This window comes from Pseudomonas sp. Hz4, assembly GCF_054898165.1.
The window spans coordinates 2290238-2405580 of the sequence record NZ_CM142719.1; the positions used below are offsets into that span (position 1 = coordinate 2290238).

Sequence of the window (115343 nt, forward strand, 5' to 3'; positions counted from 1 at the left end):
CGGTCCTGGACACTGAATCCATCGCCGGCCCTCTGGGCGTCATGCAGAACACGACCAAAACTCAACTCATTTTCCGACCGTTCCAGGTGCACCAATGAAGACCCTTCGCGTCGCCGCGGCACAAATTGCAGTCGAATTAACCGATATCCAAGGCAATCTGAAAACGCATCAACGACTGATTCGACAAGCTCAGCAAGAAAATGTCGAACTGGTGCTATTTCCGGAGCTTTCATTGACGGGTTACCAACTGCGTCGAAACGTGCCAGCGGTGGCGATGAGTGCATCCGATGAACGTCTTCAGCTTTTGGCTAAAGAGTTTCCGGACATTTTGGTTGTATGTGGCTTTGTCGAACAGGCTGCACCTGGTGAGTTCTACAATTCGATGGCTTGGCTGCACCACGGCGAGGTGTGCTTCGTCCACCGAAAACTCTATTTGCCGACTTACGGAGGTCTTGAGGAAGGCAAACTGTATTCCGCGTCGAAGCATTTGGCCCTTCACGACGCCAAACCAGAGTGGCCTACCGCTACTCTCATCTGCGCCGACTTGTGGAATCCTGGGTTGGTACACGCAGCGATGATGAAACAACCGAGCTTGCTATTGGCTCCCATAAATTCGGCCGATGGGGTGGTATCGGACGATTTTTCGAATCCGCAAGGATGGGCTTTGAATCTGCAGTTTTATGCCATGACATATGGTGTACCGCTGGTCATGGCAAACCGTTGCGATATTGAGTTAGACGCGCATTTCTGGGGGGGGAGCAGAATTCTCGGGCCACGGGGTGAGACCTTAGCTCAGGCCAAGGACGGGGAGCACCTGATCTGGGCTGATTTAGACCTCGAGGCAATTGGTCGGGCTCGTTTCGATTTACCGACTATTCGCGACGCTAATACCCCACTTGTAAAATCTCTACTTTGATTGAGGTACGCCATACGCGTTTTGTAACGAGACCTTAATCAACGTTCTCGAGATGCAACACTAGTTCGGTTTTTCCAAGCCTCCACCAAGATTCAAAAACTGCAAAAGTTAGCGGTGCGGTTTTCTGCGTCTTGACACTTACCATATAAAAAAAGAAAAAAAGGAAACGTAAATTGTACTTTTCAAAAAAACAAAAACTACAATCGTTGATGTTTTTGTCTGTATTTGTATTATTAAATCCGAAAGGTTTTGCGGCGCCGGTAACCGAACATTTGGATATCGGGGGGGCGATACGAGCACGGTTTGATTATGATCCGGACCAAGATATCCAAAAGTTATCCTTTGACACCATCCGGATCGATGCGAAATACAAGTCTGATACTTGGATAGGTGCCGGGTCGTATCGCTGCTATGGTGGATCGTATCCGTATCAATACACCGATAGCATTTGCGACGTAGCGTTTGCCTCGTATGCGTGGATTGGTTACAAGTTTGATCCAACACAACAAGTTCAGGTTGGTCTCAACCAGGTCCCATTTGGTCTGCAGCCTTACTTTGGTACAACTTTTTTCGAAGGCCTGGGTAACGTAATCGGTTTGGAAGATGTGCACAACTTGGGCGTCAAGTACATCAAAGACAGCCCTGACTGGAATTTGCAGGCTGCGTACTATGTCAACGACGGAGGGCAGTGGAAAGGTACCAGTCGTGGGGGGAAATCTTACTCGACTAACGTGGCGGATGCTGACGACTATGTAGTTGACGGTAGTGATAATAAGGAAAAAGATAAACTTGCTCTGCGCTTAACGCGGAAGCTTGATATCGCCGGCTGGGCTTCAGAAGTAGGTGGCTCGGTGTTGACCTCCACCTTGGAGAACAAGGATACCGGTGACAACGGTCGACGTTCCGCATTTGCACTGCACTACAACGGCAAAAATGGTCGCTGGGGCACTGCGCTGCAAGCCACTCGCCAGCAAATGAACGCAGAGAATGCCGGTACGAACAAGACTGTAACTTTCGGTGGTTATGACGGCACGTTCAACGTAGCCGCTAAGGGCAATCTTTACATTGGCCATGTGAGCTATGACGTGCCAGGTACTTACTGGTTGGCATCGGGAGTTCAGGTATACGGTAACTACAGCAGGTTTGATAAATCAGAAAGCTCGTTTAAGGATTCGCAGCGTTTCATAGCTGGTACGTCATTTTCCTTTAAAGATCTTTGGATTGCCGTCGAATGGCTGCATGGGAAAAATGACCCGTACATCGGCGGCAGTAGTTATTCCGAGAGCCTTGGGGTTGGTGGCAGTGATCAGTGGGAAAACCGACTGTATACTAACATCGGCTATTACTTTTGATTTGACTGGCTAGACTCCTCGCATTAATGAAGTTCCCTTTTTGGCCAGCCACAAGCTGGCCCTTTTTTTATTTGTTTTTTGCCGACCATCAAAACCAACTGCGCTCTGTATTAATCAAGGATATCAAGATGAACATTAAACAGAAGTTGACTTTGGCATTCTCTCTCATCGCCTGCATACCAATCATGCTGGTGGCAACCCTCGTAATATTAAATCTCCGTAGCGCAGCAAATGTTGAGTTTGTGAATAGTAGTTCGCGCGAAATTAGGCAAGTTGAAAACGCTATGCTGCTGTTCTTTGATGGCATCAATCAGAATATTGATTATATCGCCAGTCATCCTTTGATTCGAAACGCAGATAGCGGTTTGAAACGCTGGATGAAGACCGATGAATCAAAATTGCCAATGGGTGAGCGAGAACAAAAAATCTACGATTTTTTTACTAGCTTTGCCGGGAGCCACCCAGCATATACATTCATATCGTTGGGAACTATTGATGGTGGCTACGTAAGTTATCCCGAGGATATTAAGTTAACAGATTATGACCCGCGAAATCGCCCTTGGTATCAGACAGCAATGGCAAACCCAGGTAAACCGGTCCGCACTGCCGCATACACTTGGGGCTCTGGAAATGGGGCGGCATTGGTGGGTAGCGTGCGCAGCGTTGCCACAAGTCTGGGCAATCCAGGGGGAGTGATAGGTATCGATGTCTCACTCGGCCAACTCACCAATTCCGTTAAGAATATAAAACTGGGCGTTAGTGGCTACCTCATGTTATTGGAGAACAATGGCACCGTTCTAGTCGACCCCAATCGCCCTGAAAACAACTTCAAGAAGCTCAAAGATCTAGGTGCTGGTTATTCCACATTGGCAACGCAGGAAAGTGGTTTAGTTGAAGTGCAACTAAATGGTGAGCTCTATATGGCGAATGTTTGGCCTTCTGAACAGCTCGGTTGGCGCTTCATTGGGCTAATCCCTAAAAGTGAAGTGATGGGCACTGCTACCAGTTTGACATGGACCATTGTCAGTTTGGCGACGATCCTCACGCTAGTATTTGCCTTTGTGGGCGCAACATTTGCTGGATTAATCGTTAGCCCTATTCGCGCCGTCGCCTCTGGCCTAGAGGGTATAGCGCAAGGAGAGGGCGATCTGACACGATCGTTAAACGTTAAAGGAAAGGATGAAACTGCACAGCTTGCGGGTTGGTTCAATCAATTCGTCGCTACGATCCGCCAGCTGATTTTAAATATCGGCCATGCCGCTAAACAGATCCATCAGACGTCAGGGACCTCTGCCCAAGTTTCAGTAGACATGGCGGAGGCCGCGGGAAGGCAGCGTGAGTCGATCGACATGGTATCTACTGCTTTTCACGAAATGGCCGCTACGGCAAACGAAGTAGCGCGCTCCTGCACTCTAGCCGCCGAATCCGCAGACAATGGGCAAAGACAAACCCATGAAGGTCAAAGGCAAATTGATGCTGCAGTGAAAAATGTCGAGCTATTGCGGGAAGAAATTTCTCAGTCAGCTACTGCCATGCAACTCTTAGAGCAGGACAATAACAACATTCAGGCGATTCTTGGCACGATACGGGCGATCGCTGAGCAAACTAATCTTCTGGCCCTGAACGCGGCCATCGAAGCTGCGCGAGCGGGTGAACAAGGCCGTGGTTTTGCTGTAGTAGCAGATGAAGTGCGAGCTCTCGCGAAACGTACCGCCGAATCAACGGCAGAAATCGACAATCTGCTCAGCAATTTAGTGCTGCGAACACAAAGCATGGGAAAACAAATGCACGCGAATCTGGAGGTGTCACAACTCACTGTCACGAGCATCAATGAGGCAAGTAGCAGCTTCGGGCTGATCCGAGGCTCCGTGGATGTGATCCGCGATATGAATGCGCAAATCGCCACCGCTGCAGAAGAACAGCATCAAGTAGCCGAAGACATCAATCGACATATCAGTCAGATTCAAGGCGACGCGCAGTTGGTAGCAAAACTGGCTGAGTCAGCCCGAGGCGATTCGCATAACCTCGCTAAATTGTCCACTGATCTAAATGGCTTGGTAGAACGCTTTCGGACATGAGGTACAAGTCCGTTACCTATTGATGCAAGGCCCCTGCCTCGAGCTCCACCTGTAACATTGTGTTTGCCCTAGCGTGGACACGAACACCATCAGAGGCTTCATTGCGGTTTTAGCTTGCCCCGATCCTCTCGGGGCAGTTGCCCGAAGCGCTTTCGATAACACTTGGCGAAATATGATGTGGATCCAAATCCGCAGATGCTAGCGACCTCAACGATAGAAAAGCTGGATTGCACGAGTAGAAATCGGGCTCGATCTAGACGCAAATCAAGATAGAAGTGGTTTGGGGTGGTCGATAAGTGTTCTTGAAACAACCGCTCCAGCTGTCGGCTCGAAAGATTAGCGGCTTTGGCAATCTCTTGACTGCTCAACTGCTCATCCAGATGTTCGCGCATCACCTCTATTGCCTTAATCAACCGCGGATTGTTCACATGAAACTTTGATTGTAACGACATACGCTGATTTTCGTGGGCCGGGCGTATATTGGGGTGGATGCACTGTTCGGCGACCGCATGAACCAGGCTTTCACCATGGCGATTACCTATCAGGTACAACATCATATCGAGGCCTGCCAACCCTCCTGAGCAGGTAAGGTACTTACCATCAATCTCATACAGCTCGCCAGTAATATTGAGACGAGGAAACTCTTCCCGAAAACTATCAATATTTTCCCAGTGAATAGTGCAGGTCTGCGTCTTTAATAAACCCGAGCGCGCTAGTAATAAGCTGCCAGTGGAGGTAGCTCCAATATTCAACTTCTGAGCTGACAGGCGTCTAAGCCATTGCTTTGTTACGGGGTCATCGTAAACATGAGCGCCAATTCCGGCGACCACGATCAACGTATCGATATCTTGAAAGTTTTCCAGCTGACGTGAAGGACAAAAACTCATCCCATTGCTGGCGAAGACGGGCTCATTGGTAGCTGTAAATATAAACCATTCATAAAGACTTTTACCGCTCATTCGATTTGCCATTCGTAGTGGCTCAATCGTTGCTGAAAAAGAAAGCATGGAAAAATCAGGTACCAAAAAGAAGCCAATCCGCTCGGTTGGTAGCGTCGCGTCGATACGATCTGCCGTGTCCACTTAATCCCTCGCTCAATACAGTAAACATCAAATTTGGCGGAATTGATCGTTATTATGTCGGTTTTGTTTTATTTTAACTAGGCATAAATCTGGACTATGACTCTATTATTTTTACTGCAAGAAAAGGGCAATGGAATGATCGAGCAGAAAGTAAAATTTAATAGTGACGGTTTTTTGCTTGATGGCGCTTTCTTTATAGACGATTCACACAATCTTCCCGAACTGCCGATCGTAATCGTCTGTTCCGGTTTTACTGGACTAAAACACATTCATCCAGAGCGCTTTGCGCGTGCTCTTACGCCAAAAGGCTTTACAACCTTTGGCTTCGATTACCGAGGGTTTGGCGAAAGTGAAGGCCCGCGTGGAAAAGTCCTATTAGAAGAGCAGGCGCGTGACATCGCCAACGCGGTGGCGTTTGTCAGTGAGCGTGCCAATTTGACAGCATGTAAAATCGTCCTTGCTGGCTGGGGGATGGCCGGTGGTCTAATTTTTGATGCTTTTAAGATCAATCCAAATATTGATGGCCTGGTGGCCATGAACGGCTTCTATGATGCCAAGCGCGTACAAAAGGCACTGCGAGGAGAAAAAGGCTGGCGCGCATTCGTCGATTTTATGGCTTTTGAGCGCTGCCGCCTCACTCGAGGTGGTGAAGCTCACGGTATCAACCCCTTCGTATCTATCCATTGGATTCGCTCAGCCGTCAATACGAAATACGTAAATAACGTCCTGCGTAAAAATACTGACTATGGAGTGACTTCAGCCTTAACGTTTGCTGACTCGTTGATTTCTTTTAATCCGGAAGCAAATCTCGAAGGGTTCGAGAATACGCCTTTGCTTATCGCATATTCAGCAGACAACGCCCTGCATCCGGTAACGGAACCAGAATCACTCTATACCAAATATCCGGGGCCCAAGGCGTTGTTCTTACTGGAGGTTGGTGGGCACACCGAGTGGATGCTCGACGAGAGCCCTTTGTTCAGTAAGTTTTCCAGCGTGATCGGCAACTGAATCAAAGCTAATTGCTAAACGTGCCGAAGTCACAATTGGCTCCCTATTGGGTCTGACGGAATTCAATAACACCATGAATCAGATACAGTTTTTTCTTAAAAATCTCTGTTTTGAAGATTTGCCAAAGCCTGTATTGGAGCAAGCTGGTCGCTGCTTGTACGACTTAATTGGTACTGCGGTTGCGGGCTCGCAAACTCAGCTGTCGGCGGTAATCCATCGTCACGTCGGACAACACTTTTCCGCGCCTACTCGGGGGCCAACTGCGCGCTCGCTTCTCGGCGGAATTCCGCTCAGTGTTGGTGGCGCCGCCCTCGCTGGGGGAATGATGATTGATTCCATCGATGCGCACGACGGCCATCGCCTAACCAAAGGTCATGTTGGGTGCGCTTTACTGCCAACTCTAATCGCAATGCTAGAAGCATCCGACAAGAGCATTACGGGCAGAGAGTTCATTACACTGTTAGTGGCCGGATACGAAATCGGAACCAGGGCGGGGATGGCGTTGCATGCCACGGCCTCGGATTATCATACGTCGGGCGCTTGGAGCGCAGTGAACTGTGCTGCGATTTGCGCGCACTTGCTTGGCGCTGATGCCGATCAGTTTGAGCATGCCATTGGCATTGCGGAATACCATGGTCCTCGCAGTCAGATGATGCGAGGTGTTGATTTTCCAACGATGGTTAAAGACGGCTCCGGCTGGGGCGCAATGGCGGGTGTTTCGGCGGCCTTTCTCGCACTGGATGGTTTTACCGGAGCGCCAGCGCTGACCGTTACTGCGCCCGAAGTAAGTGGGATTTGGAGCACCTTGGGATCGAGCTGGCTCATCATGGATCAGTACTTCAAACCCTACCCTTGCTGCCGATGGATACACCCAGGAATCGATGCAGCCTTAGACCTCATCCAGCGTCATAACATTGATCCTGCCGCTATCCAGACAATTACCGTTTCAACTTTTCACCAGGCGACACGTCTTTATCAGGGGATTCCCATCACGACTGAGCAAGCTCAATATGCCAGCATCTTTCCCATCGCCGTGGCCGTGGTCAATCGCAAGGTTGAAGCTGCTCATCTTGACGGCAGGGGGCTGATCGATCCTGCCGTGTTGGCAATCTGCGCGCGGACCAAGATGGTGGAGGTTGGTTACTACAGTGCCAAGTTTCCGGCTGAACGTTGGGCGCATGTCACCCTGCAACTTACGGACGGCACGCAGCTTGAGTCCGCGCCTCACGCCGCGGTGGGCGATCAAGAGCATCCGCTCTCCGATAGGCGTCTGCAAGACAAGTACTTAGCGCTCACCAAATCGATATGGGGCGAAGAAAAGTCACAGCGTGTCATGACGATGATTTCTGAGATAGGGAGAGAAGGCAGTGACCTATCCCGTTTCTTGAATACTCTTAGGGATTAATCCGCAGGGCAAGGAACAGCCTGCAGACAGTTATTGGTCTGCGGGCGGTCTCGTTCTCTGGCCATTTCGCTCTATGTTGTAGTGGTCTAATGGAGCCGGACACCCATTTAGGCGAGAATGCTCGCCAGATCGAGGTGTCAGAATGACCAAACAACGCCGTTCCTTTTCTGCTGAATTCAAACGCGAGGCTGCCGACCTTGTGCTCAAGCAAAACTATAGCTTCATCGAAGCCAGCCGTTCACTCGGCGTCGGCGAGTCGGCCCTGCGCCGTTGGGTTGACCAGGTTCAGAAGGAACGCCAAGGCGTCACCCCACAGAGCAAAGCACTAACTCCAGAGCAGCAGAAGGTTCAGGAGCTTGAAGCCCGGATCGCCCGCCTTGAACGGGAAAAATCGATACTAAAAAAGGCTACCGCGCTCTTGATGTCGGAAGATCACGAGCGTACGCGCTGATCCATCAGCTGAGCGTCCATGAACCGGTTGATTGTCTGTGCAAAGTGTTTGAGATCAATCGTTCAAGTTACTACGCCCACTGTCTCAAGCGCCGAACGCCGGATGTCGAACGGGTTCGGTTACGCAGCCGGGTGAGCGAGTTGTTTTCACAAAGCCGCAGTGCTGCCGGCAGCCGTAGCATTCTCTCGTTGATGCGTGACGATGGTGAGCAACTCGGTCGGTTCAAAGTACGCAGCTTGATGCGTGAGCTTGACCTCGTGAGTAAACAGCCAGGGTCTCATGCTTATAAACGGGCAACGGTTGGATATCCCGAATATCTTGAATCGGGAGTTCGATGTCCCGTATCCGCTCCATGAACCCCATTTACCGCGAGATAGGGCTTTGGTTTACCGTGGCATCTCTGGCGAGCAGTTCCACGGCAGCAAAGCTTCGTAGTCTTCTACCGACGAGGCATGCGGCAACCGCTCAAGTACATAGCGCAGCCACGTATAAGGCTCTTGGCCGTTGATGTTGGCGGTCTCGACCAAACTGTAGATCTGAGCGCTGGCGGTAGCGCCTTTGGGCATATCACTGAACAGCCATGCCTTACGCCCAATTACAAAAGGTTTGATCGCCCGGTCGGGTAGTCAGACGCGGTCACCCGCGTCCAACCCCCTAAGAACCGTGCATGCGAGTTTCCCAGCACACGGCTCAAGCCTCTACAAAGGCACTATCAAGCACCCGGCGATACTTCTTTAACATTGGCATACTGCTGATCTCTGGGGCAGCGCAGAGGGTAGATTTCAAGATTGACTGCCGCCTCCGTTCCTCTATGAGCCCGTTTCACGATGTGGCGAACATCCCACGGCGTGTCTTTGGTAACGGGCTTATGTGTCAGTACCGATGCAAAACTGACCCACTTGGGCAAAATGCAGCTTTTGCGAGCTGCCCATGCTGTCCAAGGAGCAACACGTGGAAATCAGTGTTCTTATCCGCCAGGGTTTATCGATTCGGTCCTTGACCCATCGGACACCTTTGCGCGGATGCCTTCTCACCGCCCATCGCCAGAGCATTACCCAGACTTCGTGGTCTACCTGATTGAAGACTTTCTTGGCAACCACATGGCTATGGTAGTTCGCCCATCCCCGTAAAATCGGATTGAGCAACCCTATCAAATTGACCTGTTTGGCCGTCTTGTTGGTCTTGATCACTTCTCGGAGTTTGGCAAGGTGCGCCCTGATGTTCGCTTTCGATGGCTTGATCAGGAGCTTGCCGTTGTACTTACGCAAATTCCATCCGAGGAAGTCGAACTCGTCCCTGATGTGCGTTATTTTGGTTTTTCCGGGGAGAGGATCAGTCCACGTTCTGCCAGGAATTGAACCACAGCAGGTCTGACCTCATTCTCCAGCCACTCTTTCGAACAGCCAGTGATGATGAAGTCATCTGCATAACGCACCACGCGCATCTTTCGGGCTGTCCACTTTGCATTGGGAAATTTCTTCGCCAGCATCGCTGCCAAACTATCCAGTGTCATGTTGGTGTCAACACCGGAGAAATGATGCCTCCTTGCGGTGTTCCGGCGTGGCAGGGGAATAGTTCGTTCTGGTAGATGTAACCCGCCTTGAGCCATTTCCGCAAAATCACCTTATCCATAGGGATGTTGGCGATCATCCAGTCATGGCTGATATTGTCGAAACAAATGCCGGGCCATGCAGGCGTTGCATCTGCCATAGCCGGATGAGTACTAGATAGTCGGTACGGTGAACACATGTGAACCTGCATAAAGATCGTTACGCTGAACGAGCGGAAATGGCTTTTACGCTCGAACCAAAAGGGTAACGGCGGTGGGAACTGCGTCTTTCTGCTAGTTACAAAATCGATGACCATCTAGATCGAGTCATTTCGGACGATAGCTCTCTTCAGAAAATCGCATGCGTAAACACTACGGTCTATTGGCAAGCCATATTCGGAGACATCGACGACTCAGAACATCCGTTGCTGGAAAAATCTAAAAGGCAACTAAAGACGCTTTTCGTCAGGGTTGTTGGAGATACTCTCCTGAACTCCAGGTGGCATTGGTTAGTGGTATTTCGCGGATGCTCATTGCTTTGTCTCACCAGGAGTGGGTTAGGTTTGTGTTCATGCCTTGAAGCGTGAAACATGGCCGGCTATTGAAAAACTACTCGAATGAGGTGCAACAACTAAACGCGGATTAGATTTTTCCAAGTTACTTAGCTATATGGCCATGTGACATGAAAAAACTAACGTCTATCAACTGTCGGTAACAAGTTATTTCTAGTTTCTATTTACGGGCTCGTTAAATAATTACTTTTTTGTTAATAGACACCAAGTTTTTTCTTTTTCACGGCACTCCGCGCCAAATTTTAATGCGGTGTAAAAGTAACTAATTTCGTCTTAACTAAAAAATTATCGTTTATTAAGTCATAGTGTGTGTGCTTCGATAAACGTCTAATAACGCCTGCAACGGATGCCGCAAAGTCTTATCGGTCAGACGTTTAGCTTGGCTGCGGCATGAGTAACCGGTAGCCAGCACCTCTCCTCGCACTTCTGGTGCCGTAAGTTGGCGAGCCCATGATTGATTAAAGATCAACACAGACGTTTCTTTATTTCGCGCTTCATGACCGTAAGTCCCCGACATGCCGCAACACCCCGTCGCTTGCGTAGTCAACCGGAGCCCGGCGCGATCGAACACTTGTTCCCACTGACGGGAGCTGGCCGGTGCATTGGTTTTCTCGGTGCAGTGGGCCAACAGTCGAAAGTGCGAAGGCTTCGACAGCGCTGGCGATTCGGGCAGCACAGTCAGCAGCCATTCTTGGAGCAAAGCCACTTGGGAGTACTGGTCGATGTTCGGCACCTTGAGATACTCTTGTCGGTAAACAAGCGTCATCGCGGGGTCCAGGCCCACTAGAGGTATGCCAAATCCGCCTAAAGTGCGCAATTGTTCGGCGCTACGCACCGCCGCGCGATTGAAAGCGGGCAAGAAGCCCTGTACGTGCAGCGGCTTGCCATTTGGACTGAAGGGAGCCAAATAAAGCTGATACCCCAGCCGCGAAATCAACTCCATCAAATCTGCCAGTAACGGAGTCTCGAAATAACGAGTGAACGCATCTTGTATCAAGATGACGCTACGTGAGCGTTGTTCGTAGCTGAGTAACGACAACTTTTGCACTGTAGCCGGTTGCACATTCCATCGCCGTACGGCGCCTTGGAAATCGAAACGGCTAAGCAATGGACTGTCAACCATCCCTACCCGTCGTTCCAGCAATCGACTTGTGAAATTTGCGCCCATCAGTGCGTTGTAAAGGCCTGGCATGCGGGCAATGTAGGGGACAGTGTATTCGAGTGACGCAATCAGGTAGTCGCGGAGCGGGCGCAGATAACGGGTGTGATACAGTTCCAGAAACCGTGAACGAAATTCCGGTACGCTCACCTTCACGGGGCATTGTCCTGCACAGGATTTACACGCCAAGCAACCTGCCATAGCGTCATACACATCATGGGAAAAGTCCTGGGCCCCGTTGCGTTGTTTGCGGGTATTACTCCATCGCCGGATAAAGCCACCGAAGAATAAAGGTTGGCGACAGACATCCGAGAGCACATCAATTCCTGCCTCACCTTGCAGGCGAAGCCATTCGCGTATCAACGCAGACCTGCCCTTAGGCGAATGAATGCGCTGGCGAGTGGCTTTCCATGAAGGGCACATGGCGTCATCCGGGTCAAAGTTGTAGCAAGCGCCGTTGCCATTGCAATGCATCGCCGTGCCAAAGCTTTTCCAGACCCGCTCATCGATGGTTCGATCTAGATCACCCCGCAGCGGTACTTCGTCCACTTTCAGCAACGAGTCCGTTCGGCCAAACGGCGTGGCAATTTTGCCGGGGTTGAATTGATTGAATGGGTCGAAAGCCTCTTTAAGCTCTTGCAGCGAAGCATATAACTCACCAAAGAATGCGGGCGCATATTGCGACCGCAGCCCTTTGCCATGTTCACCCCAAAGCAAGCCGCCATAGCGTTGAGTCAGTTCTGCAACTCCATCGGAGATCGGCCGGATCAGTGCGGCTTGCGCCTTGTCCTTCATGTCGAGTATCGGTCGCACGTGCAACACGCCGGCATCGACATGACCAAACATTCCGTATTGCAGGCCATAGCTGTCTAGAAAATCGCGAAGCTCGGCAATGTAGTCGGCCAATCGCTCAGGGGGGACCGCAGTATCTTCTACAAAGGGTTGCGGTCGCGCCTCTCCTTGAATGTTGCCGAGCAGGCCAACCGCTTTTTTGCGCATGGCGTAAACCTTGGTGACGGCGGCATGCCCAACGGCCAAGGTGTGGCCCAGTCGTTCAACGCCAATGTCGACGGTGAGATACTCGACAAAAGCCGCCACCCGATCTTCGAGCTCTTCGGCATCGTCACCACAAAACTCGACCAGGTTAATGCCTAGTGTTGGTCGTTCAGGGCTTGCTGGAAAGTATTCCGCTACGCCGTGCCAAACGATGTCCTGCATCGCTAGCAAGAGTACCTTCGAATCCACCGTCTCGATGGACAGAGGTTTGTGTTTCAACAATGCACGAGCGTCGCGTAACGCGTCCATGAATCCTGAATAGCGAATATTGACCAGCATCGTGTATTTAGGAATCGGCAACACATTTAGCTTGGCTTCAACCAGGAAACCAAGCGAGCCTTCGGCGCCACACAGCAAGCTGTTAATGTTCAATCGATTGTCGGGCTCACGCAAATGAGCCAAGTCGTAACCGGTCAGGCAACGGTTGAGATCCGGAAAGCGGGCCTTTATCAGATCGCGCTTTTCATCGATGATTCGACGGGCGCACCGATACACCTCACCCACGCGATCCTCTCGAGAGCACTGGTCTTGTAGCTCATCCTCATTCAGCGGACGACCATGCAACGGCTCGCCGCCGCGCAAGATGGCCTTGAGTTCAAGCACATGATCACGGGTCTTGCCGTAGGTGCAACTGCCCTGACCGCTGGCGTCAGTGTTGATCATCCCCCCAATCGTGGCGCGGTTGGATGTGGACAATTCCGGCGCGAAAAATAGTCCGGCCGCTTTCAGCGCGGTGTTGAGTTGATCTTTCACCACGCCGGCCTCAACACGGACCCAGCGTTCCGCAATATTGATTTCCAAAATACGGTTCATATGCTTTGAAACATCAACAACGATGCCGTCAGTCAATGATTGGCCGTTCGTCCCAGTACCTCCACCGCGCGGCGTGATCGCGACCTCTTCATATCCCGGCTTCGCCATTAATCGGGCTATGCACGACACATCCGCAGCGTCCATTGGGAACACGGCCGCCTGTGGCATACGCTGATAAATCGAGTTGTCGGTGGCCAGAACCACACGACTGGCGTATTCGTCGCTGATTTCCCCTTTAAAACCAGTGGCGGTTAAGTCCAAAAGAAACTGACGGTAGTTCGACGTCAATGCGGCGGAAGGTAAAAGCTGAGCGATCATTGTGGTTAGGTCTCAGTCGAATCAGGAAAAACAACGAAGAGGCTTGTAGGACGCGAATGAATACGCCAGTCTTCCTCGTTATTAAGGTCCAATGTTCATTCGATATGCTGAGCACCACAAACGAATATTCCGCCCAAAATTGATGACTAAAGCGAATGAATCCAAGGCTTCTGACACCCTCCATGTCGCTGTTGTTGGCTTTTGATGCCGCCGCGCGCCATGAAAGCTATACGCGGGCGGCACATGAACTGTCCTTGACGCAAAGCGCGGTCAGTCGGCAGGTGCAAATCCTAGAGAAGTTACTGGGCATGCGGCTGTTTGCTCGTGAGGGGCGCCGAGTGATTCTCACAGATGTTGGCCGCATGTATCAGCGTGAACTGTCTGAAGCGCTTGGGCAGATCCGAAGCGCCACTCTTCAGGCGATGGCCTTCCAATCTGGAATTCATAGCTTGCGCTTGGCGACTTTGCCCACCTTTGGCTCGAAGTGGCTGCTACCCCGCTTGAAAGATTTTTATACCGCCCACCAAGGCATGACAGTGCATTTGCATTCGCGCATCGAGGCAATCGACTTCGACACTAGCGAAATCGATGCTGCCATTTGCGTTGGCCATGGTGATTGGCCAGGCCTGACTGCACATCGTTTGCACACCGAGGAGCTGGTGGTCATTGCCAGCCCGCTCTTGTCTGAGGCTCAGCGGACAGAGGCCGAGCAGCACATGGACAATCAGTTGCTGCTCAATGTCAGCAGCAATGCACAAGCATGGGCCGAATGGTTTTCCCATCATGCTCTGCCTCATCGCGCGATGCGCATCGGTCCCAGTTTCGAAATGACATCACACTTGATCCATGCCGTACGAGTTGGCATTGGAATCGGCTTAGTGCCGCGTATTTTGGTTGAGGAGGAGTTGCTCAAGGGAGAATTGACGTGCTTGGGAGAGCCGATCATCAGTCGTCGGAGCTATTACCTGGTGTACCCGACACGTAATGAAACGCTGCCGTCCTTAAGAGCATTCAGGGATTGGTTGATGCAAACGCTGTGACCTCTGAGGGTGCGAGCATAGTTTCTGGCCTCAAGCACAATGCTGCATGCCACGGATTACTACGAGCTCCCTTCTTTACTCCAAATTGCATCGCTTATGGATACTCGGTGCCCATCGCGTCAATTCTCGACCTGCAGTGCACCAATACATCGCTGCGACACGGCCGCCATTTTTTTTGCGTTCCATAGTTGATGGGTTCACCTTTCTCATCCACCAATAAACCTCCGGCACGCATTCAGCAATGCTTCACGGCGGCGTGGCTGACCTCCGCAAGATGCTGCTCTCCCACGAACCTGTCGATGGCCGAGGTTTCCCGGCGCGAAGGGGTCAGCGAAATGTCTTTGTCCAACTGGCGCAAGCAGCTCAGTTCTGAAGGAAGTGCAGCGTCCGAAAATAAACAATCGACTCAGAATTGGTCAGCCGAAACCCAGTTTGCTGTTGTCCTCGAAGCAGCCGTTTGTCCGAGATCGACCTGGGCGAGTATTGCCGCCGCAAAGGCCTTTACCCCGAGCAAATCACTGCCTGGCGACAAGCCTTCATCACCGGCCGGAAATCGGAAAAGGCCCAGCAAAAAGACGATCGGGAGCAGTCTCGCAAAGATAAGAAACGCATCCAGGAACTTGAGCGCGAACTGCGCCGCAAAGACAAGGCGCTCGCTGAAACAGCCGCGTTGTTGGTGCCGCGAAAAAAGATCAACGACTACTGGGGGACCGACAACGAGGACAACTGACGTCTTTGCCAGAACGGCAGTTGCCAGTTGACTGGCTGAGCGAGGCGGTCGCGGCGGGCGCCCGAAAAATCAGGGCCTGCCGGGAAATCGATCTATCGCTGCGGACCTTGCAACGGTGGACTGAAACAGACGTTATCCAGGCCTATGCCCGAACGCATCGGCATAGCCATCCGGTTCGTCACACCAGCTGAGCGGCATCGAGGACTGGACCATCAGGTCTTGGCCCTGCGACATGAGTTGTCGAACGAGCCAAAGAGAAAAAGCCGGGGCGGTGGTCGGGTCGAACACGTAACTGGGAGCCGATCGGTACCGTGCTGTTGAACCCGGTTCGAGAGCAACAGGTCGAGAAAAGAGCGGCATAGTCAGACGGTTGACGCAACAACTACCTTGAAAAACGCCGAGGTGTTGCCGGCGCCCTCGCAGCGAGCAGTTGAAAAAATAGGATGAGAGAAACCAGAGCAGCAAGGCTGTGGCGCTGATTCGATGCAGGCGGTACATGTCACTAACCAAAGCCTAATTTTTGCCACAAGACCCGACGCCCCAAGTCATTTGGGCGGCGCTAACATGTGCTTTTACTCGATAGGTAGCGCGCTGGGAGGGCTATTTGGGGCGTGAACTTCTCAGTCATTAAACGAGGACTGACAGCCGTCGTGCGTCCATGGTAAGTACTGTGCGCCTTGGCTGCGGCGATTCCCTCGAGCTGGCGCTCGCGCCGGAGGTTGGATTCGAATTCAGTGAATACTTCAAGCATGTCAAGGAAGGCCTTGCCCGCCGCGCTATGGGTGTCGATGGGTTGCTCGGTCGCCTTGAGTGAGTGTGCAAGGAGCAGTCGTAAACCAAGGGCCGTTTTTAGCTGAAATGGGCGTGCTACGGTAGCACCAGATGGGTTGCAAGATGCTGATACACCACTGAGACCCGCCGCAGATGGCGCGCGTCGGTGTGCGTAAGCAGCCACAGTTCGGTTTGGCATTCCTCAATCTCGCCACCGAGTTGCACCAGATCCTTTCGTTGCTGCCCGAGGAACAACGGAAGCAGGCCGACCCCCATGCCGAGACTCACAAGTTCAGCGACCGTCAATATACTGTTGACGCGATACTTCGGCATCACTTTCGGGAAGCGCATCTTTCGCCAGACTACGCTGGGGTGTTCTGGCAGGGCATCGTCAGGCGCGATCCAGCTCTGCGCGGCGAGCACAGAGTCTTCGAAATTATTTAACCCGACTGTGCATGCCGCAAACAGCCCAACGCGAATGGGCCCCACGTGCTTGCCGACGAGGTGAGCAGGAGGGCGCTTGGTTGCACGTACCGCAATGTCGGCGTCCCGCCGCGTCAGACTGGCCAGTTCGTTTCCTGCTACCAAATCAAAAGTCAACAAGGGGTGCAGAGGGTTCAGCAGCTTCAGTGCAGGTGCTACTAGGGAGTGCAGCACTGTGTCCGTGGTCGTGATTCTCACCGAGCCCGACACATGCCCGGGATCGGATTGTGTCGCAGAGCGAGCGAACTCGAGTTCTGCTTCCATCCGCTCCGCATGGACCGCCAATTCCTGAGCCAGATCCGTCGCTAGGTATCCAGACCGCGAGCGCTCGAAGAGTCGGAGGCCAAGGCCTTTTTCGATGCGCTGCAGGTTGCGGAAGACTGTGGACGTGTCCTGTCCGAGCAGCTCACCGGCGGCGGCTAAGGATCCGGCACGCACCAAGCCGAGTATGGTATCGAGATCGGATGCCCCAAGCTTGTATTGCATTTTCGCATTCACACATTTCCTCCGCGCCTATTAACATTGCAAATTGGAAATCCTATCGTAATGACTCCTTACACTCAACTGGAGCCCTTAAATGACATCGTCTCTCACCCGAAGCACCGATCTCGGCATAGCATTGCTGCGCGTGAGCCTTGGCACTGTGTGGGTCGCCCACGCGCTGTTGAAATTACTGGTATTCACGTTGCCCGGCACTGCCGACTACTTTACTAGCATTGGATTTCCCGGCTGGGTGGCTTATCCAGTGTTCACCGTCGAACTGCTCGGCGGCTTGGCCGTCCTCCTTGGTGTATATGCGCGCCAAGTCTCGCTAGCGCTGGCGCCCGTCATGGCCGTGGTAATTTCCGTGCACTCCGCCAATGGATGGGTGTTCACCGCCCCAGGAGGCGGCTGGGAATACCCAGCCTTCCTATTCGTCGCCTCGTTGGTCCTATGGCTTGCAGGCGATGGCGCATTGAACCTACGCAGCCGCCGCCGCCTGATCCCGGCTAATTGAAGGACAAGCCTTGAACACACAGCTCACCCTCGTCAGCCACCAGCTTTGCCCTTATGTGCAACGTGCAGCTATCGTGCTCGCCGAGAAAAACATAATTTTTAAGCGCATTCATGTCGATCTCTCGAACAAGCCGGACTGGTTCCTGAGCATCTCCCCGCTGGGTAAGACACCGGTGCTCTTGGTGGATGGCGAGCCTATCTTCGAATCGGCCGTTATCTGCGAATACTTGGAGGACACGACGCTGCCGCGGCTGCATCCGGACAACGCCCTCCAACGTGCCCGTCATCGCGCCTGGATGGAGTTTGGCTCTGCCGTGCTGAACACCATCGCCGGTCTCTACAACGCCGCAGACGATAAGGTGCTGCAGGACAAGGTCGTAGAGATGCGCAAGCGGTTCGAGCAGATTGAAGTAGTGTTGGGCGACGGCCCGTACTTCGCTGGCCAGCATTTCTCGGTCGTCGATGCCGTGTTCGGCCCGGTCTTCCGATACTTCGATGTCTTCGATGGCATTGCCGACCTCGCCATCTTCAAGGCCACGCCTCGGGTGCGCGCCTGGCGCGTCGCCTTGGCTGCGCGGCCGACCGTACGCGACGCCGTCGATCCAGCCTATCCCTACTTATTGCAACGTTTCCTTGCCGAGCGCGGCTCGGCACTTTCTGCACTGATGAACCACTAGCTGTAGCGGCTATCTAGGACGGATCGCTCGTGAGGGCGGAATTTTCTGGGGTTCCGGGTTCCCCCTTTCTGTCGCTAAGGATGGCGTGGCACACCGCGGGCAGTCTGAAGTCTAGGGAAACTCTGAAAAAGACTTCCCGATCTGGTGAATACCCGTCTCGGACGAATCGAACGGTTGAGCCCCGATGAAACAGATGTCCTTCGCCGATGCCGAGTATGCCGGCAAGCGTAAGCAGACCCGCCGCGAGCGCTTCCTGATCGAGATGGATCAGGTGGTTGTCCCTGGAAGGGTTTGATTGCCTTGATCGAGCCGTATTATCCAAAGGGTGAAGGCTGTCGTCCGGCGTATCCGTTGCTGGCCATGTTGCGGACTCATCTGATGCAGAACTGGTTCGGTTACAGCGATCCGGCGATGGAAGGAGCACTTTACGAGACCACGATCCTGCGCCAGTTCTCGGGCTGCATCTGGATCGGATTCCCGATGAAACCACGATCCTCAACTTCCGGCGCCTACTGGAGGAACATGAGTTGGCGGGCGGGATTTTGCAGGTTATCAATGGCTATCTGGGTGATCGTGGTTTGCTGCTGCGTCACGGCACGGTTGTCGATGCGACGATCATTCATGCGCCGAGTTCGACCAAGAACAAGGACGGTAAACGCGACCCTGAAATGCATCAGACGAAGAAAGGAAACCAATATTTTTTCGGGATGAAAACATCGCTCACCAGACAACCTTGTTCGCTTTGTCGAATCTGTGGATGGTGCGAAAACGGTTGATGGGTAGGGGCGAGGTGCGTCTGTAATGTAGGCTGATCGCCCTGAAACAGTGCGATCAGAGGAAAAAACCATGAATTAAGGGCAAAAAAGTTCTGATTTCGACCGACATATGATTTTTTTAACCTCAAGTAGCGAGGGCATGAAAAATCGGTGGGTACTTCAGACCTTCCCTAGAGCGCGATCAGATCATTCCACTTAAAACACTCAAATCGAGATTGGCCCGTAATGAGAGACTCACGGTGCACGAAAGTTATCGTCTGTTCCGTGTTATCCACATAATAGCTATGGCCGAGGCGCTTTTCGGGGATGGCGCTAAGGCTAGGCGTTGGCTCTCTAAGTCCAAAGATCGCTTTTCGGGCAAGAGTCCAGTAGAGATGCTCTCCACTACTCACGGCACCCGCGGTGTTGAAGAAACGCTGATTCAGGTGGCAGAAGCATTCGTATTTTGATCGTGGGTCATGAAAGCTATTGCAGCATCTGACACAAGCCGTCAGACAATAGAGCGCTATCCATTTGTGTCCTGATAATCGTTACTGAGAGGCCCGTCTTGAGCACCAACATCATCACGAAGGAAGGTCACGAGGCCTTGAAGAAGGAGCTTGATTTCCTTTGGCGAGAAAAGCGTCCTGACACGACGCGCAAGGTTACCTGGGCAGCATCACTAGGCGATCGAAGTGAAAATGCTGACTATCAGTACAACAAGAAGCTGCTTCGAGAAATTGATCGACGCGTGCGATATCTTCGCAAGAGGCTTGAAGATGTCCGGGTTGTTGAATACTCGCCTGAGCAGGAAGGGAAGGTTTTCTTCGGGGCTTGGGTCGAGATCGAAAACGAGACGGATGAAATCAAAAAATTCAGGGTCGTGGGCTATGACGAAATTTACGGTCGCAACGATTACATCTCGATCGATTCGCCCATGGCGCGTGCGCTTTTGAAGAAAGAGGTGGGCGACGAGGCAGTTGTGCAGACCCCGGGCGGAGAAATGTTGTGGTGGATTAACGAAATTTTTTACAACAAATAGTATGGTTTTTTGAGTATGGCTACTATTTACGAATGCCCGGATTTAAAGCCCGGAAGTGGCGATAGCATGGAAAGTGCGGTGCTTGGAGATATTCGGCGTTTTCCGAGCGATCGCCCTGTGCCGCGGCCTCGCTGACCGACTGTGTGACCTGCGGCCGCCGAACATGCCAGAGCTCATGAAACTCGGCCCGCATCCGCGCTTCACCTTCGGGGGTGATCAACGCGGTGCCAGCGGTGCGGGGAGGGCGATAGCGGCTCATGGCAACTTCTTGTGGTTGGGTTCTTGTGAACGAGAGTGTTTGAGTCTATCAACCCTCGCGCAGGACTGTCAGTGGGCTGGCGTTCAAGGCCCGACGAGTGCCGAATACACCGGCACCACCGATCAGCACGGCGCCGATCAGCGGCAGTATCAACAACCATGGATGCGGATGCCAGGGCAGGTCGAAGGCGTAGCGGTAGAGCACCAGGCTCACCAGTTCCGAACCCAGCGCTGCCAACAATCCGCTGACCGCCCCAAGCAAACCGAACTCGATTCGCCGGGCCTTGACCAACAATTGCCGCTCGGCCCCCAGCGCTCGCAACAATGCGCCTTGGCGAATACGTTCATCGAGCGTCGCCTGCAAACCTGAAAACAACACCGCCATCCCCGCCGCCAACACGAACAACAGCACGTATTCCACCGCCAGGGTGACTTGACCGAGGATACTGCGCAGCTGTTCGAGCAAGGCTTCGACTTGCAGAATGGTCACCGCCGGGAAGGCCCGCGACAGATCCACGATCTGCTGATCATGACCCGCCGCCAGATAAAAACTGGTCAGGTAGGTCGCCGGCAGATCCTTCAGCGTGCCGGGCTGGAAGATCATGAAGAAGTTAGGTTGGAAGTTGTCCCAGTTGATGTCTCGCAGGCTGGTGACTTTCGCTTCGCGGTTAACGCCGCCCACGGTAAAAACCATGTGATCGCCGAGCTTGAGCTTCAAGCTTTCGGCAACTTTACCTTCCACCGATACGCCAGGAATCTCGTCCGGCGCCTGTTCGGGCCACCAGTTGCCCGCAGTGAGTTTATTGCCCGCCGGCAAATCCGCCGCCCAGGTCAGGCTCAGGTCGCGCTGGATCGCTCGATCGCCGGCCGAATCCTTGCTGACGATTTCCTGCACCGGCTCGCCGTTGACGCTGATCAGTCGCCCCGGCACCACCGGGTACAGCGGCGCGGTTTGCGCCTGCAGTTCGAACAGGCGATCGGTGAACGCCTGTTTGTCCGCCGGCAGGATGTTCAACGCGAAATAGTTAGGCGCGTTTTTTGGTAGCTGGTTCTGCCAGGTATCCAGTAGCTCGCCACGCAGCAAAGCGATCAATGCCATGGACAGCAGAATCAGGCCGAAGGCCAGGGCTTGTCCCGCTGCTGCCAGCGGGTGGCGCAGCAATTGGCCCAGCCCGAGGCGCCACGGCAAGGAGGCGCGCGCCAGCATTCGGCGCAGACTCTTCAGAAGCAGCAACAGCAAACCTCCAAGCACCAACGCCGCGATCACACCGCCACCGAGCAGGGCGAAGGTCAACACCAGGTCCAGGCTCAGACGCCACATGATCAGCCCGAGGGCGCCCAATGCCGCGCCGTAGACCATCCAGGTGCTGGAAGGAATCGGCAACATGTCCCGACGCAATACCCGCAATGGCGGAACGCGACCCAGTGCAGCCAGTGGCGGCAAGGCAAAACCGGCCAGCGCCACCAGCCCGGTACCGATCCCGGCGATGGCAGGAAACAGACCGCCCGGCGGAACGTCGGTCGGCAATAAATCATGCAATAGCGCGAACAGACCCATCTGCGCGAACCAGCCGATGAGGGCGCCGCTGATACTGGCGAGCAGCCCGAGCACCGTCAGTTGCAAACTGAACAGCAGCATGGTTTCCCGGCGGGACAGCCCCAGACAACGCAGCAATGCACTGGCATCGAATCGGCGGGTGGCGAAGCGCGTCGCCGACAGCGCCACAGCCACCCCGGACAGCAGAACCGCCACCAGGCTCGCCATGTTCAAATAGCGCTCGGCCTTGCCCAGCGCGCCGCCGATCTGCCGGTTGCCGTCGCGGGCATCCTGTATGCGCTGGTTGGCCGCCAGCCCGGGCTTGATCAATTGACGATAGGTTTCCAGCGCCTCGGCTTTACCTCGCCAGAGTTCGCGGTAACTGACCCGGCTGCCGGGTTGCACCACACCCGTCGCCGCGAGGTCGCTGAGGTTGATCAGTACTCGCGGCGTGAGGCTGTAGAAGTTGCCGGCGCGGTCCGGTTCGTAGGTCAGCACTCGCGCCAGCTTCAGGGTTCGTACGCCAACATCGATGCTGTCGCCGATCTTCAAATCCAGCGCGGTCAGCAGTCGCGCTTCGACCCAGGCCTCACCGGGTTTCGGTCCGCCGCCGGGTTCTTCTGGAGCGAAGGGTACCGGGGCACTTTTCAGTTCACCGCGCAGTGGATAGACCTTATCGGCGGCCTTGATACTGGACAGCTGAATGCCGTTGTCAGTGGCGATGACGCTGGAGAACTCCACCACTTGCGCGTGTTCAAGGCCCAGCTCCGTGCCGCTTCTGATCTGTTCGGGCCGTGCCGGCGAACTGCCTTCCAGCAACAGGTCAGCACCGAGAAACTCGGTGGCGCGCAGCATCATGGCGCCATTCAGGCGGGCACCGAAGTAGCCGATGGCGGTACTCGCCGCGACGGCGACCACCAGGGCGAAGAACAACACGCGCAGTTCACCGGCACGGGCGTCGCGCAGCAGTTGGCGGATGGCAAGACTGAACAGGCGCAACAGCGGCAGGCGTGCCATCAAGGCTCCAGAGGGGCGACCAGCAGGCCGGCTTCAAGGCGGATCAGGCGCCGGCAGCGATGTGCCAGGCGTTCGTCGTGGGTCACCAGCACCAGGGTTGTGCCGCGTTCCTGGTTGAGCTCGAACAGCAGATCGCTGATGCGCTCGCCGGTGTGGCTGTCGAGGTTACCGGTGGGTTCGTCGGCAAACAGCACATCGGGTTCGGCGGCAAATGCACGGGCAATCGCCACGCGTTGCTGCTCGCCACCGGAAAGTTGGCGTGGCGAATGGGTCAGTCGCTGGCCCAGGCCGACCCGTTGCAGCAGCTCGGTGGCGCGTTCACGGGCGTCTTTGCGGCCGTCGAGTTCCAGCGGCAGCATGACGTTTTCCAGGGCGTTGAGGCTGTCGAGCAGCTGAAAGGACTGGAACACAAAACCGACATGCTCGGCCCGGATGCGCGCGCGCTGGTCTTCGTCGAGATTGCTCAGGGCTTGCCCTGCGAGGGTGACGTCGCCGCTGCTCGGCAGATCGAGGCCGGCGAGCAGGCCCAGGAGGGTGGATTTGCCGGAACCGGAGGCGCCGACAATCGCCAGGCTGTCGCCCTTGTTCAGTTCCAGGCTGAGTTCGTGCAGGATAGTCAGTTCACCTTCCGCGCTGGGAACCACTTTGCTGAGGTTCTTCGCGGTGAGAATGCTTGCGCCCATGGAGAATCCGATGCGTGTGTGGTTTTTGAGTGCTGGCCTGGCCTTGATGTGCATGGCCCAGAATGCAGCGGCGGGTACAGTCCTGATCGTTGGCGATAGTATCAGCGCCGGTTTCGGGCTGGATACCCAGTTGGGATGGGTATCCCTGCTCGAGCAACGGCTCAAGCGCGAAGGTTTCGACGACAAGGTGGTCAATGCGTCCATCAGCGGCGACACCAGCGCCGGAGGCCAGGCGCGCCTGCCCGCGCTGCTTGCAGCGCATAAACCTGAGTTGGTGATCCTTGAATTGGGCGGCAATGACGGGCTGCGTGGAATGCCCCCAGCTAATTTGCAACAAAACCTTGCATCGATGATCGACAGCTCCAGGGACAGTGGCGCCAAGGTGCTTTTGCTCGGCATGCAGTTGCCACCCAACTACGGCGTTCGTTATACCGAGGCCTTCGCGAAGGTCTACAGCACCCTGGCCGAGGAAAAAAAGATCCCGCTGGTGCCGTTTTTTCTTGACGGCGTGGGCGGTCATCCGGACTTGATGCAGGCCGATGGCTTGCACCCGACTGTCGGGGCTCAGGACAAGTTGCTGGAAAATGTCTGGCCGACACTGAAACCGCTGCTTTGACGCTTTTCTAGCGGCGGTGTTTCGGCTAAGGTGGCGCCCCCGATTTGGAGCCCCCGATGCCACGTCCTGCCTGGTCCCTTTTTGCCTACCAACTGATCGAGCCTGACGAACAGCTGGATCTGTTCGCCTGCCAGGAAGTGCGGGTACATCTGGTGACCCGTCAGCTGGAGCTGGGCGGCTCGGCGGACCGGACCTTGTGCGGCAGCCTGCTGCCAGCACAACCGCGCTGGTCGAGCGTCGAACGCCGAGTGTTTCAGGACCAGCGCCTGTGCTCGCTGTGCCGGGCCATTCTGGAATCGCAAAAACGTGGCACTTCTCCGATCTGGCCAGAGCTGCGCTTCGAGCTTTAGAGCCCGATACATTGCTTGCTATCGGTCAACTCCCCGATTTTCCAGGCACCGGTGTACAATCCCGTTTTTATACCCTTGTCGATCATGCGAAGGATTTTCCGGATGTTGCCGCGCTTTCCTGCCGTCACCCGCTACCTGTCTCTCGCCGCCCTCTGTGTGGCGGGTCCCGTAGCAGCATTGGAGCTGCCCCTGCCACCGCCCGGTGAAGACATCATCGGCCAGGTCCAGGTGATCAAGGCCAAGTACGAAGACACCTTCGCTGACCTTGGCACCACCTACGATCTGGGCTATTCGGAAATGATCGCGGCCAACCCTGGCGTCGATCCATGGTTGCCGGGCGCTGGCACCGAAGTGGTGCTGCCGACGCGCTTTATCCTGCCGCCGGGCCCGCGTGAAGGCATCGTCATCAACCTGGCTGAATACCGCCTCTATTACTTCCCGAAAGGCCGGAACGTGGTCTACACCTTCCCGCTGGGTATCGGCCGTGAAGGCTGGGGCTCGCCGATTGCCCATACCAGCATCATCGCCAAGACGCCGAACCCGACCTGGACCCCTCCAGCGTCGATCAAGGCCGAGCACCTTGCCGATGGTGATCCGCTGCCGAACGTGGTGCCGGCAGGCCCGGACAACCCGTTGGGGCCGTTCAAATTCACGTTGGGCACGCCGGGCTACCTGATCCACGGTTCGAACAAGAAGTTCGGCATCGGCATGCGCACCAGCCACGGTTGCTTCCGCATGTTCAACAACAACGTGCTGGAAATGGCGGGCATGGTGCCGGTAGGTACGTCGGTACGCATCGTCAGCGATCCGTACAAATTCGGCGTCAGTGGCGGCAAAGTGTATCTGGAAGCGCACACACCGCTGGACGACAAAGGCAACCCCTCTGTAGTCGACAAGCACACCGCGGTGATCAATGCGATGCTCAAGCGTGAGGATATCACCAACAACCTGCGCATGAACTGGGATGTAGTGCGCGACGTGGTTGCCGCTGAAGATGGCCTGCCGGTGGAAATCGGCGTGCCGAATACTTCCGCGCCGATGGTGTCGAGTGCACCGATCGACCCGCTGCAGTAATGCTTGAACAGAACCCGCCGACGCTGACTGCGCCGGCGGGTTTTTTATGGCCTGGACGAAACCCCGGGCAATAAAAAAGCCGACCCAAAAAATGGGTCGGCTTGATAACAATCCCGAAGGATTATTACTTGCGGCTAGCTTTGTCCAGCATGCGCAGAGCACGCTCGTTAGCTTCGTCAGCAGTCTGTTGTGCTTTTTGAGCAGCAGCCAGAGCTTCATCAGCTTTACGGTAAGCTTCGTCTGCACGAGCCTGGGAGCGAGCAGCTGCGTCTTCAGTAGCTGTCAGACGTGCTTCGGTTTCTTTCGATACGCTGCTGCAACCGGTAGCCAGAACTGCGGCCAGAGCCAGAGCAGAGAATTTCAGAACGTTGTTCATCGTGTTCCCCTTCAAGGACTTTCTATTAAGTAGCTGTCTCCTCAGAGTGAGGAAATAGCCGGCGTACATACTACCCATTACTTGTCGTAAGTAAACTGACGTAAAGCAAGAAGCAAAAAAAATTGTAGGCTTTGATTCTTTTTCGAGCAACTTTTAACTGCATTGTTTAAAAAACATCCAGCTGGGAGGCCCGAACTGAGCGAGCCGCCGAAGAAAGGTTCCGCGCGCTCACAGCTCTTTTCCGAGTCCTGGCTAAAGTCTGTCTAGATGGATTCGTCTACACTTTTGTTCGGATTTTGCGTGGCGCTTCTCATATCTTTCTCCATGTTGAGGTGACTTTAACAAAGGGCGCTCGTCTTAAGTCTCAATATCCGGCAATGTTCAGGCTATCGATCTTCCAGGATCTTCGGTCGAGCCGTCTCTGCGTAACCCGGAGCAGCACCCGCCAACCCGCGTGATGACGAGCGTATCTTGAGCATTTCTGCCAATGGCGCCTACTATTTGATACGTGCTCGGTTGCGCGAGATGGGTGCGGCTCTTCTCGGTGTCCATTCAGGCACGGGGTGGCGTAGATGTTCCTTCGCCGGAAAAACATCGGTAAGGTAGGGGTCAGAATTCCAGACCCGCGAGGAGTAGTGATGAGCGAGGCGTTGTCCATCCACCATGACCAGGCTGGTCATCAGTTCGAGACCAATGTGGACGGTCATCGTGCCTACCTGACCTATATGGATCTGGGGAAACAGACCCTGGATATCTATCGCACCTTTGTGCCCAACGCACTGCGTGGTCGCGGCATTGCGGCAGCCTTGACCGAGAAGGCGCTGGAGTACGCTGAGGAAATGGGCTACACCGTCATTCCATCGTGTTCCTACGTGGAGCGCTACATGGAGCGTCACCAGCGGCATGGGGCCAAGCTGAGCCAGTAACCGTACACATAAAAAAAACGCCGGGTTAAGCCCGGCGTTTTTTTATGCGCGAAAAACGGTGATCAGCTGCGATCACGTTTTGGCAGCACATCCTTGAGCTTGGCATGCATGCTGCGCAACGACTTTTCGGTGGCGGTCCAGTCGATGCAGGCATCGGTGATCGACACGCCGTATTGCAGGTCGGCAAGGTCTTTCGGGATCGACTGGCAGCCCCAGTTCAGATGACTTTCGACCATCAGGCCGATGATCGACTGGTTGCCTTCGAGGATCTGGTTGGCGACGTTCTCCATCACCAGCGGTTGCAGGGCCGGGTCCTTGTTGGAGTTGGCGTGGCTGCAATCGACCATGATGTTCGGCTTGATCTTCGCCTTGTTCAGCGCTTGCTCGCACAGTGCGACGCTAACCGAATCGTAGTTCGGTTTGCCGTTGCCACCTCGTAGCACCACGTGGCCGTAGGCATTGCCCTTGGTGGTAACGATCGACACGCCACCTTCCTGGTTGATGCCGAGGAAACGGTGCGGGCTGGAAACCGATTGCAGGGCGTTGATTGCTACGGTCAGGCCGCCGTCGGTGCCATTTTTGAAGCCGACTGCCGAGGACAGGCCGGAAGCCATTTCACGGTGAGTCTGGGATTCGGTGGTGCGCGCCCCGATGGCTGACCAGCTGATCAGGTCCTGCAAGTATTGCGGGGAGATCGGGTCGAGGGCTTCGGTTGCGGTCGGCAGGCCCATTTCGGCCAAGTCCAGCAGCAACTGGCGACCGATGTGCAAACCGTCCTGAATCTTGAAGGAGTCGTCCAGGTACGGATCGTTGATCAAACCTTTCCAGCCGACGGTGGTGCGTGGCTTCTCGAAATACACACGCATGACCAGATACAGGGTATCGGACACTTCGGCCGCAAGCACCTTCAGGCGTTCGGCGTATTCATGGGCCGCCTTGATGTCGTGGATCGAGCAAGGCCCGATGACAACAAAGAGGCGGTGGTCGGTGCCATCAAGAATGTTGCGAATGACTTCGCGTCCCTTGGTGACGGTGCGCAGGGCAGCGTCGCTCAGTGGGATATCACGCTTGAGCTGATCGGGAGTGATCAGGGTCTCGTTGGAGGCGACGTTTAGGTCGTTGATCGGTAAATCAGCCATCGTTTACTCGTCAGGTCACGGGTGCCGGCCGCCAGCGAACCCGCGCGGCGGAGCACAGCAAATTAAGCGCGTCGGGGAGCCGAACCTTAGCGCGTTACGCGCCTGCTCGACAATGGGCAGACACCGGTTTAATCCAGCACAGCCTGTGCAAATGCCCTGCGAACCGTGTCCTGAGAGAACTCATCGGCGTGCTCCTGGACCCATTCGAGGGCCAGGGCTTGAGTTTCCTGTAGGTCGTCGTGCGCGTCATGCAGTCGACAGTAACGCTCGATCTGGCACACCTGCTCGCCCATTCGGGCACTGAACATCATCTGCTCGTCAACAAAAGCGATGCCTACCAGATAGCCGCGCTTGCGCCGTAGGCACCAGGCCACATAGCCCAGAAAACGCAAGTCGGGGTTTAAGGTAGGCATGCGCACTTCCAGCGCCGTACCGTGGCGCCACGCCCGGTGATAATTGCAAGCCATGCCCCCGAGGCTGATAGTGTGCAGCTGGTCCCGCGAAATACACTCAGGTTTGAGCAACGTTAATTCGACGGGCACATCGTCAGGGTGAGGAATAAAACGTCCCATGAACACGGACTCCATGTGTCGGCCATCTGACATTGTTTCCCCCAGTATAGTGGTCGAATTGGATCTGACCGATTTCGACGCCGACCAACGGCTGCTGGCGATGAGCGGTGTGTCGCTGGTTATTTTCACCAGTGTCGGCTGCGCCAGTTGCCGTTTTGCCCGTGAGCAGTTGCCACGACTCGATCTGAATGTTGATCGACTGTGCTGGATTGATGCAGGGAACAATGGTGGGGTGGTCGAGCGTTATCAGGTCTTTTACTTGCCGGCGCTGTTTGTGGTGCGCGACGGTGAATTCTTCGGGGCACTAAGTTCGCGCCTGACCAGCACTGAGCTCAATGAGGCCGTGGGTCAGGCGTTGAGTCGAATAGCAGAGGAGTTGCCATGATGGGGGCAGTGACCAAACCGACAATCGGTGTTTTTGGCACCGGCGCGATCGGCGGGTTCTACGGCGTGATGCTGGCGCGTGCCGGTTTTGATGTGCATTTTTTATTGCGCAGTGAGTTTTCGGCCGTTGCCGAACGCGGATTGCAACTCGACAGTGCGGTGCATGGCGCGCTGACGTTGAATCCGGTTAAGGCCTATTCTGCGGCCGAAGACATGCCACCCTGCGACTGGTTGCTGGTCGGCGCAAAAACCACCAGCAACACGGACCTGGTGCCGGCCATCGTTAAAGCGGCGGCACCGAATGCCAAGGTGCTGCTGTTGCAAAACGGTCTGGAAGTCGAAGACAGCTTGCGGGCGTTGCTTCCCGATTCGCTGCACGTGCTCGGTGGGCTCTGCTATATCTGCGTCCATCGCGACGGCCCCGGCGTCATCACTCATCAGGCGCTCGGCGCGGTGAATGTTGGCTATCACAGCGGCCCCGTAGCCGACGAGCAGGCGCGCATGGCAATTGTCGAGGAAGGCTCCGGGCTGTTCCGCGCCGCCGGCATCGATTCCCAGGCCATGGCGAACCTGCATCAGGCGCGCTGGCAAAAACTGGTCTGGAATATCCCTTACAACGGTCTGTCGGTGCTGCTTGGGGCGAGCACTACGCCATTGATGGCCGATGCCGACAGTCGGGAGCTGATCAAGGCTCTGATGGCCGAAGTGGTTCAAGGCGCAATCGCCTGCGGTCACAACGTACCAGCTGGATATGCCGACCATCTGTTCATGGTGACCGAGAAAATGCCCGACTACTGGCCGAGCATGTACCACGATTTTCTGCACAAGCGACCGCTGGAGCTGGAGGCGATTTACGCCCGGCCCCTGGCGGCGGCCAAAGCGGCAGGATGCGAATTGCCGCGAATCGAAGCCTTGTATCGCAGTTTGAGTTTTATCGATCGACGTAACACTTGAGTCGATCAACCTTGGGGAGAAGGGCATGGCAAAAACGATCGACGACAAACTGGTGCTGGCGATTTCTTCGCGTGCGCTGTTCGACCTGAGCGAAAGCCACAAGGTCTATCTCTCGAGTGGTGTCGAGGCCTATCGGCAATATCAGATCGAACACGAAGATGAAATCCTCGAGCCCGGTGATGCATTCCCATTGGTGCAAAAACTCCTCAGCTTGAACACCCGCCTCGGCCGCGCCCGGGTCGAGGTGATCCTGGTGTCGCGCAACAGTGCCGACACCGGCCTGCGGGTGTTCAATTCGATCCACCACTATGGCTTGGCAATTTCCCGCGCGGCATTCGTCGGCGGGCGCAGTCCTTATCCGTACCTCAAGGCGTTTGGCTGTGACCTGTTTCTCTCGACGCATGCCGAAGACGTGCGCAGTGCACTGGATGCCGGGTTCGCCGCGGCGACCATTCTGTCGGGTGGCGCCAGCCGTGCGGCCAGCGATGAATTGCGCATTGCCTTCGATGGTGATGCGGTGCTGTTTTCCGACGAGTCGGAGCGCGTCTATCAGTCCGATGGTCTGGAAGCGTTTCAGGCCAGCGAGCGCGAAGCCGCCCGCGAGCCGTTGCGCGGCGGGCCGTTCAAGGGCTTCCTTGCGGCCCTCAATCTGTTACAGCGCGAGTTCCCGGATGACGCCTGTCCGATCCGCACGGCCCTGGTGACCGCGCGATCGGCGCCGGCCCATGAGCGGGTGATCCGCACTTTGCGCGAATGGGACATTCGTCTGGACGAGTCGCTGTTTCTCGGCGGCCTGACCAAATCGGCGTTTCTCGAAGCCTTCGCCGCCGATGTGTTTTTCGACGATCAGGCCGGTCACTGCGAGTTGGCCCGCGAGGTGGTCGCCACCGGTCACGTGCCCCATGGCATAAGCAACGAGCTAAAGGTTTAAGCCCGCGGTTCAACGCGTTACGCGGGACGTCGTACTCGCCAAGGCACTGCTAAGCTGAATCAATCTCGGCCATGTTGGCACTCGAGGAGGTCATATGATTCATTCGATACTGTATGCCACCGACCTCGGCCTGTATGCACCGTTGGTGATGCAACATGCCCTGGCGCTGGCGCGGACATTCAATGCTGACCTCTACGTGGTGCACGCCGTTGAACCGATGGGGTTGTTCGCCGAATCGGTGCTTCAGAGTTACCTCGATGAGCAGGCGTTGAACGAGTTTCACAGCCAGGGTCTGAATACGGTGATTGCCAATATCGAGCAGCGGGTACTCGACAGCTTTCGTGAAGAACTGGGGGGCGAGGGGGAACAGGACCTGGAACGAATTAAAGCGGTGCGGGTGCTTCAGGGCGACCCGTCGCAGGTGATTCTCGACCAGGCGCAGAAACTCTCCGTGGATTTGTTGATCGTAGGTAGTCATAGCCACGGTGCTGGCGCGGAAACGCCTTTGGGCCGGACCGCAGCGCGGGTGTTGCAACTGTCTCGGGTACCGGTCTATTTGGTGCCGCTGGTGGAACGTCGTCGCCAAGGGGATCGTTAGTGTCCTGCCTCGCAGATGCTGTTCCTTTTGACGGCGTCTGTTTCTGCCATGCTGCGTTGCCGCTCCTCGCGCCACTCGTCAAAAGAGGAACGTATTCACGAGGCAGGACACCAGAACACGAATAGTGGCAGTTTGATAAAAAGTTCTAGATTTATTCTTCAAACCATTAATATAGTTATATCCCGTCGCTGATGCCCGTGGCGTCTACCTGCTTTGAGGGATTCATATGAAGCTTCAACAATTGCGCTACATCTGGGAAGTGGCGCACCACGACCTCAACGTTTCCGCGACAGCCCAAAGCCTTTACACGTCGCAACCGGGCATCAGTAAGCAGATCCGCCTGCTGGAAGACGAACTGGGGGTCGAGGTATTCGCCCGTAGCGGCAAGCACCTGACCCGCGTCACCCCGGCCGGCGAGCGCATCATCACCACTGCCGGTGAGATCCTGCGCAAGGTTGAAAGCATCAAGCAGATTGCCCAGGAATTCTCCAACGAGAAGAAAGGCACCCTGTCGATCGCCACCACGCACACCCAGGCGCGCTATGCATTGCCACCGGTGATCAGCAATTTCATCAAGCAATACCCGGACGTTGCCCTGCACATGCACCAGGGTTCGCCGATGCAGATCGCCGAAATGGCCGCTGATGGCACCGTGGATTTTGCCATTGCCACCGAAGCGCTGGAGCTGTTCGGTGATCTGGTGATGATGCCGTGTTATCGCTGGAACCGCTGCGTGGTCGTGCCTCAGGGCCACCCGCTGACCAAGCTGTCGAAGTTGACCCTCGAAGCGCTGGCCGAATACCCGATCGTAACTTATGTGTTTGGTTTTACCGGCCGTTCGAAACTCGATGAAGCGTTCAGCCATCGCGGCCTGACACCGAAAGTGGTGTTTACCGCCGCCGATGCCGACGTGATCAAGACTTACGTTCGCCTGGGCCTGGGCGTGGGCATCGTGGCGAAAATGGCGGTCGATGCCAAGCTCGATAGCGACCTGGTCATGCTTGATGCCAGCGATTTGTTCGAATCCAGCATTACTAAAATCGGTTTCCGGCGCGGCACCTTCCTGCGTGGCTTCATGTGCGACTTCATCGAGAAGTTCGCCCCGCACCTGACCCGCGAAATCATGGCCAAGGCCATCCAGTGCCACAACAAGCAGGAATTGGAAGAGCTGTTCGACGGCGTCGAACTGCCGGTCCATTAATCTCCCTTTCTATACCACCTCGGTAACAGCAAACTGTTGCCGAGCGCCCGCCACCAGAATCTCCACCTCGTCCCCTTCGAACTTGCCCAGCAGGCTTTTGCCCAGCGGCGAGCGGGGGGTGATGACGGTAATCCATTGCCCCACCAGATCGACCTTCAAACCCGCCGCATCGGGGGCCAGGAACAGCCATTGTTCACGTCCCTTTTCGTCTTCGAGACCGAGCAGGGCGCCGATTTCGATACCGCGCTGATCGTCATACGGGCGCAACGTCAGGTTCTGGCAAAGCGTCAGTGAATGACGGATCTCCTCGACCCGCTTCGCCTGTCCGGCCGCGAGGTATGACGCTTCCAGACCCAGCGTGTCGTATTTGTTCTCGGCGATATTTTCTTCGTGGGTCGCGGTTTCGTAAGCGGTTTGTGCGGCACGCTCGGCGATGTCGAGATCGATCCGCAGCTTGTCGAGAATCAGTTGGTGGACGGTAGGCTTGTGCATGGTCAGGTTCATGATCAATCGCAGAATTGCTGGACGTTGGCGCGGCTTTTTTCGCTCGGTGCAGTCTGGTCCTGTTGCAACCAGAACTGGCATTTGGGGTTCGATAGGTTGCGGTTACCGCTGCGCGCCTGATCCAGCCTTTGCTGCTGTTCGTTTTTGCGCAGGTTTTCTTCGTATTGTTCGAACAACGGGCTCTGCGGAGGACTATCCGGCACCGGTTGCACCACCACCGGCGGTTTGGCCAGTTGTTGTAAAGCCTCAGCCACGGGCGCCAATGGCTCGTTGAACAGTAGGCGAGAGGCGAGCCAGCACGTCAGCGCGATTGCGATAAACCCCAGCCACAAACCCAGGGCAATGCTGCCGGTCAGTTGCAAGGCGCTGAGCTGGATCGGCAACGGGCGGCGCGGGTTTGGGTGGTAGGGCATGGCTGCCTCCTGGCGGGTGGTCGCGGGCGAGTGGCGATTGTCGCATGAAGATTAATCGCCGTCGGCTCTTCTGCACGGGGTAATTTATGAGGACAATCGGCGCCTTTGCCAACGGGAGCCTGGAATGCCTGAAATGAAAGCCCGCTGGGATATTTTCTGCACGGTGGTCGACAACTTTGGCGACATCGGCGTGACCTGGCGTCTGGCCCGACAGCTGGTGGCCGAACATTCGGTGACGGTGCGCTTGTGGGTCGATGATCTGCGGGCCTTCGAGCGGTTGTGCCCGGACATCGACATCAACGCCTCACAGCAATGGCAGCAGGGCGTCGAAGTGCGTCAGTGGACGGCCGACTGGCAGCCCACTGACGCTGCGGATGTAGTGATCGCCGCGTTCGCCTGCCAATTGCCGGGCGCTTACATGGACGCCATGGCCGAGCGGGAAAAACCGCCGCTATGGATGAATCTCGACTATCTGAGTGCCGAGGACTGGATCGTCGGCTGCCACCGTTTGCCGTCGGTGAAGTACAAAAGCGTACAAAAATTCTTTTTCTTCCCGGGGTTCCAGAAGGGCACGGGCGGCTTGTTGCGTGAAAGCGGATTGCTTGAGCGTCGTCAGCAGTTTCAGCAGAACCCCGAGGCTCAGCGAGAATTCCTGCAAGGTTTAGGGATTGATCGCGCCCAAGGTGCGCAGCTGGTCTCGCTGTTTGCCTACGAAAATAAAGGGCTGGCCAGTTGGTTTGATGCAATGGCTGCCGACTCGACGCCCACTCATCTGCTGGTGCCCGAAGGTCGGATTCTTGGAGATGTCGAGCGTTGGCTCGGTGTGGACGGTTTGGTGGCCGGCGCCGTGCATGCGCGCGATGCCTTGACCGTGCAAGTGCTGCCATTCGTCCGACAGGACCAGTATGACCTGTTGCTGTGGTGCTGCGATTTCAACGCCGTGCGCGGTGAAGATTCCTTTGTCCGCGCCCAATGGGCGGGCCGGCCGCTGCTCTGGCACATCTATCAGCAGGACGAAGACATCCATCTGGACAAGCTCGAGGCCTTCCTCGCGCTGTACACAAAAGAACTGTCGGAGCCTGCCAGAGAGGCAATCAGCGGTCTTTGGCATTCGTGGAATGCCGGTGAGACAATGTCCGACCACTGGCTGGCGACCCGCAAACACTGGCCAGAACTGCAAAAACACGCCGAAGCGTGGTGTCTGGAACAAGCCTTGCAGGATGATCTTGCCGCAGCGCTGGTACAGTTTTATGTAAATTGGATATGATACGCGGCCTAGATTTTTGTAAATCCCATCCAAATTCGGATATTCGCAATGAAAACTGGTAAAGAACTGAAACCCGGTACCGTGATCCGTCTCGAAAACGATCCTTGGCTGGTTCAGAAAGCTGAATTCACCAAGTCTGGTCGTAACAGCGCGATCATGAAGACCAAGCTGAAAAACCTGCTGACCGGTTACAAGACCGAGATCGTTTACAGCGCCGACGACAAATTGGACGACGTAATCCTCGACCGCAAAGAAGCGACCCTGTCCTTCATCAGCGGCGACACCTACACGTTCATGGACACCACCGACTACACCATGTACGAGCTGAACGCTGAAGACATCGAAGCCGTTCTGCCTTTCGTTGAAGAAGGCATGACCGATGTTTGCGAAGCGATCTTCTTCGAAGAGCGTCTGGTTTCCGTAGAACTGCCAACCACCATCGTGCGCGTAGTTGACTACACCGAAGGTTCGGCTCGCGGCGACACTTCCGGCAAGGTGATGAAGCCTGCCAAGTTGAGCAACGGTACTGAGCTGCAAGTTGCTGACTTCATCGAAATCGGTGACAAGATCGAGATCGATACCCGCGAAGGCGGTTCCTACAAAGGCCGTGCTAAATAAGCACCGCTTCAGGAATGAAAAAGCCCGACCATTGAGTCGGGCTTTTTTGTGTCTGACATTTACCGCTTACTTGAGGTGTTGCTTGAGTTCTTCGCACGCTTGCAACATCGCCGAACGCACCGCAGGCACCTGGCTCACTACATTGAGCAAACCATAGTCGTGGATCATGCCGTTGTAGCGAACTGCAGTGACCGGCACCCCAGCCTCGTCGAGTTTGCGGGCGTAGGCTTCACCTTCATCGCGCAACACGTCGGCGCCGGCGGTCTGCACCAGGGCAGGTGGCAGGCCCTTGAGTTGCGCGGTGCTCGCCCGCAGCGGCGAGGCGTAGATCTCGTTACGCTGCCTGGCGTCGGTGGTGTAGTTGTCCCAGAACCACTTCATCATGTTTTTGGTGAGGAAGTGCCCCTCGGCAAACTGCTTGTAGGACGCCGTCTCGAAACTGGCGTCAGTCACCGGCCACAGCAGCACCTGGAACTTGATTGCCGGCGTGCCCTTGTCTTTGGCCATCAGCGCAACCACTGCCGCCATGTTGCCACCGACACTGTTACCGGCCACGGCCAGACGTTTGCCGTCGACGTTGATCTCTTTACCGTGCTCGGCCACCCACTGGGTCGCGGCGTACGCCTGGTTGATCGCTACCGGGTAATGCGCTTCTGGCGACGGTGTGTAGTTGACGAACACTGCCGCCGCCCCCGATCCCGTTACCAAGTCCCGAACCAGACGTTCGTGGGTTGGGAAATCCCCCAGCACCCAGCCACCGCCATGGAAGAACATGAACACTGGCAGCGGGCCTTTGACCCCGGCCGGTCGGACGATGGTCAAATTGAGCGGTTGGCCGTCGACTTGAATGGTCCTCTCGCTGACATCGGGCGAGAAGGGTACCGGTCAAGACTTTACTGAAAGAGCTCATGTTCGTTTCCTGGTTCGGGCCTGGGAATCAGCGGTTAGACGGTAACGTGCAGGCGCACATCGACGTTGCCACGGGTGGCGTTGGAGTACGGGCAGACCTGGTGGGCAGCGTCGACCAGGCTTTGCGCTTCGGCGTGTTCAAGCCCCGGCAAGCTGACGTGCAGGTCGATGTCCAGACCGAAACCACCAGGGATCTGGCCGATGCCAACCTGAGCGGTGATCGAGGCGTCGTCCGGGATTTTGCGTTTGGTCTGGCTGGCAACGAATTTCAGCGCGCCGATGAAGCAGGCGGAGTAACCGGCTGCGAACAGTTGCTCAGGGTTGGTCGCTGCGCCACCTGCACCACCGAGTTCTTTGGGCGTGGCGAGTTTGACGTCGAGGATGTTGTCGCTGGAAACCGCACGACCGTCACGGCCACCGGTGGACGTGGCGATGGCGGTGTAGAGAGTTTGCATGGTGTGAGCCTCGTTCGGGATTGTTGGTTTTGCGCTAAATATTTGCGCGCTAAGTACATGCGTGGTTAATTTAGTTCGCGAATATTTAGCGCGCAAGATAAATGGTAAAAAAAGTTTGGCGAAGACCTGAAAGGGCGTGAGCACGGAATGGCGAAAGGGTTGAGTTAGAGCTGTTGCTGCAGGATGTTGATGCGGAAATTTTTTTGCGACTTTGAGGGCGCCTTCGCGGGCAAGCCTCGCTCCCACAGGATTTGCGAGAGAAATTGTAGGAGCGAGGCTTGCCCGCGAAGAACGATAACGCGCTCTAGCAGTTAATTCCCTAAAGGCTGTCTTGCAGATTGCTGCGCAGCACTTGCAGCTCCGCTTGCAGTTTCTGCAGGCGCTCCAGCGTCATACCGCTAGCGCCGAGGATGCACTGGGGAACGCCCCGCGCCTTGTCCCGCAAGGCGCGGCCCTGTTCAGTCAGCTCGACAATCACCACCCGCTCGTCCTCACGGCTGCGGGTACGGCTGAGCAAGCCTTCGACCTCCAGGCGTTTGAGCAGTGGCGTCAGTGAACCGGGATCGGTCAGCAGTCGCGTGCTGATTTCGCCTACGGTCAAACCGTCCTGTTCCCACAACACCATCATCGCCAGGTATTGCGGATAGGTCAGGCCCAGCGCTTGCAACAGGGGCTTATAGACCTTGGTCATCAGCAGCGAGGTGGAATGCAAGGCGAAGCAGGCCTGATTGTCCAGCAGCAGGTCGTCGCAGTTATCCGGGGTGTTGCGCTTGGTGGTCATTTCGAAGCCTTGATCAGTGATCTCATGAATTTAGCGGGCGAATCTTTACTGCGCTAGACAATTCTGGGCTAGTGCTTGTCCAGGTTGGTTTGCAGCGCCAGATCCCACGGCGGGATCGGGCTGAAGCGGGTTTTCAGGTATTCCAGTAACAAGCGACTGCGGGAATTGGGTTGTTGCTCCAAGCGCAGCGCGTAAATGCCGGTGGTCTCCGGCGGTGGCAGGCCGTTTTCGCAAAACAGTGGCAGCAACTCGCCGCGCAGCAAGTATTCGCTGGCCAGCCAGGTCGGCAAGTGCGCAATACCCAGCCCGGCCAATGCGCCGCAGACCAGCGCCTCGGCATTGTTGGCGCTCATGCGGATGCGCGCGGGGCGGTGCAAGTGCATCTGCCCATCCCGCTCGAAACGCCAAGCGAACGGTGGGGCCAGACCCTCCCAGTCGAGGCCGTCGTGCTCAATCAGCTGCGCCGGATCGGTCGGCACGCCACGCCCTTGCAAATACTCGGGGCTGGCGCAGGCAATGCGCACCATACTCGCCAGCGGCGTGGCCACCAGCCGGGTATCGGCCATTTGCCCGGCGCGCAGCACCAGATCGACCTTACCCAGATTCAAACCCTGCATGTCGACGAAACTGTCGATGAGGTGCAGTTGCACGTCGAGGCCTGGGTAGAGCATCAGAAAATCGGCAATCACCGGCGCCAGATGTCGCCGCCCGAACGCTGCCGGTGCATCGATCCGAATCAAGCCTTCCGGTGCGCTGCTCAAGGATACCGCCTCAGCCCGAGCCAGCCGCAGTTCAGCCACGATACGCCGTGCGCGTTCGGCAAAAGCCAGACCTGCCGGGGTTGCGCGCACTGCGTGGGTGCTGCGAATAAATAATTGGCTGCCGACGGCGTTTTCCAGGCTATCAATGCGCCGCGCCACTGCCGAAGGCGTCAGCGGGTGGCGGCGGGACGCGGCGGAAAAAACTACCGGTTTCCAGCACGTCGAGGAATAGACCCAGTTGTTCGGTCAATTGATTGGGGTTCATGTATTGTCAGCGCTTATGCGAAGTTGGCACAGCCATTGTGCGTTGCTGTGCGTTTCCCCACCATCGCCGACTGCGTAGGATGAGTAGCCTGACGTAAGGGGAAAAGCGCCTGTGATTGAATTTTTGATGTATCTGGTCTTTGGCGCCGCCCTGGGAACCCTCGGCGGGTTATTCGGCATTGGCGGTGGTCTGATCGCGATCCCGCTGCTGGGCGTGTTGTTCGGCCTCGATCAGCAGGTTGCCCAAGGCACGGCGCTGGTAATGGTGGTGCCCAACGTGATGCTGGCGCTGTGGCGTTATCACCAGCGTAATCGCATTGAATTGCGCCATGCGCTGCCATTAGCTTCGATGGGTTTCTGTTTCGCCTGGATCGGCTCGATCTGGGCGGTGGGCATAGATGCGCAAACCATGCGCGTCGGATTTGTCGCGTTCCTGATTGCCCTGTCGGCCTACAACCTGGTGCGAATGTTCTGCGCCAATGCGCCGGCGTCTGCGCAGATGAATTATTCATGGCCATGGCTGGGCGTACTCGGCGCCGCCTCCGGCACCATGGGCGGGTTATTTGGCGTGGGCGGGGCGGTGGTGGCAACGCCGGTGCTGACCAGTCTGTTCGGCACCAGTCAGGTAGTCGCGCAGGGTTTGTCGCTGGCGCTGGCGTTGCCGAGCACGGGTGTCACGCTGGTGACTTACGCGGTGCACCATCAGGTGGACTGGATGATCGGCCTGCCCTTGGCGGTCGGTGGTCTGATGAGCATCAGCTGGGGCGTGAGGATCGCTCACGCACTGCCGGAGCGGCTGCTGCGCGGACTGTTCTGCGGTTTCCTGGTGCTCTGCGCGGTGATGCTCGCCCTTAAAGTTTGAAACCTTCGACGATGTGTTCGGCCAGGCACTCGGTGATCGGCGACGGGTTGTGCAGGTTGCGCACCAGCATGATGCTGGCTTCCGGCAGGATCGGCAGGTCTTCGGCTTCACCGAGAATGCGCATGTCCGGGGTGACCAGGCTTTCCAGTTGCGCGGTCACCGCCAGACCGGCGCTGACCACCGCCATGATGGCCGACAGGCTGTCGCTGTTGTACGCCACGCGGTAATCGCGACCCATGGCATCCAGCGCATTGCAGGCCCATAGGCGGCAGAAGCAATCGCTGTTGAACATCGCCAGCGGCAGTGGCGTTTGCTCGTGGGCGCTGAAACATTGCGCCTCGGCCCAGACAAAGCGCTCTTTGCGCAGTAACTGGCCGATTTCGTTGCCCGGCTCGCGGGTGACGATGGACAAGTCCAGGTCCTGGCGCAGCAGCAATTGTTTTGATGATTCGCAGTGCACCTCGATCTGGATCAGCGGATACGACTGCGCAAATCGCCGCAGAATCCCCGGCAAAAAACGCATGACGTAATCGTCCGGCGTGCCAATGCGCACCATGCCGACCATGTGCGGCTCGCGCAGCGTATTGAACACCTCACTGTGCAGCTTGAGGATGCGCCGGGCATAGCCGAGCAACACCTGCCCCTCAGCCGTCAGCCGCACCTGCCGCCCGTCTCGCTGGAATAACTGACGTTGCAACACGTCCTCTTCCAACCGCTTCATCTGCATGCTCACGGCGGATTGAGTGCGGTTGACCAACTCGCCGGCACGGGTAAAGCCCCCCTGGTCGGCGATGGCGACAAAGGTGCGCAGCACTTCGGTGTCGATACTAGGGTAGGCGGACATTCATCAATCTCCGAGATGTGTTACATCAGAAACATTCGTTGGATTGATCTTAGCCCCGGCGCGACACTTGAGCCATCCCAAACGGAGGGCAACAAGATGAAAGGTCAAAAAGGTTATGCAGACGTAGAAAAACACTCCATCCACCTGATATCCGATTTGCTGCACAAAGTTAACCGCTGGTACGAATTGCACCGTGAACGTGAAATGTTGGCGGGTATGAGTGATGAAGCGTTGAAGGACATCGGGCTAAGTCGTGCGGATGTCGAGCACGAAACCATCCGCCCATTCTGGGATGACCCGATGCACAAATGAGTAAAGCACAACTACACAAACCGTCTCCCGGTGAGGTAGGTTGCGAGCAGACAAGGAGATGCTCATGCCCGCAACAGTGTCCTTTTCCATCAAACAGGCTCGGCGTCTGGCGCTGGCTGCCCAAGGGTTCAACGGGCGCCAGCCGCCGGCGGCGATCAAACCGGTTCAGCTCAATCGTCTCATTGAACGGTTGGGTATTCTGCAGATCGATTCGGTCAATGCGTTGGTGCGATCGCACTACCTTCCCTTGTTTTCTCGCCTTGGTAATTACTCCTCCGACTTGCTCGACCAGGCTGCCTGGAGTTCGGGCCGGCGGCGCACGCTTTTCGAATATTGGGGGCATGAAGCCTCGTTGCTGCCCTTGTCGATGTACCCGTTGATGCGCTGGCGCATGCTGCGCGCGACCCGTGGCGAAGATATTTACCAGCAATTGGCATGTTTCGGTCGTGAGCAGCAGGACACGATTCGTCGGGTGCTGGCCTCGGTTCAGGCGCTGGGCGCGCTGGGTGCCGGAAGCCTGTCGACCCGTCAGGAGCGGGCAGGGCCCTGGTGGGACTGGAGCGCGGAAAAGCATGCGCTGGAGTGGTTGTTCGCCGCCGGTGAAGTGACCGTGGCCGGGCGGCGTGGGTTCGAACGGCTTTATGATCTGCCGGAGCGGGTGATTCCTTCGGCGATACTTCAGCAACCGTTGCTCTCGGAAGCTGAGGCCCAGCGAGGTCTGTTGCGACATGCCGCGAATGCCTTGGGTGTGGCGACTGAAAAGGACCTGCGCGATTATTTTCGACTGAGTCCCGGTGATGCCCGTCCGCGCTTGGCGGAACTGGTGGAGGCGGGTGAATTGCTGTGCTGTGAAGTCCAGGGCTGGCGGCAACCGGCTTATTGCCTGCCGGAGCCGAAAGTGCCGCGCAAGGTCGAAGCGAGTGCGCTGCTTTCACCGTTTGATTCGTTGATCTGGGAGCGCAGCCGCACTGAGCGCCTGTTCGATTTTCGTTATCGGCTGGAGATTTATACGCCGCAGGACAAGCGGGTCTATGGCTATTACGTGTTGCCGTTTTTGCATAATGAACGGATTGCCGCGCGGGTAGACCTGCGCGCCGAGCGGGCGTTGGGCAGACTGGCGGTGCACGCTGTGCATGAGGAAGAACCGGGGCTGGATGACGAGGGGATGCTGGCGTTGGCGGTTAATCTGCGGCAGATGGCGGATTGGCTGGGGCTTGAACGGGTTCAGTTGAATTGTCCGCGGACGAGTGCGGCGCGGTTGCGGGTGGCATTGGCCAGTATTGGCGGTGACTGAGCTGACGCCTTCGCGAGCAAGCTCGCTCCCACAGTTGACCGAGTTGTGTGGGAGCGGGCTTGCTCGCGAAGGGGGCGCTGCGATTTAGCGCCGGACTTGTTTCAGGGTTTCAGCAATCAAAAACGCCAATTCCAGCGACTGATCGGCATTCATCCGCGGATCGCAATGGGTGTGATACCGGTCCGACAACCCGTCTTCGGTAATCGGCCGCGCGCCACCAATGCACTCGGTGACGTTCTGCCCGGTCATCTCGATGTGGATGCCGCCGGCATAAGTGCCTTCCGCTTCGTGAACCTGAAAGAACTGCTTCACCTCTCCAAGAATTTGCGCGAAGTCGCGGGTCTTGTAGCCGCTGCTGGCCTTGATGGTGTTGCCGTGCATCGGGTCGGAACTCCAGAGCACCTGCTTGCCTTCACGCTGCACCGCGCGGATCAACGCCGGCAAATGATCGCCAACCTTGTTTGCGCCCATCCGCGCAATCAGGTTCAAGCGACCCGGATCGTTGTCCGGGTTAAGTACATCGATCAGGCGAATCAGGTCTTCGGGGTTCATGCTCGGGCCGACTTTGACCCCGATCGGGTTGTTCACACCGCGCAGGAACTCGACGTGAGCGCCGTCGAGCTGACGGGTGCGGTCGCCGATCCACAGCATGTGCGCTGAGCAATCGTAGTAATCGTTGGTCAGGCTGTCGCGGCGCACGAAGGCTTCTTCGTAGTTCAGCAGCAGCGCTTCGTGGGCGGTGAAGAAACTGGTTTCGCGCAGTTGCGGCGAGCTGTCCATACCGCAGGCGCGCATGAACGCCAGGGTTTCATCGATGCGATCGGCGAGGTGGCTGTACTTCTCGGCCAGCGCCGAGTTGGCGATGAAATCCAGGTTCCACTTGTGCACCTGATGCAGGTCGGCGAAACCGCCCTGGGCGAAGGCGCGCAGCAGGTTCAGGGTCGCGGTGGACTGGTGGTAGGACTGGAGCAAGCGCTCCGGGTCCGGCACGCGGCTTTTTTCATCGAAACCGATGCCGTTGACGATGTCGCCACGGTAGGCCGGCAGGGTTACGCCGTCGATGGTTTCGTCGTTGGCTGAACGGGGCTTGGCGAACTGCCCGGCCATGCGCCCGACCTTGACCACCGGGCAACCGGCGGCGAAGGTCATGACGATCGCCATTTGCAGCAGGACTTTAAAGGTGTCGCGGATTTTCGCGGCGGAGAACTCGGCGAAGCTTTCAGCGCAGTCGCCGCCCTGCAACAGAAACGCGCGGCCCTGGGTCACTTCGGCAAACTGACGGCGCAACTCCCGGGCTTCACCGGCAAACACCAGCGGCGGATAACTGGCCAGCGTTTGCTCGACGTGCAGCAAATGCGCTGCGTCGGGGTAGTGGGGTTGTTGCTGGATCGGCAGGGCGCGCCAGCTGTCAGGGCTCCAGGGTTGGCTCATCACGGTCTCTAGTGTTTTACGCTCGGACGGTCATGTTATCAGCAATTAGTGCGTGACCTGTTCCCGTCGCTTCGCGGACAATCGCGCCTTTGCAGCTGTATACCAGCAGTTTTATTGCGTTTGCCGGGGCCCGGTAACGATCAGGAGACGAAATGACTGAGGAGCGCGTCGAGCATCTGCTCGCCGAGGTGCAGGATGAGTTCGGCGTGATTCGCGTGCTGGAAGTGGCCGATTACCGCTTTCTCGAGTTCGGTGATGCCATCGAGCAGAGCTGCGTGTTCACGGCTGATCCGAGCTGGCTTGAATACGATTACACCCGGGCGATGCTGATTGGCGCGTTGTGCCACGAACAGCCGGAAAGCGCGCTGTTCCTCGGTCTCGGTGCCGGCACCCTGACCCAGGCCTGCCTCAAGTTTCTGCCGCTGGAAGACGTCGAAGCCATCGAACTGCGGCCCGACGTGCCGCGCCTGGCCATTGAATACCTTGGGCTGGATGACGATCCGCGGCTGTATATCCGGGTGGGCGATGCGCTGGAGTTGCTCGATACCGCTGAGCCGGCGGATCTGATTTTCGTCGATCTCTATACCGATGTCGGGCCGGGTGTCGGGCATCTGGCCTGGAATTTCCTGGAAAACTGTCAGAATCGCCTGAATCCGGGTGGCTGGCTGGTGATCAACCAGTGGGCCACCGACGATGGCAAACCGTTGGGCGCGGCGTTGTTTCGCGGGCTCTATCACCGGCACTACTGGGAACTGCCGGTGAAGGAGGGCAATGTGATTCTGATTGTGCCTTCGGAGCTGGATCAGGAACTGGACATGGATGGCTTGAACGCCCGGGCCGAAGGGCTGGCACCGCGTTTGGGGTATTCGTTGCAGTCGTTGATCAAGGCGATTCGCCCGGCGACATAAGTGTTGGTGAGATAACTGTGGCGAGGGAGCTTGCTCCCGCTCAAGTGCGCAGCACTCACAAAATCTCCATTGATTACCAGGATTTTTGGGGCCGCTCCGCAGCCCAGCGGGAGCAAGCTCCCTCGCCACAAAAGCCGGCTTGTCAGCAACCTTTGAAGACCCCCGGTCGCTTCTCGATCATCGACCGCACGCCTTCCTTGGCATCCTCACTGGCCAACAACTTCCTCACCAGCGGCGGTAACCCCTGCGCCGCGGCTGTTTCCCCTTCATAACGTGCCTGCCTCGCAGACATCAACGTCGCCTGAACCGCAAGCGGCGCCTGTCGGGCAATCCGCTCAGCCAACTCAATCGCCCGTGGCAGCAAATCCTCGCTGGCCATGACTTCCTGGACCAATCCCAGGTGCAGCGCTTCATGGGCATCGAACTCATCGCCGGTCAGCAGCCAGCGCATGGCGTTGCCCCAGCCAGCGACCTGATGCAGGCGCAACGTGGCGCCGCCGAACGGGAAAAGCCCCCGTTGCACTTCTTTCTGGGCGAAGCGGGTGTTGCTGGCGCACAGGTTGATATCAGCGGCCAGCATCAATTCGATACCGATGGTCAGGCAGTAGCCTTGCGCGGCGACAATCACCGGTTTGCTCACTCTGGGGCCAGCGAATACTCCCCACGGATCGCAGCCGCCGGGCGGTGCTCGCCAGCCTTCAGCCAGGGCCGCGCTGGCACTGACCAGATCAAGCCCTGCGGTGAAATGCTCACCATGGCCGAACACCACCGCCACCCGCGCCTCGCTGTCGGCCTCGAACTCGCCATAGGCCAGGCTCAGTTCGTTGATCAGATCGAGGTCGAAGGCGTTGCATTTGGCCACCCGATCCAGGCCAATCATCAGGACATGACCGTGCCGTTCACGGCTCACACGACTGGAGCAGGGCTGATTCATGGTGCATTTCCTCGGGCGGGAAGGGTTACGTGAGACCGCAGGTCTGCGTCACAAGGGTGAACCGTTTTAGCGCGATCGCCAGCAGGGCTGGGCCTTTGCAAAATAGACCGTTGCACGATGATCCGCAAAGCGTGTGACAGAACGCTGTACGTGGCAGTTTTCCGACAAATAAAGCTCCCTTTTTGGGCTAATTCCGGTATAGTGCGCGCCGGCCTTTAACCGGGCCGCGTTTAGGTAGCGCAATTTCCCGAAGTCAGCTTCGGCTGCACGTCCGCACAGCGGACTCTCCCTTGACGAATCTTTTTCATTCATTCGTTTTCGCAAATCCCCGCCGACAAAGCAGCCAGGGCGACTCTTGAGTCTTACACGGCATGCGCAGCTTTGGAGCATGGGTCTTTGCGGATGCACTTAGAGGCAGACCCATGACCCAGGAAACCGGCGGCTTCGCCGCTTTTAATCTTAATCCGAATATTCTTGCAGCCGTCATCGCGACTGGCTACGAAGAGCCTTCGGCTATTCAGCATCAATCGATCCCGATCATCATGGCCGGGCACGACATGATTGGTCAGGCGCAAACCGGTACGGGTAAAACCGCTGCGTTCGCCCTGCCTATCCTGCATCGCATCGATCCTGCTAAGCGCGAGCCGCAAGCCCTGATCCTGGCGCCAACCCGTGAGTTGGCGCTGCAAGTAGCAACCGCTTTCGAAACCTACGCCAAGCAAATGCCGGGCGTTACCGTTGTGGCCGTTTACGGCGGCGCCCCTATGGGTCCACAACTGAAAGCAATCCGTAATGGCGCACAGATCGTTGTCGCCACTCCGGGCCGTCTGTGCGACCACCTGCGTCGTGACGAAAAAGTCCTGTCGACCGTGAACCACCTGGTTCTCGACGAAGCGGACGAAATGCTCAAACTGGGTTTCATGGACGACCTCGAAGTGATCTTCAAGGCCTTGCCTCCAACCCGTCAGACCGTATTGTTTTCGGCTACCTTGCCGCAGTCGATCCGTGCCATTGCCGAACGCCATCTGCGCGATCCGCAACACGTGAAGATCCAGACCAAGACTCAGACCGTTACCGCGATCGAACAGGCTCACCTGTTGGTTCACGCTGACCAGAAGACCTCGGCTGTATTGAGCCTGCTGGAAGTTGAAGACTTCGATGCCCTGATCATGTTCGTGCGCACCAAGCAAGCGACCCTGGACCTGGCCAGTGCCCTGGAAGCCAAAGGCTACAAAGCCGCTGCGCTGAACGGTGACATTGCTCAGAACCAACGTGAGCGCGTGATCGAATCCCTCAAGGATGGCCGTCTGGACATCGTTGTGGCGACCGACGTTGCTGCTCGTGGTCTGGACGTTCCGCGTATCACTCACGTGTTCAACGTTGACATGCCGTACGACCCAGAGTCCTACGTTCACCGTATCGGCCGTACTGGCCGTGCCGGTCGCGAAGGTCGTGCACTGCTGCTGGTAACTCCACGTGAGCGCCGCATGCTGCAAGTGATCGAGCGTGTAACCGGTCAGAAAGTTGCCGAAGTTCGCCTGCCGGACGCTCAGGCCGTTCTCGATGCCCGCATCAAGAAACTGACCAACAGCCTGTCGCCGCTGGTGGCTGATGCCGAATCGACTCACGGTGATCTGCTGGATCGCCTGACTGCCGACATCGGTTGCACCCCGCGTGCACTGGCCGCTGCTCTGCTGCGCAAGGCGACCAACGCTCAGGCGCTGACCCTGGCCGCGATCGAGAAAGAACGTCCACTGGTGCCGAACAACGCACCACGTGGCGATCGTCCAGAGCGTACCGGTGATCGTCCGGACCGTGGTGATCGCGAGCGTCGTGCTCCGGTTCCATTGGCCGAAGGTCGTGCTCGTTGCCGTACCGCGCTGGGTGCGCGTGATGGTATCGCTGCCAAGAACCTGCTGGGCGCTATCCTCAATGAGGGTGGTCTGGCTCGCGAAGCAATCGGTCGCATCCAGGTGCGTGACAGCTTCAGCCTCGTTGAGCTGCCGGAAGATGGTCTGGAGCGTCTGCTGACCAAGCTGAAGGACACTCGCGTTGCTGGTAAGCAGTTGAAGCTGCGTCGCTATCGCGAAGATTGATCCGCTCTCGGGCTGATTGATCGAACATAAAAAATCCCCGACTGGTTCGGGGATTTTTTTGCGCATCCAAAAACGCTCTGTATGTAGCAGCTGCTACAGATTTAATCCGTCACTTGGCTGCCGCCCGCGGTGATCACTTGCACGCTCATGCGTGGTGTCGCCTTCGGTCAGGCCAAATCGCATCCGCACTCGGTGGCCGACCCAGATCAGCGCGGCGGCGAGCAAGCTCCAAACCATCGGGATCATGGCGATGGCAAAAATGATTGGTAGCGATTCAGCAGCGTCATGAGGCAGACAAGGACGAAACACGGCAGGGCAAAAAGACGAGATAAGCGGATCGATCGAGTGTACGAGCCCGTCAAAATCAATGCGAGCAGGGGTGAGGATTTATTCGTTGAGTTTGGCGAGGATCTTGAAGACCACGGTGGCGAGGATCATCAACATGCCGATCCACATCGCGAACACGCCGGCGTTCTTGTCGCGGAAATTGAAACCGGTTGCCAGCATAATCATCCCGGCGAGAATCGGGATCAGCATGGTGTGAAACGAAGACATCGAGATCATGAGCGACTGCCTTGTCGGAAGGGGTAGTTAAAGTCTAGGTGGCTTTTGGTGAACGGTGGTGAACACCTGTAGGAGCATGGCTTGCCAGCGAAGGCGTCCTTAAGATCGCCATCGCTGGCAAGCCATGCTCCTACACGGGTTACGGCAACTCGCGGCAGGCGTAAAACGCGCTCAACACTTTGACCAGGTGCGCCAGATCATGGCTGCCGCACAGCTCGCGGATCGAGTGCATGGCGAATGTCGGCAGGCCGATGTCCACGGTGCGCACGCCCAGGTGGCTGGCGGTGATCGGGCCGATGGTCGAGCCACAGCCCATGTCGCTGCGCACCACGAAGCTCTGCACCGGCACTTCTTCGGCCATGCACAGATGGCGGAAGAACCCGGCGGTTTCGCTGGTGGTGGCGTAGCGCTGGTTGCTGTTGACCTTGATCACCGGGCCAGCGTTGAGTTTCGGGCCGTGGTTGGCATCGTGCTTGTCGGCGTAGTTGGGATGAACGCCGTGGGCGTTGTCGGCCGAGACCAGCAGGGATTTCTGAATGGTCCGTACGAACTCATCGCCTTCGGGCAACAAACGACGCAACGTTTGCTCGAGCATCGGGCCGTCGGCACCGCAGGCTGAACAGGAGCCGACTTCTTCGTGGTCGTTGCAGACCAATACACAGGTTTCGTCGGTTTCGGTGGTCAGCAAGGCTTGCAGGCCGGCATAACACGACAGCAAATTGTCCAGGCGTGCGCCAGCGATAAAATCGCCATGCAGGCCGATGACCGCAGCACTTTGGGTGTCGTAGAAGCTCAGCTCATAGTCGAGCACTACGTCGGCGTTCAAGCCGTGTTCGCGGGCGAGTTGATCGGTCAGCACGGCACGGAAGTCCACACGCTCGTCACCGGCAAATTGCGCGAGGATCGGCGGCAGTTCGGTCTGGGCATTGATCGCCCAGCCCATGTTGGCTTCACGGTTGAGGTGAATGGCCAGGTTCGGGATGGTGGCGATCGGCGCCTTGAAGTCGATCAACTGGCTCTCGACCTTGCCATCACGACGGAAGGTCACACGGCCGGCCAGGGACAAGTCGCGGTCGAACCATGGCGCCAACAGTGCGCCGCCATAGACTTCGACGCCCAGCTGCCAGAAACCCTGGCGTTGCAATTCCGGCTGGGGTTTGACCCGCAGGCACGGGCTGTCGGTGTGGGCGCCGACCAGGCGAATGCCGCCATGCAGGGGCGAATGACGGCCCATCTTGAACGCGACGATCGAAGAGTCGTTACGGGTGACGTAGTAGCGACCGTTGGCTTCGGTGGTCCATGGCTCGCGCTCGTCGAGGCGTTGATAGCCCGCCGTTTCCAGGCGCTGAACAAGGCTGGCGGTGGCATGGAATGGGGTAGGGGAGGCCTTGAGGAAATCGATCAGGCCTTGGTTCAACTCTTCGCGCATAAGTAGCTCCAGACAGCAATGGCGCAAGTTTAACGTATTGAAAGCGCAAAGTGCGGCGGCACAGAACTTGTGGGAGCGAGCCTGCTCGCTCCCACATTTTTTGACCGTGATTGCCCTTAAAACGGAGCCGGACACTCGAAGCGCAAGCGTTCGCCGCTTTGCGGGTGAGTAAAGCTCAGCATGCTTGCGTGCAGGCACAGTCGTGGCCAGGCCGCTAATGCTTGCTCGTGGGCGTAGAGCCCGTCACCCAGCAGCGGGTGACCGATGGAGAGCATGTGCACGCGCAACTGATGAGATCGGCCGGTGATCGGCGTCAATTCGACACGACACCAATCGCCGCAACGCTCCAATACGCGCCAGAAGGTCAGGGCATGTTTGCCGAATTCATGGTCCACCACATGGCGTGGCTTGGTTGGCGGGTCGTAGCGCAAGGGCAGATCGATGCTGCCACTGTCCAGTTCCGGCTGGCCCCAGCACAGGGCGGTGTAGGCCTTTTCGGTTTCGCGGTCATGAAATTGCCGAGACAGCTCGCGATGCGTGTCCGGGTCACGGGCCAACAGAATAATGCCGGAGGTTTCCCAATCCAGACGATGGACGATTCGCGCTTCCGGGTAGCCGTTTTCTTGCAGGCGGGTAATCAGGCAGTCCTTGTTGTCATCGGCCCGGCCAGGGACGGAGAGCAGCAGGGTCGGTTTGTTCACCACCAGTACGGCGGCGTCCTGATGGATGATGCGGATGTTGGACAACGGCATTAAAACAGCCTCGTAACAAACGCCAACGGCGGCTCAGGCCCCCACACCCTGTAGGAGCGAAGCTTGCTCGCGAACGCATCACCTCGATCTATCAAATACACCGAGTTGCCTGCTTCGCGAGCAAGCTTCGCTCCTACGAAGTGCCAGGAGGTCTGAGCCGCCGTGGCTCCTGTCTGATCGACTAGCGGTCAGGCAGGGTGATATTGAGTTCCAGAATCGAGCAGCTGCCCTGGTTTTCCAGAGCGACGTGCACGTCATCGGACCCGATATTGACGTACTTGCGGATCACCTCGACCAATTCCTTCTGCAGGGCTGGCAGGTAGTCCGGTGTACTGCGTTGGCCGCGTTCGTGCGCCACGATGATCTGTAGACGCTCTTTCGCTACCGACGCGGTGCTGACCTTTTTGCTGGCACGAAAGAAGTCAAAAAGATTCATTATCTACCTCCAAACAGGCGCTCGAAGAATCCCTTCTTCGTTACATCGAGAAAACGATGCTCCACGGTTTTGCCCAGCAGTCGATCGACCGCATCGCTGTATGCCTGACCGGCATCGCTTTGGTCGTCGAGAATGACCGGCACGCCCGAGTTGGAAGCTTTGAGTACCGCTTGGGATTCCGGAATGACACCCAGCAAGGTGACGGCCAGAATCTCTTTGACGTCTTCGACGCCGAGCATTTCGCCGTCACTGACCCGTTGCGGGTTGTAGCGGGTCAGCAGCAAGTGCTCCTTGATCGGGTCTTCGCCCTTTTCGGCGCGGCGGGACTTGCTGGCCAGCAGGCCGAGCATGCGGTCCGAGTCACGTACCGAGGACACTTCCGGGTTGGTCACGACGATCGCTTCATCAGCGAAGTACATGGCCAGGTGGGCGCCTTTCTCGATGCCGGCCGGGGAATCGCAGACCACGAATTCGAAGTCTTCTTTCAGCGCCATCAACACTTTTTCCACGCCTTCCACAGTCAGCGCGTCTTTATCGCGGGTCTGACTGGCGGCCAGTACGTAGAGGTTTTCCAGGCGTTTGTCTTTGATCAGGGCTTGTTGCAGGTTGGCTTCGCCGTTCACCACGTTGACGAAGTCATACACTACGCGGCGCTCGCAACCCATGATCAGGTCGAGGTTACGCAGACCGACGTCGAAGTCGACGATGACTGTTTTGTGGCCGCGCAGTGCGAGGCCGGTACCGATAGCAGCACTGGTGGTGGTCTTACCCACACCACCCTTGCCGGATGTAACCACGAGAATCTTGGCCAAGGTGTTTCACCCCTAAGGAAAAAGGACATTTAGCCCCTGAAAAACATCTCTAGAAAAACTACTGCAGTCGGACAGCCTTGGCTGGAATCCGGCCCAAAACGGCGCTTACCTCGGGTAAACACTGCCTATGGCCTTTTTCCTACTTCGTTTGAGCCGTTTTCGCTACGTTTTAGAGATGTTTGGAAAATGCGGCAGTATCCGTTAAAGCCGAATGATGTTCAACACATCGCCAGACAGGCTGATCTGTACGCCCGCGCCCCACATAGGGTCGCGACGCAGATCCTCCGAAACCTTGTAGTGGCCTGCGATGGAAACCAGTTCAGCGCTCATTTGCTGACAGAAAATCCTGGCTTTCGTGTCGCCTTTGACGCCGGCCAACACACGACCGCGCATCGGGCCGTATACATGGATGTTCCCATCGGCGAGAAGTTCCGCCCCCGGACTGACCGACGAGATCACGACCAGATCGCAGCCCTGGGCATAAATCTGCTGGCCACCGCGTACGGGCGACGTGATGATCTTCGTTGGTTTGATGGTCGGTTCCGGCGGTTTTTCCGTTTTTTTCGCAATGACGCCTTCGTGCGGGTCAAGCGCACGTTCCCGGGCGCCGGACGGTGGCAGCACCGGCAGGTCGACCGCGATGGCCGCGGCGATGTCTTCAATGCGGCTGGCCCGGATCGCCAGGGTGCGCAGGCCGTGCTGGCGGCAGACGCGCATCAGGCCTGGCAGATCAACTGCGCCTTCGCTGGCCGGAAGTTTGTCCAGGGCCAGCACCAGTGGCGCGTTGCTGAAGAAGTTAGGCGCTTGTGCAACCTTGGCGGCCAGTTGACGATCAAGGTTCTCGAGGTCGTTACGGGCCAGTTCCAGCACCGTAATGGCGAGCATGCTGCCCTTCAGCTGGAACACGGGATCTTGGTCTAGCGGTTCGGTTTGGCTCATGGTCGGCATACAACGACTTGTCACTAAAAGTGCCGAGACTTATAACGAGAACGCCCGCGAGCCGCAAGCCGGGTCGAACGATGTAGAATGCGCGGCCATTGTCTTTCCGGAACCTTTAATGGATCGCCCGCGTTTTCGAAGAGCATTTCTTTCTCCACGTTTCTGGCCGCTGTGGTGTGGCTTGGGGCTGTTGTGGCTGATTGTCCAGTTACCGTATCCGGCGTTGCTGTCGATCGGTCGCGCCTTGGGTGCATTGATGTATCGAGTAGCGGGCGACAGACGGCGCATTGCCAAGCGCAATCTCGAACTGTGTTTCCCTGAAAAAACCGCTGCCGAGCGCAAGCGCCTGCTCAAGGAAAACTTCGCCTCCACGGGCATCGCGTTTTTCGAGATGGCGATGAGCTGGTGGTGGTCACGCGAGCGTCTGGCGAAGCTGGCCCATGTCGAAGGGTTGGAGCATTTGAAAAAGGCCCAGCGCGACGGCAAAGGCGTGATCCTGATGGCCGTTCATTTCACCACGCTGGAAATCGGCGCGGCGTTGCTCGGCCAGCAACACACCATCGATGGCATGTACCGCGAGCACAAGAATCCGTTGTTCGACTACGTCCAGCGCCTGGGTCGTGAGCGGCACAACGTCGACTCGCTGGCGGTGGAGCGCGACGACGTTCGTGGCATGCTGAAACTGCTGCGGGCCGGCCGGGCAATCTGGTACGCACCGGATCAGGACTATGGCGCCAAGCAAAGTATCTTTGTGCCGTTGTTCGGGATTCAGGCCGCGACCGTCACCGCCACCAGCAAGTTTGCGCGGTTGGGCAAGGCGTTGGTGGTGCCGTTCACTCAGGAACGTCTGGCTGACGGCAGCGGTTATCGACTGATGATTCATGCACCGCTCGAGGATTTCCCCGGCGAGACCGAAGAGGCCGATTGCATCCGCATCAATCAGTGGGTTGAAGGCGCGTTGCGCGAATGTCCAGAGCAATACCTCTGGGCTCATCGCCGCTTCAAGAGCCGCCCACTGGGCGAACCCAAGTTCTACGCAAAACGCGGTTGAACCACCGATCCCAATAAGCACCATGGAGTGTTGCGATGAGTCGTGCTGAACCGGTTACAGGGTTGATTCTTTCCGGCGGCGGGGCTCGGGCGGCTTATCAGGTGGGCGTGCTGGCGGCGATTGCCGAGCTGCTGCCGGTGGGCGCAGCGAATCCGTTTCCGGTGATCGTCGGCACCTCGGCCGGCGCGATCAACGCGGTCAGTCTCGCCAGTGGGGCGATGGATTTTCGTGGTGCGATTCAACGTCTGACAGCCTTCTGGCAGGGCTTTCGCAGTCATCTGGTATTGCGCAGCGATTGGCCGGGCGTGATCCATCAGGCCAGTCGTTTTGTCAGCCACAGTTTGCTGGGGATTGGCGCTCAGGTGCCGGTGGCCTTGCTCAACAGTTCGCCGCTGCGCGGATTGCTCGACGACAAACTGCAGATGAGCGGGATTGCCGAGGCCATTGCACAGAAGCAGTTGCAGGCGGTTGCGGTGACCGCGTTCGGCTACGAGTCCGGTCAGGCGGTGACCTTTTATCAGGGCGGCGGCACCATCAATGCCTGGTTGCGCCATCGGCGAATCGGCGTTCCCACGCAATTGACCGTCGATCACTTGCTGGCCAGTTCAGCGATTCCGCTGCTGTTCGCGCCAGTGAAAATCGGTGAAGAGTATTTCGGCGACGGCGCGGTACGCCAGTCGGCGCCGATCAGCCCGGCGCTGCACCTGGGCGCCAGCCGAGTGCTGGTGGTGGGCGTCAGCGGCAACCCCCGCGGCGTCGATCCGGAACAACCGCTGCAGCGCGCCTACACCGGTCAGCAGCCGAGCCTGGCGCAGATCGGCGGGCACATGCTCAACAGCACGTTCATTGACAGCCTGGAAAGTGACATCGAGTTGCTGCAGCGACTCAATCAGTTCAGTCATCTGCTACCCGATGGCACACCGACCCGAGCACTCGGAGTGGCGCCCGTGGAGGTGCTGGTGATTTCGCCGAGTCAGCCGATCGATGAGATTGCGGCGCGGCATCGGCAGGAGTTGCCGGCGGCGCTGCGCCTGTTTCTGCGCGGTCCGGGGGCGACCAGGACGAGCGGGGCGGGGGTGCTGAGTTATCTGCTGTTCGAGGCGGGGTATTGCAGCGAATTGATTGATCTGGGGCGGCGGGATGCGTTGGCCAAGGGGGATGAGTTGTGTCGGTTTCTTGGGTTGGCGGAGCCTGTGGTTTCGGCTTGAGATTGGCGGTGCGGCCTTCGCGAGCAGGCTCGCTCCCACAGTGATCTTTGTCGTGCTGACGATCACCTGTGGGAGCGAGCCTGCTCGCGAAGCTTTTACGATCAGAAGTGGAGCTTCACCAGGAAGCTTGTGGTGCTCTGATCGGTCTTGAAGAACTGGCTGTCTTTGATCCCGTACTTGTCCGACCAGTAGTCGTACTCCACACCGACATACAACTGCTTCTCACCAATGCTCAACGCCTTGCCCAAGTCGTATTTGACCTGTGGATTGAAGTGCAGGTTGGCGTGGTAGTCGCCTTTGGAGTTGGAGTCGTTGTCGACCACCCAATCCATGAAACCATCGATCAGGATGTTCGAATCGCCGACCGGGATGGTGTAGGACCAGGCCGGGGTGATTTGCCACACGTTGTCGCCCGCACGGCTGCCTTCGGTATGGCGCTGATAGAAGTTCAGCTGGAAGTAGTCGAAGCCCGGGATCGCCAGGTCGAAACCAGGACCGATCAGGTAGGACTCGGTATCGCCTTCACCGAACTCGTACGTCATGGCCAGCAACACGTCTTTGACCGGGCCGAATTCGATTTTCTGGTCGAGGACCTTGCCCAGGGAAATTCGTGGGCTGAACTCACCGTAATAGGTGTTCGGGCCGACGTTGAAATCCTTGTCGCCGTTGTAGAAGATTTTGTCGACGAAGAAGAAGTTATCCCCATATTTCCAGCCATCGGCGTGTTCGAAAGTCACGGTCTGCTGAATGCGCGGATTGACCTGGAAGTCCTTGCCATACAGGTAGGTCAGACTGTTGTTCTGCCATTGCAGCAAGTCGCCGGCCATTGCCTGGCCCCCGGCCAGCAAAGATCCCGCCAGCATCAGGCTAGTGCACGTACGTTTCATTCGGTTGCTCCCAAAAAGTAGGTGGTTCCACGTTATTTTTTTAAGGTCTGCGCTCTGGTGTGGCGCCTTTTCCTGTCGCTTTAAAAATCATCCAATCGGTCAGCTTCAGTGCTATTAGCAAGAGCTGCGCCAAGGCTTTCAAAAAGCCAAAAACTCCCGTTCGGCGGCTCAAGAGCAGTCGAGTGAGAGAGGTTTTGGAGTGCCTTGGACCGTCCAGAGCCGGGATAAGTTGGCTTTCTGGTCAGGAATTAAATCCGGGCTTTTTTTTAGTCCAGATTCGGGCGGCCGCGGAGAATACTGACTCCTTGGCCAGGTCTCAAGTGCCCCGCAACAGCGCACCGACGATAGGTTTGGAGCACGGTTGCGGGCCATCTTAAAAGTGCACCTTCACCAGCAGGCTGGCGGTGTTTTGGTGGGTGTCGAGGTTCGAGCTGTTTTCGACCCCGTACTTGTTCTTCCAGTAGCTGTATTCGGTGCCGACGTAGACCTGTTTCTGGCCCCAGCCCAGGGCTTTGCCGAGGTCATATTTGAGCTGCGGATTGATGTGCAGGTTGGCGTGGTAGGTGCCGCGGGCGTTCTGATCGTTGTCGACCACCCAGTCCAGGTAGCCGTCGAACAACAGGTCTGAATTGCCCAATGGAATGCTGTAGGACCAGGCCGGCGTGATCTGCCAGACACCATCGCCGGGGCGCGGGCCTTCGGTCTGGCGACGATAGAAGTTCAGGGTGAAATAGTTGAAGCCGGGCACCGCGAGGTCGAAACCCGGGCCGATCAGGTAGGCCTCGCTGTCGCCTTCGCCGTACTCATAAGTCATGGCCAGCAGCACGTCCTTGACCGGGCCGTATTCGAAGCGGCGGTCGAGGATCTTGCCGAAGGAAAGGCGTGGGCTGAACTCGCCGTAGAAGGCGTGGGGCCCTTTGTTTCGGTCTTCTTCGCCGTTGTAGAAAATCTTGTCGACGAACAGGAAGTTATCGCCGTACTTCCATTTGTCGGCGTGCTCGAACGTCACCGTCTGCTGGATCGACGGGTTGATCTCGAAATTCTTGCCGTACAAATAGCTCAGGCTGTTGGTCTGCCACAGCAGCAAATCGCCGGCCATGACTTGGCTGGCGGCCAAAAGACCTCCGCCCAACAGCATGTTTGTCTGTGTCCGAATCATCTGTTGCTCCCTCTTGTTTTTATTGTTTGAGGCGCAGGTGTGGCCACTGTGGGAGCAGCTGCTCCCATAGGTTGTATGGCTTTTAGTGTGTCAATGCGGGTGGGCGTGGCAGTCGTTGATGGCCGCGCGTTCGGCGCCGCCAAGGATGTTGAACAGCAGGTTCAGCGACAGCGCACTGAGCGCTTTGGACATGAATGGCGCGATGATCATGCCGAAGAATCCGGCGGCGATGGTCGCGCCGAAGATCCCTTGCAGACCGATGCCCGGCATGCCGGCCAGTGCGACCATGCTACCGACGGCGGCGAAACTGGCGCCCATCATCACCGGCATGCGGATGCCCGTCGGGCCTACCCCTAACGATTGCACGATGGTGGCGACCAGGATCAGTTGCAAAAGGGGCAAGCGCTGAATAGCGGGTGCGTCGGGGATGCGCGCTTCGGAGAGCTCGGACATGCAACACCTCGGATCTTTTTTATTATTGTGATTGTGTGCATCAGGTGGACCGCATCGCGGCCATTCGCGGGCAAGCCTCGCTCCTACAGATCCCTATAAAACCTGTAGGAGCAAAGCTTGCTCGCGAAGCTTTTCAACGCTTAATTGGTCGGAGCTCCCTGCACAATCCACGCGCCGATCAGGTCACGTTCCTGCTGGGTCATCTGCGTGATGTTGCCCAGTGGCATGATCTGGCTGGTGACGGCTTGAGCCTGGATGCGCGCGGCGTTCTGACGGATCTGCTCGGGGGTGTCGAACATCACGCCACCCGGTGCGGCACTGAACAACGGACTGGTCGGTTTGGCCGAATGGCAGACCGTGCAACGTTCCTGAATCACGTCGTGCACCTTGTCGTAACTCGGTCCGGCGTTCGCAGCCTGAACCGGCGCTTCAGCAGGCTTCGCGGCGGCAGGTTTGGCACCTCCACCGAGGGCGGTTTCCGGCAGCGGCTGGTACTCGATGGTGCCAGGTGCCTTGGCTACTTCAGGTGCACTGGACATCTGCGCCGGGCCAGTCACGTACGCCAGGCAGATCATGCCCACTGCTGCGACGGGCATGGTCCAGGCGAACTTGTGGCTGTCATGACGGGTGTTGAAGTAATGACGCACCAACACCGCCAATACCGCGATCCCGGCCAGGATCAGCCAGTTGTATTGGCTGCCGTAAGTGCTCGGGAAGTGGTTGCTGATCATGATGAACAGCACCGGCAAGGTGAAGTAGTTGTTGTGACGCGAACGCAGCAAGCCTTTGGCCGGCAGCGCCGGATCCGGCGTGCGGTTCTCGGCAATCGCCGCCACCAGTGCGCGTTGCGCCGGCATGATGATGCGGAATACGTTGCCGACCATGATGGTGCCGATGATCGCGCCGACGTGCAGGTACGCACCACGACCGCTGAACACTTTACTGAAACCGTAAGCGGCGCCAATGATCAGCACGAACAGGATGAAGCCGAGCAGGGCAGGGCGTTTGCCCAGGGCCGAGTCGCAAAGGAAGGAGTAGACGAACCAGCCGACGAACAACGAGGCAATGCCCAGGGCAACACCTTCAGGGCCGGTCAGGCTGCTGCCCGGTGCCAGCAGGTAGAGCGTCGGGTTGGAGTAGAACACCACGCACAGCAGCGCGATCCCCGACAGCCAGGTGAAATAGGCTTCCCATTTGAACCAGTGCAGGTTGTCCGGCATGGTCGGTGGGGCCAGTTTGTATTTTTCCAGGTGATAGATACCGCCGCCGTGGATCGCCCACAAATCGCCCGCCAAGCCACTTTTCGGGTTGACCCGATTGAGGTTGTTTTCCAGCCAGACGAAATAGAACGACGCGCCGATCCAGGCCACGCCAGTAATCATGTGAACCCAGCGTATGCTCAGGTTCAGCCATTCGAACAGATGTGCTTCCACAGTCTTTACCTCTCGCCTTTCACTCTGTCGTCGAGTGATCAGACCTTCTCTTATTGGTGGGGGGCAAGGATCAAACGCTCATCCTCTTTGAAAAAATGCTCATCGCAGTTGTTGCCTGTGCCACTGCGATCAACCACCAGGAAGTCATCCCGCTTTTCGATCGTCAGCACCGGATGGTGCCAAACGCCGCGATGGTAATTAATGCCCTGCCTGCCGTTGGTGACGAAGGCGCGGACCAAGCCTGATACAGGTTCATCGCCAAGTGGCGCGACCACGATCAGAAAGGGGTTGCCGAGCAGCGGGATGAAAGCCTGGCTGCCCAGCGGGTGACGCTCCAGCATGCAGACGGTCAGCGGCATGTCCTGCGCGTCGGCGCGGAAGATGCTGATGATCGCGTTGTCCTCTGGCGTGGCGGTTTCAACCGTCGCCAGTTTGTGAAAGCGCATGGTCGAACCGTTGTTGATCATGAAGTGATCGCTACCGTCGGTTTCGATCACGTCACCGAAAGGGGCGAAGGCTTCTTTGGTCAGCGGTTCAATCGTCAATGTGCGCATGCTGGTCTTCTTTTCGTTGAGTTTGATCGTTCCCACGCTCCGCGTGGGAATGCAGCCCGTGACGCTCCGCGTCACATCCAATGCGGACGCAGAGCGTCCGGTGATGCATTCCCACGCAGAGCGTGGGAACGATCGGATGTTACTTCGCGACCTTGCCCAAAACCCGCAGGCGGCTCACACCACCATCCGGGAACACGTTCAGGCGGATGTGGGTGATCGGCCCCAGAGCCTTGATCTGCTCGGCGAAAGTGTGTTCGGCGTGCATTTCCAGTTTCTGCGCTGGCAGCAATTCGCGCCAGAACAGCGATTGGGTTTCGATCTGGCTGTCAGTGCCGCCCTTGACGAACGCACCCTGGATCGAGCACGTGTCCGGGTAGTTGCCCTTGAAGTGCAGGGTGTCGACGACGATTTTCTCGATCTCGCCCGGATGACCCAGCGCGACGATGACCCAGTCATTGCCAGGGGTACGACGACGTGCGGTTTCCCAGCCGTCGCCCATGTTGATGCCACGGCCCGGGTTGAGGATGTTGCTCATGCGACCGAAGTGTTCGTCGGAGCAGGCGAGGGCGCGGCCGCCGTTCAGCGCTGCAGCCAGGTCAACCTGCTCGTTGTCGCCCACAGCGGACCAGTCGCGGAACGGAATACCGTAAACACGCAGGCGGGCCACGCCACCATCCGGGTAGATGTTGAAGCGCAGGTGACTGAACGCCTGGTCGTTGTTGATTTCGTGGAAGTGGTGGCTGTTGCCTTGCAGCTCGACGGCCGACAGCACTTCAGTCCACTGGGTGCTTTCGTCCGGCTCGCCCGAGGCCAGGAAGCACGCTTCCAGGGAGGCCGACGGCGGGAAGTTGCCGGTGAAGAATGAAGTGTCGATGTCCACGCCTTTGATCGAGCCTGGAACGCCCAGGCGGATTACCGCGCTGTCGTAGCCTTCGAAGCGCTTGCGGCGCGACTCCCAGCCGTCCATCCACTTGCCGTTGTCATCGAACACGCCCTCCTTCCACACAGCCGGGGTCGGTTGAAACAGGCGGTCGGCATCAGCGAACCAGTCATCGGTGACCGAGATGATTTTGGTGCCCAGACGGGCGTCGGCCAGGTTGACGAACTTCTCGAAAGGTACGGCGTAAGCTTTCATTCTTCTTGTCTGCCTTTAATAAGTTGGCTTGGGATGCTCTCAGGGCCCTGGGCTCGTTCTGCGTTCGGAAAACTTGTTCGGGCCAAGGTCGCTATAGGGTCAGTAATCGGAACAACGCAATCTTGTTGATCTGCGCCAGCGCGCATTTGAATTCGGTATCCGCCGAGTTGTGAATGCGCGTTTCGAACGCCGCGAGGATCTGATGCCGGTCGCTGCCTTTTACCGCCATGATGAAGGGAAACTTGAACTTGGCTTTGTAGGCGTCGTTCAGCTCGGTGAAGCGAGAAAACTCTTCGGCCGTGCATTGGTGAATACCCGCGCCAGACTGTTCTTGAGTGCTGGCTGCGGTAAGCTGGCCCTGAACGGCGGCTTTGCCGGCCAGGTCCGGGTGAGCGTTGATCAATGCCAGCTGGCTGACGTGATCGGCGCTCAACAGGATGTCGCTCATGCGCTGGTGCAGGGTTTCGATCTGGTCGATCGACGCGTCCTGACCCAGGTCGAAGGCCTTTTCGGCCACCCATGGCGAATGTTCGTAGATGTCGGCGAAGGCGTTGACGAAAGCGTCGCGGCTCAGGGTCGATGGCTTGAGGGTTTGAAAGGTGCTCATTTTGCGGCCCCTTGGTACGGGTGGGTTTGGTGCCAGTGGCGAGCGATGTCGACGCGACGGCTGAACCACACCTGTTCATGACTCTTAGCGTATTCGATAAAGCGTTTGAGCGAGGCCAGACGCGCCGGACGGCCGATCAGACGGCAGTGCAGGCCGATCGAGAGCATCTTCGGTGCTTCGGCGCCTTCGGCATACAGCACGTCGAACGCGTCTTTGAGATATTCGAAGAAATCGTCGCCCTTGTTGAAGCCCTGGACCTGGGTGAAGCGCATATCGTTGGTGTCCAGAGTGTACGGGATCACCAAGTGCGGTTTGCCGGTCGGGTTGTTCGGTTCCCAATAGGGCAGGTCGTCGTCGTAGGTGTCGCAGTCGTAGAGGAAACCGCCTTCTTCCATCACCAGACGGCGGGTGTTCGGGCCAGTGCGGCCGGTGTACCAGCCCAGCGGACGTTCACCGGTGATTTCGGTGAGGATGCGGATCGCTTCGAGCATGTGCTCGCGTTCCTGCGCTTCGTCCATGTACTGGTAGTCGATCCAGCGATAACCGTGGCTGCAAATCTCGTGGCCGGCATCGACCATCGCGCGGATCACGTCCGGGTGGCGCTGGGCGGCCATGGCCACGGCGAAGATGGTCAGCGGGATGTCGAATTCCTTGAACAAATTCAGAATCCGCCAGACGCCGACACGGCTGCCATACTCGTAAAGGGACTCCATGCTCATGTTGCGCGCGCCTTGCAGCGGCTGCGCCGAGACCATCTCGGAGAGGAAGGCTTCGGATTCTTTATCGCCGTGCAGGATATTGCGCTCGCCACCTTCCTCGTAATTGAGCACGAAGGACAAGGCGATGCGAGCATTGCCCGGCCAGTGTGGGTGAGGAGGGTTACTGCCGTAACCGATCAGGTCGCGTGGGTAGTCAGCGCTCACTGCAGTCTTCCTTCTTATTCGTTCGACTTGTTCAAGGTCAGGGTTGTGTGGCGGCCTGGCAATTTGATGACAGGCTGGCGTCACAGCGATGGGCTGATTGTATACAACTTTACATCCACTTTGTAAGCCTGATTTTTTGCATTTTTCACTGACTGTCATCTTTACATGTTATTGCAAGAAACCTGCCTGATTGGTCAGCTAATAGATGGAAGGTCCTTTGGTCTTATGGTTCGACGCCAGATTCGGTACGAATCCATGAGTAGCGTACATCGCCGTTAGAATGTGATTTTTATTGTGTACAATTTTGTTGAAAAGTGTCTTAATCAGTCGCTCGCCGCAGCTTTTCGTGTTCCGAATCGGTGCGGTCTCCTTTTCAACTGACTTCGGGAGGTGCGAGGTCTGACTGCTCCGGCGGGCAGGCGCGCAGAATCAATGGGACGTTTGACTACACACGTTTTGGACGCTGCACACGGTTGCCCGGGCAGCTCGATCAAGGTCGAGTTGTACCGCGTTGAAGGGTCGCAGCTGGAACTGGTCGCCACTGCGATGACCAACAGCGATGGCCGTGTCGATGCACCGCTGCTGCAAGGCGATGACTATCGCTCCGGGGTCTATCAGGTTCAGTTTCATGCGGGCGATTACTACCGCGCCCGTGGCGTTCAGCTGCCGGAACCTGCGTTCCTGGATGTAGTGGTGCTGCGTTTCGGCATCTCTGCGGAACAGGATCACTACCATGTGCCATTGCTGATTTCGCCATACAGCTATTCGACCTACAGAGGAAGCTAGGACTTTCCCCCCAAAAAATCCTGCGCATATAGCTTCTTTGGTCTTTCGCCCGCTCACACTGCGGGCTTTTTTTCGTCCTTGAGAAAATAGGTGCGGGGTCAGGCGCCATCGCGGGCTTGCCCGCGATGCTTTTGCTCTTCAGCGGCTCAACAAGGATGCCGCGCCCGCACCACTGAACAACCCCGCACTGATCCGGTTAAACCAGTTCTGTCCCTTGCCACTGCGCAAATACCGCGCCGCCCCGTGGGCACCCAGCCCATAAGCCAATTTGCACAACAGATCCAGCACGGTCCACGTCACTATCATCACCAGTAACTGCGGCAGGAACGGTTGCTCGGCGCTGAGGAACTGTGGCAGGAAAGCAGCAAAAAACAGAATGTCTTTCGGGTTGCTTGCGCCCAGCACAAACGCGCGACCGAACAGTGCACGAAAGCGTGGAACCGGTGCAGCCTGGGGCACTTCAGCGCCGTGTGAGGGCTGACGCGATTGCTGCCAGCTCTGCCAGGCCAGGTAGAACAGGTACAGCGCACCGACGATTTTCAGCGCGCCGAACAGCTGTTCCGACGCCAGCAGCAAGGCGCCCAAACCCAACGCGGAAGCACTGAGCAAACAGATCGACGCAATCACGCCTCCCAGAAACGCCGGGTACGACCGGCGCAAACCGTAATTCAGGCTGTTGCTGATCATCAGCAAAGACAGTGGCCCGGGGATCAGGATCACCACCAGCGCAGCGCCGCTGAACAGCAGCCAGGTTTCCAGACTCATCACTTTCCTCCATGTGTGCAAAAGCCCCACCCGACGGGGTGAGGCTGTTTTGAAACACTGTTATTGAAACGTAGACGGCTTACAAGAAAACGAACTTGGCAATGAAGATCGCGCAGAGCACCCACAGACTGATGGAAACTTCCTTGTGCTTACCGGTACAGGCCTTCAGTACCACGTAAGTGATAAAGCCCAGCGCAATGCCGTCGGCGACCGAGAAGGTCAGGGGCATCATGATCGCAGTGACGATCGCCGGAATGCTGTCGGTCGCTTCGTCCCATTCAATGTGCGCCATGCCGCCCATCATCAGCATCGCCACATAAATCAGCGCACCGGCGGTTGCGTAAGCGGGGATCATGCCAGCCAGCGGAGCGAAAAACATTGCGGCAATAAATAGCACACCTACGGTCACAGCGGTAAGACCAGTCCGACCACCCGCGGCAACACCTGCGGCACTTTCCACGTAGCTGGTAACCGGCGGAACACCCACCACAGCACCGAATACGCTGGAAGCACTGTCGGCTTTCAGGGCACGGGAAAGGTTTTCGATCTTGCCGTCGGCGTTCACCAAACCAGCGCGCTGAGCGACGCCCATCAAGGTGCCGGCGGTGTCGAACATGTGCACGAAGAGGAAGGCCAGCACCACGCTGATCATGCTGATGTTGAACACCCCGGCGACATCCATGGCCATCCAGGTCGGAGCCAGGCTCGGCGGGGCCGACATGATCCCTTCGTAATGCACCAGGCCCAGGCCCCAACCGGCCAGGGTCACAGTGATGATGCTGATGAGAATCGCACCGAACACTTTGTGGTAACTGAGCACGGCGATCATCAGGAAGCAGATGGCGGCGAGCAGTGGGCCAGGCTCGCGCAGGGAACCGAGTTTGATCAGGGTGGCCGGGCTATCGACGACGATGCCAGCGGTTTTCAAACCGATCAGCCCGAGGAACAAGCCCACACCGGCGCCCATGGCGTAGCGCAAGCTGACCGGGATGCTGTTGAGCAGCCATTCGCGAATCCGCGAGAAAGTCAGGAACATGAACAGCACACCCGAGATAAACACCGCGCCGAGGGCGGTTTCCCAGTTGTAGCCCATGGTGCCAACCACGGTATAGGTAAAGAAGGCGTTCAAACCCATGCCTGGCGCCAGGCCGACTGGCCAGTTGGCGTAAAGGCCCATCAACAGGCAACCCAGCGCGGCGGCGATACAGGTGGCGACAAACGCGGCACCGTGATCAATCCCGGCGTCGGCCATGATGTTGGGGTTGACGAAGATGATGTAAGCCATGGTGATGAAGGTTGTCAGACCGGCAATCAGCTCGGTCTTCACCGTGGTGCCATGCAAGCTGAGTTTGAAGATGCGCTCCAGCCAGCCATTACGTAACGGCGGCGAGAGTTCCAGCGACGGGGCTTCGGATTTGCGGCTTTCCACAGCGAATACTCCTCAAGAGTTTTATTGTTATTTCCAGGGCCGGACCCATGAGGGTGGCAGCGGCCCTTTGAGGCACTTGCGAATTTGTTGACCGGTTGGTCAAGAACTTGTACGAAGTGGATTATGCTTTTGTATACAAATAAAGCAAATAATGTTTTTGATTTTGTAGACGAAAAGTTTGTTGATCGGGATATATCGGCTGTAGATGAACGTCCCCACGCGGGAGCGTGGGAACGAGAGTGACTCGGCTGGCCTTTGGGTTTTGCCCAAAGCCATGTCCATCGCCAGCGAAGGGCTGAAACGGCTGGCAGCGGTGGAGCGTCAGACCCAGGCAGCGGAAGCGGTCTGAGGGCAGAGACAAAAAAACCGACGCAGGGCCGGTTTATTTTTGTCCGAGATTTTTAGTGCAGGGTCGGCCTCGTCGCGAGCAAGCTCGCTCCCACAGGGATCAGTGTTGATCCCAGGCTCCATCACCCCACACAACCACGGTGGGAGCGAGCTTGCTCGCGATGAGGCCATCAGCACCAGCACAAAACCATCAGGCTGCGGCAAACCGCTTGTCCAGATAATCAATGATCACCTTGGACTCGTACATCCAGGTGGTCTGGCCATTCTCTTCGATGCGCAGGCACGGAACCTTGATCTTGCCGCCGTGTTCCAGCAGGGTCTGGCGATCCAGTTCGTTGTTCTTCGCATCGCGCAACGCCACCGGCACGTTCAAGCGGCGCAGGGTGCGGCGGGTTTTCACGCAGAACGGGCAAGCGTGGAACTGATACAGGGTCAGGCCCTTGGCAGCCGTGTTGACCTGAGCCTGAACCTCGGCAGGACGCTGCTTTTTACCGGGGCGGGTGATGAAGTCGATGAAGATGATCAGTTGGCCAAGGCCGACACGAAGCGCTTTTACGAACACGGTATAAGCCTCACAGGGGCAAACGAAGGCGCGCAGCTTACCTGATTTTCGCGGTCGAAAAAAAAACCGGCGATGAATGCCGGTTTTCTTCGTGCAGTGAATTACTTGATCAGGCTGAGAAACTCGCTGCGGGTGGCCGCATTTTCGCGGAACTCACCCAGCATCACCGAGGTAATCATTGACGAATTCTGTTTCTCCACACCGCGCATCATCATGCACATGTGCTTGGCCTCGATCACCACTGCAACGCCCAGGGCGCCGGTGACTTGCTGGACCGCATCGGCGATCTGGCGGCTGAGGTTTTCCTGGATCTGCAGGCGACGGGCGTACATATCGACGATCCGCGCGACTTTCGACAGGCCCAACACTTTGCCGCTCGGAATGTAAGCGACGTGGGCTTTGCCGATAAACGGCAGTAGGTGGTGTTCGCACAACGAGTAAAGCTCGATGTCCTTCACCAGCACCATTTCGCTGTTATCGGAGCTGAACAAGGCACCGTTGGTGACTTCTTCAAGCGTCTGCTCATAGCCGCGGCAGAGATACTGCATGGCTTTGGCGGCACGCTTTGGTGTGTCGAGCAGGCCCTCGCGGGAGACGTCCTCGCCCAATTGGCCGAGAATCGCGGTGTAATTCTGTTCCAGGGACATGAAACTACCTGTGGGATTTTACGCAAAGGTCAAGGGTACGGTGGCGGACACGGCGCTGCAAGCGTGGCGCGACAGCTTTACTCGTCGCGGCCTTCCATCATGGTGCGTTTGAGCATCACATACACCGCGCCGGCGCCGCCGTGTTTCGCTTGGCACGAGGTGAAGCCAAGCACCTGCGAATGCTGGCGCAGCCAGGTGTTGACGTGGCTTTTGATCATCGGCCGCTTGCCGTCCAGACGTACGGCCTTGCCGTGGGTGACGCGCACGCAACGGATTTCGAATTTGGTCGCTTCGGCCAGAAACGCCCAGAGGGTTTCCCGGGCCTTTTCCACGCTCATGCCATGGAGGTCGAGGCTGCCTTCGAACGGAATCTGTCCGATCTTGAGCTTGCGCATCTGGCTTTCCTGAACACCGTCACGCGCCCACATCAGCTCGTCTTCGGGGCCTACATCGATGACGAACTGATCGGACAGCCCATCAACGGTGGTGGCATCAGTGCGCACGGTGGCGGCCTGGCGCAGTTTGGCGATTTGTGCGCGGTCAGCTTTGGGTTTGCCGGTTTCGGCGCGATCGTGTTTGATCGGCTTGACGCCTTGGATCGCGCTTTTGAACAGGGAAAAATCGTCGTCTTGCATGTCAGCCTCCGCGAAGGGCGGCCAGTTTACCCAACTCGAGACGAATCGGGGCGCGAGAAAACGCGAAGCGCACGGCTCAGTCGTGTTTTTTCATCAGGTGCGGGGAGATGTTCAGCTCACGCGACTGCCGCGAGCGGCGACGGCAGCGACGCCATAGCCACACGCCGATGTACAGCACGAACAGGCCAATCGCCAGAATCACTGCCGACCCGGCGGGGCTGGCATTCAGCTCGCCCAAGGCAGGCGCGTGGCCGAGCAGGCTGGCAATACCTGCCATCGCCAGCAGCACACCGCACATCGCCAGCAAGGCAGCAAATGCCGCGCCGATTCGAAAACGCCAGTTGCGTTGGCCTTTAGGCCGCAGGCGGCGTGCGTCAAAACCATCGGATAACTTCATTCCGACTTTCCTCAATGGGTATCGGCCCTTCGACCGGGAGTTGACCGGGATGTTCCTGAGGCTAAGACATTTACAGCAAATGATAGGCTTTTGCGGATGAGCGGCGGCATGGACCGCTCACCGTAGGTCGATCAGATCAACTCTTGAGTCAGGGCAACGACCGCGAAATTGTCTGCCATGATCGCCATTTCGGTCTGATGAACATGCTCGGCACTGAGAACTCCGCCCTTATAGGGCAAATCGCGGGTGGCACAGGCGTCTTCTACAAGCGTGCAGCGAAAGCCCAGGTTTTTTGCCGCACGCACGGTGGTGCTGACGCTGGAGTGGCTCATGAAGCCGCAAACGACCAGATCCACCGAGCCTAGTTCTTCCAAACGTTTTTTCAGATCCGTGCCATGGAACGCACTCGGCAGTATTTTTTCAATTTTGATTTCGCCGGGCAGCGGCTCCAACCCAGGAATGAACTGCCCGCGCTCGCCACGCGGGTCGAACAGTCCACCGACGGTGCCGAGATGGCTGACATGCACAATCGGCCGACCGGCTGCACGGGCAGCGGTCACCAGTTGTTTGATGTTCGCGACGGCAGCATCCATGCCGCTCAGGGCCAGGGGGCCGCTGAGGTATTCTTTCTGGGCATCGATAATGACAAGGGTCGCATGGCTCAGTTTGGCTGCTGCATAACCGCGGCCGCTGAGTTGAAACATCGTTTGTGTAACGGACATTCTGGGGCTCCTTCGGATGGGGCTTTTGCGACATTGTCCTCTGGCTGAGCGCTTCTGTGAATCGCTACCATCGCAGGCGCCGTCTTTTCTGGCTCGCAGCCTTGTCAATAGGCGCGTTTTGTTCAATCACCCGCTGAAAAAATAGAATAGTCCTGCATTTGCCCCGGTAGTTTTCCCGCGTCGTCGTGACGCGTTTTGGCTGGTAGAATCGCCAGTCGTTTTTCTTGGAGTTTGCCCCCCGTGATCACTTCCCGACTTCGTACCCTGCGTGACCATATTCGTTGGGCCGTCAGCCGCTTCCATGGGGAGGATCTGTTTTTCGGCCATGGGACCGACAATGCCTGGGACGAAGCTCGTCAGTTGGTGTTGGGTGCCTTGCACTTGCCGTGGGAAATCGCCGACAGCTACCTCGACTGCAATCTGGAAGAAGACGAGCTGGTCAACCTGCAACGCCTGCTCAAACGCCGTATCGAAGAACGCATTCCTACCGCGTACCTGCTGGGGGAAGCGTGGTTCTGCGGCATGTCGTTCATCGTCGATGAGCGCGTCTTGATCCCGCGTTCGCCGATTGGCGAACTGATCGAAAAGCGTTTCGAACCGTGGCTGGGCGCCGAACCTGCGCGAATTCTCGACCTGTGCACCGGTTCCGGCTGCATCGGTATCGCCTGTGCCTACGAGTTCCAGAACGCCGAAGTGGTGCTGGCCGACCTGTCGTTCGAAGCACTGGAAGTGGCCAACCAGAACATCGAGCGCCATGGCGTCGATGAGCGGGTGTACACGGTGCAGGGCGATGGATTTGATGGTTTGCCGGGGCAGCGTTTTGACCTGATCGTGTCGAACCCGCCTTACGTTGATGCGGAAGATTTCGCCGACATGCCGGACGAATACCAGCACGAACCGGAGCTGGGCCTGGCCTGCGGTGATGATGGCTTGAACCTGGTGCGTCGCATGCTCGCCGAAGCTGCGGATCACCTGACCGAGAAGGGCTTGCTGATTGTCGAAGTAGGCAACAGCCAGGTTCACGTTGAGGCGCTGTACCCGGAAGTCGACTTCGCCTGGCTCGATTTCGAGCGCGGTGGGCATGGCGTGTTCATGCTGACGGCGGAGCAGTGCCGCGATCATCAGGCACTGTTCGCTTCCCGCGTCTGACTGAACTGGCTTCTGTGGCGAGGGGATTTATCCCCGTTGGACTGCGCAGCAGTCCCTCTTTTTGGGGCCGCTTCGCAGCCCAACGGGGATAAATCCCCTCGCCACAAAAAGCCGTTAACGTTGTGTCGCAATCCAGATCAGCAACCCGGCCTGAAACACCGCAAACGCCACCAGACAGGTAATGGTAAAGCGCAGCCCGGCGTCTTCGCGCTTGTACTTACTGACCTTTTCTTCGTGCTTCTTGAGTTTGACTTCCTGCTCGGCCAGATTTTGCTCGGCTTGCTGGAGCATCTGCGCCGCCTCAAGAATTTCCACGACCTGCAATTTTTCCGTGTTCCAGTCAGCCAGCAGGTCGCCGACCTGTACCTCTTTGACGCTGCCCTTCAAATGCTGCGGGTCGGCATAGACCACATCGAAACCGTGCACCCGCAAAAAGTGATCGCGGCGCAGGCGAGTGTCTTCGTTCAGCGCGTCCTTGTTGTTCAAGTCGGTGCCGTCGACGGTGTAACCGGGCCAGCGCTTTTTCGCCCAGGTAATGCCCTGGGCGGCCATGAATCGGCCGATACCACGGTTCATCGGCTCGATCTGCAAACCGCTGTCAGGCCCGAAGTGCACGCGCTTGGTGGTGTGATCGACCCACACGTCCAGATGATTCTGTTCCTTGCGCACGCGCTGGCCGGGCAACTTGATGCTCATGCGCATCAGGCTGCGTTCCTTGTTGTTGCGTTCGGCGTAACCGAACTCAATAAAACGCAGCGGCCGTCCACCGGTGTTGCGGTCGGTCTGCAACGGCGCCAGACGGAGCATCTTTTGGTGCTCGACGTGGACGTCCGCCCATGGCAGCTCGACCGCTGGCGGTGCCTCTTTTTCAGCGGTGGTGTCGGGTGAAGTCGGGGTATCAGTCATAACGGCGAGATCCTGTCCAAGCTCTGCTTGCCGCCAGTCATAGCGCTGGCGACAAAGGCTTATCGGCCGTTTTTTTAAGGACTGGAGGGCAAACTGGCGTGAAGTCCGTCAATAAACCCGAGGATTCGCGCGCCGAGTTCGGCCGCCAGAGGCAATTGAGGATCCTTATAAGAAGCCATTTGCCGTTTTACATCGTTGGGCACGATGCGCATCACGTGGTTCATGCCTTCGATCAGCGCCAGTTCGGCGTCCGGTTTGGCAGCTTTCAACAGCTTGGCGTCACCGACGCCGACCTGGATGTCGTTGCTGCCCTGAATGATCAGCGCCGGCATCTTCAACTTGGCGAACGCCGCTGCCGGGTCCTGGCGGAACAGTGAAATCAGATACGGCTGCACGCTCGGGCGGAAAATGACCTGCAACTGCGGCGGCACGTTGTCGTCGGTATGGCCGGCCTTAAGGCTGTCGAGCAGTTCATTGCTGCGCAGCATCAGCGGTGGCGGCAGGCGATTGCTCAATTGTTGGCGCAGCACCTGATCGATCGGCCGGGCGCTGCCGGACATTGAGATGACCGCGGCGGCATCAAGGCTCGGCGCCGCCAGGCTGGCGATCAAGGCACCTTCGCTGTGGCCCAGCAGGATCAGTTGGCCAAAGCGCGGATCGGTTTTGAGCTTCTGGCCCCAGGCCTCGGCGTCGGCCACATAGGCCTCAACCGTCAGATTGCGTTCGTCCGGGGTCGCCGCAAGGCTCGCCGCCACGCCGCGTTTGTCATACCGCACGCTGGCGATGTTGTGTTTGGCCAGTACCCAAGCGAGACGCTTGAGGCCGTCGTTGCGTCCGCCGTCAGGGTTATTGCCGTCACGATCCGTAGGACCGGAGCCGGAAATGATCAGGACAACCGGTACCGGCGTGCCGGACTTGGGTAGCAATAACGAGCCGAAAAGCTCGCCGCTGCCCGTGTCCAAAGTGATGGGACGTTGCAGGACTGTGGCCTGTACAAAACCGGTAAACAGGGTAAGGCTCAAGGCTATAACTCGCAGCATCATCACGCCATCATGAACAAGATGCCGGTTGGACTCGCAGGCACCCATAAGGTTCGAGGATGAACTACTTGGGTAGCCTGCGTATACTGGCGCGCATTACGTATTTGGTTCGATTTCACGGAGCGTCCTGCATGTCCGGCAATACCTACGGCAAGCTGTTCACTGTCACCACCGCGGGCGAAAGCCATGGTCCGGCGTTGGTCGCCATTGTCGACGGCTGCCCGCCGGGCCTGGAGATCTCTCTGGAGGATCTGCAGCGTGACCTGGATCGCCGCAAACCCGGTACCAGCCGCCACACCACCCAGCGCCAGGAAGCCGACGAAGTCGAAATCCTCTCTGGCGTGTTCGAAGGGCGCACCACGGGTTGCTCCATCGGCTTGTTGATCCGCAACACCGACCAGAAGTCCAAAGATTACTCGGCGATCAAGGACCTGTTCCGCCCGGCGCACGCCGACTACACCTACCACCACAAATACGGTGAACGTGATTACCGTGGCGGCGGTCGCAGTTCGGCCCGTGAAACGGCCATGCGCGTGGCTGCTGGTGCGATTGCGAAGAAATACCTGGCCACTCAGGGCATCGTCGTTCGTGGCTACATGAGCCAGCTCGGCCCGATCGAAATCCCGTTCAAGACCTGGGATTCGGTGGAAGAGAACGCCTTCTTCAGCCCTGATCCGGACAAAGTGCCGGAGCTGGAAGCCTATATGGACCAGTTGCGCCGCGACCAGGATTCGGTCGGCGCGAAGATCACCGTGGTCGCTGAAGGCGTGATGCCGGGCCTCGGCGAGCCGATCTTCGACCGCCTGGACGCCGAACTGGCCCATGCGCTGATGAGCATCAATGCGGTCAAAGGCGTGGAAATCGGCGCCGGTTTCGCCAGCGTTGCCCAGCGTGGCACCGAACACCGCGATGAAATGACCCCGCAAGGGTTCCTCAGCAACAACGCCGGCGGGATTCTCGGCGGCATTTCGTCGGGTCAGCCGATCGTCGCGCACCTGGCACTCAAGCCAACCTCGAGCATCACCACGCCGGGCCGTTCCATCGACATCCATGGCAACCCGGTGGAGGTCGTCACCAAGGGTCGTCACGACCCGTGCGTCGGCATCCGTGCCACGCCGATCGCCGAAGCGATGATGGCCATCGTGCTGATGGATCACCTGCTGCGTCACCGTGGGCAGAACCTGAACGTGCGCGTGAGTACGCCGGTGCTGGGTCAGCTTTAATGGCTGACCTCACAGCCGCTGCGGTCTGACGACCGTGTCGGCGCTCCCGTACTGGCGGCTCTCCAGTTTCTATCTGTTCTATTTCGCCTTGCTCGGTTCGACAGCGCCGTTTCTGGCGCTGTACTTCGATCATCTGGGCTTTTCCAGCGCGCGCATCGGCGAGCTGGTGGCGATCCCGATGCTGATGCGCTGCGTGGCGCCGAACATCTGGGGCTGGCTCGGTGATTACACCGGCCAACGCCTGGCGATCGTGCGCTTCGGTGCGGTCTGTACGCTGCTGACGTTCTCACTGATCTTCGTCAGTAAGACCTACGCCTGGCTGGCAATGGTCATGGCCTTGCACGCGTTCTTCTGGCACGCGGTGTTGCCGCAGTTCGAAGTCATCACGTTGGCGCACTTGAAGGGCCAGACTCACCGTTACAGCCAGATCCGCCTGTGGGGTTCCATTGGGTTCATCATCACCGTGGTCGCACTCGGCAGGCTGTTCGAATGGCTCAGCCTCGACATTTATCCTCTGGCGCTGGTGCTGATCATGGCCGGCATTGTCGTCAGCAGCCTGTGGGTGCCCAACGCTCAACCGATCCAGGGGGAGCGACCGGCGGGGGACGGTTTTCTCAAGCAGTTGCGCAATCCCGGCGTGTTGGCGTTTTACGGGTGTGTGGCGCTGATGCAGATGAGCCACGGTCCTTATTACACCTTTCTGACCTTGCACCTGGAGCGACTTGGTTACAGCCGTGGGCTGATCGGCATGCTCTGGGCGGTTGGCGTGGTGGCCGAAGTCTTGATGTTTCTGGCCATGAGCAAGATCCTTACGCGTTTCTCCGTGCGTCGGGTGCTGCTGGCGAGTTTTCTGCTGGCGGCGTTGCGTTGGTTGTTGCTCGGTTCGTTCGCTGAATTTCTTTGGGTGCTGTTGTTTGCCCAGGTGCTGCATGCGGCGACTTTTGGCAGCTTTCACGCGGCTGCCATCCAGTTCGTGCAACGTAGCTTCGGCGCGCGTCAGCAAGGTCAGGGCCAGGCGTTGTATGCCGCACTGGCCGGCGCCGGTGGCGCATTGGGCGCGTTGTATTCCGGCTACAGCTGGAATGCCCTCGGCGCCACATTGACCTTTAGTATTGCCAGCCTCGCTGCCCTGGCCGCTGCCGTTATCATTGCCACACGTATGCAAGAGGACAGGCCATGAGCTTCACCCGTGAACACCTCGCGCGCATGAGCGATGCGCTGCGGCAGATCGAAGCCTTTGAATTTTTTGCGTGCGAGTTGAAGGCGCGCTCGGTTTTTAACCATAAAGCATGAACCGTTAAGGAATTGCCCTGATGAGCAGCCTGTCCGTTTACCACGTCTCAAGCCCTGACTTGCCAAACAAGGTGCTGACGCATTTTGAAGACATCGCCTCGACCCTGGCCGAACAGGGCGTGCGTTTCGACCGTTGGCAGGCTGCGGCGAAGATCCAGCCCGGCGCCAGCCAGGAAGAAGTGATCGCCGCGTATCAGGAGCAAATCGACACGCTGATGACCGAACGCGGTTACATCACCGTCGATGTGATCAGCCTGGACAGCGATCACCCGCAAAAAGCCGAGCTGCGCGCCAAGTTCCTCGACGAACATCGGCATGGCGAAGACGAAGTACGATTTTTCGTCGCCGGTCGTGGCTTATTCACCCTGCACATCGACGATTACGTCTACGCGGTGCTTTGCGAGAAAAACGACCTGATCTCGGTCCCGGCCGGCACCCCGCACTGGTTTGACATGGGTGAGCATCCGCATTTCGTCGCGATCCGTCTGTTCAACAACGCCGAAGGCTGGGTAGCCAACTTCACCGGCGAAAACATCGCCAGCCGCTTCCCGCGTCTTGAGGACTGAGTCCATGCCGATCAAAGCGATTCTCACCGATATCGAAGGACCACCAGCGCGGTGAGTTTTGTGTTCGACGTGCTGTTCCCGTACGCCGCCAGACACCAAGCTCGCTCCGACATGGATCGGCGTACCGTCAGAAACAATTCAGGCCGTGAAGCGAAAGCTTTCACGGCCTGATCGTTTACAGCGTCGATACGGTTTTATACCGAGTGATAAGTCGGCAGGGCAAACCGCTGCTGGCTTTGCAGCATGGAGATCCGCGGCAGTTCGCTGGCCTGTTCGGCAATGTCACGGCGAATGGCACTGATCACCCAGGACAATTGATCACCGGCATGCAATTGCTGGTAGGAAATCGAACGTTTGAAGAGTTTGCCGTCGGTGCTGCTCAAAGTCAGCAAAATGCCACCGTCAGGACGCGGCTGGGTGGTTACTTCGAAGTTGGAGAACAGGGACGAAAATTTTTCTTGGATCAGGTTCATGTCTATCAGCTCCGTTAGCTCTTGAATGGCAAGCATGCAGAGGTAGTTGCAGTGATTGTGCCAGCACCTTATTTTTTAAAAATCCTTAAATATCAACTGGTTAGTTTCTCGGTGTTTTTGCACTTTCGTGCATTCTGCATGAATGGCCATCGTGCATCCTGCATTTTGCGTGGTCGACACGGATTGGATGGAACGAATTGCCCGGCGCACGCTCACCCTTTCGAATTCATCGGCCGTGGATACAAATCATTTCAAAAACCGCGTGTACAGCTCAGGAACCGCTGACGTATTTTCGGCCTCAATCAACGCCGCCCGATAATAAAAAGATCGACCGGGAGCAACCATGAGCCGCACGCCGAACGACACGATTACCTGGGGCATGATGCTCCGCAAGCTGCCTTCCATTGCCAGGGCCATTCCTCGCGTGGTGAAGGGCATGAAAGTTGTCAACGTCAAGGACCCGACCCAACCGTGTGGCTTGGGCTGGTGCTTCGAGCAAGCGACGTTGCGCAATCCCGATGGCCCGGCATTGCTGCAGGGCGAGAGGGCGCTGACGTATGCTCAGGTCAACCAGTGGGCGAACCGCATCGCCCATCATCTGATTGCCCAAGGCATCCGCAAGGGCGATGGGGTGGCGATCTTTATCGAAAATCGCCCGGAGTTGCTGGTGACGATTCTAGCGGTGGCCAAGGTCGGCGCGATCAGCGCCTTGCTCAATACCTCGCAAACCCGCGATACCCTGGCTCACAGCCTGAACCTGGTGGCGCCCGCAGCAATCATTGTCGGAGAAGAGCTGGTCCCGGCGTTTTTGGCGGTGCGCGAACGGGTGTCGATCGAGGCGGCGCGCACCTGGTACGTCGCCGATCAAGACACCTTCACTCAACCGGGCATTGCGCCCGACGGGTTCGTTAACCTGATGACGGCCAGTGCCGACGCTGCCAGCGACAATCCTGACAGCAGCCAACAGATTTTCTTCGACGACCCTTGTTTCTATATCTACACCTCGGGCACCACCGGCTTGCCCAAGGCCGGGGTGTTCAAGCACGGTCGCTGGATGCGCAGTTGCGCGAGCTTCGGGCTGATCGCATTGAATATGCGCCCGGAGGATGTCGTCTATTGCACTTTGCCGCTCTATCACGCCACCGGGCTGTGCGTGTGCTGGGGCTCGGCGATCAGTGGCGCCTCGGGCTTTGCCATTCGCCGCAAGTTCAGCGCCAGTCAATTCTGGAACGATGTGCGCAAGTACCGCGCGACCACCCTCGGTTACGTCGGCGAATTGTGCCGCTACCTCGTGGATCAACCACCCAGTGCCGACGACAGCAAGCACAGCGTGACGAAGATGATTGGCAATGGCCTGCGCCCCGGCGCGTGGGGCGAGTTCAAGACGCGATTCGGGGTGAACCATATTTGTGAACTGTACGCCGCCAGCGACGGCAATATCGGTTTCACCAACATCCTGAACTTTGATAACACCGTCGGTTTTTCCCTGATGTCATGGGAGTTGGCGGCCTACGACCACGACAGCGGCGCACCGATTCGGGATGCCAAGGGCTTCATGCGCAAAGTCGCCAAAGGCAAGAAAGGGCTGTTGCTGGCGAAGATCGACGACAAGGCACCGCTCGACGGTTACACCGATCCGCAGAAGACCGAAAAGGTTGTGCTCCACGACGTGTTCGAGAAGGGCGACCGTTACTTCAATACGGGTGACCTGCTGCGCAACATCGGTTTTGGCCATGCTCAGTTCGTTGACCGTTTGGGTGATACCTACCGCTGGAAGGGCGAAAACGTCTCGACCACCGAGGTCGAGAACATCCTTCTGCTACACCCGACTATTTCCGAGGCCGTGGCCTACGGTGTGGAGATCCAGAACACCAACGGGCGTGCCGGGATGGCGGCGATTACGCCCGCCGAGTCCCTGGCGACCCTGGATTTCAGTGAGTTGCTGGCTTTCGCCCGTGAGCAATTGCCCGCTTATGCGGTGCCGTTGTTCCTGCGAGTGAAAGTGAAAATGGAGACCACCGGGACCTTCAAATACCAGAAGACTCGCCTCAAGGATGAAGCCTTCGACCCCGAAAAAACCGGCGACGATCCAATCTATGCCTGGCTGCCGGGGACCCTGACTTATGTGCAGGTTACTCCGCAGTTGCTGGCGGATATTCACGGCGGCGCTTTTCGTTATTGAATGCAGCGCTATTGAATGTGGCTATGGCGGTCCATGAGAAAAAAGAAGTGACAGCCTCGGGGCTGCTCGGGAAACTGTCGGCTTTGCGAATAACAGAAAGTGGAGTCCCCAATGTCAGACCAAAGCCGCCAGATGACCCCCGAAGAAGCCGCTGAATTTGCCGAACAGGTATTCAACAAAGCGCGCGAGGGCGATGCGGCCATGATGGCTGCGCTATTGAGCAAGGGCCTGCCGCCGAACCTGCGCAACCACAAGGGCGATACCTTGCTGATGCTGGCGGCGTACCACGGCCATGTGGAGACGGTAAAAGTCCTGCTCGAACACAAGGCTGACCCGGAAATCCGCAACGACAACGGCCAGAGCCCGATTGCCGGCGCGGCGTTCAAGGGGGATCTGGCAGTGGTCAAAGCGCTGGTCGAAGGTGGAGCGCAAGTGGAAGGCTCGTCCTTCGATGGCCGTACCGCGCTGATGATGGCGGCAATGTTCAATCGCGTCGAAATCGTCGACTACCTGATCAGCAAAGGCGCCGACCCGAAAGCCAAGGACGCCAATGGCGTCTCGGCGCTGGATGCCGCCAAGACGATGGGCGCGGTGGACACTACGGCGCAGTTGCAGAAGTTGCTCGGCTGATTTGCATTCTGTTGTCGGTCAGGCTTTTCTTCGCTGAAGAGTCTGACTGTATCAATACACCCAAACCTCAACCCGCCGATTCTTGATTCGCCCCTCATCCGCGCTATTGGCCGCCACTGGCATCTCGGCGCCAAAACCACGAATCTCGCGAAACACCACGCCGCTTTTCACCAGTTCCCGCCGCACCGCCATGGCCCGCAGTTTCGACAGCAGATCGGCCCGGGCCGGATCACTCTTGGCGTCGCCAAACCCCACCAGCGTCACCTGCCGATTGGTTTTGTCACGCTGCTTTATATAGTCAAGCACTCGCGACAGGTCCTGCCGGGCCTTGTTGTCGAGCGTCGCACTGCCTTCATCAAAACGAAAATTCACTGACAATCGCTGGGCGTGACGGCTGAGCGCCTGATAACCCTCCGGCATCAACGCATTCGGCGTGACAGTCATGGCCTGGACGGTCTGGGCGATAAAACCATTGGCCGCCACAATCGCCTGACCCTTGCTGCTTTGGGCGAACGCCACCAATGCATCGGCCCAGGGATTCTTCCCATTGGGCGGCAGGTAAAAGAACAGCCGACGGGACAACGGATAGTCTTCCGTGGCAATCAGGTTGTTGAGCGGCAACATGGCTTGTGATTGGCCATCGGCAATCGCCACGGCTTTGGCCTGACGCACATAAGGCAGGCCGATGAAGCCGATGCCTTGCGGGTCGAGGCTGACGGCGTCAGACAATTGCTCGCTGGATTCGAAGCGTTTTGCAGCGCTACTCAGCGTTTTCCCACGACGGCTGAGGACCAATTCCTTGAACGTGTCGTAGGTGCCCGATTGGTCATCCCGCGCATAGAGATGAATCGTCCCACCGGTACCGCCGAGTTCTTCCCAGGTTTTCGCCTCGCCGCTGAAAATTCGCGCCAGTTGTTCGGTGTTCAGTTCACTCAACGGATTTTGCGGATGAAGGATGATCGCCAGGCCATCGATGGCGATGACCTGCTCGGCGCCGGGGCTTTTAAAGTCACCCAAGGGTTTGAGGTCCACCCGTTCGCTGTCCTTGATCGGGCGCGACGAGGCGGCGAGATCGGCAGTGACGGTTTTCAGGGCGCTGAAACCGGTGCTGGAACCGTGTGCCGCGACGTCCACCACGACCCGGTGGCCCTGAACGGTTTCGCCGACGACGCGCAATTCGTTGGCTTTGTCCGGGGCCTCGCTGTGAACCTTGAGCAGACCTTGTTCGCGCATCAACCCCTCAACCAGCGCCGGGCCCAATGCCGCGCCGATGGTATTGGAGCCCTGGATGCGCAGCACCGGGCCAGGCTCGCGCGTCGGCAAATCGCCAGCCGAAGCCGTCAGCGGCAGCCAGGCGCACAGCATCAACAGGAACAACACGCGCAGCGTCATGCCGGCACCTTATAAAGCCAAAGGAAGTGCCGGGAGAATAAGTCAGTAAGATTTCTGAAAGATGACAGGGTGAGTATCGTTCCCACGCTCCGCGTGGGAATGCATCTCGTGACGCTCTGCGTCACCTCCAGAAGCGGAACGCGGAGCGTCCCTGGCGGCATTCCCACGCGGAGCGTGGGAACGATCTACGAAGCCGGATCAGCTCAACTCAAGCCAGATCGGCGCGTGATCCGATGGTTTTTCCATCCCGCGCAGGTCGTAATCCACACCGGCATCCTTCACGCGAGGTAACAACCCGTGGGACGCCATGATCAAGTCAATGCGCAGCCCGCGCTTGGGCTCATCCTCAAAACCGCGGCTACGGTAGTCGAACCAGCTGAAACGGTCGGTCACCTGCGGGTTCAAGTGACGGAAGCTGTCCACCAGGCCCCAGTTCTTCAAGCGGGCCATCCACTCGCGTTCTTCTGGCAGAAAGCTGCATTTGCCGGTTTTCAGCCAGCGCTTCATGTTGTCCGGGCCGATACCGATGTCGCAGTCTTGCGGGGAAATGTTCACGTCACCCATCACCACCACCGGCTGATCGTTGCTGAACTGGCTTTCCAGCAATTGCTGCAGATCGCTGTAAAAGCGTTCCTTGGCCGGGAACTTGGTGGGGTGATCGCGGCTTTCGCCCTGTGGGAAATAGCCGTTCATGATGGTCACCGGCACGCCATTGGCGTCGGCGAAAGTGCCCCAGATGAAGCGGCGCTGTGCATCTTCTTCATCGGTGGCGAAACCTTTGTGCAAGGCAATCGGTTCCTGACGCGAGAGCAGAGCGACGCCGTAGTGACCCTTTTGCCCGTGGAAATACACGTGATAACCCAGCGCCTGAACCTCGGCCAGCGGAAATTGGTCGTCATGGACCTTGGTTTCCTGCAAGCCGATAACATCCGGCTGATGCTTCTCGATCAGCGCCGCCAGCTGATGGGGACGAGCACGCAGCCCATTGATGTTGAAGGAGACGATCTTCATGGTCGGCAGTCCTGGCAAAAGGGCGATGCTAGCTGACATGTAGGAATGGGGCCAGCGTGGCAGTAGTCCGAATGCGCTGCTAATGTCTGGGGGCGTGGGAACGATCGCGACTGCGCAAGGCTCGTACCAATAAGAACGAGGCCTTTTTGAGCCTCGCCCCGGGGAGAAATACCGTTATGCCCGAAACCTCGACCGCCATCGCCGATATTCACATGCTCGACAACGGTTATTCCCGCGAAGCACGTTCGCTGTTGTACCAGGCTTACCGGCATGAGCCGACATTCGGCTACCTGTTCGAAGCGGAACGTCCCGGTTATGAACAACGGGTCCGCGCCACCGTGCGCGAGTTGGTCAAACAACACTTTCTTCAGGACTTGCCGGCCATCGGCCTGCTGGTCAACGACCGGTTGATCGGCATCGCGCTGATTGCGCCGCCGCAACGTCGCCTGGGCATCACCGAAAGTTGGGCCTGGCGTCTGCGCATGGTGCTCAGCACCGGTTTTCGCTGCACCCGTCGCTATCTCGAGTATCACGATGCCGTGATGGCTTGCGTGCCATCCGACTCGGTGCACGTGCTGCCGTTGCTGGGGGTTCATCCGCAATTCCAGGGCAAACACTTCGGCGAACAATTGCTGCAAGCGGTGCACAACTGGTGCGCGGTGGATGAGCACTCCGAGGGCGTGATTCTCGATACCGGGAATCCTCGTTATCTGGACTTCTATAAGCGTCAGGGTTATGAGGAAATCGGTGAAGTCGCCGTAGGACCGATTCGCGAACACGTGTTTTTCCACGCCAACCCGCAGGTGTTACAAACAGCAACGGCATAAAGGTAGAACTTTCACGGCACACCAGGCTCTATCACGCTCCCAAGCTCGTGATAGCATCCGCGCCTATGAAGTTTCCAGGAAGAATTACCAGCGGCGTGCTGATGCTGATCACCAGCTGCGCGGCGCTGGCCCAAAGTGAATTGGATGTGCGGATCAAACCGTCCAACGATGAGCTGAAAGCCAATATAGAGGGCTATATTGGCAGCCTCGGCGATCGAGACGAAGAAGCCTTGCTGCGCTTCAGTCGTGGCGCCGAGGAACAGGCACGCAAGGCCGCCCAGGCCTTGGGTTATTACCAGCCGCAGATCGACACGGATGTGAAGGGCGGCAAGACGCCGCGCCTGGTGCTGACCATCGATCCCGGCGAGCCTGTCCATCTGCGCAACGTCACTGTTCGCATCGACGGCCCGGCAGCCTCCCTCAAATCCTTTCGTGTACCCAAAAGCACTGCGCTGAAAACCGGCGCAGTGCTCAACCATGGCCATTACGAAGACGCCAAGCGCCTGATTCAGAATCAGGCCTCACGCTATGGTTTTTTCAGTGGGCACTTCAGTAGCCAGAAATTGTCGGTCGACCCGCGAGCCGGCGTTGCCGACATTGAATTGATCTATAACAGCGGCCCGCGCTATTCACTGGGCAAGGTCAGTTTCGAGGGTGATACGCCATTTGACGAAGACCTGTTGCAACGCATGGTGCCGTTCAAGGCCGGCGCGCCTTATTACTCTGAGCTGATCGCCGAACTCAATCAGGCCATGCAATCGAGCGGCTATTTCGACAGTGTGCGGGTGGATGCGGCGCCGACAGCGTCGAAGAACAATGTGATCCCGGTAGACGTCAAACTCGAAACCCGCAAACCACGGACCATGGGCCTGGGGCTGGGCTATTCCACCGACGTCGGCCCACGGGTCAAGGCCAACTGGACCCGGCACTGGGTCAACCCTCAGGGGCACAGCTATGGCTGGGAGACCGAAGTCTCGGCACCACGACAGAACGTCGGTGTGTTCTATGACATTCCACTGGACCCGCCGCTGACCGACAAACTGCGGTTCGCCGGCGGTTATCAGAACGAAGAAATTGCCGACAAGGATTCCCTCAGCAAACTGCTGACTGTCGGTCCCGAGTGGCACAGCAAGCTGCCCAGCGGTTGGCAGCGGGTGGTGTCGCTCAAGTGGCAGCGCGAAGAATACAGGCTCGGCGACGACTCGGGGCTCAGCACCTTGCTGATGCCCGGCGTGAGCTATTCCTACCTCAAAAGCGACAACCGCATCGACCCGCACAATGGTTACCGCTTGGAATTCGAGACCAAGGTGGCCAAGGAAGGCTTGGGTTCCGACACCAACCTGCTTTACGGCACCGCGCTGGTGAAAGGCTTGACCACGGTCTTCGACAAGCACCGCTTCCTCGGGCGGGTGCAGGTCGGCGGCAGCGCCACCAATGGCTACAAATCGGTGCCGCCGTCGTTGCGCTTCTTCGCCGGTGGCGATCAGAGCGTGCGCGGTTACGACTATCAAAGCCTGTCCCCGGAAAACGCCGAAGGCGACCGAATCGGTGGCCGCTACATGATTGCCGGCAGCGTCGAGTATCAGTACTCCGTCGCCGAAAAATGGCGGGTCGCGACCTTCATCGACCAGGGCAATTCCTTCAACACCCTCGAACTGCCGGACCTCAAGACCGGTGTCGGTATCGGCGTGCGCTGGGTCTCGCCGGTGGGGCCGATACGCCTCGACCTGGCCCATGCGATGGACGACGACGGCGGCATTCGACTGCACTTTTCCATGGGGCCTGAGCTGTGAATCGTGGTTTGAAAATATCGCTGCTGGCGATTCTGGCGCTGCTGATGCTGGTCGTCCTGGCGCTGGCCACGGTGCTGGGAACTGCAGCAGGCAGTCGCTGGGCGCTGGGGGTTGTGCCGGGTTTGACCGTGGACAATTTCCAGGGTCGTCTGGGCGGACAGTGGAGTGCCGACCATTTGGTGTGGCAGCAGGACAGCAGCCGGGTTGAGCTGAACAAGGCAATTTTCGCCTGGTCGCCGTTATGCCTGACGCGTATGACCCTGTGTATCGAGCAATTGAAAGCCGATCAGGTCAGCCTGCAATTCCCGCCCGGTACGGTAGAAGAAAGCAGCGGGCCGATCAGTCTCCCGGATCTGACATTGCCCTTGGCCATCGAGCTGGGCGATGTCCAGGTCGGCAGCCTGCTGTTCAACGGCAGTGAAGAACTCAAGGGTTTGCAACTGGCGGCGCACTGGACGGCCAAAGGCTTGCAGATCGACTCCATTCATTTGCAAAGGGACGACTTGAGCCTGAATCTTTCGGGCCTGCTGCAACCCGGCGGCAACTGGCCGCTGACCGCCGAAGGCAAACTGACCCTGCCGGCGCCCGGCACCGAGCCTTGGACGCTGGCCTTGAAGGTCGACGGCGATCTGCTGAAAACCCTGAACCTGAAAGCCGACAGCAGTGGTTACCTGAACGGCCAACTGACCGGTGAACTGCAACCGCTGGTGGAAAACCTGCCGGCCAAGGTGCGGATCACCGCTGACGGCTTCAAGCCCAGCGCCGATCTGCCGGACACCCTGCAACTCAATCAACTGGAACTCACCGGCGACGGCGACCTGAAAAGCGGTTACCAGTTGCTCGGCAAAGCCACATTGCCCGCTGAAAAAGGCCCGGTCGCGCTGTTGCTGCAAGGCAAGGTCGACGCCAATGGCGCGCAGATTGCAGGCCTCGACCTGACCGCCAATGACAAGCAAAGCCTCAAACTCACCGGCAACCTCGACTGGAGCAAAGGCCTGAGCGTTGATGCAAAAATCGACTGGCTGGATTTCCCGTGGCATCGCCTCTATCCGCTGATGGACGAGCCAGAAGTGGCATTGCGCAGCTTCAACGGTGAAGTCTCCTACACCGACGGCCAATACCTCGGCAGCTTCAAAGCCGCACTCGACGGCCCGGCCGGGGCGTTCAGCCTGACCAGCCCGTTCAGCGGCGACCTGACGAAAATCTACCTGCAACACATTCAACTCGAAGCCGGTCAAGGCAAGGCCGAAGGGCACCTGAACCTGCAATTCGCCGAGGGCATTGCCTGGGACACCGCGCTGGACCTGTCGGCAATCAACCCGGCGTACTGGGTCGCGGAGTTGCCGGGCACGCTGGCCGGACCGTTGCGCAGCAAAGGCGAGATGAAGAATGAAAAACTCAGCCTGACCGCCGACCTCGATCTCAAAGGCAAACTGCGCGGCCAACCGGCCGTTCTGCAAGCCAAAGCCGATGGCAGCGGTGAGCAATGGAACCTCAGCGCGCTACAGATTCGTCTGGGCGACAACAGCATCAACGGCAAAGGCAGTCTGCAACAGAAACTTGCCGGCCAGATTGATATCAAGCTGCCGCGCCTGGCCCAGCTTTGGCCGCAACTGCGCGGTCAGGTCAATGGTCGCGTCGATGTCGCCGGCACGCTCAAGGCGCCGCAAGGCAAGCTCGGGCTGCAAGGCACGCAACTGGCGTTCGAAGACAATCGCCTGCAAAGCCTGAACCTGGATGCAACCCTCGACAGTGCGCAGCGCGCGAAAATCGACCTCAAGGGCAGTGGCATTCAGGTCGGTGAGACGTCACTGGGGACGCTGACCGCCAGCGGCCAGGGCGATATAAAAAACCAGAAGCTCGCCCTCGAACTGCAAGGACCGAAGTTGAAACTTGCGCTCGGCCTCGATGGCAATCTGGATAAAGGCAATTGGCGTGGTCGGCTGGCCAGCGGTGATATACAGGCTGGCGGTCAGGACTGGAAGCTACAAGGTCCGGCGAAGCTTGCGCGGCTGGCGGACGGCAAGGTCAATTTTGGCGCCCATTGCTGGACGTCCGGTCCGGCCAGCCTGTGCGGCGAGGATCAGCGCCTGATGCCTGAGCCGAAGCTGCGTTATCACCTCAAACAGTTCCCGATCGACAGCCTCGCGCAATGGTTGCCGAAAGATTTCGCCTGGAAGGGCCGCCTCAATGCCGACCTTCAACTGGACCTGCCGGCCAGCGGCCCGAACGGCCAGATCAGCGTCGATGCCAGCGGCGGCACGTTGCGCATAAAGGAGAAGGACCAGTGGCTGGACTTCCCGTACCAGACGCTGAAACTCAACAGCAAACTCACGCCCAAGCGTATCGACACCGACCTCAACTTCGTTGGCGGCAAGCTCGGCGAACTCATGGTTCAGACGCAGATCAATCCGCTGCCGAACAACAAACCACTGACCGGCTCGTTCCGCTTGAGTGGTCTGGACCTGTCCGTGGCGCGGCCGTTCGTGCCGATGGTGGAGAAACTGACCGGTCGTTTGAATGGCAGCGGCACGCTCGCAGGTACGCTGTTGGCGCCGCAGGTCAACGGCAATCTGCTGCTCAGCGACGGCGAGATTTCCGGGGCTGAACTGCCGATGGATCTCGAAGCGCTGCAACTTCAAGCCGTGATTGCTGGCGAAACTGTGCAGTTGAACGGCGGCTGGAAAAGCGGCAAGACAGGGCAGGGCACCTTGAGCGGCAACATCGCCTGGGGTCAGGCGCTGGTGGTGGATCTGGCGCTCAAAGGCACGCAATTGCCCGTTACCGTCGAGCCGTATGCCAAGCTGGAAATGGCGCCGGACCTGAAGATCTCGATGAAGGACGACAAACTGGCGATCGCCGGCAAGGTGCTGGTGCCAAAAGGCGAGATCACCGTGCGCGAGTTGCCGCCGTCGACGGTCAAGGTGTCCGATGACACGGTGATCGTCGGCCAGCAGACCGAAGAGGGTAAACCGCCGATGGCCATGGCGATGGACATCGATGTAGTCGTCGGGCAGGACAAGCTCAGCTTTGCCGGTTTTGGCCTGACCGCCAATCTGCAAGGTCACGTGCACATCGGCGACAACATGGACGCCCGCGGCGAACTCTGGCTCAACGATGGGCGTTATCGTGCCTACGGTCAGCGGCTGACGGTGCGCCGTGCGCGGCTGCTGTTTGCAGGTCCAATCGATCAGCCGTATCTGGACATCGAAGCGATTCGCCAGACCGACGACGTGATCGCCGGCATTCGCCTGAGCGGCAGCGCCGAGCAGCCGACGACACAGATTTTCTCGGAGCCGGCTATGAGCCAGGAGCAGGCGTTGTCCTATCTGGTGCTGGGGCGCCCGCTGAGCACCAGCGGTGAGGACAACAATATGCTTGCCCAAGCCGCGCTGGGGCTGGGGTTGATGGGCAGCTCGGGGGTGACCAGCGGGTTGGCCAAGGGCCTGGGCATTCAGGACTTCCAGCTCGACACCCAGGGCAGCGGCAACGCAACCAGCGTGGTGGCCAGCGGCAATATCTCCGAGAAACTCAGCCTGCGTTATGGGGTTGGCGTGTTCGAACCGGCCAACACCATCGCCTTGCGTTACAAACTGAGCAAGAAGGTCTACCTCGAAGCCGCCGGCGGCGTGGCCAGTTCGCTGGACATCTTCTACAAGCGGGATTTCTAACCCCACCTTTCTTCGCCTGATCGTACCCACACTCCGCGTGGAATGCCTCACTGGACGCTCCGCGTCCGCTTCCGAATGTGACGCAGAGCGTCACGGGCTGCATTACCACGCAGAGCGTGGGAACGATCAGTCGTGAGCCATTTATCAGCCAAATACAAAGCAACCTAACTATTACGTTGACATTCACTGCCTAGACAGTAACATCTCGTCACATATTCTCTGCCTAGGCAGCTAATCGGTGGTCAGATGAAACATTTCACCTCATACGATTTCCATAATTGCCACCTCGGACTCCTGCTCGGGCGCGCTGCGCTGCTCAAGGACCGGATCATCGACACGCACATGGAACCCCACGGCATCACCGCCGCGCAGTTCAAAGTGCTGATCATCATGGCCCAGTTCGGCGTCGATACCCCGGCCGAGCTGTGCCGTCACCTGTCGCTGGACAGCGGTTCGATGACCCGCATGCTCGATCGTCTGGAACAGAAAGGTTTCCTCATCCGCCAACGCTCCGAGGCGGACCGCCGTCAGGTTCAACTGGTGCTGACCCAAGAAGGCCAGAAGCTCGCCGACCGCCTGCCGCACATCGGCGCCGATGCGATGAATGAACTGGCAGGCGCGATCACCCCGGAAGAACTGAAAACCCTGGAACAGATCCTGAAGAAAATTTTGGTAGCAGCCGGTGACTCGATCACCCTGCTGCGGGTAGGTGACAAATGATCAGCAAGACCCTGCGTACCGGCCTGAGCCTGGTGCTGTTGGCCATGAGCCTGGCCGGTTGCGCCAGTTACAGTGGCCTGACCACCAAAGGCGTCAGCCTCGATGCGAAAAACCTCAAGGCCGGTCAATCGCTCAATGGCGTGACCCTCTCGCCCGCGGCCTGGCCGAAAAGTGACTGGTGGAAAAGCCTCGGTGACCCTCAGCTCGACGGCTTGATCCGCGAAGCCCTGCACGACAGCCCCGACATGCAAATCGCCGATGCCCGTGCTCACCAGGCCAGCGCGGCCGCTTACGCCGCCGACGCTGCGCGGATGCCAACCCTCGATGCCAGCGCTGGCGTCAGCCGTTCGCGTCTGGCCCGCGATCAGGACCCGAGTGGGCAGGGCGGTACTTATTCCACCGTGCGCAACATCAGTGCCAGTTTCAATTACAACTTCGACCTCTGGGGCGGTCAACGCGACGCCTGGGAAGCTGCGCTGGGCCAGGCCCGTGCTGCCGAAATCGATCAACAAGCCGCTCAGCTGACCTTGTCCGCCGACGTGGCTCGCGCCTACAGCGACCTGGGTCAGGCGCACATCGTTTATGACCTGGCCAGTGAAGACCTCAAGCGCACCCGGCAAATGCTCGAACTGAGCCAGCGTCGCCTGAGTTCCGGAATCGACAGTCAATACCAGTTCCAGCAGACCGAAAGCCTGGAAGCCAGCTCCGAAGCCAGCCTGATTGACGCCGAGAAACGCCTGCAAAGCGCAAAAATCGCGTTGGCCGTATTGCTCGGTAAAGGTCCGGATCGCGGCAATGAAATCGCCCGGCCGAAAATCCTTCAAGCCAGCGCCGTAGCGTTGCCCTCGGTGCTGCCGGCCGAGTTGCTGGGTCGTCGTCCCGACCTGGTGGCCGCCCGTTGGCGGGTTGAGGCGGCGAGCAAGAACATCGACGCCGGCAAAACCCAGTTCTACCCCAATCTCAACCTGAGCGCCGCGGCGGGTGCCGAGTCGTTGCTGGGCGATGCAATGTTCGGTTCGGCCAGTCGCTTCTTCAACATTGCGCCGACGATCTCTGTGCCGATTTTCGACGGTGGCCGCCTGCGTGCCGACCTCGATTCCCGGGACGCCGATTACGACCTCGCCGTGGCGCAGTACAACAAAAGCCTGGTGAAAGCGCTGGGTGATGTCAGCGACACCATCAACCAGTTGCGCGATATCGGCCGGCAGCTCGGCGCCCAGCAGCGCGCCACCGACATTGCCCAGGATTCTTACAACACCGTGGTCCAGCGCTACGGTTCCGGCATCGGCAACTACCTGGACGTGCTCAGCATCGAGCAGCAATTGCTCCAGGCCCAGCGTCAGCTGGCCAACCTGAATGCCGAGCAGATCGACCTGTCGATCCAACTGATGCAGGCGCTGGGCGGTGGTTTCCAGGGCGAAACCCTGGCCGCCGCCAAAGTAACCCCAGCCACGCAGACCCACTAATTCAAGGTATTTGTCATGGCCACTGCCGATACAACTCCTGCTCCAACTAACAAAGCGTCTGACAACGCTCATGACACGAGCAACCCGCGCAAACGCAAAGTCTTGCTGGTGGTGTTGGCGATCGTGGTGATCCTCGCCGGTGTCGGCGTCTGGGGTTATCACGAATTCTACGGTCGCTGGAATGAAAGCACCGACGACGCCTATGTGAATGGCAACGTGGTGGAAATCACTCCGTTGGTCACCGGCACCGTGGTCAGCATCGGTGCCGACGATGGCGATCTGGTTCACGAAGGTCAGGTGCTGATCAACTTCGACCCGAACGACGCCCAAGTCGGTCTGCAAAGTGCCCAGGCCAATCTAGCCCGCACCGTGCGTCAGGTTCGCGGCTTGTACAGCAACGTCGACGGCATGAAAGCCCAGGTCAACGCCCAGCAGGCCGAAGTGCAAAAAGCTCAGGACAACTTCAATCGCCGGAAAAACCTCGCCGCTGGCGGGGCGATTTCCCAGGAAGAGTTGTCCCACGCTCGCGATGACCTGACCTCGGCACAAAACGCCCTGGCCAACGCCAAACAGCAACTGAAAACCACCAGTGCGCTGGTCGATGACACCGTTGTGTCGTCGCACCCGGACGTGATGTCCGCCGCCGCCCAACTGCGTCAGGCTTACTTGAACAACTCTCGCAGTACCTTGATTGCGCCGGTCACCGGTTACGTCGCCAAACGCACCGTACAACTGGGTCAGCGCGTCCAGCCGGGCACCGCATTGATGGCCGTCATTGCGCTGGATCAGTTGTGGATCGATGCCAACTTCAAGGAAACCCAACTGCGTGACATGCGCATCGGTCAACCGGTGGACATCGAGGCCGACCTCTACGGCAGCGACGTGAAATACAGCGGCACCATCGACAGCCTCGGCGCCGGTACCGGCAGCGCGTTTGCCTTGCTGCCAGCGCAGAACGCGACCGGTAACTGGATCAAGATCGTCCAGCGTGTGCCAGTGCGGATTCACATCAACGCCGAAGAACTGGCCAAGCACCCGCTGCGGGTGGGCCTGTCGACTCAGGTTGATGTGAACCTGCGCGACCAGAGCGGTCCGGTGCTGGCGCAACAGTCGCCGCAGAAAGCCTCGTTCAGCACCAACGTTTATGACCGTCAGTTGGCCGAGGCCGACGCGATGATCGCTCAGTTGATCCACGACAACAGCGCCGCGGTCAGCAAAACCGCGCAACGCTGATTCGCCAATCCGCCAGCTGCGCCCGTTAAAGGGCGCGGCGCCAGCCAAGTTTCAAAGGATTCGCGATGAGTAATAACGCGTCTTTCACGCCGCCCAGCCTGGTGCTCAGCACCATTGGACTTTCGCTGGCGACCTTCATGCAAGTGCTCGACACCACCATCGCCAACGTGGCGCTGCCGACGATTTCCGGCAACCTGGGCGTGAGTTCGGAGCAGGGCACCTGGGTGATTACTTCGTTCGCGGTGAGTAACGCCATCGCGCTGCCGCTGACCGGTTGGCTCAGTCGGCGCTTTGGTGAGGTGAAGCTGTTTCTCTGGGCGACAGTCCTGTTCGTGCTGGCCTCGTTTCTCTGCGGTATCTCGACTTCGATGCCGGAGCTGATTGGCTTCCGGGTGCTGCAAGGGCTGGTGGCAGGTCCCCTGTACCCCATGACCCAGACGCTGCTGATCGCGGTCTATCCGCCGGCCAGGCGCGGTATGGCCCTGGCGTTGCTGGCGATGGTCACGGTGGTGGCACCGATTGCAGGCCCCATCCTCGGCGGCTGGATCACCGACAGTTACAGCTGGCCGTGGATCTTCTTTATCAACGTGCCGATCGGGATTTTCGCGGTGATGGTGGTGCGTTCGCAGCTCAAGGCGCGGCCAGTGGAAACCAGTTATCAGCCGATGGATTACGTGGGTTTGATCACGCTGATCATTGGCGTCGGCGCCTTGCAGGTGATCCTCGACAAGGGCAACGACCTGGACTGGTTCGAGTCGAACTTCATCCTCATTGGCGCGGCCATCTCGGTGATTGCGTTGGCGGTGTTCGTGATCTGGGAAATGACCGACAAACACCCGGTGGTCAATCTGCGGCTGTTCGCTTACCGCAACTTCCGCATCGGCACCGTTGTGTTGGTGTTGGGTTACGCCGGGTTCTTCGGGATCAACTTGATCCTGCCGCAATGGCTGCAAACCCAGATGGGTTACACGGCGACGTGGGCGGGTCTGGCGGTAGCGCCGATCGGGATTCTGCCGGTGCTGATGTCGCCGTTTGTCGGCAAGTACGCGCACAAGTTCGACCTGCGGCTGCTGGCTGGGCTGGCGTTTCTGGCGATCGGCCTGAGTTGCTTCATGCGCGCCGGGTTCACCAACGAAGTCGACTTCCAGCACATCGCTCTGGTTCAGCTGTTCATGGGGATTGGCGTGGCGCTGTTCTTCATGCCGACCTTGAGCATTTTGATGTCCGACCTGCCGCCGAGCCAGATCGCCGACGGCGCGGGCCTGGCAACGTTCTTGCGGACCTTGGGCGGTAGTTTTGCGGCGTCGTTGACGACGTGGATCTGGATTCGCCGGGCGGATCAGCATCACGCCTATATGAGCGAAAGCATCAGCACCTACGAACCCGCGACCCGCGAGGCGCTGAATGCGCTGGGCGGTGCGAGCAACCCGGCGTATGCGCAGCTGGATCATGTGCTGACCAGTCAGGCGTACATGCTCTCCACCGTGGATTACTTCACGTTACTGGGGTGGGGGTTTATGGGGTTGATCTTGCTGGTGTGGCTGGCGAAACCGCCGTTTGCTGCGAAGGCCGGGCCCGCTGCGAGCGGACACTAGAGGGCCGATCGTTCCCACGCTCTGCGTGGGAATGCCTCAACGGACGCTCCGCGTTCGGCTTTGGAGGGGACGCGGAGCGTCCCGGGCTGCATTTCCACGCAGAGCGTGGGAACGATCAGGCACGATCAGGTAGACGGTGCTGCGAGTTGCGGCGGCGGTGCAAAGTCGAAAGGCGCCAACGAAAACCCATTCTCATCCACCTGCAACGCCCACCCCTGACGATCCCAATCTCCCAGCACAATCCGCTTGGCCGCCTGCTCGTCAATCTGCAGTTTGTGGATGGCCGGGCGATGGGTATGCCCATGGATCAAGGTCTTCACGCCAAAGGTCTGCATGATCCGCGGCACTTCTTGCGGTGTGACATCAACAATGTCATTGGCCTTCATCCGCGTCTGCGCACGGCTTTCACTGCGCAGCTTGCGCGCCAGTTTATGGCGAGTCCGCAAGGGCAAGTGCCGCAGGATGAACAGGGTGATGGGGTTACGCAGATAACGACGCAGCTTCATGTAAGCCTCGTCGCGGGTGCACAGGCTGTCGCCATGCATCAACAGTACCGGCTCACCGTAAAACTGCACGACACTCGGATCCTTCAGCAGCGTACCGCCGGCCTGTTTACAGAAGGCCTGGCCGAGCATGAAGTCGCGATTGCCGTGCATCAGAAAAATGGCCGTGCCGCTGTCGCTGAGTTCGCGCAGGGCCTGGCAGATGGAGCGCTGAAAGGGCGTCATGGCATCGTCGCCAATCCACGCCTCAAAAAAATCGCCCAGAATGTAAAACGCACTCGCCGAGCGGGCGCGTCCGGCGAGCAAATCCAGAAACGCCCGGGTAATGTCCGGGCGCTCCTCTTCCAGATGTAAGTCTGAAATCAGCAGTATCACTCAATGATCTCGGCTTTCTCGATGATCACGTCTTCTGCAGGTACGTCCTGGTGGCCGGATTTCATGGTGGTGGAAACACCTTTGATCTTGTCGACGACGTCGGTGCCTGCAACGACTTTGGCGAATACCGCGTAGCCCCAGCCCTGAGTGGTCTTGGCGCTGTGGTTCAGGAAGCTGTTGTCAGCCACGTTGATGAAGAACTGGGCGGAAGCCGAATGCGGTTCCATGGTGCGAGCCATGGCCACGGTGTACTTCTCGTTCGGCAGGCCGTTGTCGGCTTCGTTCTGGATGCTTGGACGCTTGTCTTTCTTTTCTTTCATGCCTGGCTCGAAACCGCCGCCCTGGATCATGAAGTTACCGATGACGCGGTGGAAAACAGTGTTTTCGTAGTGACCGGCGTTGACGTACTCGATGAAGTTGGCAACGGTCAGCGGTGCCTTTTCAGCGTTCAGTTCCAGGACGATGTCGCCGTGGTTGGTGGTCAGTTTGACTTGGGTCATGATCGGTACTCTTTATATGAATTCGTGGGTTTCGGGGCATTACAGCCCCCAACCGGTCTGGCCAGTAACAGCCAAGATGCGCAGTTTAGCGTGCCGGGCGCGAATTTCGAGGCTGTTTTTCATTTGCATCCGATTAAATGCAGGCGTTTTTTGGCCTGCTCTGTCAGCGGCTTGACAGCATCGGCTATGATAAGCCCCTTTGTTTTAACAGCCGCTTTGATTTGGCCAACTGGCCGCGCACTTGTACGTTCAAGGATCCTATGAGCAAGCCCACTGTCGACCCTACCTCGAATTCCAAGACCGGCCCTGCCGTGCCGGTCAATTTCCTGCGCCCGATCATCCAGGCGGACCTGGACTCGGGTAAGCACACGCAGATCGTCACCCGTTTCCCGCCTGAGCCCAACGGTTACCTGCACATCGGTCACGCCAAGTCGATTTGCGTGAACTTCGGTCTGGCCCAGGAATTTGGCGGCGTCACGCACCTGCGTTTCGACGACACCAACCCAGCCAAGGAAGACCAGGAATACATCGACGCGATCGAAAGCGACGTCAAATGGCTGGGCTTCGAATGGTCCGGCGAAGTGCGCTACGCCTCGCAGTATTTCGACCAGTTGCACGACTGGGCCGTTGAGCTGATCAAGGCCGGCAAGGCCTACGTCGATGACCTGAGCCCCGAACAGGCCAAGGAATACCGCGGCTCCCTGACCGAGCCGGGCAAGAACAGCCCGTTCCGTGACCGCTCCGTGGAAGAAAACCTCGATTGGTTCGCCCGCATGAAGGCCGGTGAATTCCAGGACGGCGCACGCGTGCTGCGGGCCAAGATCGACATGGCCTCGCCGAACATGAACCTGCGCGACCCGATCATGTATCGCATCCGCCACGCTCACCACCACCAGACCGGCGACAAGTGGTGCATCTACCCGAACTACGACTTCACCCACGGTCAGTCGGACGCCATCGAAGGCATCACCCACTCGATCTGCACCCTGGAGTTCGAAAGCCACCGTCCACTGTACGAATGGTTCCTCGAGAACCTGCCCGTGCCGGCGCAACCGCGTCAGTACGAGTTCAGCCGTCTGAACCTGAACTACACGATCACCAGCAAGCGCAAGCTCAAGCAACTGGTCGATGAAAAGCACGTTCTCGGTTGGGATGATCCGCGCATGTCCACGCTGTCCGGCTTCCGCCGCCGTGGCTACACGCCGAAATCGATCCGCAACTTCTGCGACATGATCGGCACCAACCGTTCCGACGGCGTGGTCGACTTCGGCATGCTCGAGTTCAGCATCCGTGACGACCTCGACCACAGTGCCCCGCGCGCCATGTGCGTATTACGTCCGCTGAAAGTCGTGATCACCAACTACCCGGAAGACCAAGTCGAGAACCTCGAATTGGCGTGCCACCCGAAAGAAGACATGGGCGTGCGCGTTCTGCCGTTCGCCCGTGAGATCTACATCGACCGTGAAGACTTCATGGAAGAGCCGCCAAAAGGCTACAAACGCCTGGAGCCGAATGGCGAAGTGCGCCTGCGCGGCAGTTATGTGATCCGTGCCGACGAAGCGATCAAGGACGCCGAGGGCAACATCGTCGAACTGCGTTGCTCCTACGATCCGGAAACACTCGGCAAGAACCCTGAAGGCCGCAAGGTTAAAGGCGTCGTGCACTGGGTGCCGGCCGCTGCCAGCGTCGAGTGCGAAGTGCGTCTGTACGATCGCCTGTTCCGTTCGGCCAACCCTGAGAAGGCTGAAGACAGCGCCAGTTTCCTGGACAACATCAACCCTGACTCGCTGCAAGTCCTCACCGGTTGTCGTGCCGAGCCTTCGCTGGGCAATGCACAGCCGGAAGACCGTTTCCAGTTCGAGCGCGAAGGTTACTTCTGCGCGGATATCAAGGACTCGAAACCAGGTTCTCCGGTCTTCAACCGTACCGTGACCCTGCGCGATTCGTGGGGCCAGTGATTCAGCGTTAAGGAGCACTCAGTGCTTACGATCTACAACACGCTCACCAAGAGCAAAGAAGTATTCAAGCCGCTGGATGGCAACAATGTGCGCATGTACGTCTGCGGGATGACCGTGTACGACTACTGCCACATTGGCCACGGCCGCAGCATGGTCGCGTTTGACCTGGTGACCCGCTGGTTGCGCTTCAGCGGTTATAACCTGACTTATGTGCGCAACATCACCGACATCGAAGACAAGATCATCAATCGGGCCAAAGAGAACGGCGAGCCGTTCGACGTGCTGACCGAGCGCATGATCACCGCGATGCACGAGGACGAGGCGCGCCTCAACATCCTCAAGCCGGACATGGAACCGCGGGCTACCGATCATATCCCTGGCATGCAGACCATGATCCAGACCCTGATCGACAAGGGTTACGCCTACGCCCCGGGCAATGGCGACGTGTACTACCGCGTCGCCAAGTTCATGGGCTACGGCAAGCTGTCGCGCAAGAAGATCGAAGACCTGCGCATCGGCGCGCGGATCGAAGTCGACGAGTCGAAACAGGACCCGCTGGACTTTGTTCTGTGGAAAGGCGCCAAGCCGGGTGAGCCGAGCTGGCCTTCGCCGTGGGGCGATGGGCGTCCGGGTTGGCACATCGAGTGCTCGGTGATGTCCACCTGCTGCCTCGGCGAGACGTTCGACATTCATGGCGGCGGCAGCGACCTTGAGTTCCCGCACCACGAAAACGAAATCGCCCAGAGCGAAGCGGCCACCGGCAAGACCTACGCTAACGCGTGGATGCATTGCGGCATGATTCGCATCAATGGCGAGAAGATGTCCAAGTCCTTGAACAACTTCTTCACCATTCGCGACGTGCTGGAAAAGTACCACCCGGAAGTCGTGCGTTACCTGCTGGTGTCGAGCCATTACCGCAGCGCGATCAACTACTCGGAAGACAACCTCAAGGACGCCAAAGGCGCACTTGAGCGTTTTTACCACGCGCTGAAAGGCCTGCCAAAGGTGGCGCCGGCCGGTGGCGAAGCGTTCGTCGAGCGTTTCACCCAGGTGATGAACGACGACTTCGGTACGCCGGAAGCCTGCGCGGTGCTGTTCGAGATGGTTCGCGAGATCAACCGTCTGCGCGAGAGTGATCTTGATACGGCGGCGGGTCTGGCGGCGCGCTTGAAGGAATTGGCGAGTGTGCTGGGTGTGTTGCAGCTCGACGCTGAGGACTTCCTGCAGGCCGGTGCCGAAGGGCGGGTTGATGCGGCTGAGGTTGATGCGCTGATTGCTGCGCGTCTGGCGGCTCGTGCTGGTAAAGACTGGGCTGAGTCCGACCGTATCCGCGACCAGCTCACCGCCATGGGCGTAGTGCTGGAAGACGGGAAGGGTGGGACGACCTGGCGTTTGGCTGACTGAGTGCTTTGCTGGCTACAAAACAAAACCCGCCTTGTGCGGGTTTTTGTTTTTTTGGGAGGGGCGTCTGGCAGGGGATAATGTTGCGGGTAAAAGTTCTGATGAAGGCCGAGCACGATGGTCCAGATAATGATGCATGTCTCATAACATAAGGATATGTTTTTTTTGAGCCTCTTCGGTAGATTCCTGATTTTAGGGTGGCGAGAAAATTGTTTTTGTTGGTGTTGAATGAAACGGGTTACGTTATTTTAAGATGTTATCGAGAGTTAGGCTTTGATTGGTATTTCAATAGGTGTAAGTGTTTTTTGATTTTAGAGTTTTATTTGCTGTTGTCGTTGTGTTAAAAACACTCAAGCAACTAATCATTCAAGATGCTTAGACTGTTTAGAGAATAATAATTATCCTTGGTCTTGGAGATTTCAGTGTTTTTGAAGTGTTGTTGGCGTAAGTCATTCGGTATAAAAAATACGATAAACCTTGATGGGGGATAAGAGTACGTGGCCGTGTTTTATATAAGCCCGGCGAGTGTATAAAAGTGCGCGGGGCTGAGTCTCTCAAGTTGTTAGTGTTTGTATTTTAATTAATATAGGCTCTCTGTCATTATTGTCGGAACTTTCTGACGGATGAGTAGGGTTTTTCCTTATTTGCTGTTTTTCCAATGGGGAGGTGGTAGCGATGTATGAGAGGTGTGGTTCAATGGATAATATTACATAGAATCTGCACTTGTCCGAACTTAGGTGCAATCAATCGATAAAAATGGAGTTTTCGCTTCCAGGAGGTAAAGGTGAAGATTACGTCTAAATATCCGGATCATCTGTGCATTAACCATTTATTCGAGGCGCAAGTTGCGCGCAACCCTGAGGCAACGGCACTGGTCTTTGAGGGGGAGGCGCTCAGCTATGGCGAACTCAACGCCAGGGCTAATCGGCTGGCCCATCGGTTGATTGCCTTGGGTGTTGGACCTGACCAGCTTGTGGCGATCTGTGTCGAGCGCTCCCCAGCGATGGTTATTGGCCTGATGGCGATCCTGAAGGCGGGCGGTGCTTATGTGCCGCTCGATCCGGAATATTCGGGGGGACGGCTGGCGTTCATTCTTGCCAATACGGCTCCGGTCCTGGTGCTGGCTGACGCGGCCGGGCGCCAAGCGCTCGGGGCTGCTTTGCAGGCTCATACCGTCCTTGATCCCCGTGATGTCTACGCTGAAGCGGACGCCAATCCTGAAGTCACCGGCCTTACCCCCAGCAACCTCGCCTATATCATCTATACCTCAGGCTCAACCGGACAACCTAAAGGGGTCATGGTCGAGCATGCTCAGGTGGTGCGTCTGTTCGACACGACACATCCATCGCTTGGTTTTGAGGCCAGTGACGTTTGGTGCCTGTTCCACTCTTTTGCCTTCGACTTCTCGGTCTGGGAACTTTGGGGAGCCCTTCGTTATGGCGGCACGCTGGTACTGGTCCCGCAGGCCATTACCCGTTCTCCGCAAGCGTTTTACCAGCTGATTTGTGAGCAGGGCGTCACCGTCCTGAACCAGACCCCGAGCGCATTCACAGCCTTGATGGCATACATACAACCGTCATCGGACCGGCTTCGCTATGTCATCTTTGGCGGCGAAGCGCTGCAACCATCGACCCTGCGCGACTGGTATGGCATGCGTGGCGAATCTACCCCGCAACTGGTGAACATGTACGGGATCACGGAAACCACGGTCCACGTCACCTATTACCCTCTGACTTCATCCGATGCGCAACAAGCCGACAGCGTGATCGGTCAATGTCTGCCGGATTTGAATCTCTATCTTCTAGACGCGCATGGCCAGCCTGTTCCGATGGGGGATGTGGGTGAAATGTACGTCGGCGGCGCCGGTGTGGCGCGTGGATACCTGAACCGCCCCGAGCTGACGGCAGGGCGCTTCCTGCACGACCCTTTTGCGGGGAAAGCTGACGCGCGGATGTACAGGTCGGGGGACCTGGCCCGTTATCTTCCAAACGGTAATCTGGTGTTTCTGGGTCGCAATGACGACCAAGTGAAGATCCGTGGTTTCCGGATCGAGCTGGGTGAGATTGCGGCCAAATTGGCCGAGCACCCCTCCATCCGCGAGGCGGTGGTCGTGGCGCAAGGCGAGGAGACCGACAAGCGCCTGGTTGCTTATGTTTTGACGCAGTCCGAGGTTCATGAAGCATCGGTAGATTCTGAAACTGGCTTGGCGCTGGCGGGAACGCTGCGTGACTATTTGAGTGGCCGTTTACCCGACTACATGGTGCCGTCTGCCTTTGTGGGGATGGAAAGCTTCCCCCTGACGGCCAATGGCAAGCTTGATCGCAAGGCGTTGCCGGTTCCGCAGGAGGGTGCTTTTGCCCTTGAGGCCTACGAAGCGCCGCTGGGCGAGGCAGAGGTCCTCCTTGCCGGGATCTGGTCGGAGCTGCTTGGCGTTGAACAGGTCGGTCGCCATGACAGCTTCTTCGCCCTTGGCGGCCACTCACTCATGGCCGTGCGGCTGGTCAGTCGCATAGCAGCCTTTGGGGCTGAATTGCCGCTCGCCACCTTGTTCGCCTCTCCAACGCTCAAGGCTGTGGCGTTGGCGATTGAAGTCCAGCGCAACGCTGGCGCTGTAACGCGTGCATCGATCAGGACCCTCTCTCGCGATGAGACCTTGCCGTTGTCATTCGCTCAGCAACGACTGTGGTTTCTGGCCCAACTCGACAGTGGGATCAGCGACGCCTATCACATCCCCTTGGCTCTGAGGTTGTGCGGCCAGTTGAACGTGATGGTCTTGCAGCAGGCCCTCGATGCACTGTGGTCGCGCCATGAGGCATTGCGCTCGGTCTTTGTCGTCAAAGATGGGGAGGTCGAAGTGCGTCTGCTGGCCAGCGACCAGGGTTTGACATTGCGCGAGATTGATCTCCTTGGATCGGGCGCAGAAGCCGAGCTTGCAAGGCTTTGTACCGACGAAGCCCGAGCGCCCTTTGATCTCGCTACAGGCCCGCTGATTCGGGCTTGCCTGATCCGGGTGCCGGTCGCCTCATCCGCAGATGAGCATGTATTGCTGCTCACACAACACCACATCGTCTCGGATGGCTGGTCGCTCGGCATACTTTTGCCTGAGCTGAGTGCGCTGTACACGGCTTTCAGCAACCATCAGGCCAGTCCATTGCCGCCGCTGGCGATCCAGTATCCGGACTATGCCGCCTGGCAGCGGCAATGGCTGTCGGGTGAGCGTTTGAATGAGCAGGCGGCATACTGGAGAGAGGCGCTGGCCGATGCGCCAACGCTGCTCGACCTGCCCACAGACCGGCGTCGGCCTGAGCAGCAGTCGCTTGTGGGTGCCTCTGTGCCGATCGAACTCAGTGCAGAGCTGACAACGTCCCTCAAGCGTTTTAGCCAACAGCAGGGTGTGACGCTATTCATGACGGTGTTGTCGGCCTGGGCGGCAGTACTGTCACGCTTGTCGGGGCAGGAAGACATTGTGATAGGCGCGCCAAGTGCCAACCGGGGCCATTGCGACATCGAGCCGCTGATCGGCTTCTTCGTCAACACACTGGCGCTGCGGATCGATCTTGGCGACATCCCGAGCGTTGCCGACCTCGTTGCTCGAGTACGCGAGCGGGCACTCAAGGCCCAGGATCATCAGGATCTGCCGTTCGAGCAGGTGGTAGAGATAACGCAGCCGCCAAGACGGTTGAGCCATACGCCACTGTTTCAAGTGGTATTTGGCTGGCTAAACTACGATGCAGGCCAATGGGCCTTGCCCGGCCTTCAAGCCAGCCCGGTGGGTTCTTCCTATGAGGTCGCCCGGTTCGATCTGGAGCTGAACCTGGCCGAGGCGGGCGATCGAATCGTGGGGGCTCTTGGCTATGCGACGGCGTTATTTGACGCAGCCACGATCGAACGCCACGTGGGTTATCTGAAGACTGTCCTTGCCGAGATGACCCGGGATACCAGCCAGACTGTCGCCAAAATAGACCTGCTTGATGCGTCTGAGCGCACTTTGTTGCTCAAGACGTGGAACTCGATAGATGAATCCTGCCCGGCTCATCTGTGTATGCATCAGCTATTCGAGGAGCAGGTTGCCCGCAATCCTGAGGCAACGGCACTGGTCTTTGAGGGCGAGGCGCTCAGCTACGGCGAACTCAACGTCAGGGCCAATCGGCTGGCGCATCGGCTGATGGCTTTGGGCGTCAGACCCGACCAGCGCGTGGCGATCTGTGTCGAGCGTTCTGCGGCGATGGTTATTGGCCTGATGGCGATCCTGAAGGCGGGCGGCGCCTATGTACCGCTTGATCCGGAGTACTCGGGGGAGCGACTGGCGTTCATTCTTGGCGATACGGCTCCGCTCCTGGTGCTGGCTGATGCGGTCGGTCGCCATGCGCTCGGGGGCGGTTTAGAGGTTCATACCGTCCTCGATCCCAATGAGGCCCACGCTGAAGCGTTGATCGGGGTGGACGCTAATCCTGAAGTTCCAGGCCTTACCTCCAATAACCTCGCATATATCATCTACACTTCGGGCTCAACCGGACAGCCCAAAGGGGTCATGATCGAGCATGCTCAGGTGGTGCGCCTGTTCGACACGACACACGCCGACTTTGGTTTTGAGGCCAGTGATGTTTGGTGCCTGTTCCACTCTTTTGCCTTCGACTTCTCGGTCTGGGAAGTTTGGGGGGCCCTTCGTTATGGCGGCACGCTGGTGTTGGTCCCGCATGCCATTACCCGCTCTCCGCAAGCGTTCTACCAGTTGATTTGTGAGCAGGGCATCACTGTCCTGAACCAGACCCCGAGCGGCTTTACCGCCTTGATGGAGTATGCACAACCATCATCGGACCGGCTTCGCTATGTCATCTTTGGCGGCGAAGCGCTGCAACCATCGACCCTGCGCGACTGGTATGGCGTGCGTGGCGAATCCGCCCCACAACTGGTGAACATGTACGGGATCACGGAAACAACGGTCCACGTCTCCTATTACCCCCTGACTTCATCTGATGCGCGACAAGACGACAGCGTGATCGGTCAGCGTCTGCCGGATTTGAATCTCTATCTTCTCGACGCGTTTGGCCAACCTGTTCCGATGGGCGCCGTGGGTGAGATGTACGTCGGCGGCGCCGGTGTTGCGCGTGGCTACCTGAACCGCCCCGAGCTGACGGCCGAGCGTTTCCTGCACGATCCCTTTGCCGGCAAACCTGGAGCGCGGATGTATAAAACGGGGGACCTGGCCCGTTATCTTCCGAACGGCAATCTGGCGTTTCTGGGTCGCAATGACGACCAGGTCAAGATCCGCGGCTTTCGGATTGAACTGGGTGAAATTGCGGCCCGATTGGCCGAGCATCCTTCCATCCGCGAGGCGGTGGTGGTGGCGCAAGGCGAGGATGCCGATAAGCGCCTGGTTGCTTACGTGGTGGCGCAGTCCGAGGTTCAGGACACGCCGGTAGACTTCGAGGTTGGTTTCGCGCTGGCGGGAGCGCTGCGTGATTATCTGAGTGGCCGTTTACCCGACTACATGGTGCCGTCTGCCTTTGTGCGGATGGAAAGCTTGCCGCTGACGGGTAATGGCAAGCTTGATCGGCGGGCGTTGCCGGTTCCTGAGGGCGATGCCTTTGCCCATGCGACCTACGAGGCACCGTTGGGCGAGATCGAGGTCACCCTTGCCGGGATCTGGTCGGAGCTGCTTGGCGTTGAACAAATCGGTCGCCATGACAACTTCTTCGCCCTGGGCGGCCACTCACTCTTGGCTGTGCGGCTGATCGAGCGGTTGCGCCGCCAGGGCTTGAGCCTTGCAGTGCGTGATCTGTTTCAGACACCCGTGTTGTCGGTGCTGGCCAGCACGCTTGGCCAGCACCGAGAGGTGGTGGTGCCGCCAAATCTTATCAAGCCCGAGACGTGCAAAATCACGCCCGAACTGCTGCCGTTGATGGATCTCAGCCAATCGGAAATCGATCTGATCGTTTCACAGGTGCCTGGGGGGGCAGCCAACATTCAGGATATCTATGCGCTCTCACCCATGCAGAACGGCGTCCTGTTCCACCACATGCTGGCAAAGGAAGGTGATCCCTATTTGCTGGTTGCCCAGATGGCCTTTGCTGATCGTGAAACATTGGACCGGTATCTAGGTGCAGTTCAACAGGTTGTAAACCGCCACGACATTTTGCGTACCGCTTTTGTTTGGGAAGGGTTGTCTCGCGCCGCGCAAGTTGTCTGGCGACAGGCTCCGCTCTCCGTCACTGATGTTGTTCTCGATCCGGCAGACGGCCCCGCTACCGAACAGCTTTCCCGGCGCTTCGATTCATGTCGGCACCGAATTGACCTGACCCAGGCGCCGGTGCTGCGCTTTATCGTTGCCCATGACCCTGTCACAGGCCGCTTCATCCTGATGCAACTGCAGCATCACCTGATTGACGATGCTTCTTCATTGCAGTTTTTTTATAACGAAGTGCAGGCGTTCCTCGCCGGGCGCGGTGAGAAACTGCCGTCGCCTCAACCGTTCCGCAACCTGATCGGTCAGGTGCGGTTGGGTAAGAGCGTGGCGGAACATGAACGTTTCTTCAGATCGATGCTGGCTGATATAGAAGAGCCGACGCTGCCCTTTGGATTGGCGGAAGTGCATCTGGACGGCGCGCAGGTGGGCCAGACCCACCGCATGGTTTCGGCCGAACTCAATGATCGGCTGCGGGCGCAGGCGAAGCGATTGAATGTGAGTCTCGCCAGTCTGTGTCACGTTGCCTTTGCCCAGGTACTGGCGCGCACCAGCGGCCAGGAAAAGGTTGTGTTCGGTACGGTGCTGTTTGGGCGCATGCAAGCGGGCCACGGGTCAGATCGAGCCATGGGCATGTTCATCAACACGCTGCCGATTCGATTTGACTCAGGCGGCATTGATACCGCTGAGAGTGTTCAGCAGGCTCATACTCAACTGGCTGAGCTGCTCGCCCACGAGCATGCCTCGCTGGCGCTGGCACAAAGGTGCAGTGGGGTCGCTACAGGTACGCCACTGTTCAGCGCATTGCTTAACTATCGGCACAATGATCTGGCGGGTGCGGGCAACATTGTCCAGACCATGGGGCAAATGCCGGGCGTCGAGTTCTTGAGTGAACAAGAGCGGACCAATTATCCGTTCACATTGTCTGTGGAAGATTTCAGTCACTCACTGGGTTTGACGACCCAAGTGGTCACGCCGTTCGATTCCGATCGGGTGTGTGGCTACATGGAGCAGGCGTTGGACAGTCTGGCGCAGACCCTGGAGCGCTCGCCGCACCGCCCGGTTCGACAGCTGAACATTCTGCCTGCGTCTGAACGTACCTTGCTGCTCAAGACGTGGAACGCGACGGATGCATCCTGCCCGGATCATCTGTGCATTCATCATTTGTTTGAGGCGCAGGTGGCGCGCAGTCCAGAGGCAACGGCGCTGATCTTTGAGGGCGAGGCGCTCAGTTACGGTGAGCTCAATGCCAGGGCCAATCGACTGGCACATCGGTTGATCGAGCAGGGCGTCGGGCCAGACCAGCGGGTGGCGATCTGTGTCGAGCGCTCGGCGGCCATGGTTGTTGGTCTTATGGCGATCCTGAAGGCGGGCGGCGCTTATGTGCCGCTTGATCCGGCCTATCCGGGAGATCGATTGGCTTACATTCTTGCCGATACTGCGCCGGTCCTGGTGCTGGCGGATGCGGCCGGGCGGCAGGTGCTGGGTGAGTTGTTGCAGTCCCACACCGTGCTAGATCCCAATGAAATCCTGACGAAGGCTGATGCCAATTTCCAGGTCGCCGGCCTGACACCGCGCAACCTCGCTTATCTGATCTATACCTCGGGTTCAACCGGACAGCCCAAGGGCGTCATGATCGAACACCGTGGATTAATCGCATCGACATTGGCAAGAACCACGGTCTATAAGCCGGGTTCCGACGCTGTATTTTTACTGCTGTCATCGATGGCGTTTGACAGTTCCGTGGCAGGCATTTTCGGAACGTTAACAACCGGTGGTGCTTTGTGTTTACCAGGTGGCAAAGCCGTCGTAGATCCACACATCATCAGCCGCCATTTGATTGAAAACAAAGTCACGTCGGTGCTGCTGGTGCCGTCTCTGGCAAGACTGGTTTTGCCGCAAGTCGCCCAGCTTGGATATGGACAACTGCGACAGGTGATCGTGGCGGGTGAGTTGTGTTCTGCGAAGCTGGTCCAGGAAGTGACTTCAGCGTTTACCAGCGTTGAATTGTTCAATGAATATGGCCCGACGGAGGCGACAGTCTGGGCGGCGGTCTATCGCTGTTCATCCGATGACGTTGATCCGGTTCCGATAGGCCGTCCGGTTTCAAACACCCGCATTTACCTTCTGGACGTGCATGGCGAGCCTGTTCCGCTGGGTGCGGTGGGTGAGATGTATATCGGGGGCATGGGTGTTGCGCGTGGATATCTGAACCTCGCCGAACTGACGGATGAGCGTTTCTTGCTCGATCCATTTGCCGGCAAGCCTGACGCGCGTATGTACAAGACGGGGGACCTGGCCCGTTATCTGCCGGACGGGAACCTGGTGTTCATGGGGCGCAATGACGATCAGGTCAAGATCCGTGGCTTGCGGATTGAGCTAGGTGAAATTGCAGCCAGATTGACCGAGCATCCTTCCATCCGCGAGGCGGTTGTGGAGGTGCAAGGCGTAGACCCGGGCAAGCGACTGGTCGCCTATGTAGTGGCTCAGCCAGAGGTTGCGGGAAATGATGCCTTAATACCTAAGGCCGACTCCGAGGCGGGTCTACCGCTTGCAGGACGACTGCGTGATTATCTGAGTGAACGTCTACCCGACTACATGGTGCCGTCTGCCTTTGTGCTGATTGAACGCTTGCCGCTAACCCCGAATGGCAAGCTTGATCGGCGGGCGTTGCCTGTTCCCGAGGGTGAGGCCTTTGCTCATGCGGCGTATGAGGCACCGCAAGGTGAGACCGAGACGATCCTGGCAGCGCTTTGGTCAGGGTTGCTTGGTGTTGAGCAGATCGGTCGCCATGACAACTTCTTCGCCCTCGGCGGCCATTCGCTCATGGCCGTCCAGCTGATGCAGAAAGTCAGGAGTTATGGTTTGGAGTGTTCGCTGAGCGACATTTTTGAACACCCGCGATTGGCTAACCTTGCCGCTCGGATCGCACAGTCTCCTGTGTTCAACCCGCAGATCGGGGCGATCACGGTGCGCGCTGGCGGGACCGAGCCCCCGGTCTTTTTCGTGCCCTCGGGATTAGCCGATTATTCGTATGCTATTTCTCTGGCGCAACAAATCCGCATCAGCTGCCCGATCCATGTATTGCCGTGGTCGGCCATTGGCGACCCTTTGCCTCACTCGATGGAGGATATGGCCGAAAGAATGATACCGCTCATCCAGGCGATCCAGCTTGAAGGGCCTTATCGCATTGCGGGGTATTCCTCTGGAGGAATTCTCGCTTATGCCATCGCCCATGCGCTTATGTGCAAAGAGGCCAGCGTTGAATTTTTAGGCTTTATTGATGTTCCCGCGCCGCACAAGTTACTTTATAAAAACCAGGGTATTAAGCACTATTTTATTGAGCATGTTAAGGCGATGGCTTCCGAGGCGAAGCGTCATAAATTCGATGTTTTAAATGAATGTGATGAGTTTGCTGTGCTGATCAACAAAGCACAGGACCTGGGAGGCTATGATTTAAATGCAGACATCTCGCTGGAAACAGTCAAATGGCAAGTAATTTATCATTTCTCACAAATTGCCGGCGCCTATAGGCCATCTCCATTGCCGGTCAATCTCTATCATTTCTACGCGGCTGATCGTGAGCGTACCCCTCTGCTGCAGGTGGATATGGTAGGCGGGTGGAGAGAGCTCTTGCCTGATTTGGCGATTAGTTCTGTTTCTATTCCAGGCGGGCATGGGTCGATGATGGAGGACGTCAGTAATCGCAAGCACTTGGCTGAAGCAATGAATCGAGCACTTTCGTGAGAGGTGATGATTGAGCACGCTCATCTACATGCAAGTGGGTTTGTAACTACCCACTTGTATGCTTGCTCAAATAACCATTCAGGCGCCGATATGCCGCCCCATATTTTGCGTCGCATGCAGCGGGCTACTGATCAGCGTCGAATTATAAAAAAGGAGAAATCATGGCAAATCCCTACCGCGAACTTCTCACCACCCCCGGCGTTATGGGGTTAGTGATCGCGAGTTCCATTGCCCGTTTGCCACAGGCAATGATCGGCATCGGCATCATTACCATGTTGGTGCAGCAGACGGGTCTTTATTGGCTGGCTGGCTCGGTCGCCGCTACTTTTACCTTGGCGAATGCGCTTTTCGGCCCGCAAGTATCAAAACTCGTTGATCAACGGGGCCAGAGTCGGGTTCTGCCCTTTGTGACGGCCTTCAGCATTGGCATGTTGTTGGCGCTGATAATCGCTGTCTATCTGAGGGCTCGGGCCCCACTGCTTTTTATTCTTGCGGCATTGGCGGGCACGATGCCGAGCATGCCCGCGATGATAAGAGCACGCTGGACGCAGCTTTTCCGTGGCAAGCCGCAATTACACACGGCTTTCTCCCTGGACACGGTTCTAACTGAACTCGCCTTTATCATCGGCCCCCCACTTGCCATTGGTTTGAGCGTCAGCTTTTTCGCCGAAGCCGGGCCGCTTGTAGCCGTCTTGTTGCTGGTTGTCGGCGTGACGGCTTTTCTTATGCAGCGGCAGACAGAACCGAAGGTGGTCGTTGGCATTAAAAGGAGCGCAAGTTCAACCCTGCTTATCCCCGGCGTTCGTACCATCGTTCTGGCACTCCTGGCGATGGGTGTGATTGGCGGATCAATCGACGTGGCGGTTGTTGCCTTCGCCAACGCTCAAGGCTGGCCAGCGTCCGCCAGCTTCATCCTGGCAGCCTATGCTCTCGGCTCCATGATCGCGGGCCTGACGTTCGGCGCGCTAAGGATTTCCTTGCCGATTGAAAAGCAGTTCTTTATCGGGGTTCTGATAACAGCAGTCACAGCCGTGTTGCCCATTTTCTCACCGGACGTCTACATCCTTTCGGGTATGCTGTTTGTGGCAGGTGTGTCATTTGCGCCAACGATGGTCGTCGTCATGAATCTCGGTACGATCATTGTTCCACCGTCCAGGATCACCGAAGGACTGACATGGATGACAACAGGTATCAGCATCGGCGTAGCGCTCGGTGGAGTACTTTCGGGCCTGATCATCGATACTTATGGCGCACGAGCAGGGTTCGGTGTAGCCATTGCCGCAGGGCTCTTAATGGTGGCAATCGTGCTTATTGGCCTGCGCACCCTTGGTGCCGCGTCAGCGACGTATGCCGAGCCGATCTTCCAGTAATTGGCAATGTCCAGTTTGGACAAATGGATGCAGCACTGACAGGGGGTGATTCAACTCAGCTATGGCAATGAGTTTGCTACGCCTATTGTGAATTGGTTCATCACTCAGCCTGACGCAACCGCTTGTAAAGGGTATTTCGGCTAACGCCCAATCTTCGAGCCAGGTGCGAGATATTCCCCCCCGCCGCCTGCAGCTGCCGATTCAAATCCTCGGCATCATTCAAATCCACCGCCAGCGGCTCCGGCGAATCCACCGGCTCCATCTCCAGATCCACAAAAAAATCATCCGGCAAATGCTCCGGCCGCACCGGCTGCTCCTCGGCCATGGCCAACGCTACCTGCATCACGCTGCTGACCTGCCTTAGATTCCCCGGCCACGGATGACGGCTGAACAACTCCAGCACTTCTCGGCTCAGCCCGGCCCACTGGCTCGGTTCGCGGTATTGCTCCCACAGGCGCTTGAACAGTGCTTCCTTGTCACTGCGTTCGCGCAGGGGAGGCAGTTCGAGGGTCAAACCACCAATCCGGTAATAGAGATCTTCACGAAACCGCCCGAGCTGAACCTGCTCGCGTAACGAGCGGTTGGTTGCCGAGATGATGCGAATATCCACCGGGAACAACTCGCTGCTGCCCACCGGTTGCACGCAACGCTCCTGCAACACTCGCAGCAGTCGAGCCTGAGTCGGCAACGGCATGTCACCGATTTCATCAAGGAACAGGGTGCCTTTGTCAGCCTTGCGGATCAGCCCGATGCTGCCTTTCTGGTTGGCGCCGGTGAATGCGCCTTTTTCGTAGCCAAATAGCTCGGACTCCACCAAATCGGCGGGGATTGCTGCGCAATTGACGGCGATGAACAGTTGTTTGCTCCGAGAACTGGCCTGATGCAGGGCTTTGACGAAGACCTCCTTGCCGACCCCGGTTTCGCCGTGGATCAACAACGGAATGTCTTTTTCCAGCAAACGCTCGGCCTGGCGCACGGCTTTTTCCACGCGACTGTCGCCAAAATGCAGGGTGTTCAGGCTGATCGCCGTCGGAGCCGAAACGGCAGGTTCGACAAACACCCGCGCCTGAATCACAGTCTGTTTCGGCCGTTTCAACAGGCACTGGAAGCGGTTGCGCCCCGAAGCTTGCAAGGCGAAGGGCAAGCCGTCCGGCTGGTTCAGCAGTTCCAGCAGCGAGACCTTGAACAAGCTTTCAACGCTGACCCGCGACAGGCTGATGCCCAGCAGATTGTCGGCGCGGCGGTTAGCCGACAGCACCTGGCCAGTCTCGTCGAAGATCAGTAGGCCCGCCCATTGGCTGTCGAGGTTGTTCAGTCCGGTGTTGAAGGTCAGTTGGAAATGCTGACCATGGAACAGATTGAGGATCAGCCGGTTTTCCACGGTCTGACTCATCATTTTGACCATGCCGAGGGTGTGGGACGGCGGCAAGTAGCTGTCGCTGGACACATCCAGCACAGCGATCACCTTCCGTTCGGCATCGAAAATCGGCGCGGCGGAACCGGTCATGAAACGGTTGGCCTTGAGGAAATGTTCATCGTGCTCGATGTGCACCGCCTGCTCGCAGGCCAGCGCGGTGCCGATCGCATTGGTGCCGCTGCACCGCTCCATCCAGCTGGCGCCGGCGCTGAAACCGCGGGTCAGACTCGGCTCGATAAAGCGCTGAGTGCCCCAGGTTGTCAGCACCTGGCCTTGGTTGTCGGCGAGCATGATCAGGCAATTTGAGTTACTGAGGATGTTTTCGTAATACGGCAGGACTTCCTGGTGAGTGGTCTGCACCAGGGAATGCTGGGCCTCCAGCAACTGCGCGATGCCCTCGGCCGGCAGTTGATCGAACGCCGGGGAGCTCTGATGATTGAGACCGAACGCGCGGCAGCGGGACCAAGAGTCCTGGATGATGGCGTCGTGGGAGAGCGGCGAGGCGGGTACGACCATGGCAGTCGATCTCTGAAAATGCTTTGTTGTTTTTGTTATGCGCTCGTCTTTGCGAGCCAAAAGCATCCGTAGAGTGTTGTTCACTATTGTTCATTGTCAACGCTTGGATCGTTCAATTGTTCAGCCGAGGTTGTTCATTTCTGTTCAGCAACGAATGCGGTTGCTACTCCATTTGAAGGATTTTCAAGTCGGATCAACGGCTTGCAATTTCTGGCACGAATGTCGCTCTATCGCTTCGGTCGCTTGACTCCAAATAATAAAAAAGGCCGGGCCATGTCATTAACCCTTGAGCATGTCAGCCGCACCGTCGAGGGCCAGACCTGGATCGACGATGCGTGCCTTAGTTTCGAAGCCGGATCCTTCAACGTTTTGCTCGGGCGCACGCTGTCCGGCAAAACCAGTCTCATGCGCCTGATGGCCGGTCTGGACAAGCCCGACAGCGGCCGAATCCTGATGAACGGTGTCGACGTTACCCAGCGCCCGGTGCGTTTACGCAACGTGTCGATGGTCTACCAGCAGTTCATCAACTACCCGACCATGACGGTGTTCGAGAACATCGCCTCGCCGTTGCGCCAGGGCGGTGTGTCCGATGAGCTGATTCAGAGCAAAGTGCTGGAAACCGCGAAGATGTTGCGCATCGACAAATTGCTCCAGCGCCATCCCCTTGAACTTTCCGGTGGTCAGCAACAGCGCACGGCGATGGCCCGGGCGCTGGTCAAGGACGCCGAGCTGATCCTGTTCGACGAGCCGCTGGTGAACCTCGACTACAAACTGCGCGAAGAATTGCGCCAGGAAATGCGCGAGCTGTTCAAGGCTCACCACACCATCGCCATCTACGCCACCACCGAACCCAATGAAGCCTTGGCCCTGGGCGGCACCACCACCATTCTTCACGAAGGCCGGGTGATTCAGAGCGGCAAGGCTTCCGAGGTTTATCACCAGCCGCAAACCGTGCTGGCGGCGGAGTTGTTCTCCGAGCCGCCGATCAACCTGATGCCGGGACATATCGCCGGCAACGAAGTCAGCTTCGCCAATTTCGTGCACTTCCCGCTGAACGTCGATCTGCGGCCGGTGGGCGAGGGCGAGTTCCGCTTTGGCGTACGGCCCAGCCATATTTCGCTGGTGCCGAGCAACGACGATGATCTGGAGCTCGCGGTGACGGTCGAGGTGGCCGAGATCAGCGGTTCGGAAACCTTCCTGCACGTGCGCAATGAGCATTTCTTGTTGGTGCTGCACCTGCCGGGCGTCCACGAATACGACGTCGATGCGCCGATTCGCATCTATATCCCGACCCATAAATTGTTTGTGTTCGATAGGCAGGGACGGCTGGTCCAGGCGCCCGGTCGCCGTATCGCGAGGGTTGCCTGATGGCCGAAATTCGTTTGCAACACCTCGCGCACAGTTACACCCGCACGCCGAGCGGCCCCGAGGATTACGCGATTCGCGAGATGGATCACGTCTGGGAACAGGGCGGTGCCTATGCCTTGCTCGGGCCATCGGGTTGCGGCAAGTCGACCTTGCTCAACATCATCTCCGGGCTGCTCAGCCCGTCTCAGGGGCAGGTGCTGTTCGACAATAAAGTGGTTAATGACCTGACCCCGGAAAAGCGCAACATCGCCCAGGTTTTCCAGTTTCCAGTGGTCTACGACACCATGACGGTGTTCGACAACCTGGCTTTTCCGCTGCGCAATCAGGGCATGGCCGAGACGAAAATTCACAGCAAGGTGCAGGAAATCGCCGAAGTCCTCGACCTCCAGGCGTTGCTGAGCAAGAAGGCGCGCAACCTCACGGCGGATGAAAAGCAGAAAGTCTCCATGGGCCGTGGGTTGGTGCGCGATGACGTCTCGGCGATCCTGTTCGATGAACCTCTGACGGTGATCGACCCACACCTGAAGTGGAAGCTGCGGCGCAAGCTCAAGCAGATCCACGAGCAGTTCAACATCACCATGGTCTACGTCACTCACGACCAGCTCGAAGCCTCAACCTTCGCCGACAAGATCGCGGTGATGTACGGCGGGCAGATTGTGCAATTCGGTACGCCGCGGGAACTGTTCGAGCGACCGAGCCACACCTTTGTCGGCTATTTCATCGGCAGTCCGGGGATGAACCTGATCGAAGTTCAGCCGCAGCCAGGTGGTGTCGGTTTTGCATCGACCCATTTGCCACTGTCGGACGCCCAACAGCAACGCATCGCGGAATCCGAGTGGCATACCTTGAAGGTTGGTATCCGTCCGGAGTTCGTCCACGTGTGGGACGAACCCTTTGATGACGCGATGCAGGCGCAGGTCGTACACGTCGAAGACCTCGGGACCTACAAGATCATGACCTTGAACCTCGACGGCGCGCCGCTGAAAGTGCGCCTGGCCGAAGACAAGCCAGTGCCTGAGGGAACCGCCTACATCAGCTTCCCGGCCCAGTGGTTGATGGTGTATGCCGACGATTACCTGCTGGAGACGCAGCCATGAACAAGGTGCAGAACAACAAGGCCTGGTGGTTGGTGTTGCCGGTGTTTTTGCTGGTGGCGTTCAGTGCGGTGATCCCGATGATGACCGTGGTCAACTACTCGGTGCAGGACATCTTCGACCAGTCCAGCCGCTACTTTGTCGGCGCCGACTGGTACCGGCAAGTGCTGCTCGATCCGCGCTTGCATGACTCGTTGCTGCGCCAGTTCATCTACTCGGGCTGTGTGCTGCTGATCGAAATCCCGCTGGGCATCGCCATCGCCCTGACCATGCCGACCAAGGGCCGCTGGTCGTCGCTGGTGCTGATCATTCTGGCGATCCCGTTGCTGATTCCGTGGAACGTAGTCGGCACCATTTGGCAGATCTTCGGTCGGGCGGACATTGGTTTGCTCGGCGCAAGCCTCAAGGCCATGGGCCTGAACTACAACTACGCGTCCAACACCATGGACGCTTGGGTCACGGTGCTGGTGATGGACGTCTGGCACTGGACGTCGTTGGTGGCGCTGTTGTGTTTCTCGGGGCTGCGGGCGATTCCGGACGTCTATTACCAGGCGGCACGGATTGATCGCGCGTCGGCCTGGGCGGTTTTCCGACATATCCAGTTGCCCAAGCTCAAGAGCGTGTTGCTGATCGCGGTGATGCTGCGGTTCATGGACAGTTTCATGATCTACACCGAGCCGTTCGTGCTGACCGGTGGCGGTCCGGGTAATGCCACGACGTTCTTGAGTCAGACGTTGACCCAGATGGCGGTAGGGCAATTCGACCTCGGCCCGGCGGCGGCTTTTTCGCTGGTGTACTTCCTGATCATCCTGTTGGTGTCCTGGCTGTTCTACACGGCCATGACTCACTCTGACGCCAACCGCTGAGGTCCGCCATGAGCAAAAGAAAGCTGATCCCATTGTTGATCTACATCCTGTTCCTGCTGGTGCCGATCTACTGGCTGCTGAACATGTCCTTCAAGAGCAATACCGAAATCCTCGGCGGTTTGACGCTGTTCCCGCAGGATTTTACCTTCGCCAACTACAAGGTGATCTTCACCGATCCGGCCTGGTACACCGGTTACCTCAACTCGCTGTACTACGTGAGCCTGAACACGGTGATCTCGTTGAGCGTGGCGTTGCCGGCAGCCTATGCGTTTTCACGCTATCGGTTCCTCGGCGACAAACACCTGTTCTTCTGGCTCCTGACCAACCGCATGGCGCCCCCGGCGGTGTTTTTGCTGCCGTTCTTCCAGCTGTATTCCTCGATTGGTTTGTTCGACACGCACATCGCCGTCGCGTTGGCTCATTGCTTGTTTAACGTGCCGTTGGCGGTGTGGATCCTCGAAGGTTTCATGTCCGGCGTGCCCAAGGAGATCGACGAAACCGCCTACATTGATGGCTACAGTTTCCCCAAGTTCTTCGTGAAGATTTTCGTTCCGTTGATTGGCTCCGGGATCGGTGTCACCGCATTTTTCTGCTTCATGTTTTCCTGGGTCGAGCTGCTGCTGGCGCGAACGCTGACGTCGGTGAATGCCAAACCGATTGCGGCGGTGATGACGCGCACGGTCTCGGCGTCCGGCATTGACTGGGGCGTGCTGGCGGCGGCGGGGGTGTTGACCATCCTGCCGGGCATGCTGGTGATCTGGTTTGTTCGCAACCACGTGGCCAAGGGCTTTGCCCTGGGTCGGGTCTGAGGAGCTGATGATGGAATGGATGAGTTGGACCACCCCCACAGCAGCGTTCTTTATCGTCATTGGCCTGATTCTGGTGGGCATGACGACGTGGGAATTGCGTTCGCCGAGCATTCTTCGGCGTGGTTTGTTGCCGATTGCCACCACCCGTGGCGATCGGTTGTTTATCGGTCTTCTCGGCAGCGCCTACCTGCATTTGCTGGTAATCGGCGTCACCGACTGGAGCATCTGGGTGGCGTCCGCGTTGTCCCTGGTGTGGCTGTTGGCTGTGATGCGTTGGGGCTAGTCGAATCGCTCGGCAAAGTTGCTCCGAAACCTAAACAGGAGGTCTCTATGTTCGACAAAAACAATAAGCTGCGACATAGCGTTTCATTGGCAGCCATGCTGGCACTCAGCGGGCTGAGCGCCGCGGCGTGGGCCGATGCCTATGAAGACGCCGCGAAGAAATGGATTGGCAGCGAGTTCAAGCCGTCCACGCTGACGGCCGATCAACAACTGGAAGAGCTGAAGTGGTTCATCAAGGCGTCCGAGCCATTTCGCGGGATGAACATCAAGGTGGTCTCGGAAACCATCGCGACCCACGAATATGAATCCAAAGTGCTGGCCAAAGCCTTTACCGAGATCACCGGGATCAAGCTGACCCACGACTTGCTGCAGGAAGGCGACGTGGTGGAAAAGCTGCAGACCGTGATGCAGTCGGACAAGAGCATCTATGACGGCTGGGTCAACGACTCTGACCTGATCGGTACGCACTTTCGCTATGGCAAGACCGAATCGATCACCGACCTGATGGCCAACGAAGGCAAGGACTTCACTTCGCCGACACTGGACATCAAGGATTTCATCGGCATTTCGTTCACGACTGCGCCGGACGGCAAGATCTATCAGCTGCCCGACCAGCAGTTCGCCAACCTTTACTGGTTCCGCGCCGACTGGTTCGAACGGCCAGAGCTGAAAGCCAAGTTCAAGGAGAAGTACGGCTACGAATTGGGCGTCCCGGTGAACTGGTCGGCCTATGAAGACATCGCCAAATTCTTCAGCGAAGACGTCAAGGAAATTGACGGCAAGCGCATCTATGGGCACATGGACTACGGCAAGAAAGACCCGTCCCTGGGCTGGCGCTTTACCGATGCCTGGTTCTCCATGGCCGGTGCTGGCGACAAAGGTATCCCCAACGGCTTACCGGTGGACGAATGGGGCATCCGTGTCGAGAATTGCCATCCGGTCGGTTCCAGCGTGACCCGTGGCGGCGACACCAACGGCCCGGCAGCCGTTTATGCGACGCAGAAATACGTGGACTGGATGAAGGCGTATGCACCACCGGAAGCGGCGGGCATGACCTTCTCCGAGTCCGGCCCGGTTCCGTCTCAGGGCAACATCGCCCAGCAGATCTTCTGGTACACCGCGTTCACTGCTGACATGACCAAACCAGGTCTGCCCGTTGTGAACGCCGATGGCACGCCGAAATGGCGGATGGCGCCATCGCCGAGAGGGCCATATTGGGAAGAGGGCATGAAGCTGGGGTATCAGGACGTGGGTTCCTGGACCTTCCTCAAGTCCACGCCTGAGAAGCAAAAACTCGCGGCCTGGCTGTATGCGCAGTTCGTCACCTCGAAAACCGTCTCGCTGAAGAAAACCATCGTCGGCCTGACACCGATTCGCGAGTCGGACATCAACTCGCAAGCCATGACCGACCTGGCACCGAAACTCGGCGGCCTGGTCGAGTTCTACCGCAGCCCGGCCCGCGTGCAATGGACGCCGACCGGGACCAACGTGCCGGACTATCCGCGTCTGGCGCAACTGTGGTGGAGCCACATTGCCGAAGCCGCGAGTGGCGAGAAAACCCCACAACAGGCGCTGGATGGCCTGGCCAAGGATCAGGACGCGATCATGGCTCGTCTGGAACGCTCGAA

General features: G+C 57.8%; 98 protein-coding genes and 12 pseudogenes (1 of these 110 cut by a window edge). 58 read left to right on the top strand and 52 right to left on the bottom strand.

The features are described from left to right. Positions 1-94 precede the first annotated feature (94 nt). The 3 genes from ACYZTR_RS10300 (at position 95) to ACYZTR_RS10310 (ending at position 4346) form a co-directional block, all read left to right on the top strand. Entirely contained in the window at positions 95-916 is an 822-nt protein-coding gene (locus ACYZTR_RS10300; protein ID WP_461978551.1) for a nitrilase-related carbon-nitrogen hydrolase, read from the top strand. 209 nt (positions 917-1125) lie between these two features. Next, positions 1126-2268 (top strand): hypothetical protein, encoded by a 1143-nt coding sequence (locus ACYZTR_RS10305; RefSeq protein WP_461979648.1) that lies wholly within the window; start codon positions 1126-1128, stop codon positions 2266-2268. Positions 2269-2396: 128 nt separating this feature from the next. Continuing rightward, positions 2397-4346 carry a methyl-accepting chemotaxis protein gene (locus ACYZTR_RS10310; RefSeq protein ID WP_461978553.1) on the top strand — a complete coding sequence of 650 codons (1950 nt, stop codon included), beginning with the start codon at positions 2397-2399 and terminating at the stop codon, positions 4344-4346. 98 nt (positions 4347-4444) lie between these two features. On the opposite strand, the gene ACYZTR_RS10315 is transcribed toward ACYZTR_RS10310, so the two are convergent. Continuing rightward, a complete protein-coding gene (locus ACYZTR_RS10315; RefSeq protein WP_461978555.1) occupies positions 4445-5428 on the bottom strand; it encodes a GlxA family transcriptional regulator in 984 nt (327 codons plus the stop codon). 135 nt (positions 5429-5563) lie between these two features. On the opposite strand from ACYZTR_RS10315, the gene ACYZTR_RS10320 reads away from it, so the two are divergent. The 3 genes and pseudogenes from ACYZTR_RS10320 to ACYZTR_RS10330 all read left to right on the top strand — a co-directional run. Continuing rightward, positions 5564-6436 (top strand): alpha/beta hydrolase, encoded by an 873-nt coding sequence (locus tag ACYZTR_RS10320; protein ID WP_461978557.1) that lies wholly within the window; start codon positions 5564-5566, stop codon positions 6434-6436. Between the two features lie 73 nt (positions 6437-6509). Beyond that, complete coding sequence (locus tag ACYZTR_RS10325) at positions 6510-7841, top strand: MmgE/PrpD family protein (RefSeq protein ID WP_461978559.1); 1332 nt, start codon at positions 6510-6512, stop codon at positions 7839-7841. A 142-nt stretch (positions 7842-7983) separates the two neighbouring features. Then, positions 7984-8640: pseudogene (locus tag ACYZTR_RS10330) on the top strand (transposase); the annotation flags it as partial. 38 nt (positions 8641-8678) lie between these two features. On the opposite strand, the pseudogene ACYZTR_RS10335 reads toward ACYZTR_RS10330, so the two are convergent. From ACYZTR_RS10335 to ydiJ, 5 genes and pseudogenes are all read right to left on the bottom strand, one after another. After that, positions 8679-8912 (bottom strand): annotated as a pseudogene (locus tag ACYZTR_RS10335) (transposase domain-containing protein); the annotation flags it as partial. Between the two features lie 246 nt (positions 8913-9158). Beyond that, positions 9159-9560, bottom strand: coding sequence for a group II intron maturase-specific domain-containing protein (locus tag ACYZTR_RS10340; protein ID WP_461978561.1), 402 nt, complete (start codon positions 9558-9560; stop codon positions 9159-9161). Positions 9561-9598: 38 nt separating this feature from the next. Next, on the bottom strand, positions 9599-9805 hold the full coding sequence (locus tag ACYZTR_RS10345; protein WP_461978563.1) for a hypothetical protein: 207 nt from the start codon (positions 9803-9805) through the stop codon (positions 9599-9601). Beyond that, positions 9802-10158: a hypothetical protein gene (locus ACYZTR_RS10350; protein ID WP_461978565.1), complete on the bottom strand. Its 357-nt coding sequence runs from the start codon at positions 10156-10158 to the stop codon at positions 9802-9804. Before ACYZTR_RS10350 ends, ACYZTR_RS10345 begins: the two co-directional genes overlap by 4 nt. Positions 10159-10708: 550 nt before the next feature. Beyond that, on the bottom strand, positions 10709-13759 hold the full coding sequence (gene ydiJ, locus ACYZTR_RS10355) for a D-2-hydroxyglutarate dehydrogenase YdiJ (protein ID WP_461978566.1): 3051 nt from the start codon (positions 13757-13759) through the stop codon (positions 10709-10711). A 155-nt stretch (positions 13760-13914) separates the two neighbouring features. On the opposite strand from ydiJ, the gene ACYZTR_RS10360 reads away from it, so the two are divergent. Beyond that, a complete protein-coding gene (locus ACYZTR_RS10360; protein WP_461978568.1) occupies positions 13915-14799 on the top strand; it encodes a LysR substrate-binding domain-containing protein in 885 nt (294 codons plus the stop codon). Positions 14800-15098: 299 nt separating this feature from the next. Beyond that, positions 15099-15891 (top strand): annotated as a pseudogene (locus ACYZTR_RS10365) (hypothetical protein). A 197-nt stretch (positions 15892-16088) separates the two neighbouring features. Here the strand turns inward: ACYZTR_RS10365 and ACYZTR_RS10370 are convergent. Continuing rightward, entirely contained in the window at positions 16089-16499 is a 411-nt protein-coding gene (locus tag ACYZTR_RS10370; protein WP_461978570.1) for a recombinase family protein, read from the bottom strand. Next, the gene (locus ACYZTR_RS10375; RefSeq protein ID WP_461978572.1) at positions 16397-17281 is read right to left on the bottom strand and encodes a LysR family transcriptional regulator; all 885 of its coding nucleotides are present in this window, start codon (positions 17279-17281) and stop codon (positions 16397-16399) included. The genes ACYZTR_RS10370 and ACYZTR_RS10375 overlap by 103 nt, the downstream gene beginning before the upstream one ends. 79 nt (positions 17282-17360) lie before the next feature. Between ACYZTR_RS10375 and ACYZTR_RS10380 the strand changes: the two genes are divergently transcribed. The 5 genes and pseudogenes from ACYZTR_RS10380 (at position 17361) to greB (ending at position 20253) form a co-directional block, all read left to right on the top strand. Beyond that, complete coding sequence (locus ACYZTR_RS10380) at positions 17361-17780, top strand: DoxX family protein (protein WP_461978574.1); 420 nt, start codon at positions 17361-17363, stop codon at positions 17778-17780. A 10-nt stretch (positions 17781-17790) separates the two neighbouring features. Continuing rightward, complete coding sequence (locus ACYZTR_RS10385; protein ID WP_461978576.1) at positions 17791-18456, top strand: glutathione S-transferase family protein; 666 nt, start codon at positions 17791-17793, stop codon at positions 18454-18456. A gap of 184 nt (positions 18457-18640) precedes the next feature. Next, positions 18641-19178 (top strand): annotated as a pseudogene (locus ACYZTR_RS10390) (IS5 family transposase); the annotation flags it as partial. 224 nt (positions 19179-19402) lie between these two features. Next, positions 19403-19681, top strand: a pseudogene (locus tag ACYZTR_RS10395) (antitoxin Xre/MbcA/ParS toxin-binding domain-containing protein); the annotation flags it as partial. A gap of 98 nt (positions 19682-19779) precedes the next feature. After that, the gene (greB, locus tag ACYZTR_RS10400; protein ID WP_461978578.1) at positions 19780-20253 is read left to right on the top strand and encodes a transcription elongation factor GreB; all 474 of its coding nucleotides are present in this window, start codon (positions 19780-19782) and stop codon (positions 20251-20253) included. A gap of 85 nt (positions 20254-20338) precedes the next feature. On the opposite strand, the pseudogene ACYZTR_RS10405 reads toward greB, so the two are convergent. The 3 genes and pseudogenes from ACYZTR_RS10405 to ACYZTR_RS10415 all read right to left on the bottom strand — a co-directional run. After that, a pseudogene (locus ACYZTR_RS10405) lies at positions 20339-20512 on the bottom strand (transcription elongation factor GreB); the annotation flags it as partial. Between the two features lie 48 nt (positions 20513-20560). Beyond that, the gene (locus tag ACYZTR_RS10410) at positions 20561-23065 is read right to left on the bottom strand and encodes an ABC transporter permease (protein ID WP_461978580.1); all 2505 of its coding nucleotides are present in this window, start codon (positions 23063-23065) and stop codon (positions 20561-20563) included. Continuing rightward, entirely contained in the window at positions 23065-23748 is a 684-nt protein-coding gene (locus tag ACYZTR_RS10415; RefSeq protein ID WP_033057202.1) for an ABC transporter ATP-binding protein, read from the bottom strand. The genes ACYZTR_RS10410 and ACYZTR_RS10415 overlap by 1 nt, the downstream gene beginning before the upstream one ends. 10 nt (positions 23749-23758) lie before the next feature. Between ACYZTR_RS10415 and ACYZTR_RS10420 the strand changes: the two genes are divergently transcribed. The 3 genes from ACYZTR_RS10420 to ACYZTR_RS10430 all read left to right on the top strand — a co-directional run bounded on the left by ACYZTR_RS10420 (position 23759) and on the right by ACYZTR_RS10430 (position 25788). Next, the gene (locus ACYZTR_RS10420) at positions 23759-24364 is read left to right on the top strand and encodes an arylesterase (protein ID WP_461978583.1); all 606 of its coding nucleotides are present in this window, start codon (positions 23759-23761) and stop codon (positions 24362-24364) included. Positions 24365-24420: 56 nt separating this feature from the next. Further along, positions 24421-24714, top strand: coding sequence for a hypothetical protein (locus ACYZTR_RS10425; RefSeq protein WP_123432651.1), 294 nt, complete (start codon positions 24421-24423; stop codon positions 24712-24714). Positions 24715-24816: 102 nt separating this feature from the next. Continuing rightward, a complete protein-coding gene (locus tag ACYZTR_RS10430) occupies positions 24817-25788 on the top strand; it encodes a L,D-transpeptidase family protein (RefSeq protein ID WP_461978585.1) in 972 nt (323 codons plus the stop codon). 124 nt (positions 25789-25912) lie between these two features. On the opposite strand, the gene oprI is transcribed toward ACYZTR_RS10430, so the two are convergent. Next, entirely contained in the window at positions 25913-26164 is a 252-nt protein-coding gene (gene oprI / locus ACYZTR_RS10435) for an outer membrane lipoprotei OprI (RefSeq protein WP_002553018.1), read from the bottom strand. A gap of 638 nt (positions 26165-26802) precedes the next feature. Here oprI and ACYZTR_RS10440 point away from each other — a divergent pair. Further along, positions 26803-27090: a GNAT family N-acetyltransferase gene (locus ACYZTR_RS10440; protein WP_461978587.1), complete on the top strand. Its 288-nt coding sequence runs from the start codon at positions 26803-26805 to the stop codon at positions 27088-27090. Positions 27091-27152: 62 nt separating this feature from the next. Here ACYZTR_RS10440 and ACYZTR_RS10445 read toward each other — a convergent pair whose 3' ends face one another. Together ACYZTR_RS10445 and ACYZTR_RS10450 are read right to left on the bottom strand one after the other, a co-directional pair. Beyond that, on the bottom strand, positions 27153-28229 hold the full coding sequence (locus tag ACYZTR_RS10445; protein ID WP_449645422.1) for a 3-deoxy-7-phosphoheptulonate synthase: 1077 nt from the start codon (positions 28227-28229) through the stop codon (positions 27153-27155). A gap of 128 nt (positions 28230-28357) precedes the next feature. Beyond that, complete coding sequence (locus ACYZTR_RS10450; RefSeq protein WP_461978589.1) at positions 28358-28801, bottom strand: PilZ domain-containing protein; 444 nt, start codon at positions 28799-28801, stop codon at positions 28358-28360. Between ACYZTR_RS10450 and ACYZTR_RS10455 the strand changes: the two genes are divergently transcribed. From ACYZTR_RS10455 to cysB, 5 genes are all read left to right on the top strand, one after another. Then, positions 28800-29186 carry a thioredoxin family protein gene (locus ACYZTR_RS10455; protein WP_461978591.1) on the top strand — a complete coding sequence of 129 codons (387 nt, stop codon included), beginning with the start codon at positions 28800-28802 and terminating at the stop codon, positions 29184-29186. The two genes, ACYZTR_RS10450 and ACYZTR_RS10455, sit on opposite strands and share 2 nt — an antisense overlap. Then, positions 29183-30139, top strand: a complete 957-nt coding sequence (locus ACYZTR_RS10460) for a putative 2-dehydropantoate 2-reductase (RefSeq protein WP_461978593.1) — start codon at positions 29183-29185, stop codon at positions 30137-30139. The genes ACYZTR_RS10455 and ACYZTR_RS10460 overlap by 4 nt, the downstream gene beginning before the upstream one ends. Positions 30140-30164: 25 nt before the next feature. Beyond that, complete coding sequence (locus ACYZTR_RS10465; RefSeq protein ID WP_461978595.1) at positions 30165-31070, top strand: 5'-nucleotidase; 906 nt, start codon at positions 30165-30167, stop codon at positions 31068-31070. Positions 31071-31164: 94 nt separating this feature from the next. Continuing rightward, positions 31165-31668 carry a universal stress protein gene (locus ACYZTR_RS10470; protein ID WP_461978597.1) on the top strand — a complete coding sequence of 168 codons (504 nt, stop codon included), beginning with the start codon at positions 31165-31167 and terminating at the stop codon, positions 31666-31668. Between the two features lie 226 nt (positions 31669-31894). Continuing rightward, positions 31895-32869 (top strand): HTH-type transcriptional regulator CysB, encoded by a 975-nt coding sequence (gene cysB, locus ACYZTR_RS10475; protein ID WP_247292775.1) that lies wholly within the window; start codon positions 31895-31897, stop codon positions 32867-32869. A gap of 9 nt (positions 32870-32878) precedes the next feature. Here the strand turns inward: cysB and ACYZTR_RS10480 are convergent, their stop codons facing one another. Next, a complete protein-coding gene (locus ACYZTR_RS10480) occupies positions 32879-33361 on the bottom strand; it encodes a GreA/GreB family elongation factor (RefSeq protein WP_461978599.1) in 483 nt (160 codons plus the stop codon). Positions 33362-33375: 14 nt separating this feature from the next. Continuing rightward, entirely contained in the window at positions 33376-33786 is a 411-nt protein-coding gene (locus ACYZTR_RS10485) for a hypothetical protein (RefSeq protein WP_461978601.1), read from the bottom strand. Between the two features lie 124 nt (positions 33787-33910). Between ACYZTR_RS10485 and earP the strand changes: the two genes are divergently transcribed. Both earP and ACYZTR_RS10495 read left to right on the top strand, forming a co-directional pair. After that, entirely contained in the window at positions 33911-35053 is a 1143-nt protein-coding gene (gene earP / locus ACYZTR_RS10490; RefSeq protein WP_461978603.1) for an elongation factor P maturation arginine rhamnosyltransferase EarP, read from the top strand. Positions 35054-35101: 48 nt separating this feature from the next. After that, positions 35102-35671: an elongation factor P gene (locus ACYZTR_RS10495; RefSeq protein WP_028619992.1), complete on the top strand. Its 570-nt coding sequence runs from the start codon at positions 35102-35104 to the stop codon at positions 35669-35671. A gap of 66 nt (positions 35672-35737) precedes the next feature. On the opposite strand, the pseudogene ACYZTR_RS10500 reads toward ACYZTR_RS10495, so the two are convergent. From ACYZTR_RS10500 to ACYZTR_RS10515, 4 genes and pseudogenes are all read right to left on the bottom strand, one after another. Beyond that, positions 35738-36538: pseudogene (locus tag ACYZTR_RS10500) on the bottom strand (alpha/beta hydrolase); the annotation flags it as partial. Positions 36539-36615: 77 nt separating this feature from the next. Continuing rightward, positions 36616-37035: an organic hydroperoxide resistance protein gene (locus ACYZTR_RS10505; protein WP_461978605.1), complete on the bottom strand. Its 420-nt coding sequence runs from the start codon at positions 37033-37035 to the stop codon at positions 36616-36618. A gap of 319 nt (positions 37036-37354) precedes the next feature. Further along, on the bottom strand, positions 37355-37816 hold the full coding sequence (locus tag ACYZTR_RS10510) for a MarR family winged helix-turn-helix transcriptional regulator (protein WP_461978607.1): 462 nt from the start codon (positions 37814-37816) through the stop codon (positions 37355-37357). Positions 37817-37884: 68 nt separating this feature from the next. Further along, positions 37885-38842 (bottom strand): annotated as a pseudogene (locus tag ACYZTR_RS10515) (LysR family transcriptional regulator). 111 nt (positions 38843-38953) lie between these two features. Here ACYZTR_RS10515 and ACYZTR_RS10520 point away from each other — a divergent pair. Beyond that, on the top strand, positions 38954-39703 hold the full coding sequence (locus ACYZTR_RS10520; protein WP_461978609.1) for a sulfite exporter TauE/SafE family protein: 750 nt from the start codon (positions 38954-38956) through the stop codon (positions 39701-39703). Here the strand turns inward: ACYZTR_RS10520 and ACYZTR_RS10525 are convergent. Next, positions 39693-40547, bottom strand: coding sequence for a LysR substrate-binding domain-containing protein (locus tag ACYZTR_RS10525; protein ID WP_461978611.1), 855 nt, complete (start codon positions 40545-40547; stop codon positions 39693-39695). The two genes, ACYZTR_RS10520 and ACYZTR_RS10525, sit on opposite strands and share 11 nt — an antisense overlap. Before the next feature lie 96 nt (positions 40548-40643). Here ACYZTR_RS10525 and ACYZTR_RS10530 point away from each other — a divergent pair, with 96 nt between their 5' ends. Together ACYZTR_RS10530 and ACYZTR_RS10535 are read left to right on the top strand one after the other, a co-directional pair. Then, positions 40644-40859 (top strand): DUF1127 domain-containing protein, encoded by a 216-nt coding sequence (locus ACYZTR_RS10530; protein WP_461978613.1) that lies wholly within the window; start codon positions 40644-40646, stop codon positions 40857-40859. 64 nt (positions 40860-40923) lie between these two features. Continuing rightward, positions 40924-42153, top strand: coding sequence for a winged helix-turn-helix domain-containing protein (locus ACYZTR_RS10535; RefSeq protein WP_461978615.1), 1230 nt, complete (start codon positions 40924-40926; stop codon positions 42151-42153). Positions 42154-42237: 84 nt separating this feature from the next. Here the strand turns inward: ACYZTR_RS10535 and ACYZTR_RS10540 are convergent, their stop codons facing one another. Continuing rightward, a complete protein-coding gene (locus tag ACYZTR_RS10540; protein ID WP_461954042.1) occupies positions 42238-43584 on the bottom strand; it encodes a class II 3-deoxy-7-phosphoheptulonate synthase in 1347 nt (448 codons plus the stop codon). Between the two features lie 152 nt (positions 43585-43736). Here ACYZTR_RS10540 and ACYZTR_RS10545 point away from each other — a divergent pair, with 152 nt between their 5' ends. Beyond that, positions 43737-44492: a spermidine synthase gene (locus ACYZTR_RS10545; protein WP_461978617.1), complete on the top strand. Its 756-nt coding sequence runs from the start codon at positions 43737-43739 to the stop codon at positions 44490-44492. A 142-nt stretch (positions 44493-44634) separates the two neighbouring features. Here ACYZTR_RS10545 and ACYZTR_RS10550 read toward each other — a convergent pair whose 3' ends face one another. Further along, positions 44635-45426, bottom strand: coding sequence for a crotonase/enoyl-CoA hydratase family protein (locus ACYZTR_RS10550; RefSeq protein ID WP_461978619.1), 792 nt, complete (start codon positions 45424-45426; stop codon positions 44635-44637). A gap of 422 nt (positions 45427-45848) precedes the next feature. Here ACYZTR_RS10550 and ACYZTR_RS10555 point away from each other — a divergent pair, with 422 nt between their 5' ends. Then, positions 45849-47522 (top strand): DEAD/DEAH box helicase, encoded by a 1674-nt coding sequence (locus tag ACYZTR_RS10555; protein WP_129436966.1) that lies wholly within the window; start codon positions 45849-45851, stop codon positions 47520-47522. Between the two features lie 387 nt (positions 47523-47909). On the opposite strand, the gene ACYZTR_RS10560 is transcribed toward ACYZTR_RS10555, so the two are convergent. The 6 genes from ACYZTR_RS10560 to minC all read right to left on the bottom strand — a co-directional run bounded on the left by ACYZTR_RS10560 (position 47910) and on the right by minC (position 52454). Next, entirely contained in the window at positions 47910-48086 is a 177-nt protein-coding gene (locus ACYZTR_RS10560; protein WP_461978620.1) for a hypothetical protein, read from the bottom strand. Positions 48087-48225: 139 nt separating this feature from the next. Beyond that, complete coding sequence (locus ACYZTR_RS10565; RefSeq protein ID WP_461978622.1) at positions 48226-49515, bottom strand: M18 family aminopeptidase; 1290 nt, start codon at positions 49513-49515, stop codon at positions 48226-48228. Positions 49516-49631: 116 nt separating this feature from the next. Beyond that, complete coding sequence (locus ACYZTR_RS10570; RefSeq protein ID WP_008146175.1) at positions 49632-50267, bottom strand: RluA family pseudouridine synthase; 636 nt, start codon at positions 50265-50267, stop codon at positions 49632-49634. 181 nt (positions 50268-50448) lie between these two features. Further along, positions 50449-50703 carry a cell division topological specificity factor MinE gene (gene minE, locus ACYZTR_RS10575; protein WP_007898843.1) on the bottom strand — a complete coding sequence of 85 codons (255 nt, stop codon included), beginning with the start codon at positions 50701-50703 and terminating at the stop codon, positions 50449-50451. After that, a complete protein-coding gene (minD, locus tag ACYZTR_RS10580) occupies positions 50703-51515 on the bottom strand; it encodes a septum site-determining protein MinD (protein WP_461978624.1) in 813 nt (270 codons plus the stop codon). Before minD ends, minE begins: the two co-directional genes overlap by 1 nt. 201 nt (positions 51516-51716) lie before the next feature. Beyond that, complete coding sequence (gene minC, locus ACYZTR_RS10585; RefSeq protein ID WP_461978626.1) at positions 51717-52454, bottom strand: septum site-determining protein MinC; 738 nt, start codon at positions 52452-52454, stop codon at positions 51717-51719. Between the two features lie 118 nt (positions 52455-52572). Here minC and ACYZTR_RS10590 point away from each other — a divergent pair, with 118 nt between their 5' ends. Both ACYZTR_RS10590 and ACYZTR_RS10595 read left to right on the top strand, forming a co-directional pair. Continuing rightward, positions 52573-53505 carry a lipid A biosynthesis lauroyl acyltransferase gene (locus tag ACYZTR_RS10590; RefSeq protein ID WP_461978628.1) on the top strand — a complete coding sequence of 311 codons (933 nt, stop codon included), beginning with the start codon at positions 52573-52575 and terminating at the stop codon, positions 53503-53505. Between the two features lie 35 nt (positions 53506-53540). Continuing rightward, positions 53541-54713 (top strand): patatin-like phospholipase family protein, encoded by a 1173-nt coding sequence (locus tag ACYZTR_RS10595; RefSeq protein ID WP_461978630.1) that lies wholly within the window; start codon positions 53541-53543, stop codon positions 54711-54713. A 101-nt stretch (positions 54714-54814) separates the two neighbouring features. On the opposite strand, the gene ACYZTR_RS10600 is transcribed toward ACYZTR_RS10595, so the two are convergent. The 8 genes and pseudogenes from ACYZTR_RS10600 to puuE all read right to left on the bottom strand — a co-directional run bounded on the left by ACYZTR_RS10600 (position 54815) and on the right by puuE (position 61864). Further along, entirely contained in the window at positions 54815-55600 is a 786-nt protein-coding gene (locus ACYZTR_RS10600) for an outer membrane protein OmpK (RefSeq protein ID WP_461978632.1), read from the bottom strand. A gap of 373 nt (positions 55601-55973) precedes the next feature. After that, positions 55974-56759, bottom strand: coding sequence for an outer membrane protein OmpK (locus ACYZTR_RS10605; protein WP_461978634.1), 786 nt, complete (start codon positions 56757-56759; stop codon positions 55974-55976). Between the two features lie 183 nt (positions 56760-56942). Further along, positions 56943-57212: pseudogene (locus tag ACYZTR_RS10610) on the bottom strand (solute carrier family 23 protein); the annotation flags it as partial. A 140-nt stretch (positions 57213-57352) separates the two neighbouring features. Beyond that, complete coding sequence (locus tag ACYZTR_RS10615; RefSeq protein ID WP_461978636.1) at positions 57353-58645, bottom strand: urate hydroxylase PuuD; 1293 nt, start codon at positions 58643-58645, stop codon at positions 57353-57355. 50 nt (positions 58646-58695) lie between these two features. Next, positions 58696-59199, bottom strand: a complete 504-nt coding sequence (locus tag ACYZTR_RS10620) for an ureidoglycolate lyase (protein WP_008005655.1) — start codon at positions 59197-59199, stop codon at positions 58696-58698. A gap of 139 nt (positions 59200-59338) precedes the next feature. Continuing rightward, positions 59339-60334, bottom strand: a complete 996-nt coding sequence (gene alc, locus ACYZTR_RS10625; protein WP_461978638.1) for an allantoicase — start codon at positions 60332-60334, stop codon at positions 59339-59341. Between the two features lie 91 nt (positions 60335-60425). Then, complete coding sequence (gene uraD / locus ACYZTR_RS10630) at positions 60426-60941, bottom strand: 2-oxo-4-hydroxy-4-carboxy-5-ureidoimidazoline decarboxylase (RefSeq protein ID WP_461978640.1); 516 nt, start codon at positions 60939-60941, stop codon at positions 60426-60428. Continuing rightward, positions 60938-61864 (bottom strand): allantoinase PuuE, encoded by a 927-nt coding sequence (gene puuE, locus ACYZTR_RS10635; RefSeq protein WP_461978641.1) that lies wholly within the window; start codon positions 61862-61864, stop codon positions 60938-60940. Before puuE ends, uraD begins: the two co-directional genes overlap by 4 nt. A 432-nt stretch (positions 61865-62296) precedes the next feature. On the opposite strand from puuE, the gene uraH reads away from it, so the two are divergent. Then, complete coding sequence (uraH, locus tag ACYZTR_RS10640) at positions 62297-62650, top strand: hydroxyisourate hydrolase (RefSeq protein ID WP_282480738.1); 354 nt, start codon at positions 62297-62299, stop codon at positions 62648-62650. Between the two features lie 138 nt (positions 62651-62788). Here uraH and ACYZTR_RS10645 read toward each other — a convergent pair whose 3' ends face one another. Next, entirely contained in the window at positions 62789-63415 is a 627-nt protein-coding gene (locus ACYZTR_RS10645; protein ID WP_461978643.1) for a LysE family translocator, read from the bottom strand. Positions 63416-63494: 79 nt separating this feature from the next. Further along, positions 63495-64844 carry an NCS2 family permease gene (locus tag ACYZTR_RS10650; RefSeq protein WP_461978645.1) on the bottom strand — a complete coding sequence of 450 codons (1350 nt, stop codon included), beginning with the start codon at positions 64842-64844 and terminating at the stop codon, positions 63495-63497. Between the two features lie 205 nt (positions 64845-65049). Here ACYZTR_RS10650 and ACYZTR_RS10655 point away from each other — a divergent pair, with 205 nt between their 5' ends. Then, positions 65050-65193: a hypothetical protein gene (locus ACYZTR_RS10655; protein WP_461978647.1), complete on the top strand. Its 144-nt coding sequence runs from the start codon at positions 65050-65052 to the stop codon at positions 65191-65193. A 189-nt stretch (positions 65194-65382) separates the two neighbouring features. Here the strand turns inward: ACYZTR_RS10655 and ACYZTR_RS10660 are convergent, their stop codons facing one another. The 5 genes from ACYZTR_RS10660 to ACYZTR_RS10680 all read right to left on the bottom strand — a co-directional run bounded on the left by ACYZTR_RS10660 (position 65383) and on the right by ACYZTR_RS10680 (position 68155). Next, positions 65383-65754: a glutathione S-transferase N-terminal domain-containing protein gene (locus tag ACYZTR_RS10660; RefSeq protein WP_461978649.1), complete on the bottom strand. Its 372-nt coding sequence runs from the start codon at positions 65752-65754 to the stop codon at positions 65383-65385. Positions 65755-65855: 101 nt separating this feature from the next. Next, positions 65856-66401: a GTP cyclohydrolase I FolE gene (gene folE / locus ACYZTR_RS10665; protein WP_003204506.1), complete on the bottom strand. Its 546-nt coding sequence runs from the start codon at positions 66399-66401 to the stop codon at positions 65856-65858. 77 nt (positions 66402-66478) lie between these two features. Next, positions 66479-67036 (bottom strand): Smr/MutS family protein, encoded by a 558-nt coding sequence (locus ACYZTR_RS10670; RefSeq protein ID WP_008146127.1) that lies wholly within the window; start codon positions 67034-67036, stop codon positions 66479-66481. A 76-nt stretch (positions 67037-67112) separates the two neighbouring features. Beyond that, a complete protein-coding gene (locus ACYZTR_RS10675) occupies positions 67113-67433 on the bottom strand; it encodes a hypothetical protein (RefSeq protein WP_461970075.1) in 321 nt (106 codons plus the stop codon). A 131-nt stretch (positions 67434-67564) separates the two neighbouring features. Next, positions 67565-68155, bottom strand: a complete 591-nt coding sequence (locus tag ACYZTR_RS10680; RefSeq protein ID WP_449645455.1) for a cysteine hydrolase family protein — start codon at positions 68153-68155, stop codon at positions 67565-67567. A 240-nt stretch (positions 68156-68395) separates the two neighbouring features. Between ACYZTR_RS10680 and prmB the strand changes: the two genes are divergently transcribed. After that, positions 68396-69304 (top strand): 50S ribosomal protein L3 N(5)-glutamine methyltransferase, encoded by a 909-nt coding sequence (gene prmB, locus ACYZTR_RS10685; RefSeq protein ID WP_461978652.1) that lies wholly within the window; start codon positions 68396-68398, stop codon positions 69302-69304. A 114-nt stretch (positions 69305-69418) separates the two neighbouring features. Here prmB and ACYZTR_RS10690 read toward each other — a convergent pair whose 3' ends face one another. Both ACYZTR_RS10690 and ACYZTR_RS10695 read right to left on the bottom strand, forming a co-directional pair. Beyond that, positions 69419-70210 carry a hypothetical protein gene (locus ACYZTR_RS10690; protein ID WP_461978654.1) on the bottom strand — a complete coding sequence of 264 codons (792 nt, stop codon included), beginning with the start codon at positions 70208-70210 and terminating at the stop codon, positions 69419-69421. 74 nt (positions 70211-70284) lie between these two features. Further along, the gene (locus tag ACYZTR_RS10695) at positions 70285-71298 is read right to left on the bottom strand and encodes an alpha/beta hydrolase (RefSeq protein ID WP_461978656.1); all 1014 of its coding nucleotides are present in this window, start codon (positions 71296-71298) and stop codon (positions 70285-70287) included. An 83-nt stretch (positions 71299-71381) separates the two neighbouring features. Here ACYZTR_RS10695 and aroC point away from each other — a divergent pair, with 83 nt between their 5' ends. The 5 genes and pseudogenes from aroC to ACYZTR_RS10720 all read left to right on the top strand — a co-directional run. Then, on the top strand, positions 71382-72473 hold the full coding sequence (gene aroC, locus ACYZTR_RS10700) for a chorismate synthase (protein WP_461978658.1): 1092 nt from the start codon (positions 71382-71384) through the stop codon (positions 72471-72473). 34 nt (positions 72474-72507) lie between these two features. Further along, positions 72508-73653 (top strand): MFS transporter, encoded by a 1146-nt coding sequence (locus ACYZTR_RS10705; RefSeq protein ID WP_461978660.1) that lies wholly within the window; start codon positions 72508-72510, stop codon positions 73651-73653. 20 nt (positions 73654-73673) lie between these two features. Then, a pseudogene (locus ACYZTR_RS10710) lies at positions 73674-73766 on the top strand (hypothetical protein); the annotation flags it as partial. 20 nt (positions 73767-73786) lie between these two features. Further along, positions 73787-74332, top strand: a complete 546-nt coding sequence (locus tag ACYZTR_RS10715) for a 1,2-dihydroxy-3-keto-5-methylthiopentene dioxygenase (protein WP_461978662.1) — start codon at positions 73787-73789, stop codon at positions 74330-74332. Positions 74333-74336: 4 nt separating this feature from the next. Further along, positions 74337-74428, top strand: a pseudogene (locus ACYZTR_RS10720) (acireductone synthase); the annotation flags it as partial. Between the two features lie 98 nt (positions 74429-74526). On the opposite strand, the gene ACYZTR_RS10725 reads toward ACYZTR_RS10720, so the two are convergent. Then, on the bottom strand, positions 74527-74805 hold the full coding sequence (locus ACYZTR_RS10725; RefSeq protein WP_461978664.1) for a DUF3509 domain-containing protein: 279 nt from the start codon (positions 74803-74805) through the stop codon (positions 74527-74529). Between the two features lie 343 nt (positions 74806-75148). Between ACYZTR_RS10725 and ACYZTR_RS10730 the strand changes: the two genes are divergently transcribed. Both ACYZTR_RS10730 and ACYZTR_RS10735 read left to right on the top strand, forming a co-directional pair. After that, complete coding sequence (locus tag ACYZTR_RS10730; protein WP_461978666.1) at positions 75149-76987, top strand: long-chain-acyl-CoA synthetase; 1839 nt, start codon at positions 75149-75151, stop codon at positions 76985-76987. 111 nt (positions 76988-77098) lie between these two features. Next, the gene (locus ACYZTR_RS10735; RefSeq protein ID WP_461978668.1) at positions 77099-77617 is read left to right on the top strand and encodes an ankyrin repeat domain-containing protein; all 519 of its coding nucleotides are present in this window, start codon (positions 77099-77101) and stop codon (positions 77615-77617) included. Between the two features lie 51 nt (positions 77618-77668). Here ACYZTR_RS10735 and ACYZTR_RS10740 read toward each other — a convergent pair whose 3' ends face one another. Both ACYZTR_RS10740 and xthA read right to left on the bottom strand, forming a co-directional pair. After that, positions 77669-79009, bottom strand: a complete 1341-nt coding sequence (locus ACYZTR_RS10740) for a substrate-binding domain-containing protein (RefSeq protein WP_461978670.1) — start codon at positions 79007-79009, stop codon at positions 77669-77671. 198 nt (positions 79010-79207) lie between these two features. After that, entirely contained in the window at positions 79208-80020 is an 813-nt protein-coding gene (gene xthA / locus ACYZTR_RS10745; protein ID WP_461970093.1) for an exodeoxyribonuclease III, read from the bottom strand. Positions 80021-80196: 176 nt separating this feature from the next. Here xthA and ACYZTR_RS10750 point away from each other — a divergent pair, with 176 nt between their 5' ends. The 7 genes from ACYZTR_RS10750 to ACYZTR_RS10780 all read left to right on the top strand — a co-directional run bounded on the left by ACYZTR_RS10750 (position 80197) and on the right by ACYZTR_RS10780 (position 91325). Next, positions 80197-80847: a GNAT family N-acetyltransferase gene (locus ACYZTR_RS10750; RefSeq protein ID WP_282376597.1), complete on the top strand. Its 651-nt coding sequence runs from the start codon at positions 80197-80199 to the stop codon at positions 80845-80847. A 65-nt stretch (positions 80848-80912) separates the two neighbouring features. After that, positions 80913-82640 carry an autotransporter assembly complex protein TamA gene (locus ACYZTR_RS10755; RefSeq protein ID WP_461978672.1) on the top strand — a complete coding sequence of 576 codons (1728 nt, stop codon included), beginning with the start codon at positions 80913-80915 and terminating at the stop codon, positions 82638-82640. Next, positions 82637-86311, top strand: a complete 3675-nt coding sequence (locus tag ACYZTR_RS10760; protein ID WP_461978674.1) for a translocation/assembly module TamB domain-containing protein — start codon at positions 82637-82639, stop codon at positions 86309-86311. Before ACYZTR_RS10755 ends, ACYZTR_RS10760 begins: the two co-directional genes overlap by 4 nt. A 246-nt stretch (positions 86312-86557) precedes the next feature. After that, positions 86558-87031 carry a MarR family winged helix-turn-helix transcriptional regulator gene (locus ACYZTR_RS10765; protein ID WP_461978676.1) on the top strand — a complete coding sequence of 158 codons (474 nt, stop codon included), beginning with the start codon at positions 86558-86560 and terminating at the stop codon, positions 87029-87031. Next, positions 87028-88497, top strand: coding sequence for an efflux transporter outer membrane subunit (locus ACYZTR_RS10770; protein ID WP_461978678.1), 1470 nt, complete (start codon positions 87028-87030; stop codon positions 88495-88497). The genes ACYZTR_RS10765 and ACYZTR_RS10770 overlap by 4 nt, the downstream gene beginning before the upstream one ends. 15 nt (positions 88498-88512) lie before the next feature. Next, positions 88513-89730 carry an HlyD family secretion protein gene (locus ACYZTR_RS10775; protein ID WP_461978679.1) on the top strand — a complete coding sequence of 406 codons (1218 nt, stop codon included), beginning with the start codon at positions 88513-88515 and terminating at the stop codon, positions 89728-89730. Between the two features lie 65 nt (positions 89731-89795). After that, positions 89796-91325: a DHA2 family efflux MFS transporter permease subunit gene (locus tag ACYZTR_RS10780; protein ID WP_461978681.1), complete on the top strand. Its 1530-nt coding sequence runs from the start codon at positions 89796-89798 to the stop codon at positions 91323-91325. Between the two features lie 125 nt (positions 91326-91450). On the opposite strand, the gene lpxH is transcribed toward ACYZTR_RS10780, so the two are convergent. Together lpxH and ACYZTR_RS10790 are read right to left on the bottom strand one after the other, a co-directional pair. Next, positions 91451-92203 carry a UDP-2,3-diacylglucosamine diphosphatase gene (lpxH, locus tag ACYZTR_RS10785; protein WP_461978683.1) on the bottom strand — a complete coding sequence of 251 codons (753 nt, stop codon included), beginning with the start codon at positions 92201-92203 and terminating at the stop codon, positions 91451-91453. Beyond that, a complete protein-coding gene (locus ACYZTR_RS10790; protein WP_131062340.1) occupies positions 92200-92703 on the bottom strand; it encodes a peptidylprolyl isomerase in 504 nt (167 codons plus the stop codon). The genes lpxH and ACYZTR_RS10790 overlap by 4 nt, the downstream gene beginning before the upstream one ends. A 260-nt stretch (positions 92704-92963) precedes the next feature. Between ACYZTR_RS10790 and ACYZTR_RS10795 the strand changes: the two genes are divergently transcribed. The 4 genes and pseudogenes from ACYZTR_RS10795 (at position 92964) to ACYZTR_RS10810 (ending at position 107363) form a co-directional block, all read left to right on the top strand. After that, the gene (locus ACYZTR_RS10795; protein WP_461978685.1) at positions 92964-94661 is read left to right on the top strand and encodes a glutamine--tRNA ligase/YqeY domain fusion protein; all 1698 of its coding nucleotides are present in this window, start codon (positions 92964-92966) and stop codon (positions 94659-94661) included. Positions 94662-94682: 21 nt separating this feature from the next. After that, positions 94683-96065 (top strand): cysteine--tRNA ligase, encoded by a 1383-nt coding sequence (gene cysS, locus ACYZTR_RS10800; RefSeq protein ID WP_461978687.1) that lies wholly within the window; start codon positions 94683-94685, stop codon positions 96063-96065. 817 nt (positions 96066-96882) lie between these two features. Continuing rightward, a pseudogene (locus ACYZTR_RS10805) lies at positions 96883-105993 on the top strand (non-ribosomal peptide synthetase); the annotation flags it as partial. A gap of 161 nt (positions 105994-106154) precedes the next feature. Further along, positions 106155-107363 (top strand): MFS transporter, encoded by a 1209-nt coding sequence (locus ACYZTR_RS10810; RefSeq protein WP_461978689.1) that lies wholly within the window; start codon positions 106155-106157, stop codon positions 107361-107363. 100 nt (positions 107364-107463) lie between these two features. Here ACYZTR_RS10810 and ACYZTR_RS10815 read toward each other — a convergent pair whose 3' ends face one another. Further along, positions 107464-109296, bottom strand: a complete 1833-nt coding sequence (locus ACYZTR_RS10815) for a sigma-54-dependent Fis family transcriptional regulator (RefSeq protein WP_461978691.1) — start codon at positions 109294-109296, stop codon at positions 107464-107466. Between the two features lie 273 nt (positions 109297-109569). Between ACYZTR_RS10815 and ACYZTR_RS10820 the strand changes: the two genes are divergently transcribed. The 6 genes in view from ACYZTR_RS10820 to ACYZTR_RS10845 are tightly spaced (at most 47 nt apart) and all read left to right on the top strand, a layout consistent with a single transcriptional unit that may run on beyond the window. Next, a complete protein-coding gene (locus ACYZTR_RS10820; protein ID WP_461978693.1) occupies positions 109570-110664 on the top strand; it encodes an ABC transporter ATP-binding protein in 1095 nt (364 codons plus the stop codon). Beyond that, on the top strand, positions 110664-111761 hold the full coding sequence (locus ACYZTR_RS10825) for an ABC transporter ATP-binding protein (protein ID WP_461978695.1): 1098 nt from the start codon (positions 110664-110666) through the stop codon (positions 111759-111761). Before ACYZTR_RS10820 ends, ACYZTR_RS10825 begins: the two co-directional genes overlap by 1 nt. Next, positions 111758-112624, top strand: a complete 867-nt coding sequence (locus ACYZTR_RS10830) for a carbohydrate ABC transporter permease (RefSeq protein ID WP_461978697.1) — start codon at positions 111758-111760, stop codon at positions 112622-112624. Before ACYZTR_RS10825 ends, ACYZTR_RS10830 begins: the two co-directional genes overlap by 4 nt. A gap of 8 nt (positions 112625-112632) precedes the next feature. Next, positions 112633-113433, top strand: a complete 801-nt coding sequence (locus ACYZTR_RS10835) for a carbohydrate ABC transporter permease (protein ID WP_461978699.1) — start codon at positions 112633-112635, stop codon at positions 113431-113433. 10 nt (positions 113434-113443) lie between these two features. Further along, positions 113444-113716 (top strand): DUF2160 domain-containing protein, encoded by a 273-nt coding sequence (locus ACYZTR_RS10840; protein WP_449644666.1) that lies wholly within the window; start codon positions 113444-113446, stop codon positions 113714-113716. Positions 113717-113763: 47 nt separating this feature from the next. After that, positions 113764-115343 carry the 5' portion of an ABC transporter substrate-binding protein gene (locus tag ACYZTR_RS10845; RefSeq protein ID WP_461978701.1) on the top strand. It continues 163 nt past the right edge of the window, so only the first 1580 of its 1743 coding nucleotides appear in the window; it begins with the start codon at positions 113764-113766; its stop codon lies beyond the right edge, outside the window.

What these genes read in the sequence shown, in the direction of transcription:
- ACYZTR_RS10300 (WP_461978551.1), top strand. Translation starts at nt 95, where the DNA reads ATGAAGACCCTTCGCGTCGCCGCGGCACAAATTGCAGTCGAATTAACC.
- ACYZTR_RS10305 (WP_461979648.1), top strand. Translation starts at nt 1,126, where the DNA reads ATGTTTTTGTCTGTATTTGTATTATTAAATCCGAAAGGTTTTGCGGCG.
- ACYZTR_RS10310 (WP_461978553.1), top strand. Translation starts at nt 2,397, where the DNA reads ATGAACATTAAACAGAAGTTGACTTTGGCATTCTCTCTCATCGCCTGC.
- ACYZTR_RS10320 (WP_461978557.1), top strand. Translation starts at nt 5,564, where the DNA reads ATGATCGAGCAGAAAGTAAAATTTAATAGTGACGGTTTTTTGCTTGAT.
- ACYZTR_RS10325 (WP_461978559.1), top strand. Translation starts at nt 6,510, where the DNA reads ATGAATCAGATACAGTTTTTTCTTAAAAATCTCTGTTTTGAAGATTTG.
- ACYZTR_RS10345 (WP_461978563.1), bottom strand. Translation starts at nt 9,805, where the DNA reads ATGACACTGGATAGTTTGGCAGCGATGCTGGCGAAGAAATTTCCCAAT.
- ACYZTR_RS10350 (WP_461978565.1), bottom strand. Translation starts at nt 10,158, where the DNA reads ATGGTCATCGATTTTGTAACTAGCAGAAAGACGCAGTTCCCACCGCCG.
- ydiJ (WP_461978566.1), bottom strand. Translation starts at nt 13,759, where the DNA reads ATGATCGCTCAGCTTTTACCTTCCGCCGCATTGACGTCGAACTACCGT.
- ACYZTR_RS10360 (WP_461978568.1), top strand. Translation starts at nt 13,915, where the DNA reads ATGAATCCAAGGCTTCTGACACCCTCCATGTCGCTGTTGTTGGCTTTT.
- ACYZTR_RS10370 (WP_461978570.1), bottom strand. Translation starts at nt 16,499, where the DNA reads ATGCCAAACCGAACTGTGGCTGCTTACGCACACCGACGCGCGCCATCT.
- ACYZTR_RS10380 (WP_461978574.1), top strand. Translation starts at nt 17,361, where the DNA reads ATGACATCGTCTCTCACCCGAAGCACCGATCTCGGCATAGCATTGCTG.
- ACYZTR_RS10410 (WP_461978580.1), bottom strand. Translation starts at nt 23,065, where the DNA reads ATGGCACGCCTGCCGCTGTTGCGCCTGTTCAGTCTTGCCATCCGCCAA.
- ACYZTR_RS10415 (WP_033057202.1), bottom strand. Translation starts at nt 23,748, where the DNA reads ATGGGCGCAAGCATTCTCACCGCGAAGAACCTCAGCAAAGTGGTTCCC.
- ACYZTR_RS10420 (WP_461978583.1), top strand. Translation starts at nt 23,759, where the DNA reads ATGCGTGTGTGGTTTTTGAGTGCTGGCCTGGCCTTGATGTGCATGGCC.
- ACYZTR_RS10425 (WP_123432651.1), top strand. Translation starts at nt 24,421, where the DNA reads ATGCCACGTCCTGCCTGGTCCCTTTTTGCCTACCAACTGATCGAGCCT.
- ACYZTR_RS10430 (WP_461978585.1), top strand. Translation starts at nt 24,817, where the DNA reads ATGTTGCCGCGCTTTCCTGCCGTCACCCGCTACCTGTCTCTCGCCGCC.
- oprI (WP_002553018.1), bottom strand. Translation starts at nt 26,164, where the DNA reads ATGAACAACGTTCTGAAATTCTCTGCTCTGGCTCTGGCCGCAGTTCTG.
- ACYZTR_RS10440 (WP_461978587.1), top strand. Translation starts at nt 26,803, where the DNA reads ATGAGCGAGGCGTTGTCCATCCACCATGACCAGGCTGGTCATCAGTTC.
- ACYZTR_RS10445 (WP_449645422.1), bottom strand. Translation starts at nt 28,229, where the DNA reads ATGGCTGATTTACCGATCAACGACCTAAACGTCGCCTCCAACGAGACC.
- ACYZTR_RS10455 (WP_461978591.1), top strand. Translation starts at nt 28,800, where the DNA reads ATGAACACGGACTCCATGTGTCGGCCATCTGACATTGTTTCCCCCAGT.
- ACYZTR_RS10450 (WP_461978589.1), bottom strand. Translation starts at nt 28,801, where the DNA reads ATGGGACGTTTTATTCCTCACCCTGACGATGTGCCCGTCGAATTAACG.
- ACYZTR_RS10460 (WP_461978593.1), top strand. Translation starts at nt 29,183, where the DNA reads ATGATGGGGGCAGTGACCAAACCGACAATCGGTGTTTTTGGCACCGGC.
- ACYZTR_RS10465 (WP_461978595.1), top strand. Translation starts at nt 30,165, where the DNA reads ATGGCAAAAACGATCGACGACAAACTGGTGCTGGCGATTTCTTCGCGT.
- ACYZTR_RS10470 (WP_461978597.1), top strand. Translation starts at nt 31,165, where the DNA reads ATGATTCATTCGATACTGTATGCCACCGACCTCGGCCTGTATGCACCG.
- cysB (WP_247292775.1), top strand. Translation starts at nt 31,895, where the DNA reads ATGAAGCTTCAACAATTGCGCTACATCTGGGAAGTGGCGCACCACGAC.
- ACYZTR_RS10480 (WP_461978599.1), bottom strand. Translation starts at nt 33,361, where the DNA reads ATGCACAAGCCTACCGTCCACCAACTGATTCTCGACAAGCTGCGGATC.
- ACYZTR_RS10485 (WP_461978601.1), bottom strand. Translation starts at nt 33,786, where the DNA reads ATGCCCTACCACCCAAACCCGCGCCGCCCGTTGCCGATCCAGCTCAGC.
- earP (WP_461978603.1), top strand. Translation starts at nt 33,911, where the DNA reads ATGCCTGAAATGAAAGCCCGCTGGGATATTTTCTGCACGGTGGTCGAC.
- ACYZTR_RS10495 (WP_028619992.1), top strand. Translation starts at nt 35,102, where the DNA reads ATGAAAACTGGTAAAGAACTGAAACCCGGTACCGTGATCCGTCTCGAA.
- ACYZTR_RS10505 (WP_461978605.1), bottom strand. Translation starts at nt 37,035, where the DNA reads ATGCAAACTCTCTACACCGCCATCGCCACGTCCACCGGTGGCCGTGAC.
- ACYZTR_RS10510 (WP_461978607.1), bottom strand. Translation starts at nt 37,816, where the DNA reads ATGACCACCAAGCGCAACACCCCGGATAACTGCGACGACCTGCTGCTG.
- ACYZTR_RS10525 (WP_461978611.1), bottom strand. Translation starts at nt 40,547, where the DNA reads ATGTCCGCCTACCCTAGTATCGACACCGAAGTGCTGCGCACCTTTGTC.
- ACYZTR_RS10530 (WP_461978613.1), top strand. Translation starts at nt 40,644, where the DNA reads ATGAAAGGTCAAAAAGGTTATGCAGACGTAGAAAAACACTCCATCCAC.
- ACYZTR_RS10535 (WP_461978615.1), top strand. Translation starts at nt 40,924, where the DNA reads ATGCCCGCAACAGTGTCCTTTTCCATCAAACAGGCTCGGCGTCTGGCG.
- ACYZTR_RS10540 (WP_461954042.1), bottom strand. Translation starts at nt 43,584, where the DNA reads ATGAGCCAACCCTGGAGCCCTGACAGCTGGCGCGCCCTGCCGATCCAG.
- ACYZTR_RS10545 (WP_461978617.1), top strand. Translation starts at nt 43,737, where the DNA reads ATGACTGAGGAGCGCGTCGAGCATCTGCTCGCCGAGGTGCAGGATGAG.
- ACYZTR_RS10550 (WP_461978619.1), bottom strand. Translation starts at nt 45,426, where the DNA reads ATGAATCAGCCCTGCTCCAGTCGTGTGAGCCGTGAACGGCACGGTCAT.
- ACYZTR_RS10555 (WP_129436966.1), top strand. Translation starts at nt 45,849, where the DNA reads ATGACCCAGGAAACCGGCGGCTTCGCCGCTTTTAATCTTAATCCGAAT.
- ACYZTR_RS10560 (WP_461978620.1), bottom strand. Translation starts at nt 48,086, where the DNA reads ATGATCTCGATGTCTTCGTTTCACACCATGCTGATCCCGATTCTCGCC.
- ACYZTR_RS10565 (WP_461978622.1), bottom strand. Translation starts at nt 49,515, where the DNA reads ATGCGCGAAGAGTTGAACCAAGGCCTGATCGATTTCCTCAAGGCCTCC.
- ACYZTR_RS10570 (WP_008146175.1), bottom strand. Translation starts at nt 50,267, where the DNA reads ATGCCGTTGTCCAACATCCGCATCATCCATCAGGACGCCGCCGTACTG.
- minE (WP_007898843.1), bottom strand. Translation starts at nt 50,703, where the DNA reads ATGAATCTTTTTGACTTCTTTCGTGCCAGCAAAAAGGTCAGCACCGCG.
- minC (WP_461978626.1), bottom strand. Translation starts at nt 52,454, where the DNA reads ATGAGCCAAACCGAACCGCTAGACCAAGATCCCGTGTTCCAGCTGAAG.
- ACYZTR_RS10590 (WP_461978628.1), top strand. Translation starts at nt 52,573, where the DNA reads ATGGATCGCCCGCGTTTTCGAAGAGCATTTCTTTCTCCACGTTTCTGG.
- ACYZTR_RS10595 (WP_461978630.1), top strand. Translation starts at nt 53,541, where the DNA reads ATGAGTCGTGCTGAACCGGTTACAGGGTTGATTCTTTCCGGCGGCGGG.
- ACYZTR_RS10600 (WP_461978632.1), bottom strand. Translation starts at nt 55,600, where the DNA reads ATGAAACGTACGTGCACTAGCCTGATGCTGGCGGGATCTTTGCTGGCC.
- ACYZTR_RS10605 (WP_461978634.1), bottom strand. Translation starts at nt 56,759, where the DNA reads ATGATTCGGACACAGACAAACATGCTGTTGGGCGGAGGTCTTTTGGCC.
- ACYZTR_RS10620 (WP_008005655.1), bottom strand. Translation starts at nt 59,199, where the DNA reads ATGCGCACATTGACGATTGAACCGCTGACCAAAGAAGCCTTCGCCCCT.
- alc (WP_461978638.1), bottom strand. Translation starts at nt 60,334, where the DNA reads ATGAAAGCTTACGCCGTACCTTTCGAGAAGTTCGTCAACCTGGCCGAC.
- uraD (WP_461978640.1), bottom strand. Translation starts at nt 60,941, where the DNA reads ATGAGCACCTTTCAAACCCTCAAGCCATCGACCCTGAGCCGCGACGCT.
- uraH (WP_282480738.1), top strand. Translation starts at nt 62,297, where the DNA reads ATGGGACGTTTGACTACACACGTTTTGGACGCTGCACACGGTTGCCCG.
- ACYZTR_RS10645 (WP_461978643.1), bottom strand. Translation starts at nt 63,415, where the DNA reads ATGAGTCTGGAAACCTGGCTGCTGTTCAGCGGCGCTGCGCTGGTGGTG.
- ACYZTR_RS10655 (WP_461978647.1), top strand. Translation starts at nt 65,050, where the DNA reads ATGAACGTCCCCACGCGGGAGCGTGGGAACGAGAGTGACTCGGCTGGC.
- folE (WP_003204506.1), bottom strand. Translation starts at nt 66,401, where the DNA reads ATGTCCCTGGAACAGAATTACACCGCGATTCTCGGCCAATTGGGCGAG.
- ACYZTR_RS10670 (WP_008146127.1), bottom strand. Translation starts at nt 67,036, where the DNA reads ATGCAAGACGACGATTTTTCCCTGTTCAAAAGCGCGATCCAAGGCGTC.
- ACYZTR_RS10675 (WP_461970075.1), bottom strand. Translation starts at nt 67,433, where the DNA reads ATGAAGTTATCCGATGGTTTTGACGCACGCCGCCTGCGGCCTAAAGGC.
- ACYZTR_RS10680 (WP_449645455.1), bottom strand. Translation starts at nt 68,155, where the DNA reads ATGTCCGTTACACAAACGATGTTTCAACTCAGCGGCCGCGGTTATGCA.
- ACYZTR_RS10690 (WP_461978654.1), bottom strand. Translation starts at nt 70,210, where the DNA reads ATGACTGATACCCCGACTTCACCCGACACCACCGCTGAAAAAGAGGCA.
- ACYZTR_RS10695 (WP_461978656.1), bottom strand. Translation starts at nt 71,298, where the DNA reads ATGGGTGCCTGCGAGTCCAACCGGCATCTTGTTCATGATGGCGTGATG.
- aroC (WP_461978658.1), top strand. Translation starts at nt 71,382, where the DNA reads ATGTCCGGCAATACCTACGGCAAGCTGTTCACTGTCACCACCGCGGGC.
- ACYZTR_RS10715 (WP_461978662.1), top strand. Translation starts at nt 73,787, where the DNA reads ATGAGCAGCCTGTCCGTTTACCACGTCTCAAGCCCTGACTTGCCAAAC.
- ACYZTR_RS10725 (WP_461978664.1), bottom strand. Translation starts at nt 74,805, where the DNA reads ATGAACCTGATCCAAGAAAAATTTTCGTCCCTGTTCTCCAACTTCGAA.
- ACYZTR_RS10730 (WP_461978666.1), top strand. Translation starts at nt 75,149, where the DNA reads ATGAGCCGCACGCCGAACGACACGATTACCTGGGGCATGATGCTCCGC.
- ACYZTR_RS10735 (WP_461978668.1), top strand. Translation starts at nt 77,099, where the DNA reads ATGTCAGACCAAAGCCGCCAGATGACCCCCGAAGAAGCCGCTGAATTT.
- ACYZTR_RS10740 (WP_461978670.1), bottom strand. Translation starts at nt 79,009, where the DNA reads ATGACGCTGCGCGTGTTGTTCCTGTTGATGCTGTGCGCCTGGCTGCCG.
- xthA (WP_461970093.1), bottom strand. Translation starts at nt 80,020, where the DNA reads ATGAAGATCGTCTCCTTCAACATCAATGGGCTGCGTGCTCGTCCCCAT.
- ACYZTR_RS10750 (WP_282376597.1), top strand. Translation starts at nt 80,197, where the DNA reads ATGCCCGAAACCTCGACCGCCATCGCCGATATTCACATGCTCGACAAC.
- ACYZTR_RS10755 (WP_461978672.1), top strand. Translation starts at nt 80,913, where the DNA reads ATGAAGTTTCCAGGAAGAATTACCAGCGGCGTGCTGATGCTGATCACC.
- ACYZTR_RS10765 (WP_461978676.1), top strand. Translation starts at nt 86,558, where the DNA reads ATGAAACATTTCACCTCATACGATTTCCATAATTGCCACCTCGGACTC.
- ACYZTR_RS10770 (WP_461978678.1), top strand. Translation starts at nt 87,028, where the DNA reads ATGATCAGCAAGACCCTGCGTACCGGCCTGAGCCTGGTGCTGTTGGCC.
- ACYZTR_RS10775 (WP_461978679.1), top strand. Translation starts at nt 88,513, where the DNA reads ATGGCCACTGCCGATACAACTCCTGCTCCAACTAACAAAGCGTCTGAC.
- ACYZTR_RS10780 (WP_461978681.1), top strand. Translation starts at nt 89,796, where the DNA reads ATGAGTAATAACGCGTCTTTCACGCCGCCCAGCCTGGTGCTCAGCACC.
- ACYZTR_RS10790 (WP_131062340.1), bottom strand. Translation starts at nt 92,703, where the DNA reads ATGACCCAAGTCAAACTGACCACCAACCACGGCGACATCGTCCTGGAA.
- ACYZTR_RS10795 (WP_461978685.1), top strand. Translation starts at nt 92,964, where the DNA reads ATGAGCAAGCCCACTGTCGACCCTACCTCGAATTCCAAGACCGGCCCT.
- ACYZTR_RS10810 (WP_461978689.1), top strand. Translation starts at nt 106,155, where the DNA reads ATGGCAAATCCCTACCGCGAACTTCTCACCACCCCCGGCGTTATGGGG.
- ACYZTR_RS10815 (WP_461978691.1), bottom strand. Translation starts at nt 109,296, where the DNA reads ATGGTCGTACCCGCCTCGCCGCTCTCCCACGACGCCATCATCCAGGAC.
- ACYZTR_RS10820 (WP_461978693.1), top strand. Translation starts at nt 109,570, where the DNA reads ATGTCATTAACCCTTGAGCATGTCAGCCGCACCGTCGAGGGCCAGACC.
- ACYZTR_RS10825 (WP_461978695.1), top strand. Translation starts at nt 110,664, where the DNA reads ATGGCCGAAATTCGTTTGCAACACCTCGCGCACAGTTACACCCGCACG.
- ACYZTR_RS10830 (WP_461978697.1), top strand. Translation starts at nt 111,758, where the DNA reads ATGAACAAGGTGCAGAACAACAAGGCCTGGTGGTTGGTGTTGCCGGTG.
- ACYZTR_RS10835 (WP_461978699.1), top strand. Translation starts at nt 112,633, where the DNA reads ATGAGCAAAAGAAAGCTGATCCCATTGTTGATCTACATCCTGTTCCTG.
- ACYZTR_RS10840 (WP_449644666.1), top strand. Translation starts at nt 113,444, where the DNA reads ATGGAATGGATGAGTTGGACCACCCCCACAGCAGCGTTCTTTATCGTC.